This window comes from Burkholderia sp. 4M9327F10 (assembly GCF_005503145.1).
Lineage (GTDB): Bacteria > Pseudomonadota > Gammaproteobacteria > Burkholderiales > Burkholderiaceae > Paraburkholderia.
Window position 1 is genome coordinate 1 of the sequence record NZ_SCNV01000030.1, and the last position, 101757, is coordinate 101757.

Sequence of the window (101757 nt, forward strand, 5' to 3'; positions counted from 1 at the left end):
GTGTCGGTGTTGGTGTCGGTGTTGGTGTCGGCGTTGGTGTTGGCGTTGGTGTCGGCGTTGGCGTCGGTGTCGGCGTCGGCGTCCCACTGGCCCCCGAAGAAGGAATCCAGCAAGCCTTCGTCACACCAAAGTCCGGGTCCGTGCCAAACGCCGTGTTGGAGCACGTCACACCATTCGTAAACGTCTCGGTCACGTTGTTGGCAGTCGTACTTCCCCCATACGTTACCGGCTTGGTACCGGTGAACGAGCAGAAGGCATTCTCAGTCGCGCATTTGACAAGCGTGCCGGCTGGCGTAGGCGTAGGAGTGGGCGTCGGCGTGCCCGAGGTCGGGCCATACCAGCAACTCTTCGTATAGCCATAGGCCGGGTCCGTCGCAGAGACCACGCCGTTCGCGCACAGCACGCCATTCGTGAACGGCCCGTTAATGTCGTACATCAGCGAAGGACTCGTCGTGCCGAACACGACCATTGCGGTGCCCGTAAACGAGCACTCCTGATTCTCCGAGGCGCAATAAGTATAGGTAGTGCCGTTGATCGTCAGGCTGCTTTGAGCGTTAGCAGTACTGCACATTGCTCCAGCGACAGGGAATAGCATCGCAATCAGGCGTTTCATTTCCTCGACCCCTGCTTTTGATTATTGCAAGAACTGGTGACGGGCCATTAACTAAGCCCTGAAATGAAGCGCAAGCAGTACAGCTTGGGAATGCGGATTGCTACAGCCCCTAGTTAAGGCAATTTTTGCCGTCGAAAACGGACATTAAGAAGTGCTTTTCGGAATAATCAACTGGCGGCGCTCAGCAGCGCGCCGGTACATGAGCAAGAAACAATAGTGTGGCTGCCTGCTTGCCGTTCACGTGAGCACGCTTTTATGCAACTGTTCACGGCAAAGACCGTATCAACCATGAAACCACTTAGCCGTTAATTCCGGTGAGCTCCCTCAACCGGCGCCACATCAGCTCGGAAAAAGCTGCGCGCGCAAGCAATTCCATCAGACGCGGCTGATGCGAAAGGCTTTCACTTCGTCGTGGCGCAAAATACTTGTCCGCCGGCGTCGGACATCGAAATCACCCCGACCCGCCGGCTTGCACCAATACAAGGCGTATCCTTCAGTCTGCCCCGGGGAACTCCGACAGCCCTCGCACCGAAGTGAACAGCAGGTAACGAACCGTGCGCGTCAACCATCAGGCTTTTTTCTGCTCGCTATTCTTCGCACGGCTCGCGGACCAGATTCTGCTCTTCCTGGTGCCGCTAGTCGTATTCCAGACGACCCAGAAGGTGTCGTGGTCGGGCATCGCCTTTTTCATCGAGGCATTGCCTCGCTACCTCTTCTTCCCCCTGTTCGGCGCATTCAGCGACCGCTTCTCGCCGCTCAAGCTGATGCGTATCAGTCAGATGTACCGGGCTGTGGTCTGTATTGCAGGCGTGATTGGCTATGCGCTGTTTGGCGGGATCGGCTGGCTGATTGCGCTGTCCGCCTGTTGCGGCATCCTGACAAGCCAGGGTTTCGTGGCACGCGAAGTCATGCTGCCGCAGATTTTCAGGGCGCATAAGTTCGAGCGCGTGCTGGCGCTCTCGCAATTGGCCGATCAGCTCGGCGTGGTGCTCGGCCCGATGGCCGCCGCGCTGTTGCTCGGGTGGTGGCGCTGGGAGTTCGTGGTAGCCACGAGCGGCGCGCTGTTTCTGCTCGCGGACGGGGCGTTCGTCCTATGGCAACGCATGAGCGGCTTTCAGGCTGCCCCGCCTGAAGCGCCCCGAGGTCATTGGACCCAGCCGTTGCGAACCGCCGTGCGGCACGTGCTGCATCTTCCCGGTTTGAAGAAAGTTATCCTGCTGGCCGCCGCCGAAAACCTCGTGATCGGTGTGACGCTCGCCACCTCCGCTGCGATGGTCACCGGCGTGCATCACCAGTCGGGACGCTATTACGCGGTGCTGCAAACGGTTGGCGCAATCGCCACCGTGCTGATCCTGCTGACTATCGCGCGGGTCTCGTTTTCAAGGAGAACGCTAGGCCTCGTGGCCTTTCTGGCGATCTGCCTGGGCGGCCTGATCGCCGGCTCAAGCCCCGGCGCGTGGGGCTATGCGGTGGGCTTCGTGCTGATTATCGGTTTCGACAAGATGTTCAACGTATATATCCGCAGCGCCCGCCAGCAGATCATTCCACCCAAGGACTATGGCAAAACCACCGGCGTCATCATTCTGCTGAACAACCTGACGCAACCGCTAGCCGGATTGCTGGTCGGCGTGTTCGCCAGCCGTGCGCATACCGGTTTGCTGATCGTGCTGCTGTCACTGACAATGGCAGCCATCGGCGCCACGGCGTCGATTGTCGGACCATGGCGGCAAAAGCGACAGGCGGCCCGCATCGAGCGCGAGCCGGGCCTCTCCGAAGCCGGACTCACCGAACGCGAGTGAAGTTGAGCGGGAGCACCTGGGAGCAGAGGTTGCCGGCAATGGACGGCGCTTCGCGCGCACCCCAGGTGATATCAGCGCGAGCCTGCCGTGCTACGTCACGGCTTCAGCAGGCCCAATGCGCACGCCCTTGAAGTGACCCGCTTCGGGCGGCGCACCGCATTCGCGCAGCAGTGCGCGCAGATCGTTGATGACCGGGAACACCTCGTGATTCCAGTCCGCCCCCTGGCGATCGTGCGCTTCCTGTTCACGTTCGACAATCCAGCGGTCTTCCTTGAAGATGCGCTCGGTAAACCAGACCAGCAGCGGCCATGCCATATCCAGCAGGACCGGAATACCCGGCTTGCGGATAGACAGCAGACCGAAGGTGCGATTGGTGCGCTGCTCGCGATCGAGCGGCACATACACGATCCACAGGTTCATCACGAGCGTCGAATCCGTGGTGCGAATCTGCAGCGTCTGATACGGGTACTCGGTGCGGATGGTCATCACATCCTTGTCCGCGCCTTGCGTACCCTTGCGGCTCTGACCGAACACCAGCGCCTCGCCAATCGGCTGATCGCCGGCTGTCCGGGCAAACGTGTAGTCCACCTCCACCCAACCGTCGCCGCGCCGCCGTCCCAGCGAACGCGCACGCATCTGCCCCATCTGCTTGCGATGCAGGAACTGATGGTTCATGTCCATCAGGTTTTCGTGCATGAACGAATAGTGGCACTTCACTTCGCGGCCGAAGCGGCGCGTCTTGTAGGCCTTGTCGGCGACCGAAGCGAGCGGCGGCGGCGAGCGCTCCTCGGCCAGCGCCGGGTTGCCCGGAAACACGAAAATCAGCCCCTCTTCCTCGCGGCACGGATACGAACGCACGCCATTGGGCAGACGCTCGCGGCCCAGATAGGGAATATCGACGCAGCGGCCCGTACAGTCGTAGGTCCAGCCGTGATAGCAACAGCGGATCGTTTCGCCGTCCACCACCCCGCCGTGCAGCGGCACCTGACGATGCGCGCAGCGGTCCTCGAGCGCGAACGCCACACCTGACTCGGTGCGCACCAGCACGATCGGCTCGCCGGCGAAGCTCACGCCAAGCGCCTTGCCGCGCTTGACCTCGTGAGACCAGGCGAGCGGGTACCAGTGGTCGGGGTGAATCGGGACGCGGCGCAGGTCGCGCACCGGCGACCCGGTAGCCGCGTCAGCGCGTGCGTCGTCGGAAGGCGAATCGATCAGCGACTCGATGGGCGCCTCGGCAGGCGCATCAATAGTGTTGCTGTCCAGCGAAGGAACTCCATGCATGGGCGGTGCCTCCTTGTAGCCTGAGAATTCAGTCAGGTCCACCGAGCTTAAGCGGCGAACCAAGCATGGAACTCAGTCTACTAGAAGGTACGGATCAGATGTTTTTAACTACACATAGGGTTTCCCGCCAGCCAGGGCCGCGGCGGCACTTAGCCCTCGTCGGGCGCCACCAGCCCGGAGCGCTGCTGCGCGCCCCACACCCGGCCACCACGTAAAAAGTGCAGCCATCCCATCAGGGCGCCGGTATGACGAAGCAACTGAAACGTGAATGGCTCGGCAATTGCTGCCGCCATGGCCAGCCACAGGTTCGAGCCGACCCGCTGGCCGGTCCAGCGGCGGTACAGATGGATGCACCACATGTAGTACGCAAGATCGAGGGCGGTCTTCGCCCCGATCACGCCGAAAATCGACAGCACGAGCGTTTCATGTCCGCCGAACAGGAAACCGAGCAACAGCACAAAGGCCGTCAGGCCGTAGACCGGCTGCATGGTGTCGATCGCCTTGACCGGCAGCATCAGCATGCCGAGCGTGCCGTAGCGCGGGTTGCCGGTCATGTCGCGGTTCCAGTATTGGGTCTGCAGGAAACCCGCAAACCAGCGGCGCCGCTGCCGCAGAAAGCTGCCGAGCGTGCCGGGCGCGTCGGTGCGTCCTTGCGCGTCGCCCACCACGCGGACATCCCAGCCGAGCCCATGATCGACCGAATAGCGCCGCAGCCGATGGATCAGTTCATAGTCTTCCACCAGACACTGCGGGTCGAAGCCGCCCACTTCGACGAGCGCCTCGCGCTTGAACGAGGCGAACGCGCCGGAAATCAGCAGCAGGCTGTCGGCACGCATCCATGCGAAGCGCGCGACGAAGTTGCGCATGTACTCGTAGGTCTGGAACCACTGGAACACACGGCCTGAAACGCTTCTGCCGCAAACCGGCACGAGGATGCCCGCCGCCGCCACCAGTTTCGGCTCGTTCGCAAATGCGACCCGCATCGCGTAGGTGGCGTCGTCGTCGAGCAGCGTATCGGCGTCGACGGTCATCACCGTCTCGGTCGTCATCTCCGTGATAGCCGCGTTCAGCGCGCGCGCCTTGCCGCCATGCGGCACTCGCAGCCAGTACAGGTTCGGATGCAGCGAGCTCGGTGCGCTCAATTCTCCTTCGCGCGCCGCCGTGAGTCCGAAGCGCTCGGTCAAAAGTACACCGGTGCCGTCCGTGGAGCCGTCGTCGGCAATCACAATCTGCTCGGGGCCGTGGGTCTGACGCAGGAGCGCGGCCAGCGTCACCGGCAACACCGCCGCCTCGTTGTGCGAGGCGACGATCACGCCCATGCTCGGCAAGCGGCGCGAATCCGCAGCGGGGTCGAGCGGCACGGGCGGCCGGATCAGCGGCAGCGTCTTGAGCGTGACGAATGCGAGCAGCAAGGTGTCGTACAGCACGTAGGCAATGCCGGTCGACCACGCCACCACGCCCTGCAGGAAGAACGCCCGCGCGAACAGCAGCAGCCACAGCACGATCACGCTGAGATGGATCAGCGTACTCAACAGCGTGGCCGGACGCGGCACGATACGAGGCGAGGCGAGCGCGAGGGCTTGTTCCAGAGTTCTCTTCAAAATAGCTACTGAATCTGTCGATACTGCGTGGTTAAAGTCAACGCTCGGGGTGGAGCCCGAGCGTGCGTGGCGAGCGCCCTGGCCTCAGGGAATCATGCGCTTCAACACGGACTTGCGATCGATCCACTCGTGCTTGAGCGCGCCGCCCACGTGCATGGCGAGAAGCGCGTACAGCGCATAGCCGAGCCAGGTGTGCAACGCACCAAAGCGGTCATGCAGGGTTTCCTTGAGCGTTGGATCCAGATGCATCACATAGCCGATGCGCGGCCATGGGACAACGTAGAAGAGCCGCATCGGATGCGTCGCCGCATCTTTCCAGGCCGAGTCGTGCAGCCAGCCCGAGAGCGGCAGGCCGATCATCAGCAGATACAGCAGGAAGTGCGCAATATGCGCCGCCACGCGCTCCCACGACGGAAACGCAGCCGGCAACGGCGGCGGCCGATGCGAAACACGCCACAGGATACGCAGCAGCACGAGGCCGAGCACGGTGATGCCGATCGACTTGTGGGTATCGATCACGGGCCGCACCCAGTCGTCGGGCAGCGAATCGGCGCTCAGCCCAAGCACCACGTTGCAGATAATCAGGATCGCAATGATCCAGTGCAGCAGCATCGCCGTGCGCGTGTAGCGCGACGCCGCCGGTACGCTGGTCGTATCGGTAAGCGGGGAGTTTGCCTGAGTGCTCATCGGTAATTCCATCCGAAAGAATGCGTCAATACGAAAGCTGTTTGAAATAAAAACTCATGCAGTGGTCAATCAAAACAGCCCGAACGCACAGGCGTTCGCGTACAACGATACAGCGGCTATCACGCTAACGCTGCAGCGCAGCGGTTTATTCCCAATCCGTGTCATATCGTCGCTAATGAATGATTTCCAAACATTTCAGTGGCCTTGCGTAGCGGTGACCAGCGGCCGGCGGCCGCAAGGCGGTGGCCGCAACACACGCCACTGAAACCCCAAACCCGCAATCTTCCTACGAAACGCCGCCCCGCGTGCAATAGCGTCGAAAGGCACTTGCCGTCTTATTAGCGCCGCTCGCAAAAGCCGCATGGCAAAGATGCCTGGCATGTGGTTTTCGCATATGTTCATTTCGGCCTGCGTGGCATAATCTGCGCCAATCATCGCTTCTTTCTCGTGCCCGGCGCACAGCATGCTTCGTCTTCGCCTACAGAAAATCGGCAGCTTGCTAGGATTGCTCGCAATCCTGATGAGTACGCTTGCGCCGACTGTCTCGCAGGCGCTCGCCGCACGCGACCGGCTTGGCCAGGCGCTGGCGAGCTACTGTTCGGCGGACCCGGATAACAGCCAGGCCACGCACACCGGCAAGCCGCCGCACTCCTCCGTCTACCATTGGCAGGCCTGCGCGTATTGCGGCATGCTGGCCCACGTGCCGGTCCTGCCGGGCACGGCCTCAGTCTTCATTGCTGCGCTATCGGTTGCGCGCGCACCGGTCGCCGTTACGCGCGACAGCCTCCACATCCCCCTCGTTTACACCGCGGCGCAGCCGCGTGCGCCCCCGCTTCTCTCCTAAGTCGCTCTGTACCTGAACAGAAGCCGCGCTGCGCGAGCAGTCGCGGGATGTCGCCGCACCAGTACGCGGTGACGCATCAAGACAATTGGAGAAGGATTAGATCATGCGTACGCTTTTCAAGCGGCACGTGGCGCCCGCACGCGCCACCCTGCTGGCGGCAGCCGGCGCCGCCTGCCTCGCCGGTTCGCCGGCTGCCTCTGCCCACGCAGTGGTGGGCGACCGGATATTCCCCGCCACGATGACGGTCGACGACCCGGGTGTCGACGACGAATTCGACACACAATTCGGCCACATCAAGTCCCCGGACGACAACGGCGACAACATGAACGTCAACACCGTATCGTACGAGTGGGACAAGACGATCACGAAGAATTTCCAGTTCAGCGTCTCGAGCCAGTACGTCAGCCAGAACGACCCGGACGGCGGCTCCGCCAAAGGCTGGGATAACCTGACGGTGGGCATGAAGTACATGGTCTACGCGAACGCCCAGCATGAATTCATGGCGTCCGTCGGACTGCTGGCCGAAATCGGCGGCACCGGCGCCAAGTCGATCGCGAACTCGTATTCGACCTTCAGCCCGACGGTTTATTTCGGCAAGGGCTTCGGCGACCTGCCCACATCGCTCAACTACCTGAAGCCGTTTGCGGTCACCGCCCAGATCGGACCCAACCTGACAACCGCTTCATCGGCTCTCGGACCGGACTCGTTCGGCTGGGGCACGACCCTGCAGTACAGCATCCCGTATCTGCAAGACCACGTGAAGGACCTCGGACTCCCGCAACCGCTCGCGGGCGCGTACCTCGTCGTCGAAGCGCCGATGGCCACCTGCACAGCAGGCGCCTGCTCCGGTCAAACGACCGGGACGATCAACCCCGGCGTGTTGTGGCTCAACCGCTGGGGGCAGTTCGGCGTCGAAGCGGAGATTCCCGTGAATCGGCTGACCGGCAACCACGTTGGCGTTCTGTTCGACGCCCACCTGTTCCTCGACGACATCTTCCCCGGCTCCATCGGCAAACCTCTCTTCTGATTCAGGACACCACGCTCATGAAACTCCATACAACTGCACGCGCCGCCATTGCCGCACTGATGATTGCAGGCTGCCAACTGGCCCATGCGCACGCGTTCCCGACTCACCAGGCGCCGGGTGCCGGCGCGACCGTCGCCACTTCGCAAAAGGACGTGGCGATCGATTTCGACGACGGCCTCGAACCCGCCTTCAGCTCGATCACCGTCACCGACGCGCAGGGCAAGCCGGTAACGAGCGCCAAGGCAGTCGTCGATCCGTCGAACAAGAAGCATATGTCGGTGACGCTGAACCCGCTCACGCCGGGTGACTACACGGTCGCGTGGGTGGCGGTGGCTGAAGATGGACACCGCACCCAGGGCCACTACACTTTCACGGCGAAGTAAGGGTGGATCCGCTCGTCCTCGTACAGATCGTCGTCCAGGCCGCGCAAGACCTGCTGTTCGCGGCGGCGGCCGGAGCGCTCGCCTGCAGTGCGATGCTTGGGCGAGCCGATGAAGCGCCGCCCTGGGCATCCGCGGGGCTGGGGCGCCTGCGGCTGGTTGCGCTCAGCGTGCTCGGGCTCGCTTGCCTGCTGTACCTCTGGCTGGAGGCTGCGGTGATGAGCGGCTCGTCCTTCAGCGAGGCCGGCCCGGCGGTGAGCGCGGTACTGACGCAGTCGCACTTCGGCATAGCGTGGTCGATCGGCCTTGCCGGCGTGGTGCTTGCGAGCTTCGCCGGCGTGCGCCATAGCCGTGCGGCATGGTGGCTTGCGGCAGCGGGCATGGTGATCTACGTGGCGGGCAAGGCTGCCGCCAGCCACGCCGCCGACGCAGGCGATTTCACGCTGCGCGAAGCCGTGCATGTGCTGCACCTTGGGGCAACGGCTTTGTGGGCGGGCAGCGTGATCGCAGCAGCCCCATTGCTGTGGCGCTGGGGCGTGGCGGCCTCCGCGCCGGCGTCCATTGAGCCGGCGAGCCGTGTGAGGTTCTGCACGCACCTGTCGCATCTGGCGACCGGCGCGCTCGCGGTGGTCATTGTGACCGGCATCTATAACGCGACGCAGGACACCGCGCAGCTCACCGCACCGTTGCTCAGCGTGCTGTATGGCCGCGTGCTGACGCTCAAGCTGGTGTTCGTCACCTTGGCGGTGCTGCTGGGCGGCTACAACCGCATGATCTATCTGCCGCGCCTGCAACACACCGCGGCCGATGGCGGCGAGGCTTATCGCGTTGCGCAACGCAGCTTCGACCGGCTACTGGTAGTCGAAGCCATCGTCATGCTGGCGGTATTGAGCATCGCCGGCGTGCTGGGCCACATGTCGCCGTCCGGCGGCTAGGCTAGTCAAACGCGCCGGCGCGCAGACTGTTACGCGCCGGCGTCTCCTCATCACTCAACGCCGCGCAATCACCGCGGTGGATTCGACGCGCTCCTCCAGCCAGCCATCGGCGGCGTGACGTTCGAGCAATTCGCGCACACGTTCGAGCAACTCATCGAGCCGCGGGCCCAGGCGCTCGCGCGACAAGCTCGACATCGACTGCGCCCGCGAGATCAGGGAATCGAGGGTCACGCGGCGCCTTTCGATGATCGACACACGCTCCAGCGAAGCGAACGCCGATCTCAACAAGACGGTTTCGTGATTCTCCCAGTTATCGGCTTTGCGCTGCGCGCGTGCCGGATCGGTTTGCGAGTAATCGTCGAGCAACGCGCGGTATTGCGCATGCCACGGCGTTAGGGGATCGTCGGGATGCGAGGTGGCAAAGAGGACCAACGCACCTGCCGGATCGATGAGCTGATCGAGACGCGCCAGCGTATCGGTCCGGTCCATCCAGTGAAATGCACGGCCGATCACCGCGATCTGAAAGTGCCCGAATGCCGGCGAGAGGTCATAGGAACTGCCAAGCCGGTACTCGATATTCGGCGCGAGACCCAGCCCCAGTCCGGCGGCGATGCGCAGCATCTCCGGTTCGGGATCGAGGGCCACGCCCGTGTTGATCCACGACGAGAACGCCAGCGAGAGCTGCCCCGGCCCGCAGCCGAGATCGAGCAGGCGCTGCGTGCCGTCGAGCCGGCATGATTCGGCCACGCGCCGGATCAGCCGTGGCGAATAGGCCTGGCGGCCGCCCAGGTAGTAGGCGGCATTGGTCTTGAAACGATCGGGGACGAACGGGATGGGTGTGCTCATGGGCGGTTCCGGTGAAAGCCGCGCGTGAACGGTGAAGCGGGGACGTGGGGTGTGCGCGGTTTGCAAAGTATGCCGCGAACCGCTCACTCCGTGGCGCCACCCTCAGTTGCAACCGCCCCGCCCTGCAACTCCGGCGAGCCGCCAGGCACATGACCAAGCCGCGCCCGGGCATCGAACAGCGCCAACATCCCCTCAGCCGAATTGAACATCGCCTGCCCGTTGTGTCCAACGCCCGGCACCTGCCAGCAGCGGTGCACAAGCTGCGTATGCCGGCCGCCCAGGTAGGCAAAGTAAGCAAGCCCACGTGCGAGCCGGTGCGGCCCTTGCGCCATGGCGGCGCACGACCGGTCGAGCGCCTGATGCTGCGGGTCGCAATCGGCCTCGCCGAGCAGGTAGATTACGTCGCTGCGGACATAACGTTGCTCCAGCGTATCAAACGCAGCGCTGCTTGCGTATCGCGGCGGTTGATGTATGCCGTACTTCCATGTGTCGACATCAGCGCAGGCGCGCTCGTCAGCAGGACTAAAGCCACCGTTGCCGTCCGGGCGGCGATTGTCGAAATACACATATGAAGAAGGATTGGCAATCACATAGCGGCAACGAACGCCTTGCCGTTCGAGCAGCGCCGTCGCCCGCCCAACCACCGCATATCGATGCGCCACCTGCGCGCCACCCGAGTGGCCGGCAATCACCACCTCGCGCAGCGCGCCGAAGCGTGCGCGATCCGCCAGCGATTCGATCAGACTATCAAGGACATCGAACGAACTGAGCGGCGCCGGTCCGAGTGCGTCGTCGCCGCCCATCCAACCCGTCCACTCCCAGTGCAGCATGTCCTGATCGAGGCCATGAGCCGCAATATCGGCGCCGGCAAGAAACTGCGGCACAAGCAACAAGGTATCCGCGGCATTCACGTCCGCCGCCGCCAAGGCACGTTGTGTGGACAACAGATAGGCATCCGCGTCGCGCAGCCGGCCATGCAGCACGATGACAACGCGGCTCACCCGTGCGTCCGACGCTTCGTCGAGCGAGCGATACAGCGGCACCGAGCCGGACCCACGCGCCGTGCTGACGCGCAAGTGTCCGCCGGCGACTTCGCGCACCGGGTATTCGTTGCGTGGTCGCGCCCGCTCGCGCGTACTGGAATCCGTCATGGTCGAATCAATGTGAAAGAAGAATTAGTCGTGCGGCACGGCGTCGGGGTCGCGCCACAAACGCCGCCCTGAGCGACTCAGGCCGACCAGCAGCAACGAAACGATCGCCGCAAAAATCAGGTAATACGCCGGCACCAGGTTCGAGCCGGTCACGCTGATCAGCGTGGTCACCGTCAAGGGCGCCAGCCCGCCGAACAGCGTTACGGCGATGTTGTACGACAGCGCCACCCCGGTCGAACGCGTCGCAGTCGGAAATAGTTGCGTGAGCATCCCCGGATGGGGGCCGGACATGATGCTCAACACCAGCGTGGCGACCATCTGCGCGGTGAAGAGCCGTTCGGCCGTCGGCTGCGCAACCACCCACGCGAACAGCGGATACGCGATCACCGCCCAGACCACCACCACCGGGAAAAACACCCGCCACGCGCCAACGCGATCCGCGAGCTTGCCCGCCAACGGATACGCAACGATGCTGATCAGGCCCGACACAGCCGTGCCCAGCAACGCGTTCTTCAGCGGCAGATGCAACTGGCGCTCGACATACAACGGCAAGAACGAATGCCACAGATAATTGGTCGCCGCGCCGACAATAATCACACCCATCGCGCACAGGCATGCATCGCTGCGCTCACGCAAGAACTGCCGCATCGACTGGCGCGGCGCATGCCCGAGCCGCTCGCGCAGTTCAAGGAATTCCGGTGACTCGCCCACCTTATGGCGGATATAAAAACCAATCGGCCCAATCAACGCGCCGAGCAGGAACGGCACGCGCCAGCCCCACGTTTCCAGCGACGCCCGGTCCAGATGCGTGGTCAGCAGATAGCCGCATGCGGACGACAGCAGCAATGCAAATGCCTGCGAAGTCATCTGGAAACTGCCGTAAAACATCTTTTTGCCGCGCGGTGCGTACTCCGACAGCATCGCGGCGGCGGTGGCAAACTCGCCGCCCACCGACAGGCCCTGCAGAACCCGCGAGAGCAGCACCAGCAACGGCGCAGCGATGCCAATGCTGCTATAGCCCGGCGTCAGGCCCATCAGCAGCGTGCTGACCGCCATCAGCAGGATGAGCAAAGACAAGGTACGGCGCCGCCCCACCCGGTCCGCGTAAGCGCCAAGGACAATGCCGCCGAGCGGCCGCACCACAAAACCGATCGCAAAGGTGGCGAGCGTCAGTACGGTGGACAGAAACGCGTTGCCCACCGGAAAAAACACATGCGAGATGGTCTTTGCAAAATAGCCGTAAATCAGAAAGTCGAACCATTCGAGACCGTTGCCGATCACAGAGGCGATCACGGCGCGCCGCACCTGCGAGGCCGCAGGCATGGCGGCGGGATGCGCGGGCGGCTGCGCGGCGGAAAGCGTCGAATCCATGGGTCTCCTGAAGTGCATCGTCTTCTTTATCCCTCAAGGGTACGGATGATCGCGGTAAATGTAAAATACCGATAAAATGACCTTGCCATACGTTTCATATATATGAGGAAATGCGATGGAATTGCGGCATTTGCGTTACTTCCTGGCAGTGGCCGACGAGCGGCAGTTCACTCGCGCCGCCGCGAAGCTGCACATTCAGCAACCGCCGCTGTCGCAGCAGATTCAGGCGCTCGAAAGTGAAATCGGCTTCGCGCTGTTCACGCGGGTGGCGCGCGGCGTCGAACTGACCTCGGCAGGGGCGTCCTTTGCTGAAGATGCGCGCGCCGTCCTGCAAGCGCTCGACCAGGCCGTCGTCAAAGGCAAGGGTATCGCAGACGGCCGGATCGGTTCGGTGCGTATCGCGCTGACCAGTTCATCGGCATTTCACCCGCTCGCGCCGGCTGCAATCCGCGCGTTTCGCGAGGCCTGTCCGGACATCGCCATCGATCTCAACGAAATCAACGCCGCGGAAATTATCGAGCGAATGGTGAGCGGCAGGATCGACGCGGCCATCCTGCGCAAGCCGAGCGCTACGCCGGATGAGCTGCGCTTCGACCTGCTGGCGCAGGAGAACATGGTGCTCGTGCTGCCGGTGGGGCATCGCCTGCTGAAGGCACGCGGCGCGGCGCGGCGGATGCGGCCGGTCCCGCTCGATGCGCTGGCCGAAGAAACGTTTATCTTTGTGCGCCGTCCGGGCGCGCGTGGCATGTACGCCGATTTCATCGACGCCTGCGAGGCAGCTGGTTTCACGCCGCGGGTCGCCAGCGAGGTGCCGCGCATGCTGACGGCGATCAATCTCGTGGCGGCAGGCACGGGCGTGACGCTGGTGCCTGCGTCGATGCAGCGCTATCAGCAGGAGAGCGTGGTGTATTGCGCCATTGATAGTGAGACCGCCATCACCGCGCCGCTACATCTGGTCACGCACCGCGATGCCGGTAATCCGGCGGCGACGCGCTTTGCGCAAACGGTGATTGAATTCGCGCAGGCGCAGCGGACCTAGCTGTCGTTGCTATTCTGCGAAGACTTCCTGCAAGGTCTGCAGGGTGTTCATCAACGTCTCATCGGGCACTGAACCTTCTTTCTTGACGAGACGCACCTTGTCTACGGCGCAAATCTGATCCAGCAAGACCAAACCCTGTTTGCGCTTGAACGTCACCGGAATCCGAAAGGGTGCAGGGCGGCCCTTCGAAGTCATTGGCGCAACGATTCGAGCGCGGCCGGCCAAACTCCCCGCGCACTACCATGTAAGGTCCGCGTCGTCGGCGTTCGGGAATTCACCCATCACCAATGCGTCGTCATCACTGTCGGCTAGAGCCTGGCTGGCCTCCGCCCAGCCTTCACGAACTTTAAGCTTTGGGCGTCGCAGGACAACCGTATCGTTTTCGACTTCCATTTCTACCTCGTTCGCCAGCCCCAGTTGCGCAAGGACGGGCTTGCGGGAGTCCACATGAAGCGGATAGCCATAGGTGTACTTGTCCGGGCTGCAAACGCGGGCGCTGAGTGTACCGGCGATTCTGGCCCACCTGGCAGGCTTGAGCTGGAGACGGAAGCGCCGGTCGGCGGGAATCGCCTTATAGGTGTTGGTATACGGCCTGTCGCGCGCACCGCTGTGCGTGATCCCGATGACAACCTGTCCCTTGGGGGCATCGGGCAGCACGAGGTCCGTCTCAAGCACACGTCCGCACTGCAGCGCAAGCACGGTGCTCGCGCCTTCATACACCACCTGGCGGGCAATCGCCGCCTCGTGGCGCAGTTGCGCTTCCCACTTCGCCCCCTGCTGGTCGAGGTGGTTCGTGCCGTAGATGTAGGGCTGGCCGTAGGTGGTCGTGTCATGGGGGGCAATATTCGCCTCATCCCTGAATCGCTCCCAGGCGGACTCAGGGTTGTAATCGGCGACCACGATGGACTGCGGCACGATCTGCGCGTGCGTCCTGAGCGTCGTGACCGCTTCTACGCCCGCCGACTCGAGACCAGCCACCTCGCGGTACGGAGCAATGAGCCGCGGGTCGTAAAGGTAATGGTCGATGTCATCGGCAAAGACGGTAATGTCGCCATGTTCGGTCTCCACGATGTAGCACCAGATGCCGGCCTTCTCCATGAGCATGTGCACATAGTCAAAGTCCGTCATCTGGTACTGGAAGCGCCACAGCACCTTGGGATAGTTGCCGCGCAGGCGAAACAGTATCTGGTGATCGCGGATGCCATGGGCGCGCAGGATCTTCTGGAAGATCTGCGGGATCGTGAGATGTTGGAAGACCTGGGTGTTGGTGACCGACTGCAGGCGCCCGAAGTGCGATTTGAGGACGATCTCGTACTTCGTGTAGTCCTTCGTGGTCTGCACCATCGAGAAGCGTTCGATGTAGCCGGAGAACTTCCTCACGGCGCCGTCATCGGAAGCAATCCGGAAGACCGCATCCTGGTTCAGATAGGCAGTGCGCAGGAGCTGCTCCGGATGCGTGAGCACGATGGTGACCACGTTAGGCTCCCCCATCTTTTCGATCGCGTCGAACGACACGACCGATAGCTGTGCCGCGCTATCCGTGTCGGGTACGTCGAGGTGATACGCCTGTCGCCCAGGCAGTCCAGCTCCAGTCACGTCCTTCAACAAGTCCGACATCGTCGTTCAGTTCCCTGTCAGCGAGCTTCGGAAACCGGCACGCGCGTATAGACGGATCGAGCGGCTCCGTGTGATTACGGGTACTACCGGCATGTGCGTACTTAATAGCATTGCCCGGAAGCCGGTGCAATTTTCAAGATGACATTCCGGGAGATTTGAGGCTCGTCCAGTCAGACAACGGCAGTGGAGATACGCCGCTTAGCCGTTGCAAACACAACCTGTACACGACAGGCAGGGAATCCGGTGGATAACAACTGGTGATCTGTTGCACAGACGACTACACCATACTGACCATGCCAGACGGCACGGGCTGCCGGCCATCTGCGAGTGAGTCGCCAAAGCGCAGTTCGTGTCGTCGCAAACCGCAGCGGCAGCAAGAGGACCCAACTGACGCTCGCCCGCACCGAGGTAGCCCAGCGTATCCTTCGATGCCAACAAAGCGGATCGGCAAGATCACAAGCAGGACTACGAAGCAGTAACAGGTTGTAATCAGCAGCTATTGCATGCCGACAAAACGTCGATAGCGGAACAGCGAGAGGTCGAGTATCGGCCGTGCCGTGCGTCGTTCGATCAGCACAAACGCCGCGAGTACAACGGTAGCGGCGGTCAGCAGCACCCCAATCGTCGGATGGCTCCAGCCAAGATCGGGCGCTTCCAGAATCGCGACCGTGAAGAAACCCAGCGCCACCGTGAAACTCGCCATGCCCGGCCAGTCGACGCCGACTGCATGCGGATCGCGCGTCTCCGACATGCCGGGCGCCGCCAGCAGCAGCGCCAACGCACCGAGCAATGCGGTCGAGACAAATACCGCGCGCCAGCCACGGCGGCCATCAGACAACTGCCGACCTCGAGCTTGTCGGCGCCGCTCAGCGGCTTGGCTTGTCTGCTCCCGCAGTGGGCAAGAGCGTGGCGCGTCTCGAACAGCACCTCGGCGTGCGGCTACTGCCGCAAAGCACGAGGCGCATCAGTCTGACGGATGACGACGAGCGCTTCTACGAGCGCTGCCGCCAGATCATCAAGGCCGTGCACGACGCCGAAACGATGATGCTGCAGGCCAAAGCAACACCGCGCAGTCGACTGCGGGTTAGCCTGCCCACCATCGGATACCGCTTTTTGCTGCCGGCCCTGCACGAGTTCACTGCGCGTTATCCGGAGATCGACCTCGAACTGGATTTCAACGACCGCCTAGTCGACGTTATCGAAGGTGCTTCGACGCCGCGATCCGCAGCGGCCCACTGGGCGATTCGCAACTGATGGCCAAGCGGCTCGGGCCGTTCTGCTTCGTGCTGTACGCGTCGCCGGCGTATCTGTAACGGCGAGGTGTGCCGCAGACGCTCGGCCATCTGACGCAAGCCGGACAGTTCTCGGTGCTGAGGCCGTCGAACCGGCAGTTGTCGCCAAAGCTGCGGACCCGGGTCGAATTCCTGTCCAAACAGTCGTTTGCTGAGTAAAACCGCGCGGATTGCTACACTACGCTTCGATCAGACCAATCCACCGCGCTGCCTGCGCGCCACGCAGCACCCGAATCCGCCCCAACCATGTCCGCCCGTTTCAACGCACCGCTCACCGCACTGCTTGCCGCCGCCCTGTTCGGCGCAACGACGCCATTTGCCAAAGCCTTGCTCGGCACGCTGTCGCCGTTCATGGTGGCGGGTCTCTTTTATCTCGGCAGCGGCATTGGCCTCGCCGTCACGATCCTCGTGCGCCGTTTGCGGCTCAGCAGCAACGAGCGGGCCAACGAAGGGCAGATTCATCTGCGCGAAGTCCCGTGGCTGCTTGGCGCAATTGCCACCGGCGGAGTCGCCGGACCTGCGCTGCTAATGCTCGGACTAAACGCCACGCCGGCCGCCACGAGTTCACTGCTGCTGAATCTCGAGGGCGTCTTCACCGCGCTGATCGCGTGGGTGGTGTTTCGCGAGAACGTCGACGTCCAGGTGTTTCTCGGCATGGTGGCGATCGTGGCCGGCGGCGTCGCGCTGTCGTGGCATCCGGGGGCAACGGGCCTGCCGCTCGGCGCATTGCTGGTAGCCGCAGCCTGCGCATGCTGGGCCATCGACAACAACCTGACACGCAAGGTCTCCACCAACGACGCGATGGTTATCGCCTGCCTGAAGGGACTCGTTGCGGGGTCGGTGAACTTCGCGATTGCCTTGCTGCTCGGCGCCAAACTCCCACATATCGGGACCATGGCGGCCGCGATGGTGACCGGTTTCGCCGGTTACGGAATCAGCCTGGTGCTGTTCGTGCTCGCGCTTCGCAATCTCGGTACAGCGCGCACCGGCGCGTATTTTTCAGTGGCGCCGCTGTTCGGCGTGACGATCTCGCTAATCCTCTGGCCAGAAATGCCGCCGCTGCTGTTCTGGGTCGCCGCGGCGTTGATGGCATTCGGCATCTGGCTGCATATCCGCGAGCGGCACGATCATCCGCATACGCATCAGGCGCTGGACCACAATCACCGGCACCGCCACGACGAACATCACCAGCACGAGCATGACTTCGTGTGGGATGGCGAGGAGCCGCATACGCATCCACACCGGCATGCGCCCATTACGCACACACACGCGCATTTCCCAGATATTCATCATCGCCACTCGCATTGAGCAGACAAATCGCGTCTTGCGATCGCTCCCTTTCGCGATCGCAAGCAAAACAGCGCGTGTAGCGGACGCCTGATAGCACGATTCAATTGGCATCGTGGCGAAGCTCGTCCTGTAATGGAATTCCTGTCTTTTGCGGTATCCCCTGCCAAACACGGAGATCCACATGGCTCAGCCCCAGCCCAACGTTGACGAAGTTGTACAGGCCATCGCCGCGGAAACCAACACCCCGACGGAAACGGTCTCGAAGATCTACGCCGACACTTTGGCCGACTTTAAGACTGACGCCCGCGTGTTCGATTACATGCCACTGCTGGTGGCCAAGAGAGTGCGCGACACGTTGCGCCACTCGGGCAACCAGAAAAACTAAAGCGAGCGCACAATCTGGGCGAGCCGCGCAACCAGCGCATCGGCATCCTCGGGTGCAATGCCGGCATAGCCCAGCATAAAGCCGTTATATCGCGTGCTATCCGTACGCGAATCGCAGAACGTGCTGAGCGGCGCGACCGTCAAGCCATGCGCGCGCGTCACCTCCGTCACATCCGTATCGAGTAGCGGCGCGTCGAGACGCACCGTCAGATGCATGCCGCCGCTGTCCGACGAAACGGTGACGAGATCGCCCATGTGCCGCTCAAGCGCGACTACCAGCGCCGCGCGGCGCTGCTGATAGATCCGCCGCATGCGCCGCAGATGACGCGCGTATTTACCGCTTTCGATGAAATCAGCCAACGCCATCTGCTCCGCCACGCGCCCCTGGCGGGCGAGTTCGCTATGCGCGGCGTCAACTTCCTTCGCCACATGGGCCGGCACGATCATGAACCCCATGCGCAGGGCCGGGAAGATTGTCTTGCTGAAGGTGCCCAGATAAATGACGGGCGTGTTGGCGGTCAACCCCTGGATCGACGGCAAAGGCGGCCCGTTGTGGCGCAGTTCGCTGTCGTAGTCATCCTCGATGATCCAGGCGCCGCGTTCGATTGCACGTTCGATGATCGACCAGCGCCGCTCGAGGCTCAACACGCTGCCAAGCGGATACTGATGCGATGGCGTGATGTAGATCAGGTGCGGCGGTGCGCGCTGCCAATCTTCCTGCGTCGGCGCAATGCCGGCGGCGTCGACCGGAATGGGTTCAAGGTTGAGGCCCGCGGCCTGGAATGCGGCCTTTGCGCCGTGATAGCCCGGGTCCTCCATCCACACCCGGTCGCCCGGATCGGCCAGCATACAGGCGCAAAGATCGAGACTTGCCTGGGTACCCGAAGTGATAAACACCTGCTCGGCCGAACATCGCACGCCGCGCGAGACGCGCACATAGTCAGCAATCGCGCGCCTCAAGGCAGGATGTCCCGCGTTGTTGCGATAGTCGAGCTCACGCGGATCGACCGCGCGCCACGCGCGTTCCATGGAACTGCGCCATTGCACCATCGGAAACTCGTTGAGCGCGGGCACGCCGGGACGGAACGGCGTGGGGTCGTTGGCGCGCGTCCGCTCTCGCGGCAGATCGGCAACCCGTCGTGACAAGCGGCTGATGGGCACGCCGAGGCCATCGACTGGCGGCGCCGGCGGCAAAGCCGCCCGGCTCACCATGCTCACCACGGAGCCGTGACGGCTGGTACTGACAAACCCCTCCTCGGTGAGGCGCTCGTACGCGTACAGCACCGAATTACGCGCGATGCCTAACTGCTCGGCGAGCGAGCGGGTGGGGATCAGTTGACTGCCGTGCCGGATGTCGCCATCGAGTATCGCCCGGCGCAAACTCTCGTACAGCAGATTCTGCTGCGTGAGCTTGCGGCCACCCAGTTGCTTCGCGAAATTCGACATCAACAGACCGTAGTCCAAATGTGTGGCTCCAGATTATTGTTGGCACGTGGAGCTAACAATGGTGCCACAAAATCCCTAAGCTGACGAAATGGTTGCGCTGGAAGCCGCCGGGGCTGACGGCTACGTGTACAGCGCGGCCCGTTAAACGAAAGGGGCCGCTGCTGCCATGGATACCTCCGCTCTGACCGAACCAGTGCATGCAAAAGCTGCGTCGACCGCGCGAAGAAACGCGATTGTCGTCAAGTGGGTAGCGTGGGTAATCGCCTTCGCCGTGCTCGCGCTGGCGTATGGCGGCATAGGTCCTGCGAAAGATGCCGGTGCGCGACTGGATGCTTGCGTTGCAGCTTATGGTGTATCGCAAGAGATCCCGGTCCAGGTGCAGACGGCGGCGTCACAACAATCCGGCGATCGTAACGACGCGCTTGCTGCGGCCCTGCTCGCCTGTTCAACCCAACCATAGAGATGCGGTACACAAACGGCCCAGCCCCTTCACGCTTCAACAGCACGCAGACAAGGAAACCGTCTCATGACTCATCCGATCCAGATTCGTCCCGTGGCCCCCAACGATTTTCCGGCGTGGCTGCCCCTATGGGACGCCTACAACGCGTTCTACGGACGCTCGGGCGAAACGGCACTGCCGCGCGACATCACGCTGCTCACCTGGACGCGTTTCTTCGACGGCTACGAACCCATGCATGCGATGGTCGCCGAGCGCGACGGACAACTGGTCGGCCTTGTGCACTATCTTTATCACCGGAACACAATCATGGCCGGCCCGACCTGCTATCTGCAGGATCTCTATACGCTGGAAAGCGAACGCGGCAAGGGCGTGGGGCGGGCGCTGATCGAAGCGGTCTACGCACAGGCGAAGGCAGACGGATCGAGCCGCGTGTACTGGCAAACCCATGAGACGAACCAGACCGCGATGAAGCTGTATGACAGCGTTGCCGAGCGGTCGGGGTTTGTGGTGTATCGGAAGGCATTGTAGAAGGACGGGACACCGCAAAAAAAAGGGCGCACCCCCACCGGTGCGCCTTGCCCTTCGCAGCCAAGAAGCCCTTACCTAAGCCTCCAACTGCTCCAACACCCGCCCCTTCGTTTCGATCCCGAGAAAGTGCACTGCCAGCGCAGCGAGGAACGGCACTGCGGCAAGAATATAAAACGCGATGTCGAGATGGCCGCCTACCACGGTCTTCGACACAATTGCCGGCGCGAAGATAGCCGCCACCTTCAGCCACGCACCGCCCACCCCGCAGCCAAACGCGCGAATGCTGGTCGGGTACAACTCCGGCGTGTACACATAAGCTGTGATAAACCCGCAGGCGAGGAAGCCCAGCGCAAACGCACAGCACGTCGCCACCACATACACAGACGAAGTGTGGAACACGCCCGCCAGCGCCAATGACAAGGCACACAGCACGAACGACAGGTTGATAATCGGCTTGCGCCCCACCTTGTCGACCAGCAGCGCGCAGGTCAGCGAGCCGAGCACGCCCAGTACGGAAGCCGCCACCGCCAGGTTCAGCGCCAGTTGCAACGGCGCGTGATAAACCGTGCGGTAGATGGTCGGCAACCACGTGGAAAGACCGTACTGGATAAAGCCGCACGTGACCCACAGCATCGCCACTGCCAGCGTGCGCTTCAGGTAAGCCGGTCCGAACAGATCGCCGATGCGGCGCTTCGGATGACGGTTCGCCAACGCATCGAAATCAGCCGCATGTTCGACCGGCGCAAGCGGTCCCTTCGCCGCGCGCTCGAACGCCAGCACGGCGGCATCCGCGTCGGCCATGCGTTCACGCTCGGCCAGCCAGCGCGGTGATTCCGGCACCAACTTGCGCAAGACGAAGAACAGGATCAACGGCATGCCGCCGATAAAATACATCGCCTGCCAGCCGAAGCGCGGCACGATCCACGCACCGAGCGCGTTCGATGCGAGCAAGCCCACCGGAAACACGATCTCGTACAGCAGCACGAAGCGGCCACGGCCATGCGCGCGGCTGATCTCGTTGATATACGTCGCCGCCACCGGCAACTCACCGCCGAGACCCAGCCCCTGAACGATCCGCAGCACGACGAAGGCGGCGAACGTCGGCGCAAAGCCGCACGCAATGCTCGTCACGCCAATAATCCCCGAGCTCAGCGCGATCGCCCGCACTCGTCCCTTTCGTTCGGCATACCAGGGAAACACGAAGGCGCCCACCAGCTGCCCGATCGATCCCGAGGCGATCAGAAAGCCAATCTGCCCAGGCGTGAGCCCCCACTTCTGGATCAGGATCGGCAACGTCGCCGCGATGGCGATCACGTCGAAGCCGTCGAAGAACGTCGCGAGACCGATCAGGATCCGCGCGCGAACCTGCATCGCGTTGCCCGGCAGCCGTTCCAGACGCGCGATGATCGAACCCCGCGTCACGGGGCCTGAGACACCGGCGCCGCTGCGGTCCCCCATAGTGTTGTCGATGGTTCTCATGCCGTTGTCGCCGTCCGAAAAGAGTTACGCGAGCGCCGTGCTGGCGTCAGTCAAGGTTGCAAGGTCGATCGTGCGGCCTTGGTTCATCCATTTGCGCGCGAGTTTCAGATCGCGCGGCGTGTTGATCGCAATCGCCCCGCGAATCGCGCTGTCTTCCACGTAGAAGAGCGTCGCGCGCTTGCCGGGCAGATCGCCGCGCACGGCGAGTTGCGCGTCGTTGGGAATGTCGCCGAGAATCTGCAGGTTGACGTCGTACTGATCGGACCAGAACCACGGGATGTCCGCATACGGCTCGAACACACCCAGCAGGGCTTTCGCCGCGCAAATAGCCTGATTCTGCGCATTCGCCCACGATTCGAGCCGCACCCGGCGCTTGAGCCACGCGCTCGGATGGTTCGCCACGTCGCCGCACGCGAAGATGCGCGGGTCCGAGGTCGCGCCGAAATGGTCGACCACGATGCCGTCCGCAATCGCGAGCCCCGCCCCTTCGGCCAGCGCCGTGTGCGGCGTGAGACCGATACCGGCAACGGCGAAATCGGCGTCGAGCGTCGTGCCGTCGGCCAGCGTGGCGCGCACGCCTTGGGCGTTATGAGGGTGATCGTCGAGCGAAACAAGCCCTGAATTCAGGCGCACATCCACGCCGTTAGCCCGATGCAGTTCAACCAGAAAATCCGAAATTGCCGGCGGCACCGAGCGGGCACACAGACGCGGCGCCCCTTCGACTACGGTTGCCGCCACGCCGAGCTTGCGCGCCGTTGCCGCCACTTCCAGCCCGATCCAGCCGCCGCCGATCACCAGCACACGCTGGCTCGCCCGCAAGCGCTCGCCCAGTGCGACCGCTTCATCGAGCGTGCGCAGATAGGCAATGTTCGAGGTCTTCACCAGCGCATCCGGCAAGCGGCGCGCGGCCCCGCCTGTGGCGATCACGAGGCGGTCGTATTGCACCTCGCGGCCTGACTGCGTGCGCACCATGCGCTGCGCGCGGTCAATCGAGGTTGCCGTATCAGGCTGCCATGCTTCGATATTCAGCGCGTCGAAGTCGTCCGGTTTGACGAGGCGCACGGTGTCGATATCCGCTTCGCCCGCCAGCACCGCCTTCGAGAGCGGCGGTCGCTCGTACGGCAGATGGATCTCATCGGCGATCATCACCAGGCGGCCATCGAAGCCTTCCTTGCGCAGCGTCTTCACGACCCAGCCGGCCGCCTGGCCGCCACCGATCACGACGATCGTGCGCGGCGCCTCCAGGTTTGCATGTGCATTCGATGCAGCAGCGTCAGTCATGTTTGCGCTCCGTCATGAACTTGCCTTCCGGCGCCTTCGCACTCTTCTGGCGACGCGTGTTGCCGTCGATGCCGCCATCGATCGCCCATTCGGCGAACACCGTCGGGCCCGGCTCGAAATCGCGCGGTTGCCATTCAGGCGTCAGTTGGTCTTCATCCGCGTAGTACTCGACCAGCGCGCCAGCCGGATTCTGGAAATACCAGAAGTAAGCCGACGACACCGGATGCCGCCCCGGTCCGAGTTGCGTGTCCCAGCCGCAGCGGCTGATATGCATGCCACCGCCGAACACTTCGTGAATATCGCGCACCGTGAACGCCACGTGATTCAGACCACGCTTGCCGTTGGGCAGCGCCAGCAGGAACAGGTCGTGGTGGCCGCCATGCGGCGCGCAGCGCAAGAACGCGCCACGGCCCGGATAGCGGTCCGACATTTCGAAGCCGAGCAGGTCCTGATAGAACTTCTCCGTTTCGGCCAGGTTGTTGGTGAAGAACACCACATGCCCGACTTCCACCGGCTCGGCCCGTTCATAGATCGGCGACGGTTGATTCACGCGCAAGGTCTGGCCCCACACGTTCGACGGCGAGCCATGCGCTTCGACTTCGCGCTTGCGGGTCACTTCCACGCGAATCGCCATACCGTTCGGGTCGATGCAACCCACCGCGTCATCGCTTTCAAAGTGTCCCGGCTGACCCGCAAAGCGGCCGCGCAGCGCGTCGAGCTCGGCGCGCGTCGCGACGCCCCACGTCACTTCGCGCAGCGTCGGGCCTTCTTCGAAGGCGGCCGGCAGCGACGGGTCGTTCGAATCGGCCACGAGAACCGTGCAGCCGTTCAGCGATTCGAAGCGGGCACGCGTCTCGTCGTGGGAGACTTCTTTCAGACCCCAGTCGGCGAAAAAGCGCCGGCAAGTTTCGAGGTCCGTTACACCGTAGGTAATCTGTTCAATGCCGAGAATCGTCATGTCGTGCCTCGTGTTACTCAATTAGCCCAGGCCAGAGGGGCGTCGTTCAACCCCCAGTAGAGGCTCTTTTGCTGCATGTATTCGCGGATGCCGAGGCGTCCTTTCTCGCGGCCCATGCCGCTCTCTTTCCAGCCGGAGAACGGCGTCGAAATCGAGAACAGCTTGTAGGTGTTGATCCACACCGTGCCGGCTTCGAGCGCACGGGCGACACGCCAGGCGCGCTTGTAGTCGCGTGTCCAGATGCCGGCCGCAAGGCCGAACACACTGTCGTTGGCTTCCTTGAGCAGCGAGGCTTCATCGTCGAAGGGCATCGCCACCAGCACCGGTCCGAAAATTTCTTCCTGGCAGATGCGTGCGCGGTTCGACAGACCCTCAAGAATCGTCGGCTGATAGAAGTTGCCGTTTTCGCGCCCTTCGCCCACCGGCCGCTCGCCGCCGCACAGCAGGCGTCCCCCTTCTTCCAGGCCCAAAGCGACATAACGCTCTACCGATTCGCGATGCGCCGGCGTAATCAGCGGACCCATTTGCGTTTCAGGCCGCGACGGGTCGCCGACGCGCAGCTTGCGCGCGCCTTCGGTCAAACGCTTCATGAACGCGTCGTAGATGGGGCGTTGCACGAACAGGCGCGAGCCTGCGATGCACGCCTCCCCCGAGGAACTGAAAATGCCGTACAGGACACCGTTGACCGCGTGATCGAGATCCGCGTCGTCGAACACGATGGTCGGCGACTTGCCGCCGAGTTCGAGCGACACGGGCATCAGCTTGTCCGCGGCGATGCGCGCAATGCCGCGGCCGACTTCCGTGCCACCGGTAAACGACACCTTCTTCACCAGGGGATGACGCACCAGCACGTCGCCAATCACCGAACCCTTACCCGGCAACACGCTCAGCACGCCCTTCGGCACACCCGCTTCTTCACAGATGCGCGCCAAAGCGAGCGAAACCAGCGGTGTGACCTCTGCGGGCTTCAACACCACCGCGTTACCGCCGGCAAGCGCAGGCGCGAGCTTTTGCGCATCCGAGGCGATCGGCGAATTCCACGGCGTAATGGCTGCGATCACACCAATCGGCTCATGCACGCTCATCGTCATGTAGTCGCCGCGCGAAGGCGTCAGTTCGTCGTCGAGCGTTTCAAGGCAGGCAGCAAAGTAGCGGAACGTGTTGGCCGCGCTCGCCACCAGCACGCGCGTTTCGCCAATCGGCTTGCCGTTGTCGCGCCGTTGCAGATGCGCCAGCGCTTCGTGGCGCGCCATGATGAGCTCGGCGATGCGGTACAGGATCAGCGCACGCTGATGCGGCTTCAACCCCGCCCAATCGGACTTGCGCCATGCGGCGTCCGCCGCTTCGATCGCCTCGCGGGCGTCATCGGCGCTGGCCGTCGAGATTTCCATGTTGACCGACTGATCCGCCGGATACAGGCTTTTGTACGGGTTGCCACGCCCCTGCCGCCATTCGCCGCCGATGAAAATATCGCCGGTGGGCACGAGGCTGGTATCGAAGTGAGTCATGTCGGTCATCCGCTCAGTTACATCTCGTCAAATCACGCAGCGCGCCGCACGGTTGCGCAGGGCACGGATCGCGCTGAACGCGGTCAGCGCGGAAGTCTTGGGGTTGTCCGGCAGCGGCTTGCCGCACATTTCGAGCGACATCTCGCCGAACGCGCCACGCGCCAGAATCCGGTGCACGTTGCGCGTCACCGCCGGGTCCGCAATCAAGCGCACAATCGTCTGATCAAGTCCGAGGCCCGCCAGCGCAATCGTCGCCGCCACGTTGGAATTCTTCGGATAAAGCCGCGCCGCTTCGCGAGCGCTGCCTTCGAAAATGATCCGCTCTTCCGTCAGGCTTTGCAGGTCGCAGACCTCTTCGGCGGGGGTGCCGAGCCAGCCGGTTGGCGGCTTGCGGCCCGTGTACAGCACTTCGTCGAGGCCACCCAGTTTCGCGGCGGCCAGCGCGTCCACACCGCCAATCGCGCCGGACAGCAGCGTCAGCGTCGCATCGCCTTCGTCGGCCGCGGCCGAGAGTGCGTCAAGCAACAGCACATCCGAGAGCGCGCCAATCGAGGCCACCGCGCAATCGGTGCCGGCCTTCAGCAGCGGCACGACATGGTCGACCAGCGCGCTGTGGCCCGCGCATTCCAGCGCGAACTGGGGGCGGCTGTTCAGCGCCGCCACCGACGACACCACATCCACCGACGCGCCCACCACTTCGCGCACCGACGCCGCATGACGCTCGGGCACGATCACGTGCGACACACGCACTTGCGGGTCCGCGACGACCGAGCGGTACACCGCCTGGCCGATCGCGCCGAAGCCGATCATCGCCACGTCGACGGGCGCATGATGTCCCGCGTAGCGAAGATCATGCATGTTCAGGCTCCTGCTTCTTGACCGGCGGGCCGGCAAACGCGGTAGCAAACGAGCCGACCGACAGCATGTCCACTTCCACCAGCACCGGGCCGGTCTTCGCGAGGCCTTCGCGGATGATTTCGTCAGCGTCGTCGAGCGACTTGATGCGGTAGTGCGTGAGTTTCAGGCTCTCGCAGAACTGCGCAAAGTCCGGTTGGTGCAGGTCCACGAAGCAGCGGCGGCCGCCGTAGTGCGCGTCCTGAATGTTGCGGATCACGCCGTAGCACTGGTCGTTCATCAGCACGATCATCATGTTGGCGTTTTCCTGCACGGCCGTCGCCAGTTCGCCGACGTTGACCATCAGGCCGCCATCGCCCACAAGGCATACGGTCTTCGCTGCGGTTTCCGCGAGCGCTGCGCCAATCGCCATTTGCATGCCCTGGCCGATACCGCCGCCCAGCGCATGCACACCGGCGCGCGGCGCGAAAATCTTCAGCAGGCGGTTGCCCCACGTGCTGTTCGAGATCGTCACATCGCGCACCCAGTTGTAGTCCGTGCCGACCGAACGTTGCAGTGCGTCGACGAGGCGCTTGTATGGACCGAGGCCCTTGCCCACATCCGCCACGGCAATTTCGCGGGCGGCGGCCAGATCGGCGGCGAACTGCGGGTCCACCTTGAGGCGGCCTTCGAGGCGCGTTGCGAGTTCCTCCAGCACCGCAGCCGAATCGCCGTGCACGAACAGTTCGTTGCGATAGCCACGGTTGTCGGCCAGTGCGTCGGCGTCGATGCGGTACAGCGGTTGCGGCAACGCCAGCTTGTACTTCAGCGTTTCATTGCCGCGCAGACGCGAGCCGACCACGAGGACCGCATCGCAAGTCTTGTAGAAGCTTTCCACGGAGGCATGCACGTTGAACGCACCGAGCGTCGCCGGATGATCTTCCGGCAGGATGCCGCGGCCCTGCACGCTGGTCACCACACCGAGGCCCAGTGCAACCAGACGCTCCACCGCTGCGCGGGCATGGCGCGTGCCGCCGCCCAGCCACAGCAGCGGACGCTTGGCCTTGACCAGTTCGTCAGCGAGTTGGGCGACGCGCTTGCTGTCGTGCGTCAGGGTGGTCACATGCGGCGCGCCGAGGTCGGCCGGCCATTCGATTTCCGCCGCCTGAATGTCGATCGGAATCTCGACGCTCACCGGGCCGCTCGGTGCGCTCTGCGCCATGCGGACCGCTTCGCGGATCGTCGGCAGCGCGGTTTCGGCGCTGCGCACGCGGTACGCGGCCTTCGAGATCGACGACAGCATCGACAACTGGTCCGGCGCTTCGTGGATATACGCGAGGTCTTTATCGAGGTATTCGGTTTCGATCTGGCCGGTGATATGCAGCAGCGACGTGCCCGCGGTCAGCGCCTCGACCATCGCACCCGCCGCGTTACCGGCTGCCGTGCCCGTGCTGGTGAACGCCACGCCGAGGCCGCCCGACACGCGGGCCAGGCCATCGGCCATGTTGACCGCGCCGGCTTCGCCACGCGCGCCGACATAGCGGATCTTGCCGCGATTGTTGATCGCGTCGAGGATCGGCATGTTGTGGATCGAAATCACGCCGAACGTAGTACGAACGCCGCATTGCTCGAGAAAGGCGGCAATCAGCTCGCCGACGGTGGTTTTATTAGACATGTCGTGCATTGCCTCCAGAGACATCGATGTGACTGCCCGTCGTATAGGACGACAGGTGGGTAGCCAGATAAAAGAGTGCCTGTGCGGCCTCTTCGGGACGGCCGAAGCGGCCAAGCGGAATGTTTTTCTTGCGTGCGAGTTCTGCCGTCCAGTCTTCCCAGCTTTGGCCGGGCGCTGCCTGCGTGGCGAAGCGGCGGCGCCATTGGCCAGACTCGACGATGCCGATCAGGATCGAATTCACACGGATACGCTGCGGCGCGAGTTCGACCGCGAGCGACTTGATCAGGCTCAGCAAACCGGCGCGCGCCGACGACGTTGCCACCATATGCGGCTCGGGCTGCAGCGCCAGCAGCGAATTCACGCAGACAATCGATGCGTTGCCAGAACCCGCCGTGCCGGCCGCGTCGCGCAGCATCGGAAGGAAAGCGCGGGTCGGGCGAATCACGCTGAAATACTTCAGGTCGAGTTCTTCGCGCCAGGCGTCGTCGGTGGTGTCGGCGAAGGTCGACACGCGGCCCTGGCCGGCGTTGTTCACCAGCATGTCGGTACGGCCGAAGCGTGCCTGCACCGCCTGCGCAAAGGCGCTTACCTGCTCCGCGTCGAGCACGTCGCAGCGCTCGGCCAGCAGCTGCGCCGCCGGGAACTGCGCATTTAGCGCGCCTTCCGCTTGCGCGAGGCGCTCGGCATCGCGGCCGCAGATCGCAACCGAGGCGCCCGCCCGCAGAAACAGTTCGGCAGTCGCGAGGCCAATGCCGGACGAGCCGCCCGTCACCACCGCAACCTGCCCGGTCAAATCGATTTGGATCATTAGAGCCCCAATGCCTTCATGTATTTGCTGCCCGCTGCCGGTCCATTCTTGGGCCGGTAGTTCAGGCGCTGCGAGAGTTCGTCGGCCGCCTGGCGGACTTTGTCGATCAGGCCGCTATCGAGCAGCGCTGCATCGATTTCCGGCCGCGGAATCGTCGTCGTGATCACCGCGACGATGCGGCCCGTGTCGTTGCGCACCGGCGCGGTCACGACCGAAATGCCACGCTCGAACGACGACTCGCTGATCGCAAAACCACGCTGGGCGTCGTCGCGAATCCGTTCGTACAGTTCTTCGACGGTTTCCGGTGTGAGCTTGGTAAAGCGATGCAGCTTGCGCTCGGGATACAGCACGCGCAGATCGTCGAGCGTCAGGTCGCCCATCAGCACCTGGCCGTGTGTCGTGGCATGCGCCGGCAGACGCGTGCCGACGTTCACCTTCACCGAGCTGAAAATCGGCGTATGGCTTTGCGCCTTGGCGACGAACACCACGTCGCGTCCATCGCGAATCAGGATGTGACTCGTCAGTCCGGTGTCGTCGCGCAACGCCTCGATGATCGGCAAGCCGAGGTCGGTCAGTTCGAGCGAGCTTAGGTACTCGAAGCCAAGGCGCAGCACCGCAACGCCGAGGCGATAGTTGCGATCCTTGTCGGCACGCTCGAGAAAGCCGAGCGATTCGAGCGTTTGCAGCAGACGGAACACCGTCGTGCGTGGAATCTTCAGGCGCCGGGACAACTCCGGCGCACCCAGTACCGGCTCGCGCGGCGAGAACTCAGTGAGAATTTTCAGGCCGCGTTCGAGACCCGGCACTTTGTAGCCGGCGTCGTCCCGCTCGTCGGCTTGCTTGTCATCTGTTACGCGCTCGGCGTTAATCATGTCGGGCGTCATTCAGTGGCTCCGTGGTGCCGCGCTCGCGCGGCAGAACGTGTCGATCAGCGTGTTGTACGCCTCGGCGGCTTCGATATATCCGGCGTGACCGGCGCGCGGCACCACCTGCAAAGACGTGCGGGCCGCCTGGGCCAGACGCTCGCAGCCGGACGGCGGCGTGATGCCGTCCTCGGCGCCGACTGCAACGCTGATACGCCCGTGATAGCGGGCAAGGTCGGAGGCGAGATCGGCGTTGGCAAGCAAATGTGTGGCCTGTGCGTAACCGTGAGGCACGATGCGCGCCATGTTCCAGCGCACCCATGCACGGGCGGTTTCGTCTGCGTGTTGGGACAGCATGTTCGCGCTGCGCTTTTCTGCGAGACCGGCCGGACCCAGTTCGGCCAGCATTGCGAGACGCTGGTCGCGCTTCGTGTCGCGCACGTCTGCGGCGGCCGAGCCGTAACCGCCGGCGGGAGACAGCAACAGCAGGCCCGCGAGACGCTCAGGATTGGCGACAGCAAACGCGCCCGCGATGATGGCCCCCAGCGAATGCCCCACCAGCACGCAGCGCTCGATGCCGAGCGCGTCGAGCCAGCCGCGCAGCACGTCCGCGTAGTCCGCGGCTTGGGGCGAGGCAGGCGCAACCGGATGGGACACGCCGTATCCTGGCGCGTCCCATGCCAGTACGCGACGCGTCGCGCCCAGCGCTTCGAACTGCTGCACCCATGAAGCCGCACCCGAACCGATGCCGTGCAGCAGCACAAGCGGCAAGCTGTCGTGGAGCGCCGAAGAAACCGGCTGAGCTTCGCGATATCCCACGATCTGCTCGGCCGCGGTGACGGCCTGCTGCAGCGAAAAGCGCGCAAGACGCGCTTCGAGCAAGGCAGCGGGATCGGCAGTGACAGACGGGACAGCGGACATGGTTTCTATCTGCAAGTGCAAGGTAAGGTGACTTCGGTACGGCAACCGCGCAGCGCACGGTTGCCATGTGAGGCCTTTTTCAACAGCAGACGCTCGGCAAGGCGTGCAGCGTGCCGTCGTCGAACGCGTGACGCTTAGCGCTTCAGCTTGGCAAGCGGCGAATCCGGCGGATACGTCGGCGTGATCGGCTTCGGTGAACCGAGCATCACGCACATCAGCGCGTCTTCCTCACCGACATTCACTTCGGTGCGGTACACGCCCGGCGGCACCGAGATCAGATCGCGTTCGCCGAGCACCGACTCCCATGTCTCGCCGTCGCGCTCACAGATCACTTTCATCTTGCCGCGCAGCACGAAGAAAATTTCTTCGACATCCATATGAATATGGCTCGGGCCGATGTTGCCGGCCGGAATCACCATCGTCGAGAACGTGAAGCCGCCAGCCGGGACCGTGTTGACGTCCTTTGCAACACCCGTGCCGCCCGTGCCGACATAGCGCATCTGCGCACGGCGGTACTTCGGGTCGTAGTCCGCCTGGAACTTCAGCGCATCCCAGTCGTAGCGACGGGTTTCAAGGCGTGCCACGCGCGAATCCATCCACTGCGCGAAGCTGGCTTCCGTGGGTTGATCCCACGACTTGCGTTCGATTTCGGTGTCCGCCATCTCTTTCTCCTTTCGGTCAAGACAAGATCAATTCATCACAAAGCCGCCGTTCACCGGCAGCAACTGGCCGGTCACGAAACGTGCGGCATCGGACAACAGGAACAGGACTGGCCCCGTTACATCGTCGGGAACCTGGGCGCGGGTCAGCGCGCGGCCTTTCAGGTAATACTCGTGACGCTCGGCGGGCACATAGGCAGTCGCCTCGACTTCGGTCAGGCCCGGCGCAATCGCGTTGACCGTGACGCCGTGGGCGCCGAACTCGCGCGCCAGTGAACGTGTCATCGCGATCACCGCACCCTTGCTCGCGACATACGCGAGCAGCTTCGGCGCGCCCCACATCGCCGTATCCGAGGCAATATTGACGATGCTGCCGCGGCCCGAGTCACGCAGATGCGGCAACGCTGCTGCGCTCATCAGCCACGTGCCGCGCACGTTGACGTTCATCACCGCATCCCATGTGTCGACCGCCAGCTCGCCTGCGAACTTGCCGCCCGAGTTGGTGATCGCCGCGTTGTTGATCAGCGCATCAAGTCCGCCGAGCTGCGCCACTGCCTCTGCAACGAAGCGCTCGATGTTGGACGGATCGGCGAGATCCAGCGGCAGGAAGTGCACCGCCTGACCTTCGCCCTGGAGCGCATCGGCAAGCGCATGGCCTTCGTCGTGCAACACATCGCCGAACACCACTTGCGCACCGGCTTGCGCCAGCGACTGCACAAACGCTGCGCCCAGACCGCGCGCACCGCCCGTCACGATCACGCGCCGGCCGTTCAGCGCCGCGAGCACAGCGTTAGCGTTATGCATGGCTATGTCCTGCTGCCGCACCGGCTTCGGCGGTGGCAGCTTGCGCACGATGGGTGGCGAGTGCGTCGAAATCCTGCTGCGCGCGCTGGCGCAACATGCGGCGCACGCGCGTCATACCGACGTCGTGCTGGTAGAGGAATTCGTGCTGGCGTGCATTCGGCGCCATGCTTTCGAGGACGTAGCGGTCCTGTTCCAGCACGTCCCAATGCAGGCCTTCCAGGCGGTTGCGGTACATGAAGCGCCATGCGTCGCGCTGCCAGCCGGACACCTTGCGGGTGCGCCAGAAGTAAACCTGGCAGTTGTTTTCGTCGACGGGCACGGCAAAGCCGATGATCCCGAAGTTGCCACCCGGGCCAAACTTCTTCTTGTACGGAATCGCCAAGCGCATCCACAGGCAGCCGGTTTCACCCAGCTCAACCCAGTCGAAGTTGACGTCGCGCTGGCCGACCTTTTCGAACATCAAGCCGGTGTCGGTCTTGCGCACGCGCATGTCGGCCTGCTTGTCGCCTTCGGCCATCGAATGCGACGTGGCGTGCAGATAGGCGCCGTGCATCGGGTCCATCACGTTGTCGATCGCGTACTGGTAATTGCACTTCCAGTTCGACATGCACAGGAAGCTCGCGTATTCCTCGCCCACCAGTTCTTCCGGCAGCACGAGCGGGGCGGGTTCCTTGTGCGCGTCGTCGCCGAACCACAGGAAGATCGCGCCGGCGTGTTCCTGCACGGGATACGACTTCACGCATTTCTGACCTTCAAGCGGGCAGTTCGACACCGCCGGCACCTTTGTGACCGTGCCGCCGCCGTCGATTTCAATGCCGTGGTACCAGCAGGCAACGCTGCCGCCAAGGTTCCAGCCGAGCGACAGACGCGCGCCGCGGTGCGGGCAGCGGTCTTCCAGCGCGTGAACCAGGCCTTCCTGATCGCGCCACAGCACGATCTGGTCGCCGAGGCGTGTCAGGCCGATCGGCGCGTTGCCGACTTGCCAGCTCGGCGCGACCGGGTACCAGTAGTTGCGCAGACCGAGGTCGAGGTAAGCCTGCAGCGGATCGGCCGTGCCGTGGTCCGTCGTATTGGGAGTAGTGGGGGACGTCATGGAAAGACTCCGGATGCGGGTGCGGTGAGACGGGTTCGCTCGGTTGTTCGGGGCTTGCGCTTATTCAGCGAGCAGACGGAATTCGGCGCTCAGGCGCTCGGCGGTCCACGCCGCGCCTTCGGGAGTGCGGAAGCCGACGCGGTTCAAACCGTCGGCCACTTCCTGCAACTCCACCGCGCCCGCATCGAACACTTTCTCGAGCGCGTCGCCGAAGTCGTTCTCGTATTGCGTCGGCTCGGCCTTGCGGGTTTGCCACACGAGGTTCTGCGCCTCGCCCGGTTTTTCGATGACGCCCTTGCCGGCCACGTTGTTCGGCTGCGGCGCGAGCCACGGCTTCAGGGAGGGATTGAATTTCACGGCTTGCTCTCGCATGTCATTCCACCTTGATCTGGATTTCTTCACCGGCAAGACGCACCGCGTACACCTTCAGGTCGCGGCCACCCGGCTCTTTCAGGCACTTGCCCGTCGGGATATGGAACACGGCTTCGTGCAACGGGCATTCGACGGTGTCGCCGTCGACAAAGCCCTGCGTCAGCAACGCGTACGCATGGGGGCAGACGTTCTCCAGCGCATACAGCGCATCGCCCACCTTGTAGATGCCGATCTCCGTGCCGTCGAGCTTGAACTCGAGCGGCGCGTCTTCGGACAGTTCGCCGGCATGTCCGGCGCAACGCCATTGTTCAGTCATGTTTGCTACCTTCTCCTGAAGCTCTTATGTTCCACATGTGAAACATCAGTTCGTGTATGGACAATTATAGGAGTCGCTTTGCAGAGAAAAAATAAAAATCTGTTGCGTTAGGGGAAAACACTGATGTGGCGTCGGGAAGACAGCGCGGCGCCAATTCGCCTGACAAGCGAGTGCCCTGACAACCCTGTTCCGTAAGGGTTTTCTGTCGGCATCCGAAGCAACCCTTCGGGCCGCATCCGGGTTTCCTCGGGGCTCGAAAATTTATTTTGACCACTTCTGAAGACTCTATACTTTCCATAGGCGATACATACGCCCATAGGTGGAACAAACAAGAAGCGAAGTTTTGGCGCATAAACCCACGACTAACGCTCACTCAATGCATTACGGCCAACGAAATGAGATCGGGCCTTTCGTCACACGATTAGGAGAACCAACGGTGAAAAGAATCATTGCAGTCGGACTTACGGCAATGTGTGCCGCGTCAGGGGCTTGGGCACAAAGCAGTGTCACGCTTTACGGTAGTCTGGATGCCGGAGTCGCGTACATCAGCAATGTCGGCGGGAGTACGAAATGGATTGCGGAACAGGGCAACATGCAGCCTGACCGTTGGGGCCTGAAGGGTGTCGAGGATCTGGGCGGCGGCCTGCACGCCGTGTTCCAGCTGGAGAACGGCTTCTATACGACGACCGGCGCGATGGCGTCGGCCGGAACGTTGTGGAATCGTCAGGCGTATGTGGGCCTGAGCTCGGATCAGATCGGCACGTTGACGCTGGGTCACCAGACGCCGTTTAACTTCGACGTGTTGGGTCCGCTGAGCACGGGCTATCTCGCCGCAAGCTGGTATGCGTTCCACCCGGGCAATATCGACGAGCTGGCCGATACGAGTGTCGTGCCGTTCAACAACTCGGTGAAGTTCCGCTCGACGAGCTTTAGCGGCTTCTCATTCGGCGCAATGATGGGTCTGGGCAACACGACCGACTTCGCGACCGGCCGCACCTTGAGCTTCGCGGCGAGCTACGCGAACGGACCGTTCAAGGCCGGTGCGGTGTACTCGAACGAGCACGACCAGACGCCGTCGATCGTCACCACCGGCATCACGAACTTCCAGGGTGTGGCGGCCGCCAACTACACGGCCGACAAGATGGAGAACATGGGCGCCGGCCTGTCGTACCAGTTCGGCAAGCTGCTCGTGCATGGCCTGTACACGCGCGTCAAGCTGGATTCGCCGGGATACTCGAGCACCTATCAAAGCTACGACGCAGGGGCGAACTACCAGTTCACGCCGTTCAACAGCGTGGCAGGCGGCGCGGCAACGACGAGCTTCGACGGTCACCGCTGGACGCAGTTCGAGATCGGCGATATCTACGCGCTGTCGAAGTCGACCCAGGTGTATGTGAATGCGCTGTATGAGCGTGCAGGTTCGAATACGGACGCTGCGTTCTTCACGGCAGGCGCCGCGAATGGCCGCAATCAGACGGTGTTCCTGACGGGCGTTCACCACTCGTTCTAAGCGGGTGGCGGGGCGGTGGCCCAGTGGCCAAGCGGCGCGGTTGCCACGCAACCGGCCTGCCCCCGCCTAGTTCGCCGCCACTGTCCTGCGGCGCGCTTCGGCCACGGTCGGATCGTCTGCACGTGGGCGGTAGTTGAGGCGCGTCGACAGATCCACGGCCGCGGTGCACACCGCCGCAATCAGCGGTTCGCGTTCACCGGCCTCGCCGATATCCGAACGCGGCACCGTAACCGTCAACGCAGCCACGATGCGGCCGGTCTGGTCGCGCACGGGCGCCGTCACCACAGAAATTCCGCGCTCAAACGAAGCCTCGCTCACCGCGTAGCCAAGCGCCGCGTTTTCACGCACACGCTGGTTAAGTTCTTCGACGGTCGCGGGCGTGCGGTCCGTAAAGCGCTCGAGCTGCGGCTCGGGATAGAGCTGGCGCAACTCTTCGCAGCTCAGATCGCCCATCAACACCTGGCCATGCACGGTGGCATGCGCCGGCAGACGCGTGCCGACATGCACCTTGACCGAACTGAACATCGGATCGTGCGTCTGGGCCTTCGCCACGAACACCACGTCGCGCTGATCGCGGATCAGCAAGTGCGCGCTCAGTCCCGTGGCATCGCGCAGGCGTTCGAGCAGCGGCGTGCCGACGTCGGTCAATTCAAGCGAACTCAAGTATTCGAAACCCAGCCGCAACACCGCGACGCCCAGCCGGAAATGGCGGTCGCCGTTAACGCGCTCCAGGAAGCCGAGCGCTTCGAGCGTCTGCAACAGGCGGAAGGTGGTGGTACGAGGAATGCCGATGCGCTTGGACAACTCCGGCGCGCCCAGCACCGGTTCGCGTGCGCTGAACTCCGAGAGAATGCGCAGGCCGCGTTCGAGGCCCGGGACGAGATAGGTCGAGCCGCCGGCGCTCTCTTCGTCGGCGGTTTCGCCCAGATCGACGGGTACTGCGGCCTCGTCTTGAGCCGCCGGCTCATCGCCGCGCGGTTTGGCCGCTTTGCGTCCCGCTCCTGTCATGTTTTCTTTTGCCATATCCGGCTGTGGTTCGTGCTGATCGTCTATAGGTCAGCATGATAGCGCGAAGCGCTGCGGGCCAATTTGGCCTGACGCCGCGAATTCTGGCATCGTACGATCTCGCCACCTCTGAACGGGCTTGACACATAAAAGGACGATATCGGGCGCGATCATTACCCGATCGTCGACGCGTGCCGGCATTGCGCCGTAGACGAAGCCGTTTCATTGCTTGAACAGCACATTTTCGAAACGAAGCACGAAGCACCGGCTGCAGCACGACCGGGATACCCGGCGCACGCGAGCAGCCCAGACCTGAGGAGCCATACCCGATGAACCAGAACGACGACTTGCCCGTGCCGCACCCGAACGCGGAGCTTCCCGGCGACGACAGCCCGGACAACCCCGAGCGGCGCCGGGTCCTGACCGGCATTGCAGCGGTGGGCCTCGGGCTCGCCCTTTCCGGCTGCAACACCGAAGAACTGGCGGGAGGCACGCCACGCAGCGCCGCCGACCTGCGGCTCGACGCCGCCCTGCACGATCAGGTGCGCCAGATTGTGGTGATCTACGCGGAGAACCGCAGCTTCGCCAATCTGTATGGCAATTTCCCGGGCGTGCAGCATCCGCTCGACACCGTGCCGGCCGAGCGCTACGTGCAACTCGACCGCGATGGCAAAACACCCCTGACGCAGTTGCCGAAATTCTGGGGCGGCCTCGTGCCGCAGGCGCAGGAAGTGGACGGCAAGCGCTACATGATCGGCGAGCACGACATCACCGGTTTGAACAACAAGCCGTTCCGCATCACCGACGCGCAAGGCGCGCCGCTGCCGAACGGCGTGATCACACGTGACCTGTGGCATCGGTTCTATCAGAACCAGATGCAGATCAACGCCGGGCGCAATAACCAGTTTGTCGCGTGGGCCGACTCAGGCGGGCTGGTGATGGGGCATTACCGCAACTCCGCCGAGACGCTGCGGATCTGGAATCTGGCGCAGCAATACACGCTGTGCGACAACTTCTTCATGGCGGCTTTCGGCGGCTCGTGGCTGAACCACATCTTCCTGATCTCCGCGCAAGCGCCGCTCGTGCCGGACGTGCATAACACCGCGGCGAAGCAGTTCGTCTCGGTGATCGAAGGGGACGACCCGACCGGCGCGTGGCTCAAGGTAGCGCCGCATTCACCGGCCTCCGCGCTCGACGGTCCGCCGAAGTTCGTCAACGACGGCCTGTTCACGCCCGATGGCTACGCCGTCAACACGATGGCGCCGCCGTATCAGCCGAGCTTCGTGCCGCCTGCGCCCGGGGGCGATCCGGCGACGGCCGATCTGTCCAATCCGCGCGTGCTGCCGCCGCAGAACTACGCCACCATTGGCGATCGTCTGTCGGATAAGGGTGTGAGTTGGGCGTGGTATGCCGGCGCATGGCAATACGCGATTGACCACAAGGACACGGGCAGCGTGCCCGACTTCCAGTACCACCATCAACCGTTCAACTACTTCGTCAACTATGCGCCGGGCACCGACGCACGCGGCCAGCATCTGCGCGATGCCGGCGTGGGCGACGACGCGTCGACTAACCGCCTGCTGGCCGATATCGACGCCGGCCGCCTGCCTGCCGTCACGTTCTATAAGCCGCAGGGCAATCTGAATATGCATGCGGGGTACGCGGATGTGGAATCGGGTGATCGGCATATTGCTGCGGTGATCGATCATTTACAGCGCAGTCCGCAGTGGGCGAATACGGTGGTGATCGTGACCGTTGATGAAAACGGCGGGTGGTGGGATCCCGTGTCGCCGCCGAAGGGCGACCGCTGGGGACCGGGGTCGCGGATTCCGGCACTGGTGGTGTCGCCGCTCGCCAAGAAGGGCTATGTGGATCACAACGTGTATGACACCAACTCGATCCTGCGCTTCATTACCCGGGTGCACGGGTTGAAGCCGCTTGATGGCGTGGTGGCGCGCGATCGCGCGTTTGCGCAAAACGGGCTGCCGCCGTTGGGGGATTTGACCAGTACGTTGGCGCTTGCTTGATTGCGGATGGTTGATTGATATGTAGCAGCGGTCCCGCCCGGCTTGAATGGCGGGACCGTTTTGGTTAACGCAGACGCTGTAAGTAGGCACTCACCTCTTCCGCTACCCGCGCGTGCTCTTGCTGCGGCCTCATTGTGCTTTGGCCTTCAACTTTTCCACCACCGAATCCGAGATCTGCTGCGCGGTGTTTTTGATCATGCTCCTCTGGTCATGCCCGGCCATCACAAACTTCGCGGCGATCACATAGGGGTTGAGCTTGATGAAGGCGCCAGGCTTGTCCTTGCTGGAGCCTTCTTCAGTGCTCTCGTAGAGCGGTGGCAAGGCTGGGTTGGACAGGTCGTCGAGTGACACTGCGACCTGGAAATGACTCTGGCCCGCGCCGAGACCTACGATGGCGCGCTTCAAGCGGTTGCCTTCGTCGACGCTTAGAAACACGCCACGCACTTGCCAGCCGGTGGTGGGCAAGGCTGCGCCGGGAGGGAGCCGGCGTGCGTCGACGCCGGCTTTCATCAGATCGGCGGTGAGGTCATTTGCCATATCCGCGACGATCTCTTTGGCCTGGGTCTGAGGGTCTTTCGATTGCCGCAGCGGGCCGCCGGGTAGCACGCTGCCCAGGTGTCGGAGCCGGCTGCCGGGGCCGCTGTCCGGTGTGACGTCGGCGACGTCGAGGTCGAAGTCGGTCACATAGACGACCGGCGCCGGAGTTGGAAACGGCGGTGGGTCGGCTGCGTAGCCTGAGGTGCCGACGAGGCCGGCCGCCGTCAACATAACGAGCCACGCCGCTGCAACGGCGGGGGGCATCCATCTACGCGCCATGAGGCGCCTCCGTGGTCGTGGTATCGACGCCGCTATCCTACAGGGCTGGGGCGGCGAGCTACGCTATTGGCTAATGGCTCATCGACTTCCTGTTCGCCCTCGATCGGCTGCGGATTCAAGCGGCCGATGCAACGATTTGACCAAATCGATCAGCAGTGTAGTTCAAGGGATGGGTATCGGCCGTGCCTTTGGATGGAACATGGCAAGCCGAAGAGTCTTGAGCCCAGCGTCTTTGGCGTACTTCAGGCAGATGACACTGCCAGGACCTTACCCCTGAAGAGGGTCTCGTGATGGCCGTTACGCAAAAAGCGCCTCGTGCCAGCACGTTCGGCGACACCATTACCGCTCCGAAATGTCCGCGCGGCTCAATGCGCGCAAAGTGATCACTCTCGCGGCGAGTCACATTGAGCCGCTGTCACTCCGACCGGCGCCCCGCCCACAGCATCGGTCGGCGATTGGCCCACGGCCGGGCCTGCTCGAGTTGCCCGGCGAGTCGCAGCAACGTATCTTCCCGGCCGAATCCTGCTGCGAACTGCACGCCGATCGGCAAACCGGTTGCAGGGTGCATTTCAAGCGGCACGGACATGGCAGGTACGCCGGCGACGTTGAAGGGCGGCGTGAACGGCGAATGTCGAAAGACCCGCTGCGTCCATTCGAAACCATTCATCGATTCGGCTCCGGCGCCATAGGCGCCGATAACGGGCGGCATCTGCGGCAGCGTCGGCGTGAGCAACAAGTCGATATCTTCAAACCACGCCCCGACAGACCGCGTAACCAGGTTGCGCATCGCCAGTGCCGCCGCAAACCCAGAGGCTTTTTCCTCCTCGCCGTATCGGAAGCAGGCCAACGTGGCTGGCTCGAGCGTCGTGTCGTCAACCGGCCGGCCGGTTGCGGCTGCGAGGCCCTCGATCCAGCCGACGAGCGTGGCAGTCCAGATGGTCGCGTTCATCTGCACGAAGGCGTCCCACGATACGCCGAGCGTCGGGTGGAGGTCGATGATGGTATGGCCGAGCGATTCCAGAAGACGCGCGGTCGATGACGTCGCTGCCGCGATAACCGGATCGGTATGTTCCCCATTCCAGGGATCAAGCAGCAGGCCGATCTTTAACTTGCCGGGCTCGCGGATCACTTCGGAAAGGAAGCTTCGTTCGGGCGCGGCAGTGACATATGGCTCGCCAACCGCGTGGCTCTGGATCGCATCGAGCAACGCTGCGCTGTCCCGCACGCTGCGGCTCACGCCCAATTGCACACCGAAACCCGCGAATACTTCGTCAAGCCAAGGCCCGTTCGAGCTGCGCCCGCGCGTCGGTTTGAGCCCGAACAGGCCATTGTAGGCGGCGGGCACGCGAATCGAGCCTGCCGCATCCGTCGCATGAGCGAGCGGGACGATGCCTGCCGCAACCGCCGCCGCCGCACCGCCGCTGGAACCGCCTGCACTCAACTCCGGCAGCCACGGGTTACGGGTCGCGCCTTGCAGCGTGGACTCCGTGGTCGTACTGAAAGCCATCTCTGGCGTGGCTGTGCGTCCTATTGTGACCAGCCCCGCAGCGCGAAAGCGCGACATCAACAACGAGTCCTCGGCAGCGACAACGCCTTGCGCGAGCCGGCTTCCCAGTTCCAGTTTCTTGCCTTGCATGCTGAGCGCAAGATCCTTGATCAGAAACGGCACACCCGCCAGCGGGCCGCCCCGGGAATTTGCGTTGCCGCTTTCGGAAGCGGGCCAGCTTTCGATAACCGCGTTGATCTCCGGGTTAACGACTGCGATGGCCTCACGCGCGAGTTCGACAAGCTCGGCCGACGTGACCTCGCCGTTTGCGACCAACTCCGCAAGTCCAATCGCGTCGTAATCCGTGTATTCGCTCAGTTTCATATTTCCTCCGTATTGGTGAAGGAAACGATAAGGCAGACTTCTCAAGGTGATTAGTCTGCGTTCGTGACAAGGATTGAGCCACGGATGGGACAATGTCACCGCAATGCAACTCAACATTTTTGAGCGGGTACGCGAGTTCCGATGACCAGAGATCTCAACGACACACTCGTTTTTGTTTGCGTCGTGCAGGCAGGCAGCTTCACGGCGGCGGCGAACGCCCTGCAGATTCCGAAGACGACTGTGAGCAGGCGCGTTCGGCAGCTGGAGGCGCACCTGGGCGTGGCCCTGTTGCACAGAACGACGCGAAAGCTGCGCCTGACAGAAGCAGGCGCGGCATATTTTGAGCGCTGCAACGGCATCGCCCGGCAACTCGACGATGCGGAAAACGCCGTTCAGCAGATTCGCGGAACACCCGGCGGCTGGCTGCGCGTGACGCTGCCGTATTCGTTTGGCGCGACGTGGATCGCGCCGTTGATAGCCGGCTTCTGCTCGCGCTATCCCAAGGTGCGCGTCGATATCGTCGCGACGCATGTGCCACTCGATCTGATCGGAGAGAACGTGGATGTCGCCCTGCGCCTCGGCGCGCTTACCGATTCGAGTCTGGTGGCGCGGCGGCTTGGCAGCTTTTCGACGTCGGTTTATGCGAGCCCTGCGTATATCGACAGGCATGGCGCGCCCGAGAGTCCAGAGGATTTGCATCGTCATCCGGCGCTCGCGCTGCATCAGGCGCGTACCGACAGCGGCTATGCGTGGCCGTTGCGCAAGGCGGGGCGTAAGGCCAAACGCTACGGGCTGGATCCGGTGATCGTTGCAAGCGATCCGGTGTTGCTTGTGGACGCGGCGCGTGCCGGCAATGGCTTGTTGTTGGCGATGGATGCGAGCATGGCCTCGGAAGTTGCAGCGGGGCGTCTGTGCAGGGTACTACCCGAATGGATCGGTCCACAGCAGGATCTCAATGCGCTATTTCCGAAGGAGCGGGTGCCGTTGCCGAAGCTGCGAGCGTTCCTGGACTACCTGAAGGCTCAATTGCGCTTTACGCATACGATCTGACCGGATACAGGTATCGTCGTCCGAGTACCGCCCGACGCGTCCGGCTGCACACCACCCTCAACGCTCTTGCGTTCACTCGAACGCAGCTTTGAGAAATGCCGCGACTTCGGCAGGCGACTGCGCCTGTGCCTCCGGGTCGCCGCCCAAAGTGATGCCCGTGGTCAAGCAACGCTTCGACTCAGCCACGGCGGAAGCGCCAGAGAGCGTCTGGCCATCTCGAACCATTGTGAACGTTCTGCTATCGAGATCATAGGAGCCGTGGCATTCCCGCGCACTGGTTGCAAGCGGTATTGAATGCAGAAGTGTCGGTCTGTCGAAACCATGCCAGGCATCCGGATACTCTTTCAGCGTGATCTGTGTGCCTTTCGAACGCAGCGTGTCAGCATAGGCAATACAAGGCGCCGCCGGCGTATAGTTGTCCTTACCGCCAACCAGCATCAGGACGGGAGAACCGTCAATATGCGCTGATTCATAAGAGATGCCGCAGGACGGATAGAAAGCGACGTGGGCAGCAAATCGCAGATCGCCCTCCGTCGCGGCCAGACGGAAGGGTTCCAATGACGAATAAAGCGCCGCAACACCGCCGCGCGAAAAGCCCATGACCGCGATCCGGCCTTTGTCGATACGAGGATCGGTCGCCAGCAAACGCAAGGCGGCGTAGGCATCGGCGATGCCGGCGGCCATCGAAAGCTGAGTCTGGTCTTTTTCAGTGTTCCTGAGTCCGCGCCCGGTAAAGCTGTCGACAACAAAGCTGGCATAACCTAGCGCATTCATGCGCCGGGCCCAAACCCGTTCGCCTGGATTCACGCCGCTACTTCCATGCAGGATGATCACGGCGGGTACGGCGTGTGGCCCATTGCTGGGCATGCTCAAGTCTCCGGTAATGACTGCCTTTTCGCTGCTGGCGTAGTGCGAGAGATAGTCTCCGGCACTCCTGGGCGTAACCGACGCGAACGTTATGATTCCGCTACGGCCGTCGTCGAGGGAGGTCGTGATTGAAGAGCTAACGGTGGCAGGCGAGCTACAAGCCGCCATCACACTGGCGGCGACAACTAACAACAGGCTTCGTGTGGCGTGACGAACAATTCTTGTATTCATTGTTAGCGCGTTCCGTGGTTTCGAAGCTAGGCACCTCAAGCCGCAACTCATGCAGAATCTGGCACTCATGTGTCGGGCCGGCACCGTCACCCTCGATCAACGGGTCCACACCGGATTGTAGCCAAAGTTGACGATCCACCGATGAAGCAGACCACGTCAAACCAGATCCTTCACCAACGCCGCCCGCACCCGCGCCTCAATAACCTGCGTAGGCACCGGATAACCCGGATGATCGCAGCCGATCTCCAAAGCCGCCCCGTCACGCAACCGCGCCTTCATCGCCGGCGTAAGCTCAAAACGCACGAAGTGCACCGCCGAAGTCTTCTGCTCGTTATCCCGCTCCAGATCCTCATCGGCAATCGCATAAACCGGCGGCTCGCCCTCCACCTGTAGAAACACCTGATCCTCGATACCAATCAGCCGCGCCAGCGCAGCCTGCCGCTCGATTTCATTCTCATATTCGATCTGCATGGTCGCCTTCAGGTTGCTGCCGTCCGGCACCAACGGCAGATAAGCATTCAGTTCACCCTGGATACCATCCTCGTCGAAAATCTTCTCGATATGCAGCATCTCCTGGATCTGATACCGGATCGTGGTTTCGTCTTCGAACAGGAACGTGACGTGATTGCCGAGCGGCACGGTGCGATCTTTCTTGTGCTCGATCACCTGGGCGCGCATGGCAATGCGTGACTTCGAATAATTTTCGAGCGACAGCAGCGAGTTGCGGGCGATGCTCATCTCGGTGTCCTTCAGTCAGTGGTGGGTTATCAGAGGCCGTACGCCTTGCGCAGCAGCGTGAGCGGATGCGCGAGTTGTCCTTTCGACAAGCCGCTTTCGTCGAACCCCTGTTCGATATGATGGCCGGCCAGTTGGCAGTCCGACGAAATGTAGTCGGGATGCGGCTGGGCCATCGCCTTGAAAACCGGCGTGCCGATCTGCATCGCCGTGCGGTGAAATTCCTTTTTGATGCCAAATAAGCCGGCATGTCCTGAACAACGCTCGACGACCGTGACCTGCGTATCGGGCACCAGCGCCAACGTCTCGGAGGTTTTACGGCCGATATTCTGCACCCGCGCATGGCAAGGCACGTGATACGAGACTTTACCGAGGGCAGTCTTGAAGTCGGTTTTCAGCAAGCCGTCGCGATGGCGCGACACGAAGTATTCGAAAGGATCCCAAAACGCCTCGCTGACGGCGCGTACATCGGCATCGTCGGGGAACATCAGCGGCAGTTCCTGCTTGTGCATCAGCACGCAACTCGGAATCGCACCAATGATCGCGTAGCCCTCACGGGCATATTTCGCAAGCACCGGCACATTCTTTTCCTTCTTGGCGGCAACACCCTGCAAATTGCCCTGTTCGAGCAGGGGCATACCACAGCACACTTCGCTCTTCACCAGTTCGTAGGGAATGTCGTTGTGAGCGAGCACGGCGAGCAGATCGTGACCGATCCCCGGCTCGTTGAAATTCACATAACAGGTGGCGTAAATCGCCACCTTGCCCGGCGTGCGCTCGCCGTCGCGCACCGGCGCGGTTGGGGATTTTTTTGCGGCACGGCGAAATTTTTTCGTTGCGAAGTCGGGCAGCCATGCGTTTCTGTCGACGCCGAGCGCGTTCTCCATCACGCCACGCGCCGTCGCGTTGTGATTCACTGCGTTGACCGTCTGCGTAACCACCGGAATGCCCGCGAAGTGGCCAAGCGCGTCGGTGTTGAAGAGAAGCTTGTCGCGCAGCTTGAAGTCGCCGTGTTTGTAGCTGACGGCCTTGCCGCGTAGCATCAGGTGCGGAAAATCGACGTTCCACGGATGCGGCGGCACGTACGGACACTTGGTCATGTAACACAGGTCGCACAAATAACACTGATCGACGACCTTGCCGAATTCGGCTTTGTCGACCTCGTGCGCTTCACCGGTCTCGGTGGCATCGACCAGGTCGAACAATGTCGGGAACGCGCCGCACAGCGAAACGCAGCGGCGACAACCCGCACAGATATCGAAGACGCGCGCCAGTTCCTGGTCAAGCGCCTCCTGATCGTAGAACGTGTCCGAAAGCCAATCGAGCGGATGCCGGGTGGGCGCCTCGAGGCTGCCTTCTTTGTGGGGCATGGAGTCAGGCTCCTTGCATGCTTTTGTGCTTTTCTCGTCAGGCAGAGCAACCCGCACATGAGGACGCACAAACGCGTCGCCGATACCCCGGCTGTCGCGCTGCGCCGCACCATGCGCTGCTCCGACACAAACGGGAGCCTGCGGACCTTTGCCGCAAGCTCCCGTCGTCTTCTCAGACTATTTCAGTGTAGCCGCTCTTCACGCCACTGCAAACGGCGTCAGTCGACCAGTCCTTCGAGCGCCTTCGTGTAGCGGTTCGCGTGGCTACGCTCAGCTTTGGCGAGCGTTTCGAACCAGTTGGCGATTTCGTCGAATCCCTCTTCGCGAGCGGATTTGGCCATGCCCGGATACATATCCGTGTATTCATGGGTTTCGCCGGCAATCGCCGCCTGCAGGTTTTGCCGCGACGAGCCAAACGGCAGTCCAGTGGCCGGGTCGCCTACCGCTTCGAGATATTCGAGGTGGCCGTGTGCATGGCCCGTTTCGCCTTCGGCGGTCGAGCGGAACAGCGCCGCGACATCGTTCTGGCCCTCAACGTCGGCCTTGGCTGCGAAATACAGATAACGGCGATTCGCCTGCGATTCGCCGGCAAACGCTGCCTTCAGATTCTCCTCGGTCTTCGAACCCTTGAGTTGCGACATCTGAACCTCCATGCAAGCCTGTAATGTGGGGGCGCGCGATGGGGGACGAAATCGTCCGCAGAACTACCGGCGCAGACGCGCGTCGCTGCACCGCAACGTTAAATCTAGAAGCTGTGCGAGACCTTCCCAATTGTGTTTTTCAATGCCGGCGATAGTCGTTTGCCTTGCATAACTCGATGCGCGGCCTAGACTGATAAGGCGAAACTTCGCACTCTGTGTAACGGAACTGACATGCGCCTGACGATTCTGATCAACGGTTCCGATCCCACCGTCAATCACGACTACGCTGTGCTGTGGCTCGATACCGATGAGCATCGGTGGTCGAGGGAAGCGCATCAAGGGATCGATCTCCCCCCGTGGGGCGAGCTCCACGACGCGGACGGCGTCACCACCCTGTGCGCGCCCAGCGCCGACGCGCCGCTGTGCACCTTGCGCGGCCTGCATGTGGACCGCAAGCAGCGCGTCAGCTCGGCGGAAGGTTCGGCCGCGTGGACGTGCGTGCCGGCACATGCACCTGCAACCGGTTACTGGCGGCTGCAGGCTGTCGACCGTCAGCCGGTTCATGCGGAACACCGCGTCTTCGATAACTAGCCGCGAAGCTGGGGCGCTATTGCGCCCCATTGCTCAACACCCGCTTCGGGCTTCGGACTTGGGCTTCAGGTCTCGCACAAGGAGTACGCGCGAGGCGCTATCCTTTTGCCGCCGCTCCTGCGGTGACGGAGCCGGATAGCGGCTTGATCTGCGCAATCACCACCAGAACAACGGTTGCGTTGGCGGGCAGTTGCGAATGCGAAAACGCCGATCTCGCGTGACCCGCCTTGTCCCCCAATACGGCAGCGAACAGTTCTGACGCCGCGTCGATGATTGCCGGCTGGTCGTAGAATCCGTCGACGCTACTCACATGACCTTCGACACGCACAATATGGTCGAGACGGTCGAATCCGCCCAAATGCGCATTTATCTGCGCCAGCACGTTCAGCGCTGCGATTTCGGCGGCGTCTTTGCCGTCGTCGACGGTTTGCTCGTCCCCAACGCGTCCGGTAAAGATGACTTTTCCATCCACCAGCGGCACTTGCCCCGAGATGAACAACTGGTTGCCTGCCTCGCTAACAGCGGTGTAAGAGCCGAGCGGTTTGGGCGGAGTGGGCAAGACTAATCCCAGTTCGGCAAGTTTATCTTCTACGGTCATTCTGTTCTCCTGGTCAAAGTGGAGGCGGTAACTGCCCACTCTTTTCCAAAGGTGGCAGCGCAACCGCGCGTTGAACCCACTCTAGCCCTCGCACCCCAGCGGATAAATATCAGCCGCGCAATTCATCCGTGACGTCATGTAAAGGTTGGCTGCGTCTTTCGGCATTGGCTTTGCACTCGCAGACGCATGCCTGAAGCGCGACTGCAACGTGGATTAGATGCGCAGCGACGCCGTAGCTTCCCGAGTCTCGTCGAACAGACGTTCGACGAGTGCCGCAGCAGGCAAGGAGCGCGCGAGCGCTGCGGCCTGGCCTCCCCATTGCGCGCCGTACCCGAACTCACCTTTTGCTTTTGCCGCAGCGTGCAGTGCTTTGCCCGCGTCATAGGCAATCGGATAGTCAGGCACAGGCGGGCTATCGGGAGCCTCGCCTAGCTCCGTAAAGCGATTCACCATGCTCCGGGCGACTCTGCCTGAGATAGCCGACGTGAATGTCGTGTGATGCGCTGGCTCGCCGAGCAGCGCACGGCGATAACCCTCGTCAATGGATGTTTCCGGGCATGCGACAAAAGCCGTACCGAGTTGCGCGGCCTGGGCGCCGAGCGCAAGAGCCGCCGCAATCCCTGCTCCATCCATGATCCCGCCGGCGGCAATGACCGGCAGTTTGAACTGACGGACAAGCAGGCGGGTCAATGCCATCGTCCCCAGTCTCTCGTCGAGCGCATGAGGGTCGAACACACCTCGGTGACCGCCCGCCTCTATCCCCTGGGCAATGATGCCGTGCAGGCCCGCATCTGCAATTGCGCGTGCTTCGGCAACACTCGTTGCATTACCGAGCAAAACGATTCCCGCGTCGCGCAAGGCCGCTATCGCTTCGGGCGAAGGGAGTCCGAAGTGAAAACTGACAACGGCAGGCCGCTCGCGAAGAAGCATGTCGAGCATGTCCGCGTCCACGACAAAACTCGTATAAATCTCCTTCAGCGCCGCCGGGGGTGTCACACCGAACTCCGCGAAACGCGGCGCTAACCAGTCAAGCCATTGCCTTTCGCGTTCTGTGTCTGACACGGCTGGTGCGTGACAGAAAAGGTTGATGTTGAAGGGCTTCCCGGTGAGCGCCCGTGTCTGCGCGATAGCCGAGCGCGCTCCGTCCGCGTTCATGGCTCCCACACCCAGGGAGCCAAGGCCGCCTGCGTTCGACACGGCCGCAGCGAGTGACGGCGTACTCACGCCAGCCATAGGCGCCTGAATGATGGGCTTTTCGATACCCAGCAATTCAAGCAGTTCGTTCGTGTAGCGAGCATCTGTCATTTGACATCTCCTGACGACTACTTTCTCAGCTTTTCAACGAGAAAATCCATGAAGCTTCGGACCCGCGAGGACAGGTGGCGGCTGTGCGGGTAAAGAAGGATGAACGGCCGCGTGCATCCACCGTATTCACGCAGCACCTCAACCAGCGCGCCGCTTTCAAGATCGCGCTGCACGACAAAGCGATACGTCTGAAAGAGACCGGCCCCATTGCGCGCGAGTGTCACGCCGGCAAGCACGTCTCCGGACGTGCCGTAGCCACTTTTTGTGGCGATTTCAGTCACCTCGTCCTGGTGCCTGAACTGCCATAACAGACCGCGTCCACTGCTCGCCAGTTCGAACTGGATGCATTCGTGATGCGCGAGCTGTTCCGGCGTTTCGGGTGTACCGGCGCGCTGCAGATAGCCAGGCGTTGCGACTATCACGAGCTCGGCGTCTTCGAGCTTGCGGGCAATCAGCGACGAGTCAGTAGGCGCGCGGCCACGGATAGCGAGGTCAAAGCCTTCGTCGGCGAAGTCGATGTTCCTGTTGCTGAGATGAGTTTCCACCTGGACCAATGGATAGCGCTCACGAAACTCGGCTAGCAGAGGAAGAACACGGTAGTGACCGTAGGGTGTCGGCATGCTGATGCGCAGAACGCCCGATGGCGCAGTTTGCTGCCCCGTTGCCTCCCGCTCCGCCTCGGCGAGCTGGGTGAGCGCATCGCGGCATTGCTCGAAGTAACGGCGCCCCGAATCCGTCAAGCGAATCTGGCGTGTGGTCCTGACAAACAGGCGCACGCTGAGCCTCTCCTCCAGGCGCGCCACGGACCGGCTGACTGCCGCAGGGGTCACGCCCGCGGAGTTCGCGGCAGCCGTAAAGCTTCCGGTCTCGGCCGCCAGACAGAACAGCTCAATGCTGCCCAACAACAGGTCATCAAACTGACGTTGCATGGTTTAGCGCCTGATAGTGGTTCGGAATGGAAGAGTCCGGACCCGGAGACTTTAATACGGTTCAATCAAGTGGGTATCTCAGCGCTCATGGTCCTCAAACGAGACTGCGGCGTCAACGAGGGACGGCGCAAGGCTATTTTTACATGGCGGAACAAATCGCTGGCAAAGCGTGCGGCGTCTGGATTCATCAGGCCAAGCCGCCAATCGCGCACATCCCTCGCGTGGACCCGGTAATCTAGCCGAGCCGCTCTAGCTAATCCGCACCAGTGCGGCGCTCGCAGCCGCGACGCTTACCGTCACGCTTTGACCGGAAACCGCGAGCGTCTGCTGCGCGGCTCCCTGCCACGCGCCGCTCAGCGCTACAGGCGCGCCGCCTAACGTAATCGCAGACCCACCGTTGTAGATACCGGTATTGGCGAGTTGCGCCGTCGCGCTCGATCCGGATGACGTCAGCGTCGTGACCGTCGCCTGCGTGGCGTTCTTGCCGACGGAAATCGTCACGTTCGCGGCATTCGCGGTGTCCTTGTTGTTGAGCACCACATACGTTGCACCGTTGCTCGCGCCGACCGCAAACGCACTCAATGCGACACCGCTAACGGTGAGCGTGCTGCCAAGGAGCGTGCCGGTCGCGTCGCCGGCAAAGATCTGCGAAACGAAAGCGAGCGCGTAATAGAGCGGTTGAACGGCGGTGACTGTGCCGTTGGAATCGCCAATTGCCGTATAGCTCGCAATCGTCCCGTTGTTATGGAAATTCAGTCCGCTCGCCCCCCATCGCGCATGGGTGAAGATAAAGTCGATCGCCCATAGTGCGGCGGCAAACGCATTGCTCACGCCCGCCGGATTCCTGCTTGCGAAGTACGAGTTGCACTCGCTGATGCGGTAAGGCACCGAGTCCTTCTGCGAGGCCGCCTGCAGGTTCTGCAATGCGGTCACGAGATTCGTGTCCGGATAGGTCAGCATGCCGGCAATCGACGGCGTGGCCGAACTGTAGTTGCTGATGTAGTAGTGCTCAGTCATCAGCGCGATACCGCCAGCCTCGCTGACGGCGAAATTCTCTGCCCACGACGTGGTGTCGTCCGACGCCGCGGGTCCGCTCAGGACGGCGCCGCTGACCGCCCCTCGGATCGCACTCGCGAACTGATTCCAGCCGGAGATCGTTCCTTGCGAGACCGTGCCGCCATTCAGGAAAATGCTGTAGGTCATGCCGGCGAGGCCGGGCGTATTGCTGTTGCCGTAGAGATTAGGCTCGTTGCCGATCTCGAAGGCGAGCAGCTGGCTGCCGAGCTGTTGCGAGACGTACATGGCCTCAGACGCCGCCAGCGCAGGAGAAGCAGACGAGCCTTCCGCGCCCGCGAAGTTGATAGCGTAGATCACGCTCCACTTCGGGCATTGCTTGATGAAGTTCGCAAAATTCGCGACGTCGTTTTGCGCCACCTGGCCGCTCGTTTGCCCTGCACCGGCCGGCGTCCACGTGATCCGGTCCACGCTGTTCGCGCCGATTCTCAGCACACCGCCGCCGAGCGCATTGAGCAGCCCGATCAGGCTCGCGTTGTTCGGGCCGAAATATACGCCGGGCGACGTATTGATGTGGCTCTTCTCGAAGCTCAGGCTGGCAAACCGCGGGTCAAGCGTCGCGCTGCCGGCAACCTGCTGTTGCTGAACGTTCAGCGTCGCCGCCACGCCAGCCGCATTTGCAGCAGGCGTCGTGGGACCGCTCGCGCTCGACGAGTCGCCTGCCGCGCCTGAGCCTCCTCCGCCACCACATCCTGCGATGAATGCCGCGCCCGCGATCGCCGTCAGGCGCAAAAACTGCCTCCGGCCGATAGGCGACGCAACCGCGTGCCGCTGCGCCGCGTGCCGATATTTCGAATGATTTTCCAAAGCAAGCCCCTGAGCCAGTCCGATATATTCACTGCAATTGCTGACGTTCCTTGCTATGCGCCTACGACCGCCACGCCTTAAACGGGCTAAGGCAGCGTTTTCCGTCGCTGTCAGGTTTGCGGTTCTATATCTCGCTTATGCTCGGAGGCTGAACGGGTTCACGAGGCAGGTTGACCCGGCTGTGTACCCGCCCCTCGGACTTGCCAGAACAACCAGTCCTGCGCGGCCGGTAAATGCCCGCGCAATGTGCGCTCCACGGCGGCAGCGTGCGGCAGGGGACCGTACACATGTTCAGCCTGGAGCATCAACGGCAGGTAATCCTCATAGGCGACACCCTGAATGTCCTTGTAAGGCCAACTGGACGGGTTGGTCACATACGGCGTCAGATATTCCAGTGCGCTACGCAATGCCGGCCGCGCGGCATCCGGATAGAACCAGACGTCCACTCCGGCCTGCTCGCCATAGCGCGCGAGGCGAAACAATGCCTGCAGATTGAACGTGCTGTAATGGTATGCACGGGTACGTACGAGCTCCAGCGGTTGACGGCCGTCCGAAGCGATCTGCGCGCCCAGCCGCTTGTCGAGCGCCTGGGCGATGACTTTATGCGCCAGCGCCTTGTCACCGGTGAAGAGTGCGTAGTTCGCAACCTGCTCGTCGAAATACGATCCATGATTGTTAGGCGCGGCCGCTTCGTCATGACCGCCCTTGCTTGTCATCAGCCATTGCGTATAGTCGGCGAACCATTGCCGCAAACCCGCGAGGTCCGCCGCGCTCAGTTCGCCAGACGGCGTGATCAGGCCGATCGCATCGACCACCTGCCAGAAGTGGCGTGTGTCGATGATTCCGGTGCCACGGCCATCGGCCACCCCCATCACGGCCTGCGCATACTTCATGTTCGGATTCATGCGCGTCGCTGGATCGAGAAACCACGTGCGCAATAGCAGGGCGGCATGTTGTGCATACCGCGCGTCGCCGGAAAAGTAATAGCCGATGCCCAGGGTGCCCACAGCGTCCGAGAAATTGTCTATTCGCTTCGAGTCGGTATCGTTGTCTTTGGTCGACGGGTTGATCCGGCCATCGCGACGCACGTATGGCAGGCCGTCTGCTTTGCCCGGATCGGGCCACCAGTAAGGCGCCATGCTGAGATAGTCGTGCTTGTCCCCACTCGGCGGCTTTACGCCCTTTTCGGTAACGGTGAACGGAGCGGTGGAAAGCGCTTTGTCAGCGCTATGTAGAAGACCGCGATATGCAGGAAGAAGCTGCGGATCGCCCGCCTGAACCCGGCGCTTCGCATCCTCCAGCTGTTGCGCATCGAGCGTATAAACCAGTGGCCCGGCTGCCGTGCCCGCATAAGCCTCGTCAGCCATAACCAGCGTATGAGTCGTGCACAGGAAAAACAGAAAAGTAAAGCGGATCATCACAGGCGTACCTCGAAAATTGAACGTTGTGGGAACATTAGCTACCGCTCGAACGGACATACCACCTCTTTACCGCCAACTAATCGGCCTTTTTCGCGCGAGCCGGGCACTGCGGCTGATCCACAGCGAGCGATGCTTTCTACCCCCTGAAGTCAACACGCAATCTACTGAACGTCAAAGGCCGCCATGGAACTCCGGCATCTCCGCTATTTCATCGCCGTCGCTGAACTGCGCAGTGTACGCGCCGCGTCCGAACAACTACATGTAACGCAGCCGGCAATCTCGCGGCAAATCCAGGACCTCGAAGACGCGATTGGCGCGGCGCTGTTCGAACGCACGCCGCGTGGTCTCAGGCTTACGGACGCCGGCGTGGCCTACCTGTCCGAAGCGCGCGACATCCTCGCGAGAGTCGATGCCGCCAATCGTCTCGCACGCCGGATCGCGTCCGGCGTACAAGGCGCCTTGCGTATCGGTTTCGTCGAGAACGCGGCCTGGAGCGGTGTCGTCTCGCGCGCATTGAGCGCGTTCGAGCAGGCCGCGCCACGCGTCTCGCTCGAACTGCAACCGATGAACACGCCGGAGCAGCTCGAAGCGATCGCCGCGGGGCGGCTCGACGGCGGCTTCTGCTATCGCGTCGGTATCTCGCCCGAAGGCCTTGCGAGCGTGCCCGTGCTCGAGCAGAACGTCGTGCTGGCCGTGCCCGAAGCGTGGGCCCTCGGCAAGGAGGGACCGGTCGCCGCCCGGGAACTGGCGGACACGCCGTTCATCGCGTTTCCCCGCCGCATCTATCCCGCGTACTACGATCGCCTGCTGTCGGCCTGCGCCGAACGCGGTCTCACGCTCGACATCCGCCAGGAGGCCTCCACCGAAACGGCCATCCTCTCGCTCGTGTCCGCCGGCATGGGCGCCGCCATCGTGAATGCCGCCAACCGCGACCGACCGCCGGCGCGCGTGCGTTTCGTCGCGCTGCAGGACGTGTCGGTGCCGTTGCCGCTCGAGTTCTGCTACGCGGCCAACGGCACGAACGCGGCGCTGGAACGGTTCGTCGAGCAACTGAAATAGCGGCAGTTGCCCGCCTTGCGGGCTTGTCGCTGACGTCAGGCAGCGGTGCCAGGCGATGCCTTCAAGGCATCGCCTGCGGCAGAAAACGGCATTGGCCGGTCCGATTTCTGTCGACGATAGTAAAGCCACCGGGACGCCGTCCCGCTCTTTACTGATCGCACCATGTCCTCTCTTCCATCGCTTATCGCCACTGACGTGGATTTCGAGCGCACCGGTTTCCAGACCGGTGCGCTGCGGCTACCGTGGTCCCACGACCGCTCCGCCTACGGTCACATCCCGATCCCGCTCGCCGTGCTCAATGCGGGTGCCGGCACCGGTCCAACGGTTCTTCTGACCGGCGGCAACCACGGTGACGAATACGAGGGCCCCGTCGCGCTGATGAAGCTGATGCAGCGCCTGCCCTCGATGAAAATCCATGGACGCCTGATTGTGATTCCCGGGCTGAATTTCCCGGCGTTCATCAACGGCTCGCGCACGTCCCCGATCGACCGGGGCAATCTGAACCGCCTGTTCCCGGGTGTGCGCAACGGTCAGCCAACGGAAATGATCGCGCACTACGTCGAAACGGAGCTGCTGCCGCGTGCCGACATCGTGATCGATCTTCACGCAGGCGGTGCTTCGTTCGACCACCTGCCGACGCTGCTCGCCTCACCGCCGGCGCAAGGCGAGCGGCGCGCGCTCTACCTCGATCTGGTGCGCGAGTTCGGCTCACCGAACACGATGATCATGGATCTGCTCGGCGAGGACCGTACCATCGCGGCGGCAGCCGAGCGGCACGGCAAGCTTTTCCTGTGCGGCGAATTCGGCGGTCACGCAGGCTGCGACGCGGCCAACCTCGCGATCGTCGAAAGCGGTTTGCAGCGCGTGCTGCACCGGCTCGGCGTGACACCCGAGCCGTATCCGTCGCCTGCGGGCGAGACGCGCATGCTGCGCGTGGCGGGCGCGCGCCACTACGTCTATGCGCCGCTTGCGGGCGTATTCGAACCCACGTTCGCGCTCGGCGACCAGGTTCTGGAAGATCAACTGGCAGGGCGTCTCTTCGATCCGCACCAGCCGTGGAAAGCGCCGCTTGAGATTCGCTTTCGCGGCGATGGCACGGTGATGTGCATGCGCACATTTGCCCGCGTCGAACCCGGCGACTGCATTGCACTGCTGGCCGCGCACAGCGACGCGATCTGAACTCACAACGACAGCAACGATCGCCGCCACATGCGCGGCGACTCTTGATCCGGAGACACTGTATGAGCGCCCATCCCCCGTTGACACAGCCGGCCGAGCCGCCGCATGCGGGGCTTGCCGCAAGCGGCGTTCGGCATCCCGGCTACGTCGTGCTGCTGTTCTTCGTCTGCTTCGCGTTCTCGTATCTGGACCGCCAGATCGTCAGCATTCTCGTGCAGCCGATCAAGCAGTCGCTCGCGCTAACGGATACGCAGATCGGCCTGCTGCAAGGCTTTTCATTCACGCTGTGCTACGCGACGGCGGGGGTTTTCGTCGCACGCCTTGTCGACCGAACCAATCGCGTGAAGCTGATCGCCGTATGCATCGCGATCTGGGCGATATCGACGACGCTGTGCGGATTCGCGACCAACTTCTCCGAACTGCTGGTCGCCCGCGCAGGGACCGCGATCGCCGAGGCGGCTTTGAGTCCCGCCGCGCTATCGATCTTCGGCGATATCTTCGCGCCGCGCCGTGTTGCGCGTGCCAGCAGCGTATTCATGCTCGGGCCGTACGTCGGCGGTGGTGTCGCGCTGTTCGGCGGCGGCATGCTGCTGTCCGCGGCGCACGGCGCCGGCGGCACGTGGCTCGCGATGCACGGCGTGGCGCCGTGGCAGCCGGTGTTCGTGGTGGTTGGATTGCCCGGGCTCGTGCTCGCCGCGCTGGTCGCTTTCACGGTTCGCGAGCCGGTCCGTCTGGAAACACCCGCTCATGCGACGCAGGCGAAAGACGAGATGCCGTCGCTGCGCGAAGTGATGGCCGAACTGTTCGTGCACAATCGCTTCTGTCTGCCCTACTTCGCCGCGTACGTCGCCTTGATCACGCTGTTCTACTCGCATGCTGCCTGGTTTCCGACATTGCTGATGCGCCATTTCCATCTCGCACCGAAGACGGTCGGCCAGACGGCCGCGCCCGCCTACATGATCGGCGGCATGCTTGGCGTAACCTGTGCAGGCGTGCTCGCGGCTCGCGTCACCGACGACACGACCTTGCGCAAGGTGCTCGGATTCTCCGCCTGCGCGGTTGCGGCGCTGGTTCCAGCCGCGATTGCGATGCCGCTCGTTAGCAGCAGCACCGCTGCAATCGTGCTCTACGGGATGTGTGCGTTCGGCGCGAGCATCGCGATGGGGCTTGCGCCGGTGCCGTTGCAGATCGCCGTGCCGAACCGGATGCGCGGCCGTTCGCTCGCGCTGCTCGTGTTCATGACCAACACGATCAGCGGTGGCGTGGGTCCGCTCGCGGTCGGCTACCTGAACGAACGGCTCGCGCCCGCCGGTACGAGCCTGGGCGTCGCCCTTGCGCTGGTGGGCGGTGTATCCGCGCTGGCCAGTGCCGTGCTCTACGCCGTGGCAACCCGGCGCGTGCAGGATGCGCGCCGGCTCGCCACGGCCTGAGCGGCGCAAATCATTTTCGACCAGGAATAGCCTCACCATGAACAACGCTTCCATTACCTACCGGGTCGGCGACGCCACCATCACCCGCGTCGACGAGACCGCGTTCGCACTCGCGCCCGACGTCCTGTTCCCCGACTGGAACGCCGCCGATGGCCGTGCGCTCGAAGAACACCTGGCCACCGCCAGCCTGGATCTCGTAAACCGGCGCGTGCCGCTGAAAACGCATTTATGGGTCGTGCAGATCGACGGCCTGACAGTCGTTGTCGATACCGCAATCGGCAACGGTAAAAAGCGCCCGTTCAGCGCGCTGTTCGACCGGCTCGACAACCCGGTGCTCGAACGTTTCGAAGCCGCGGGCTTCTGGCGCGAGCAGATCGACTATGTGCTGCTCACCCATCTGCACGTCGATCACGTCGGATGGAATACACATTGGCAGGACGACCGGTGGGCGCCGGTGTTCCCCAACGCTACCTATGTATTCAGCCAGCGCGAGCGCGATTACTTCGCCACGCCGGCCGGTGAAGCGCGGCGCATGGTGTTCGAGGACAGCGTGCTGCCCGTCATCGAGGCGCAGCAGGCTCGTGTTGTGGCGGACGTGGAAGAGGAAATCGCCGAGGGCATCCGGTTTCTTCCATCACCGGGCCATAGCATCGGGCACATGGCGATCGAGATTCGCTCGCGTGGGGAAACCGCGCTGTTCTCCGGCGACGTGATGCATAGCCCGCTGCAAGTCTATCGCCCGCAATGGAGTTCGATGTTCTGCCTCGACCCGGCGCTGGCGCGCACCTCGCGAACGTGGCTGCTTGAGCGCGCGGCGAGAACCGGTGCGACGGTGTTCGCCGCGCACTTTCCGGAAACCTCCGCGGGGACGGTGCACGAGCGCGCGAGCGGCTTCGAATGGCGGTATTCGTGACAAACACCGAGCGGCATTTTTCGGTAAAGCGGCCTCTACTCTTCTGGCGCAACCGAAGTCTATTGAAGCCTGTTTGACGGCATACCCTTGCCGGCCTCCTTCATGCTCACCTTGTTCACCAACAGCACAGCTGCTGTATTTCCGAAAAGATTGATAGCGGTCCGCCCCATGTCCATGAAAACATCGACGCCGGCAATGATCGCGATCGCCTCCACCGGCATGCCGATCGCGGTGAGTACCGTTGCCATCGCAACCAGGCTGCCCGAAGGAACATTGGCAATTCCCTTACTGGCAACAACGGTCGTGACAAGCACGGTCCACAAGGCCGCTGGCGATAAGTGCATGCCATAGGCATCCGCAAGGAAAGTTGTGGCCAGCGCAATGTACATCGCCGATCCATCCATATTGAAGCTATAGCCAAGGGGCAAAACGACGGCACTGATCCGGGTAGGAACACCCAGTTTCTCAAGACTTTCCATGTGCGAGGGAAATGCCACTTCAGAAGACCGGGACACAAACGCAAGCGCAACTGGCTCCATCACCCTTCGTAAAACCGCGAACGGGTTGTACCCGATCGCCAGCATGACGAGACAAAAGATGACCACGAGGATCAGCAACGCGAAGTACATTGTTCCCACCAGCTTCAGAAGCCCTAAGAGCACGCTGGTTCCTTGCGATGCGAATACCCACGACATGATCCCGAATACCGCGACGGGCGTCAGTGCCGTGATCCAGCCTGTCATGCGGAAAATAGCCGATAGAAGTGCTTCCATAAACCCGATTACGCGTTCCGCGCCAGTTCCGACACCCGCCAGAGCAATGCCGAGCAGGATGGCAAAGACAAGCGTAGGGAGAACCTTCTGGTTTGCCATGGCTGCAAACAGGTTCGAGGGAATCAGGTCAAGAAGGTAGTGAACCCAGTCGAACGATGTCGCGAGGTTTGGCGGTACGCTCCCGGTTGGCGCCAGCCCCGCACCTTCCCCCATATGAAAAATCTGATGTATAGCCAGCGCCACCGCGATAGAGACGATAGTCGCAACGAGAAACCACAGCGCGGCAACGCCGGCCACGCGTCCGAGCTGACGCATGTCACTGCCCATGCGATAGGCTCCCAGCGTGACCGACGAGAAAACAAGTGGAATCACGACCATCTTTATTGCTTCTATGAAGAGCAGGCCTAGCGGATTCAGCAATTTGGCGAACTCCGGCCACTTAAGGCCAACCAGCGCACCGAGCAGCAACGCAAGAACTGTTTGCAGAGGCAACGAGGATGCGCCTTTGCGTAGCCCAACCGTAATTGCACTCATGGTGACCCTCCTTACATCCAGTATGATTCGTAATACTGATTAATTTGACCCCGATGCCGGAAAATTGAAGCCAGAATTTCCTGCACGGGGACCGGTCACCCCCAGGACGGACGCCGAACTTACCCCACCAGGCTTCCGATCAGCTCCAGCGCCGCTTCCGCGCGTTCGAGATTGTCAACTTCTGCGCCTTGCAAAGGTGCACGCGCGACCCCCACCGGATACCCCACAAACTCCATGGCGTCCTTTAATGGGCCGGGGTGGTTAGCGGTGTATAACGCGTTGACGAGCGGCAGCAACGCGTAATGCGCTTCGCGCGCTGTGTCGATATCGCCCTGCTTTACCGCGTCAAAGAGCTTGCGGTGCAACGCTGGAACCAGATTGGACGTCATGAAAATTCCACCTGGGCTTCCCAGCAGGAAGGTCGGAAAACCAAGATCGTCATCCCCGGACAGGATGGCAATGCGATCACCAATGGCCTTGATTTTTGCGGAGACGATGGCGAGGTCGCGCTCGCACTCCTTTAGCGCAACGATGGACTCAATGGTCGCGAGTTTCTCAAGAATCGGAATATCGAGGTTAAGGCCAGTACGGCCGGTGTTGTTATAGGCGACGATCGGCAGCGATGTTGCATCTGCAACGCGTGCGAAATGTTCGTAGACGCCGGCTGGACTCGCCTTGATGTAGTAGGACGGCAGCACCAGCACCGCACTCGCGCCCGCTTTCTCCGCGTAACGCACCGTGTCCTGAACCTCGCGGGTCCCCGGAGCCAGTGCGCCGGCCAGCACCGGCACACGGTTGGCAGCCTGGTCAATGGCGACCTCAATGACGCGTTGGCGTTCGGACGGCGTCAAACTGACGAATTCGCCGCTGCCCCCGACAACCAGCAGACCGTGTATGCCCGATTCGATCTGAAAATCGACGATCTTGCGAAACGACGGTTCATCAAACTCGTCATTGCGGGTAAATGGCGTAACGATGGCGGTATAGATGCCATCCGGTGTGTATTTCATGACTTCCTCTCTAGCATGCCCGACACTCTGACGATCGGGCTGGTTGGCGGCTATCAGCGGCTATTCGCAAGTGACAGCACGGAAAGGTCTTGCGATAGCTCGCGAAACAGGCACTCGGCGATCCAATAGTTGCCGTAGGGCATGATGTCCTCCTGCGGGAATCTGCCCAACCTCGGCTTCCCAGGCTCGACATGTCGCATGCGCCCCCATGTACCGTGAAGTACGGTTCCGCTATCAGTGACGAAGTTGTCAAGAAGCACCGCTAGCGTGTTGCGGGCCACGTTCCGATAGCGTTCGGCTCGCTCCTCACGCCATTGCGCGAGTCGCAGGAGCTGCGCTGTCCCGATCAATGCAGCACACGAATCGTAGGGGAGCTGATTGCGGTCGGGATCGTGATAGTCATAGCGCGGCACCCATCCTTCGGGGGCGTTATCGACGTACCAGTCAGCCGCGCGAGTCGCCGCCTCCAGATAACGCTCTTCGCGGCTGGCCTCGTAGCCGTGCGCATATCCGAGCATCGCCCACGCCTGCCCGCGCGCCCACACGCTCTCGTTGTTCCAGCCCTGCAGACTAAAGCGGCCCGTCACCTTCCGCGTCTCCGGGTCAAGCGAGGCTGCGTGACATGCGGATCCATCCGGCCTGACCAGACCCACATCAAGAACAGTGTCGAGGTGACGATACGGCAGCACGGCGCGGCTCTGATCCCATTGAGACGCCCAAAGCATGGACGGAAGATTGAGACCGGTGTCGATGACGATACGATCTGCACCCGCAATCTGCAGAAACGCATTGGCCTTTCTGTCAAAGATGTTGGCAAAATTCTGGCCGCCCGCACACACCCATAGCTTCAGTTTCTCCTGCCCCGTGAGCAGATAGCCGAACGTCAGCGCGTAGTACATGTCGATGCCGGTAGACGAGAAGACGGTCGGATAGCGCGCCAATACCGGACCGATCCGCTCGGTGATCTGCATTGCGGCATCACCGTATTTCTGCTCGCGCGTCAGCGCAAACAGTAGCCACAGGCGCCCGGCGAGAAATCCCGCCCATTGAAAATTCGCCCAGCTATCCCACACGTATTCGCTATCCCAGCTGTACCCTCCGGTCATATAGTTCAATCGCGGGACACCGGGCGAATTTCTCTGCTCTTTACATAGAGCATCGGCGCCAGTGCAAAGCTTCGCGAGTCCTTGCTGCAGGAGTTGACGATATTGACTGTCGTTAGTTGTACTCATTTTCCTGACGCCTCTGATACATGATGGGGTTCATGAACTGAAAAAGCTCCGTTAAATCATGACTTGCCGGATTGATACACGATTCGCTCGAGAGCGCCGCGCACGTGAGCGGAAGCCAGCGACTCAGCAAGCTGTACATCGCGCCGCTCAATCGCATCGATGATTGCCAGATGCTCTTTATGGATTTCCTCCGCGCGGCGCCGCGTAACCGTAGCGATACCGGCCCTCATGACGAGCTGGATCTTGTTGCACAGATTCTGCAGCAGCAGGTTGAGCTCGTCCGACGCCGCCACCTCGGCGATAGCCATGTGAAAGGCAATTCCCGGCACGACTGCATCAAGATTGCCGCCGTCTTCAATCGCAATCGTATGCAGATTCAACGCTTCCGCGTTCGCGCGCAGGTCCGCGATGAGCTGCACCGTTGCTTTCTCAGCCGCCCAGCGCGCCGCAATGCCTTCCAGGGCGGCACGAATCGTATAGATCTGCCGGATCTCCTCTGCCGAAGGCTTGCGGACCGTGACCGCCTTGTTGAGCCTGCCAACGACAAGGCCCTCGTTTTCCAGCGTGATCAGCGCCTCGCGAATCGGCGAACGGCTCATCGAAAGCTGCTCGGAAAGCGTCTTTTCGTAGATGGGCTCGCCAGGCTTCAGTGAACCGTCGAGAATCGCGTTCCGCAAGATATCTGCGACCGTGCTGCCAAGCGCGGCGCGTGAAGGGGGTGCAAAAGACATTTTTCTCCAGTTGCCTGTCTCGTGTCGACACTTCATAAATTATGTCGACACTAAGGTCGAGTCAAGCCCAATGTCGATAAACCGAGTAAACCCTGGTCTACGAGACCTTCCGCTTGAAGAGCCCATATAAACGGCCAACAAAGACATAAATTGCAAAGACTTCGCACACGGCCAGGCGTTAAGTGCGGTAGCACACAGAAGCTCGCAATTTGCGGACGTACCGTGTTGCAACAACGATTGAGCGGCGCCTCAGCTCAACGTCTCCCGCTATACAAGCCGCACAGGGGCGATGATGGATCCGGACGACTTGCAATACCGCGCACGAACGAGGTACGCAGCCTCCCGGGCGCAAGCTGAATCGTGAACACGCCGATCGATTCCCTGCAGGTCGGCATGCGCCGCCCACTGGCGCGGCCCGATGGTCTTGAGCGGATGCTCCAGACCCTGGCCGCGGCGTTGCCTCGCCAGGGCGTCAACGTGCGCGACCCAGGCGCCGCCACGCCGGCCTCGCTCGCCTCATCCAGCACGGTGCTGCAGACCTTGGCCAATGCGCCCGCCAGTTTCGCGCGGCTGCTGCGGCGCACCTCCGCACAGCCCGGCACGCTCGAACCCGAGCGCAAACCCGATGTGGTCGCGCTGCACTTCGCGCCGCAGGCCGCGCCGATCATCGGCAAATTCGGCAAGGTGCCGCGCGTCGTTCACTTTCATGGCTCGTGGGTCGACGAACACCGCACCGACCGCGGCGCCGCTTTAGTCGGCCCCTTGCGCTATGGTCTCGAGCGAATGGTGTATCACGGCGGCACACGCCATATCGTGCTGTCGCGCGAGTCGGGCGATGTTCTGCATATGCGCTACCGCGTCCCGGAGGAGCGGATTCGCGTGGTGCCCGGATGCGTCGATACCTCGCGCTTCGCTCTGCGCGTCACCAGGAAGCAGGCGCGCAAGCGTCTCGCGATACCGCAAGACCGGCCGGTGCTGCTGTGCGCACGGCCGCTTATCCCAGGCATGGGGCTCGACGATCTGATCGACGCGATCTTCATGGTCAAGCTGGCGGTGCCCGACGTGTTTCTGGTTATCGTCGGCACCGGGCCGGAGCAGGAGTTGCTGTACGCCCGCATCGTCGCACGCAATCTGGAGGACCAGGTGCGGCTTGCGGGCTTCGTCTCCGACGATGCGTTACCGCAGTACTACCGCGCCGCCGATCTGACGATCGTGCCCACCGTCGTCATGAAAGACTGCGGGCTGACCGCGATCGAATCGCTCGCCACCGGCACTCCGGTTCTGGTCACGGCCGAAGGTGGCTCGGCCGAGGCGGTGGCGCCGCTATCGGATCATCTCGTGATCGCGTCCGGCGGCTACCGGGAGCTCGGCAGCGGCATTGCCGATGCACTGCTCGGCGTGCGCGTGATGCCGAGCGCCGACGCTTGCCGCCGTTACGCGCGCAAACATTTCGATCATTCGGTGGTCGCAGCGCAGATCGCCGACGTCTACCGCGATGCGATAGAGACGTACTGAATCGCACGGCAATTCGCCATTCACATTTCTTAAGGAAAACTTAAATCGTCATATCGACGATGCTTGAACACGCCTCCACGTTTCTTGAGAAGCGTATGTATCCGCCGTTACGTTTTGTCACCAGAACAGCGTCAACTCCTGTGATCCGGCTAGCGTTAAACCGGCAGCGCTGAACCTTTTCAGCCGCCACACAAGGAGTTAAATCATGAAGAAGATTTTCGCTGCTCTCGCTTCTGCCCTGCTCGTTTCGACGGCCTTCGCACAGACTGCTGCACCCACTGCTGCACCGGCGACGTCAGGCGATCAACAAACTCAAGCGGCTGGCCAGGCCAACCTCAAGGCTGGCGGCGCCACTTCCACCGACGCAGCGAAGACCGACGCAACGGCCAAGCAAGCCAGCACGGGTGCTGAGAAAACCGAGGCCAAAGTCAAGGCCAAGAAGACCGCGAGCGGAACGTCCCACGTACAAAAGGCCAAGGCTCAAAAGGTCAGCAAGAAGAAGCACGCCGCCGTTGCCAGCGCTGAAAAGACCAAAGCAAGCGGGGAAGCCGGCAAGGAGGCCAGCACCGCGCCGGTCAAGACCGACGGCGCAAAGACCGACACCACCCAGACCAACTAAGGTGATCGGTTATCGACATAATCCGGCCACGGGGTCTTAACAGTCGAAGCCGAATATGCCGTTGGGAAAGGCGAGTCTGCGGACTCGCCTTTTTTTATCTGCTTGCCATGCGAGCGGGCTTAAAGCGACGCACGTCTGGGTCCATCTGGATAGGCAAGCGCCATTAATTTATCGACGTCGGCTATTTCGATTTCCGCATACCGCAGTTGCAACGCACCCTGCGTTTCGAACTGCTTAAGAATCTGATTGATCGTTTGCCGCGACAATGCCAGCATCATCGCGAGATCTTCCTGTGGCACCTTCAACACGCGCCGCAACACACCCGGCTCGCCGAGGCCGCTCGCCATCAGCAGCAAGCGGCGTGCGACGCGCTGCGCCGCGGGCAATAACGCGGCCTCCTCGATCGCATCGAAAGCAAGACGCAGCTTTTGCGTGAGCAGCAGCCCGAACGGATGCCAATACTGCGGCGTGCGTTCGAGCAGCGCCGCCAGTTCCGCGCGCGGAATATGAAACAGCACGGAGTCGCGCTCGGCGTAGGCGTCGTGCGTGCGCTCGCGGCCGTCGAACAAGGCAATCTCGCCGAACCAGTTGACCGGTTCAATCACGGCGAGCAGCGCCTCCTTGCCGGCAAGACTCGCCGCGCCAAACCGCATGAGGCCATTGAGTACGCAATAGAGTCCGTCGTCGGGATCGCCGCGCATGAAGAGCCGCTCGCCTGCCTGCAAGCGCTCCACGCGGCCGAGTTCGATCAGTTGCGCCTGCAACGCCTCGGGCGCCGCACGAAACCACGCATTGCGTTCGAGCGCCGCGAGCGGGTCATTTGGGGACAAAGGCAAACTCATAGGCTGGCACCGTGCTGAACTGGAGTACGGAGATTGTCGGCTACCCGAATGTTTCAAATCCGTTTGAGCGCGATTATGATGACTTTAATCGAGGAGCGGCACCCATGAGAACGCTGACCCAGCAATTGACCCAGTACGCGGCCTACCACCGCGACCGGCGCAACATCGCCACGCATTTTGTCGGCATTCCGATGATCGTGGTGGCGCTCGCGGTGCTGTTGAGCCGCCCTGCATGGACGATCGCCGCGCTGCCGTGGCCGCTTTCCCCGGCGTGGGTGCTGTTTGTGGGCGCTACGCTCTACTACCTTGTGCTCGATGTGCCGCTCGGCCTCATGATGGTGGTCTTCTCGGCAGTCTGCCTCGCCTGCGGCCAATGGCTCGCCGCACAATCCACAATCACCTGGCTGGCCTCTGGCATTGGCCTGTTCGTGGTCGGCTGGGTGTTTCAGTTTGTCGGCCACATGGCCTACGAGCATCGCAAGCCGGCCTTCGTCGACGATCTCGTCGGCTTTCTGATCGGCCCGCTGTTCGTGCTGGTCGAAATGTTATTCGGTTTTGGCTGGCGCCCTGCCCTGCGTGAAGCAATCGAAGCCGAAGTGGGGGCAACGCGGATTACTCCGGATCGCGCGACGGCGGCGCATCACGGGCGCTGATGAGTCCAGCGCTGCAGGCAAGATCAACCGCACGAACCGTCCTCCACCGGCGTAAGCCTTGGCCGGCGCGATAGCGAGGTTCGTGCGCTTCAGCGCGGCGCGAAGCGCACCAGCCGCACGCCATGCAACGCCGTCAATCCCACCGCCAGCCAGATCGGCACATACGTGGCGAGTTGCTGCGCAGTCAACGCCTCGCCCAGCAGCGTGACCGACACCAGAACCAGCAAGACCGGCTCCACGTAGCCGAGAATGCCGAACAGCGCCATCGGCAACAGCCGGCTCGCCTTCAGATACGACGCCAGCGCAACCGTACTCAGCGCGCCGAGGCCCGGCAGCCACAGGAAGATCAGATCGAGGCGCCCCGCCACCATCGCGAGCGAGCCGCCAATCACCACTTGTGCAATCGCGAACGGCAGCAGCAGCGCCATTTCCAGCGCGAACGCCGTCAGCGAGTCCGCGTTGATCTTGCGGCGCAGCACGAAGTACGGCGGATAGCCGAGCGCGACCAGCAGCGTCGGCCATGAAAACGCCCCCGTCACCCAGACTTCATGCACGACGCCCACCGCCGCGCAGGCCACCGCGAGCCACTGCAAACCGTCGATCCGTTCACGGTAGTAGAAGCGGCCCACTAACACCATCGTCAGCGGCAACAGGAAATAACCGAGCGAGACCTCCAGCATGCGGCCATGCAACGGCGCCCACAGAAACACCCAAAGCTGCGCGCCGAGCATCGCCGCGCTGGCCACAAGCGCAAGGCCGATGCGCGGTTCGCCGAGGGCTCGTGCCAGCAGTTGCCGCAAGAGCGGCAAGCGCCGCCGCAGGGCAATCAGCAACAGCGCGCCGGGGACGGTCCAGACCACGCGCCACGCGAAAATATCGAGTCCACTCAAAGGGGCGAGCAGTCTGACGTAGACCGACATCAGCGCAAACAACGTCGAGGCGGCAACCGACAGCGCGATGCCCCGTCCCGGTTCGTAAGTGTTCATCAGATGGATGCCCTCACGCGGGCGGACGTGGCACGCGCCAAGCAAGGCGACGCGGCACAGTGTATTGTCATTGGAAAATCTGTCTCTCAAGCACGCCACGCCTCACGAGGTGGCGCGGCTAATCGCGATTCGTTTCAATTTGATGTTGCTCGTGAAGCAAGCCGGCATTCTAGACGGGTTGCCGGCACGACGCGGCGGCATCGCGCAATTAGTCCGTGCGCGACGGCCTTCGATGAACTAGAACATAACTTCACGCGTGCGCACGAAGGTGCTCATGATGCCGCTTGCCGCAACGGCATCAGGCGCCGCGTATTTTCGCGCAAGCGCGCTTCTTGCTTGACCACCCCGGCTTGTCCGGCGAATGCGCCGTCCCCGCGGACCCACGGTCCGCTCCTTACGGATACGCGCGACACCGTTCAGTGTCCCGCACGTGCCTCATCCCTGCTGACAGAAAACCGTCACCAGAAAACGAAAAATGGAGCAAGCATGACTCAGCCAGCCCTATCGCAGGATGTCTCGCCCGATTTCGCCGCCGAGGTTCGCGCCGGGCTCACCCATGCGCCGCAGAAGGAGTTGCCGTCCAAATACCTGTATGACGAGGTCGGCTCAGCGCTGTTCGAAGTGATCACCGTGCTGCCCGAATACGGCGTCACGCGTGCGGAAGAACGGCTTCTCGCCAGGCACGCGGCGGACATCGTGGCACAACTTCCGCACGACGTAACCGTTGCCGAACTCGGCAGCGGCAGCGGCCGCAAGACGCGCAGAATTCTGGAAGCGCTGTGTAAAAAGCGTCCCACGTCGTATTGTCCGATTGAAATTTCGCGTACCGCGTTGCAATTATGTCGGCGCGAACTGGGCGATATCGAACGCATTTCGATTGTCGGCTACGAGCGCGACTATCTTGCCGGTCTCGCGGAAGTCAGCAAGAAACGCGCTTCCGGCGAGCGGCTGCTGGTGCTGTTTCTCGGCAGCACGATCGGCAATTTCGGCCGCCTCGCAGCAACGCGCTTTCTGCGTTCGATCCGCAGCATGCTCGCGCCCGGCGATGCGCTGCTGCTCGGCACCGATCTCGAGAAGCCGGTCCCGGTGCTGGTGGCCGCTTACGACGATCCGGTCGGCGTCACCGCGTCGTTCAACCTGAATCTGCTCGCGCGCATCAATCGCGAACTGGGGGGCGACTTTCCGCTCGACGCCTTCGAGCACGTGGCGCGTTTCAATCCCGACGCCCGCAGTATCGAAATGCATCTGCGTGCACGGCGCCCTGTCACGGCACATGTGCGCGCCGCGCAACTGACGGTGACGCTCGAAGCGGGCGAGACCATCTGGACCGAGAGCAGCCACAAGTACCGGACCGAAGAGGTTCACGCGATCGCCGGCGACGCGGGCTTCGCGTGCAGCCATCAGTGGATCGAGCGGGAGTGGGGATTCGCCGAGAGTCTGCTGGTCGCGCAGTAAGGCGAGGCGTGTGCGCGATGGCGATGGCGCCGGCCTGCGCCCGTCAGCCGCGCCACGTCATCTACGCCATGTCGCTCAGTGCTGCTCGAAGCGCTCGTAGCGCTTCTCGGTAGCCCGCTCTTCGCCGGCCACTTCGCTCACGCGGGCGGCCGGCGGCCCGTGGCGCAACCATGAGAGCATCCGGTCCACCTGATTGGCCGGTCCCTGCAAGACGGCTTCGACCGAGCCATCGTCGAGATTGGCCACCCATCCTTTGATACCGAGCGCGTGCGCCTGGCGTACCGTCGCATGACGGAAACCGACGCCCTGCACGACGCCGCGCACCCGCACGTAATACGTTTCGATCCGCGAATCCAGATCCGGGCCTGTCATGCCGTCTTCTCCTCACAATCTTTCAAGCGGGCATTCTAGTCGCGTCGCGGCGAGATTGCTTGCACGGCATTGAACATAGGAATGGCCCGCCACGCGACACGCGGCCCACGCGCCACGTACAATCCGACGACCGCCATGCAGGGAATTGAAAAAGAATGATGGATCAGAACCGCGATCTCGTACTCGTCACCGGCGCCTCCGGCTTTGTCGGCTCGGCGGTGGCGCGCATCGCGCAAGAGAAGGGTTTCAAGGTGCGCGTGCTGGTGCGCGCCACCAGTCCGCGCCGCAATGTCGAGGCGCTCGACGCGGAAATCGTCGTGGGCGACATGCGCGACGAAGCGTCGATGCGCGCCGCGCTGCGCGGCGTGCGCTATCTGCTGCACGTCGCGGCCGACTATCGGCTGTGGGCGCCGGACCCGGGCGAAATCGAACGCTCGAATCTGGAGGGTACCGAAGCCACCATGCGCGCGGCGCTCAAGGAGGGGGTCGAACGCATCGTCTATACGAGCAGCGTGGCGACGCTGAAGGTGACGAGCTCCGGCCAGTCGGCCGACGAGACTTCGCCGCTCAAGGCCGATCAGGCAATCGGCGTGTACAAGCGCAGCAAAGTGCTGGCCGAGCGCGCGGTCGAGCGGATGATTGCGCAGGACGGCCTGCCCGCGGTGATCGTCAATCCGTCGACCCCGATCGGTCCGCGCGACGTCAAGCCGACGCCGACGGGCCGCATTATCGTCGAGGCGGCGCTCGGCAAGATTCCGGCCTTCGTGGATACCGGGCTGAACCTCGTGCATGTGGATGACGTCGCAGCCGGGCACTTCCTCGCGCTCGAACGCGGCAAGATCGGCGAGCGCTATATTCTCGGCGGCGAGAACCTGCCGCTGCAAACGATGCTCGCCGATATCGCCGCGCTCACCGGCCGCAAGGCGCCGACCATCAGCTTGCCGCGCTGGCCGCTCTACCCGCTCGCGATGGGCGCCGAGGCGCTCGCCAAGATCACGAAGCGAGAACCGTTTGTGACTGTCGACGGTCTGAAGATGTCGAAGAACAAGATGTACTTCACATCCGCGAAGGCGGAACGCGAGCTCGGCTATCGTGCACGGCCCTACCGCGAGGGTTTGGCCGACGCGCTCGAGTGGTTCAGGCAAGCGGGATATCTGAAGGCGTAACGGCGGGCCGTCCATGCGTGACATGAGGCTCGCATCGGGCCTCTGGATAGGCCTGCACGCACTTTGTTACAACGTCGCCCGACCCGCGGCGGGTCACAGCCCGCGCGCAACAGGTAAAATCGCGGGTCTTACCAGAGAATCCTCGCATGAACCTTCACGAACAGCTCGGCGCGCTTGAAGTGGGCGTCGATCAGCTTATCCAGGCTGTCGTGGCCCCGCAGGCCCAAAACATCCCCGAGACACTCGCAGCAGATGCAACGCCCGAGGCGGCTGTGCAGGCCGCATCCGCGCCGGTGACGGCAGCGGTCGAAGCGAGCGCAGACGTGGCCGCACGAACCGTGGCGGAAGCGGAAACGGAAACGGAAACAAGCGCGGCCGTAGCCGAAGAAAAACCCACGCTATCGATCGGCCGCCCGGCCCAGAACGAAATCACGATGACGATCGGCGGCAAGACCGTGTCGCTGCATCCCGAGCAGGTGGGTCAGTTGATTGAGGAGTTGTCGAACGCGCGCGCCTCGATGACGCCGGAGCCGCCCATGGGCGTGCCGCCCGGCTGGCGCTTCGTGTCGACCCGCAACCCGGTGATGGCGGCGCAGAAACAATCGAACGGCGACCGCCTGCTGATCGTGCGCCATACCGGCCACGGCTGGGTGCCGTTCACGTTCTCGCCGGATAACGTGATTCAGATGTACGCGCTGCTGACGCAGCGGTAATTTCAGGCGCCTTAATGCGGCGGTGTTGCCACCGCCGGAGCTGGCGCTATCCTGCCCCTCGCGGCCTTAGCGATCCTGCTGCACCGGCGCCTGCACGCGCGCCTTCCATTGACCGCCCTTGCCGCGCCAGTACCGCACCGCCGACGCGAACGTCGCGCCCACATAGAACAGCGCCACCAGCGGCAGGAACGGCGCCCATAGCGGCGAGCGGCCGTAGTAGCGCAGCATCGGCGCATAGGCGCAGCACATTGCCGCCCAGGCGAGCCACGCGGGCCAGCACAACGGCCCGAGCGCGAGCGCTGCGACCGGCGGGATCAGATAGATGATGGTCATGCCCGCCAGCGTCCCGGCCAGCAGCCACGCCGAGTAGTGCAACTGCGTGAACGCAGTGCGCGCGATCATGTTCCAGATCTCACGCCAGTTGTCGTAAGGACGCAACGAGACACTGCGCGCCGCCACGTCCAGCCGGATCGGATGATGGCCCTGGCCGCGATGCTTGATGCGCGCGGCGAGACTGCAATCGTCGATCAGCTCGGCGCGGATCGACTCGATGCCACCCGCTTCTTCAAGCGCCGTGCGCCGCACCAGCATGCAGCCGCCGGCCGCCGCCGCCGTCTTGTTGCGCGGATTGTTGACCCACGAGAACGGGTACAGCTTGGCGAAGAAGAACACGAAAGCCGGAATCAGCGCCTTTTCCCAGAACGAGTCGCAGCGCAGCCGCACCATCAGGGAGACGAGGTCGCGCTGCTCCGCGTCGGCACGCGCGACGAGCTGCGTCACGGCATCGGCGGGGTGGCCGATATCGGCGTCGGTAAGCAACAGAAAGTCGGCCGGCAGGCCGAGCGTGCGCACTGCCTCGATACCTTGCGACTGCGCCCAGACCTTGCCGGACCAGCCCGGCGGCAGCGGCTTCGCTGTGAGCACCGTCAAGCGGTCGGGGCACTGCAGTTGCAGCGCGGCGGCGCGGGCCGCGTCGGCCGTGCCGTCAGTGCTGTGGTCGTCGACCACGATCACATGGAACGGACCCGGGTATTCCTGGGCGAGCAGCGTGCTGACCGCCTGCGCGATCACATCGGCTTCGTTACGCGCCGGCACCACGGCGGCCACCGCCGGCCAGGCGTCCCGCGCCGCGCTGGCGAGCGGCGCGGCGGGACGCGCGCGCCAGAATCCGCCGCGGAAAAACAGCAGCACACACCAGATCAGTAACGAAAGACACGACAGAACAAACAGAACCACCTGCATTACGCGTTGCCCTCAATCGAAGTAGCGCGCATGCTGACGCGCCGGGACAGCCACATCGCGAGCGCGCGCGCCGTGACAACAAATCATCCTTTCGGTAATGCGACTGTAAGCATTCACCGCGAGGCCTCATAGTTTAAGGGTTCCGCCCCGGGACTGCAGTGCGCAATTATTGCTGGACGGGGCTTATAGGCCACTTCGTAAGGACCGCACCAGAGCAAAGCACGCCCGATAGCGTTAGAATGCGCGTTTGGTTTTCGTCTACCGGTTTTACGCCGGGTTTTAGACATCAATTAATATCATGGTCGCGGCGATTAAGTCGTTTTTACCGACTTCCTCGAAACCTGCGTCAGTCGGAGTTCGGCAGCCTATGCGAGTCATCCTTGCTCAACCCCGCGGCTTTTGTGCGGGGGTGGTCCGGGCGATCGAAATTGTCGATCGCGCGTTGCAGCAACACGGCGCACCTGTGTATGTGCGTCACGAAATCGTCCACAATCGGCACGTGGTCGACAACTTGCGTCAAAAAGGGGCGCGCTTTGTCGAAGAACTCGATGAGGTGCCGGAAGGCGCCGTGGCGATTTTCAGCGCGCACGGCGTGGCCCAGAGCGTTGAACGCGCTGCGGAAGAGCGCGGCCTGGACGTGCTCGACGCGACCTGTCCGCTCGTCACCAAGGTGCACGTGCAGGGGCGCCAGTACGTAGGCGCCGGCCGCACGCTGATCCTGATCGGCCACGCGGGGCATCCTGAAGTCGAAGGCACGATTGGCCAGATCCCCGGCAAGGTGCTGCTGGTGCAAAGCGAGGCGGAAGTCGCGCATCTGGACCTGCCGATCGACGCGCCGCTCGCCTACGTGACGCAGACGACGCTGTCGGTGGACGATACGCGCGGCATCATCGACGCATTGCAGCGCCGCTTCACCAACATCGTCGGCCCGGATACGCGGGACATCTGCTATGCCACGCAAAACCGCCAGGCCGCGGTGCGCGAACTGAGCACGCAGGTTCAGGTGTTACTGGTGGTGGGCGCAACGAACAGTTCGAACTCGAACCGGCTGCGCGAGATTGGCAGCGAAACCGGCGTAGCGAGCTATCTGGTCGCGGACGGTTCGGAAGTGAAGGCGGAGTGGTTTGCGAATGTGCAGACCGTCGGCATCACCGCAGGTGCTTCGGCGCCAGAAGAAATGGTTGAAAACGTAATCGATGCGCTGCGCGCATTGGGGCCTGTCGAAGTATCGACGATGGCGGGCCGTGAAGAAAAAGTTGAGTTCAAGTTGCCGTCAAAGCTGACGCAACCTCTCGCCGCACGCGAAGTTTAAGGAGGACACCTTGTCTATTCCGTTGCTCCAGAAAGTCCGGGTTGGCGCATACATCATGCGTCAGCACCTGTCGCGCAACAAGCGCTATCCGCTGGCACTGATGCTCGAGCCGTTGTTCCGCTGCAATCTCGCCTGCAATGGTTGCGGCAAGATTGACTATCCGGATCCCATCCTGAACCAGCGCCTGTCGCTTGAAGAGTGTCTGGGCGCCGTGGACGAATGCGGCGCACCGGTCGTTTCGATTGCAGGCGGCGAGCCGCTGCTGCACAAGGAAATGCCGCAGATCGTGAAGGGCATCATCGCGCGCAAGAAGTTTGTGTACCTGTGCACGAACGCGCTGCTGATGGAAAAGAAGATGGACGACTACCAGCCGAACCCGTACTTCGTCTGGTCGGTGCATCTGGATGGCGACGAGCAGGCGCACGATCATTCGGTGTCACAGGAAGGCGTGTACGTCAAGGCAGTTGCCGCGATCAAGGAAGCGAAGCGCCGCGGTTTCCGCGTCAACATCAATTGCACGCTGTTTAACGACGCCGTGCCGGAGCGCGTCGCGAAGTTCTTCGATACGGTCAAGGAAATGGGCGTGGACGGCATCACCGTCTCGCCGGGATATGCATATGAGCGCGCGCCGGATCAGCAGCACTTCCTGAACCGCGACAAGACGAAACATCTGTTCCGCGAGATTTTCAAGCGCGGCAACAATGGCAAGAACTGGTCGTTTAGCCAGTCGGCGATGTTCCTCGACTTCCTGGCGGGGAATCAGACGTACCAATGCACGCCGTGGGGTAATCCGGCGCGTACGGTGTTTGGCTGGCAGAAGCCGTGCTATCTGGTCGGCGAAGGGTATGTGAAGACCTTCAAGGAACTGATGGAGACCACGGAGTGGGAGAAGTACGGCACGGGTAACTATGAAAAGTGTGCTGACTGCATGGTGCACTGTGGGTTTGAAGCTACCGCTGTCATGGATACGGTTACTCATCCGTTGAAGGCTTTTAAGGTTTCGCTGCGCGGGCCTAAGACTACTGGTGAGTTCGTTAAGGATATTCCTCTGGATAAGCAACGGCCCGCTGAGTATGTTTTCTCGCGGCATGTTGAGATCAAGCTGGAGGAGATTGGGCGGGCTGGCAAGGGGAAGAAGGTTCAGGCTGCTGCGGCTCATTAAAAGCTGCCCGCTTGGGGGCCCTTCTTGGGGCTTCCTCTTTTTGCTGGTGCTATTGTTGTTTTGCTTGAAGCGCATCGGGTTTTTTTTGACGGTGCGCTTTTTGCTTTTTTTGGTTCTCGTTCGGGGGAGTTGCCTGCGGCGGCTTGATATTGGTTGTTGTTCCTGGGGTGTTGGCCTTTCCTTGCTTTGTTATCGGTCTATTAGCGTTGCCCCTGTGCGGGGCGGCACCTACTTTTCTTTGCCGCCGCAAAGAAAAGTAGGCAAAAGAAAGCGGGCTGCAACCGCTAGCCCGTAGTGAGCCATCCCGGTCTGCTACGGGAAACGGCCCAAGACAAGACCCGCCCTCGCACCACCCCCGTTAGTGGCACAGCACTCATCCACCCCACTCCGCACTTCGTGCGTCGCGGATGGGTTTGCATGGGAAAGCAGGGCGCCGGAATACTTAGAATGCCTAATTTTCTTGAAGAGGCCGTTATGCCCAACGGCGGGGCGCGCAGCGCGACGCTGGAGCGGATGAATGCTTTGTCACTGAGGGGAGTGGTGCGAGGGCGGGTCTTGTCTTGGGCCGTTCCCGGTGGCGGACCTAGATGGCTCACTACGGGCTGGCGGTTGCAGCCCGCTTTCTTTTGCCTACTTTTCTTTGCGGCGGCAAAGAAAAGTAGGTGCCGCCCCGCACAGGGGCAACGCTAATAAACCAATAACACAACAAGGAAAGGCCAACACCACAAGAACACCAACCAAACATCAAGCCGCCGCAGGCAAAACTACCCAGCACTCCGAGCATTATGCTCAGTCAAAAATTTGATGAGCCCATCAACCCCCCCCTTGGAAAGCTGATCAGCAAACTGCGTCTGATAAACCTGAATCAACCACGCCCCCATCATATCGATGTCATAGACCTTCCAGCCGGAATCCGTCTTCTCCATCCGATACCCAACGGCATCATCCCCGCCGTTGCTCAACACGTGCGACTGCACCACAGCATCCTTACCACCCGCCGCCACGCTCGCCTGGGCGAACTTAAACGTCACATCCTGGTCTCGTAACTGCGCGAGTGAAGCTGCATACGTCCGCACCAGCAAAGTCTGAAACTGCTCGTACAGCTGCTTCTGCTGCTCCGGCGTCGCTGTAGTCCATGCCTTGCCCACAGCAATCCGCGTCGTACGCTGAAAATCCGTTGCAGGCACAAAATGTGTTACCACCACCTGGGTGATTTTGCCCATGTCGCCGCTGCGTGCCTGGGGATCGGCCTTCATCGCGCTGACCGTGCCTTCAACAGCGCTCTTGACCACCGCATCAGGCGCAGTTTGCGCAAAAGCCGCAGTGGAAACCACCGCAGTTGCAAGAAAAGCAGACAAATAACGTTTCATAAGCTCATCAGGACCGTAAATATGACAGCTGGATGACCCGCCGGGCCATGCTGCAAGTGAGTATACCGATTTTGGCGTCCCGTCCGTGCCCCAGAACCTGAGCCATTCAGCCCCACGTCGGTATACTTATGCCCTTATGCCAAAAACGCCATCCGTGACAGGGCCCCATTCGCCTACATGCTGAAGTCATTTATCGTCCGTCTCGTCGCCTGGTCGGTACGCCGCCCTTTGCGCGTCATCTTCCTCTCGCTCGTCCTCGCGATCCTGAGCGGCTTCTACGTCGCCGGTCACTTCAAGATCAATACGGATATCAGCCGTCTCGTCGAAAACGACCAGGCCTGGACGTCGCTCGATGACGCCATCGACAACGCCTTCCCGCAACGCGGCCAAACCGTCCTCGTCGTGGTGGAAGCGCAGGCCCCCGAATTCGCCGACGCGGCCGCCAACGCGCTCACCGCCGCGCTCAAGAAGCAGCCCAAGGAGTTCGTCGCGGTGACCCAACCGGCCGGCGGTCCGTTCTTCGAACACAACGGCCTGCTGTTCCCGTCGCTCGACGAGGTGCAGTCCACCACCGGCCAGCTCGTTCAGTCCCGCCCGCTCGTCAACGCGCTCGCCAAAGACCCCAGCCTCACCGGTCTCGCGGGCGTCCTCAACACCAGCCTTCTGCTGCCCCTCCAGCTCGGCCAGGTCAAGCTCAGCGACATGAGCCGTCTGCTCTCGCAAAGCGCCACCGTGCTCGACCGGGTGCTCGCTGGTCAGCCTGCCGCGTTCTCATGGCGTGCACTGGTCGACAAGGACGTCTCCACCAACCCCGCCCGCGCCTTCATCACGGTGCAGCCGGTCGTCGATTACGGTGCGCTCGAACCCGGGGCGCGCGCCTCGGCGGCTATCCGCGCCACCGCCGCGTCGCTCGATCTCGGCGCCCACTATGGCGCATCGATCCGCCTGACCGGCGAACAGCCGCTCGCCGACGAAGAATTCGCTTCGGTGCAGGATGGCGCCGCACTGAACGGCATCATTACCTTCATCGTGGTTCTGGTGATCCTGTGGCTCGCGTTGCGCTCGGGCCGCATCATCGTCGCCGTGTTCATCACCTTGTTTGTCGGCCTCGCCATCACCGCCGCCCTCGGCCTGATGATGGTCGGCGCGCTCAACATGATCTCGGTTGCGTTCATGGTGCTGTTCGTCGGGCTCGGGATCGACTTCGGCGTCCAGTTCGGCGTCAAGTACCGCGAGGAGCGTTATCGCGACGACCGTCTGGGCGCCGCGCTCGTCAACACCGCGCACACCATCGGCGTGCCGTTGACGCTCGCCGCAGTCGCTGTCGCCGAGGCGTTCTTCTCGTTCCTGCCCACCGCCTACCGGGGTGTCGCGGAGTTGGGGCAGATCGCCGGTGTCGGCATGTTCGTCGCGTATCTGACCAACATGACGCTGTTCCCGGCACTCCTGAAGATCTTCAATCCGCCCGGCGAAGCCGGCTCGCCAGGGTTTACGCAGTTGGCTCCCGTCGACGATTTCCTCGACCGCAACCGCAAGCCGGTCCTGATCGGCACGCTGGTGGTCGTGGTGGGGGCGCTGCCGCTGCTGACCCATCTGCGCTTCGACTTCAATCCGCTGCACCTGAAAGACCCGCATACGGAATCGATGGCAACCCTGCTGTCGCTCAAGGATTCGCCCGAAGCCGCGGTCAACAACGTGCACGTGCTGGCGCCTTCGCTCGCCGCCGCAGATCAGATCGCCGCGCGTTTGAAGAAGCTGCCGGAAGTGGGCCGCGTCACGACGCTGAGCACCTTCATTCCGGACGACCAGACGCAAAAGCTGCTGCTCATCAACAGCGCCGCGCAGCAGCTATTGCCCGCGCTGACGCAGACGCCCGCGGCGCCTTCGAGCGACGCGTTGCGCGTCGCCGCATTGAAGCGGGTGGCGAACCAGTTGGCGCTCGCCGCAGAGGATCATCCGGGTCCTGGCGCGGCCGAAGCGCAGCACCTGTCGGCGACGCTGCAAAAGCTCGCCGCCGCCAATGCCGCCACGCGCGACCGCGCGGAAACGGCCATGTCCGACACCTTGAAGATCGCACTGCAGCAACTCACCGAGTTGCTGCAGCCCAGCGAAATCACCCGCGCCACCTTGCCGCCCGAAATCTCGCGCGACTGGGTCGCGGCCGACGGCCGTGCGCTGGTCGATATCGCGCCCAAGGTCCTGCCAGGCGCCGACCCCGGCGACGATACGATGCTGCGCCGCTTCGCACGCGCGGTGAAGGCCACGGAACCGGGTGCGATCGGCGGCACGATTTCGATCCTGCATTCGGCAGACGTCATCATCAAGGCGTTCCTGCAAGCGGCCGGCTGGGCACTGCTGACCATCACCATCCTCTTGTGGCTGGCGCTGCGGCGCATCGGCGACGTGATGCGCACGCTGATTCCGCTGCTGGTATCAGCGTTGGTGACACTGGAACTGTGTGTTGTGTTCGGCATGCCACTTAATTTCGCCAATATCATCGCGTTGCCGCTTATGCTGGGTGTAGGCGTGGCATTCAAGATTTACTTTGTCATGGCGTGGCGCAACGGGCAGACGGGCCTGTTGCAGTCGAGTCTCACCCATGCCGTGATGTTCAGCGCGGCCACCACCGCGACTGCGTTCGGGAGCCTCTGGTTGTCGCATCATCCGGGCACGTCGAGCATGGGGCGGCTGCTCGCGCTCTCGCTCTTCTGCACGCTAATCGGCGCTGTGGTATTTCAACCCGTCCTGATGGGTAAGCCGCGCGCGCGTCGCGCATCGAAAGAAAAGCAAGGAATCACGAAATGAAGATGCGAACCACAGCCCTGGCTCTGCTCCTCGCGGGTGCGATGTCGGGGTGTGCAACGGGTCCCGACCGCAAGCCGGGCGACCCGCTGGAACCGATGAACCGTCAGATCTTCAAGTTCAACGACGCACTCGACCGCACCATCGCCCAGCCAGTGGCCAAGGGGTATCAGAAGGTCACGCCGCAGCCGCTGCGCCAGGCCATCAGCAACTTCTTCTCGAACCTGGGCGATCTGGGTAACGCTGCAAACAACCTGCTGCAGTTGAAGATCACGGATGCGACCGAAGACGTCATGCGCTTCGCCATGAACTCGACGTTCGGGATTGGCGGTCTGCTCGACTTCGCCACGCCGGCCGGCCTGCCGAAACACCACGAAGACTTCGGCTTGACGCTCGGCCGCTGGGGCGTGCCTGCGGGCCCGTACCTCGTGCTGCCGCTGTTCGGACCGAGCTCGGTGCGCGACAGCACGGGCTATGTGGTGGACTTCCGTTTCAACCTGATCCACTACATGGAGCCGGCGGTCCGCAATCCGATGTATATCGCGCAGTTCATTAGCGCGCGTGCGGATCTGCTTGGCGCGTCCAGCCTGCTGGAGGCGGCTGCGCTCGACAAGTACTCGTTCGTGCGCGACGCCTACACGCAGCAACGCCAGTCGCTGCTGCGCGGCTCCGGCTCGACGCCTGCGCCGCTGCCGAATTACGGCGACCCGGACGCGCAGGGCGGGGCAGGTGCGGCGCCGGCATCGGGAGCGTCGGGGGCCGCGCCTTCCGGTTTGCCGGACTATAGCGATCCAGGTGATGCGTCGATGCCGGCGGCACCGGCTAACGGCGCGTCGGGTACAGAGCCGGCAGGCTTGCCGAATTACACCGATCCGGGCGATTCGTCGGCGCCGGCAGCACCGGGTAACAGCACCTCAGGCACCTCAGGCGCCTCAGACGCCGCGCCGGGCACAGCGGCGAGCCCCGCGGTCAGCGCAAGCTCGGCGAAGGCTGCCAGCGCCCCGGCAGCAGCATCGGCGGCAGCCGCCTCCGGCACGCCGGCGGCGGTCCCGCCCAAGCAGTAAGCAGTCACTGCCTGCGTGGCGCGCCGCAAACCGAAGTCAGTGCATCGTATCGGCTTCGAGGCGCGCCGCCACCGTTTCTTCAGCGCTCGCCACCGGCGAGTTCGCCGGGTCCGAGCCCGCGCGGTAGCGCTGGAACGCTTCGTCGGCGTAGCGGATCTGCGTGCGGCCGTGGGGCGCCGGCTCACCGCTTGCGTCGAGATTCACGAACACCATCTTTTCAACCGTGAGAATGCTCTTGCGGGTGATCTTGTTGCGCACTTCGCAGCGCAATGTGATCGAGGTGCGGCCGAAGTGCGTCGCCGTCATCCCCAGTTCGATAATGTCCCCCTGGCGCGCCGAGCTGACGAAGTTGATCTCCGACATGAACTTGGTCACCACGCGCTGGTTGTCCAACTGGCAAATCGCGTAGATCGCCGCTTCTTCGTCGATCCAGCGCAGCAGGCTGCCGCCGAACAGGGTGCCGTTCGGGTTGAGGTCTTCGGGCTTGACCCATTTTCTGGTGTGGAAATTCATCTGGTATCCCGTGCGTGAGGTGTTGCAGGCCGGTGCCGTAATCGGAACCTAGGGTTAATACCTAGATTATACCAAATATAAGGGTTTTCCCTAGGATACAAAAAAAGCCCGGAGCGGGCTTTTGGGGTCATTTCAGGCGGCCATGACAGGCCACCTCGGTTGGCGTACCTGTCTTGCGTACAACGCAAGGCTTAGCGCGTCCAGCTAGCGCGCCCGGTTCAGCCGGCCCGCTGTAGCGCACCGGCCGCGGCCAGTGCGTGGCGCGCCTGAACCAGCGCCGTGCGGGCGGCGCGTGCATCTGAGGCGACCTGCAGCAGTGGCCCGAGTTGCGAGGGTTGTTTGAGCAGTTCGCGCAGGATCGGCGCAATCGCAGTGCTGCCGTCGTCGCGCAGGCCGGCCGTGGCGGCCGGCGGCAGCGTGCGCCACGCCGGGTCGACAATCGCCCGGCAGACGGCGAACGGCACGCCCTGAGCGGCGGCGATGGCGCCGGCAATGTGCGATTCCATGTCGACCGCGAGCGCACCGCTCGACCGGTGCAGCATGGCTTTGTCGTCAGCACCGGTGAGCGGCGCCGTGACGCCCGCCACCAGGCCACGCCGCAAGCGTGCGCCAAGCGGGGTGGCGGCCAGGGTTGCGGCGAGGCGCTCGGACCAGAGCACGTCGGTGGCAAAGCGGCCGAGCGGACCTTCGACGGCATTGGCGACAACCACCGCACCCGGCTCGAGATCGGGCGCAAGGCCGCCAGCCGTGCCGAAGCTGATGATGCCCGAGCAACCGCGTGCGAGCGCCGCGCTCAGCGCCCGTTCGAGGAGATCGGCGCGCGCCGCAAACACGACTTCGATACCTTCGCCGCGCACGATACGCGCCTCGAAGGCCATCCCGGTGACTGCGATCACGGGCAGGGCGCCGGACTGGGACGACGAGGACGGCCTCACGGTGGCAGGGCGGGTAGGCGTAGACAGCATCACATCCCAACCACGACGCGCGTCACGCCATCACGCTTCAATTGACGGTAGCGCGCCAGCGCCCAGAGCGGGAAAAACTTGCGATAGCCGTGGTAGCGCAGATAGAACACGCGCGGAAAGCCCGTGGCCGTGAAGCGGGTTTCGTCCCACAGGCCATGTTCGCGTTGCTCGCGCAGCAGGTACCCGACGCCGCGCGCCACCGCCGGATGCTCGACGTCACCCGTCGCCATCAGCCCCAACAGCGCCCAGGCCGTCTGCGATGCCGTGCTCGTCGCGCGTTCGTAGCCGCGGTAGTCGAGCTTGTAGCTTGTGCCGTCCTCGCCCCAGCCGCCGTCTTCGTTCTGGATCGACACGAGCCACTGCGACGCGCGTTTCACGCGCGGATCGTCGTGAGCGATACCGCCCGCATTCAGCGCGCAGAGCGCCGTCCACGTGCCGTAGATGTAGTTCATGCCCCAGCGGCCATACCAGCTACCGTCGGACTCCTGTTCGTTGAGGATGTAGTCGTACGCGCGGCGCGCCGGCTCGCTGTTGGCCGGCAACTCGCCCAGTTGCGCGAGCATCGACAGGCAACGGCCCGACACGTCCGCAGTGGGCGGATCGAGCAATGCGCCGTGATCGGAGAACGGGATGTTGTTCAGGTAGTACTGGGTGTTTTCCGGCTCGAAAGCGCCCCAGCCGCCATCGCTGCTCTGCATGCCGACCACCCACTCGCGGGCGCGGGCAATCGCTTCGCGGTCGACGTTCGATTGCGTGAGCGCGGCCGAGCGGTGCATGGCCATCACCACCACCGCCGTGTCGTCGACGTCCGGATAGTACGGGTTCGCGTACTGGAACGCCCAGCCGCCGGGACGCACGTTCGGGCGGCGCGAAATCCAGTCGCCGCGCACGTCCAGAATCTGCAGCGGACGCAGCCATTGCAGGCCGCGCTCGGCCGCCTGTTCGGCGCGCGGGTCGCCCGTTTCGAGCAGCGCGTGCGCCGCGAGCGAGGTATCCCACACCGGCGACAGGCACGGCTGGCAATATGCTTCGTCGTCCTTGATGACCAGCAGCTTGTCGATCGACTGGCGGGCAATAGCGCGATTCGGATGATCGGCCGGGTAGCCGAGCACGTCATACATCATGACGGAGTTGGCCATGGCCGGGAAAATCGCGCCAAGGCCGTCTTCGCCGTTCAGACGTTCGTCGACGAAGGCGACGGCTGCCTGAACCGCGCGCTCGCGTGTGTACTTCGGAAACAGGCCGTCGACCAGGCGCAGCACGTTATCCACGCCACGGAAGAAGGTGAACCAGCCCTGGCTCTGATGCCCCGCCCGCGGCAGCAGGCCGGTCGTGACGGGCGCGCCGTGGAACAGTTCGTCGATGCGCACGCCGCGCGGGTTGCGCGCCACCGGCCGCTTCGCGTTGAGCACCAGCAGCGGCACGATCACCGTGCGGGCCCAATACGACACCTTCGACAGATGGAACGGGAACCACTGCGGCAGCAGCATGATTTCGACGGGCATCATCGGCACGGCGTACCACGACACCACGCCGAACAGCGCCAGCAGAATCCGCGTAAACACATTCGACGCTTCAGCGCCGCCATGCGCGAGAATCGCCTCGCGGGCGCGGCGCATATGCTCGGCGTCCTCTGGATCGCCGATCATCTTCAGCGCGAAGTACGCCTTCACACTGGCGCTGACGTCGAGCGCGCCGTCGGTGAAAAGCGGCCAGCCGCCGTCAGGCAACTGGATGCGGCGCAGATAGCGCGCAATCTTCTGCTCCAGTTCCACATTCGGCTCTTCGCCCAGGTAGTGGACCAGCAGCACATATTCGGCGGGAATCGTCGCGTCGGCTTCGAGTTCGTAGACCCAGTGGCCATCCGGGCGTTGCGCCGCGAGGATCGCGTCGGTCGCGCGGGTGACTGCAGCTTCCAGCGCGGCGGAGTCGTGTGAGTCGTCGCTCGTGGTCGGGACTTGGGAAAGATCGTTCATCTGCGTTCCATCGGTTCGTTCAGCAGCGTATCCGCGGCCTTCTGGCCGGAGCGGATCGCCCCTTCGATCGTCGCGGGCAGGCCGGTGGCCGTCCAGTCTCCCGCGAGCATCAGGTTATTCCAGCGTGTGCGCGTGGCCGGCCGGCGCATTTCTTCACCGGGCAGCGCCGCAAAGGTCGCGCGGGGTTCGCTCACGACCTGCCAGGCCGGCATCGGCTCGGGCGGCAGGCTGGCGGCCTGGGCGACTTCGGCCCAGACCGTTTTCGCGAGTGTCTCGTGCGCGGTATCCAGCAAACGGTCAGCGCCGCTGATCGTCACCGAAAGCCGCCCTTCATGGGCAAACAGCCACTCGGCCGTGCCGTTCAGCAGGCCCATCAGCCGCGGCACGCCGAACGGCGGTTCGACCGCGAAGTGGAGGTTAAGGGCCGCGCTAGCGTGCCGCGGCGCCTGCAAGCCGGGGACGAGCGCTTGCGCCACCGCCGGCGGCACCGCCAGCACGACAGACTCACCGGCTTCGAGGGCGATGCGCTCCTCCCCAAACTGCAACGCGCCGATACGCCCGGCCGCATCGAACTCCATGGCCTGCAACTGCGCATCGAGCCGGATTGCCGCGCCGCCATGCTGCAACAGCCGCAAGGCCGGCTCGACAAAAGCGCTGCTCAGGCCGTTGCGCGCCAGCAGCGGCCGCGACGCGGGACCGCCCGCAACGAGCGTCTCGCGCGCCACGGCAGCGGCCAGTTCCGCGCTCGCGCTGCGCGGCTCGTGGTTCAGCATGATCCGGAACAGCGGTTGCAGCAGACGGTCCCACAGCACGCCGTCGCAGCGCATGGTCTGCGCCATGCTCCGGCCGGGCTTGGCAAACAGCAGCGGCGCGAGCGTCAGGTAATCGCTCGGATGGGTGTTCGGCACACGCGCGGCCGGATCGAACACCCACCACGGCAAGCGCCCAGCCCACAGCCGCACGGTCCAGCGGGCGCGGCTGGCAAGATCCACGAACGGGTATTCGGGCAGCGCCGGGCCGGTCAGCTCGTCGGCCGCACCAATCGCGCGCAGGTAATTCAGCGTCGCCTCATGACCGGACAGCACCAGGTGATTGCCGCTGTCGATCGTCATGCCGAGCGTGCGGTCGTAATACGAGCGGCACCGTCCACCAGCCTGCGAGGCCGCCTCGTGCAACACAACCTGCGCGCCGCGCCGCTGCAATTGCACGGCAGCGGCGAGGCCGGCAAGGCCCGCGCCGATCACGTGGACGAGCTTCGGCATCAGAAGAGCGCGTACCGGGCGACGATCCACAGCAGACGCGCACGCGGCTTGCTGACTTTCGTGCGCGGCAGATCGAAGCCGCGCTCAACGGTGCGATCGAGAAGACAGCGATAGACCCCGGACATGATGCGCGGAGCCCGCACCTGGTTGCGCGGCACGCCGTCCATGATGGCGTCGGCCCTGGCAAAGTGCTCGCGGGCCTGCGCGACCAGCTTCGCGCAGACGCGCGGCAGCGACGGATCGTCGACGATCGCCTCGGGGCTATGGGTCGCAATGCCCTCGAGCGCAAGCAGTTCGCGCGGCAGATAGCAGCGGTTGATACCCGCGTCTTCGTCGATATCGCGCAGGATGTTGGTCAACTGCAGCGCCCGGCCCAGGTGATGCGCCAGCAAACGGCCCGGCTCCTCCTGCATCCCGAATATCCTCACCGATAAACGGCCGGCGGCGCTCGCCACCCGGTCGCAATACAGGTCGAGGGTGGCCTCATCCGGTGCGCAGATGTCGGCGGCGGCGTCCATGGCCATGCCGTCGATCATCGCGTGAAAATCTTCGCGTTGCAGATGAAACGTGTGAATGTGCCGCGTCAGCGCGCGCAGCGAAGGACGCGGCGCGCCCGCATAGCACGCGTCGATATCGGCGCGCCAGCGCTCGAGCCCGGCCGAGCGCTCGGCGCGCGGCAGGTTGCTGTCGGCGATATCGTCGACAGCGCGGCAAAAAGCGTAGACCTGATACATCGCATCGCGCTGCGCAGCCGGCAGGATGCGCATCGCAAGATAGAACGAGCTGCCCGATGTGGCGGCAGCGGCGTCGGTTTCTGTATCGTCCACGACAAGATTGGAAACAGCCAAGACGATCTCCGCTGAGGGGCCCCTCTGGAGGCGGTCAAGAAGTCAGGATTCGTGCCTGCCCGCAGGGCAAGCGACGCGCGCGGACACGCGCGAATACACCGGCAAGGGTTACCGGAAACGGCGAAAAGTATAACAATCTTTGCGAGACACCGCAGTTCAAGGGCGGAATCCGCCGTGATGGCGGGTTACACGCGCTGCGCCGCCCCTCCCGCGAGGACACACGACAGGTCAGATAAACGCGACCGAGCGGTTGCGCCCCTGGCGCTTGGCGCTGTAGAGAGCGGCATCGGCTTCGTTGATCAGCACGTCGTAGTTCGGCACGCCCACCCGGGCCGCGGCGCCGCCGACGCTCGCCGTCACCGGCACCTTGACGCCCTGCACCTCGACCGGCGTGTCGCCAATCGTATGACGGATCTTCTCGGCCACCAGCATGGCATCCTGGATCGGCGTGCACGGCAGCAGCAGCGCGAACTCCTCGCCGCCGAAGCGGCCGAACGTGTCCTGCACCCTGACGACCTGGGCGACCCGTTGCGCCATCTCGCGCAGCACGGTGTCGCCGACCCCGTGGCCAAACTGGTCGTTGATCTTCTTGAAGTGGTCCAGATCGAACAGCAGCACCGACATGTCGCCGCCGTAGCGCTGCCAGCGCGTGTATTCGTCGCGCAGCCGCGCCTCGAAATAGCGCCGGTTCGCAATGCCGGTCAGGCCGTCGCGATCGGCATACTCCTGCAGCTTGGCGACCGCCTCTTCGCGTTCACGCTGCACGATGCTCACGTGCGTCACGTCGGAGATGGTCACGCACACGGCCACCACTTCGCGCTCGCGTGTGAGCGGCATGAAGGTGCAATCCTGCTGCATGAAATCGACACCGCCGGTAATCGGCCGGTCATGGTCGAACTTGAACAGATAGGGGCGCTGCTCCCACGAACTGAAGGCAAAGCTGCCGAGCTGGAACACGCTCTCGAGCTTGCGGGTCAGCCACACGCGCGGCAACTCGGGGAAACTGGCGAAGATCGACTTGCCGACCACCTTCTCAGCGGACAGGCCGCTGTGGTCCTGCATGAACCGGTTCCACATCAACACGTTCATTTCACGATCGAGGACAAAGATGCCGAAACCAACACGCTCGACAACGAGATCGCTCAACGAAGCTGGGGGAACATTCATAGACTGGACAGCAACGCGTCAAGCGCGTGATTCATATGGCGGATCGACTCTTCAGCCATGAGCATGACGAGGTGGGCGCGGAAGCTCTGGTCTTCGAGCGCGAAATTGACTTCGACCAGCAGCGCGACTTCCCAGGCGAGCACGCCGGGCTGGAACACGTCGTCGAGCGACATCGATTCGCCGAGCAGCCCAGGCGCCGAAAACACCGGCGTGCGGCCGAGCTGTTCGAGAATGCACGAGACGCATGCGCCCGTCAGCACGTTGGCGACGTCGAAAATCAGCTCTTCTTCGCTGACCTTCTCGTAGGCGGAACGCGGATACGGGTCGTTCACCAGCGCACAAAGCTGCTCGATGCTGCCGCTGCGGCAGATCACCAGCGCCTCGCCCTTGATGTCGGAGCGAAAGCCCTGGCGCACCGCACTCACCGCCTCGTGGATGCCGGTCATCTCGCGCAAGGCCGCCGCCGCCTCGCTTATCTCCACGACCTGCACCCGCGGCACCGACAACTCGATAAACGTATCGAGCAAGCGCGCAAGGCGCGTTGCGGCCTGGCCCATCGCGAGGTTGGCAACCTCCTGCAGGGCGTCGCGCCGATCTTCGTTGAGGACTGGCTCAGACATACAACCCGTACTCCTTGAGGATGGGTAGTACCGCCTCGGGGGTGACGGGCTTGGCGATGAAGGCAACGGCGCCGAGCGTGCGCACGCGCGCCTGGGCCATCGGTTGCACGTCGGCAGACACGACGATCACGAACGTGTTCAGATCTTCGTGCTGCAACGCCTCCAGCACCTGATAGCCGGTCAGGTCCGGCATCGTCAGGTCGAGGAACATGACGGACGCTTTGCCTTCGCGATACAGCGAGAGCGCTTCGCGCCCGTTGGTGGCATAGCTGATGTCCACATCCCAATCCGGAGGCAGCGCCTTTGTGAGCACCTTGCGTGCAAGCAGCGAATCATCGGCGATCACAATGGGCAATGACATGGCGGAGGGGTCTAAAAGCGGGATTGGCTCGGTCGCGTTAACGGCGCGGATCAGGGATTCTTTAGCCGGCTGAACAGGATAGGCCCGAAGGATACTCCGGCGCGAGCGGGTATGCAGATTGCGAAAAGCAGGGAGCAGCGCACGCGCGGGCGCATGCGACGGAAACGATGCGGATGCGCATAAGCGCACGCAGGACGATAACGATGACCGGCATGTTCGGACCTACCCCGTAGGTGGTTCTGCGCGGCCGAGTGGATCGGAAGTCAATCAACAACCTGCCGCACGCGTTTCCGCGAACCCCCTCCGTCACGCTTGATGTGCGTTATCTGGCTGGCCCTCGCGGCACAAGCGTCCGAACATGGCGGACGCAATATTTATCGTGGCAAGATTCTCAAATTAAACTGACGAAAAGGCAACTCGCCAAAATGGATTTAACGAACATAAATGACTCACACAACATCAATTGAGAGACATTTCAAATCTTAAAGCGTGAAAATTACGCCGTTTATACTTTTGTGTACGTTTGCGCTTCCAGATTCCTCACTGTTTGGAGAAAAACTTCCGCCCGTCCGCTGCGGTCTATTCTTACCGCCCCTGGAGATCCTGCGCTGCAAATTCCGGGTTCTCGTATTATGGTAACTGTAAGATTTCCCGTCCCAGACGATTGCTGCGGTATTGAAGATGACACTCGACCGGTCCGAGCCGCGCGAAGCGAGCCGCCTCTCCTCTAACCTTGAGGACGAGACGCTGTTCCCGGTTGTGCCAGAGCAGAATTTCCATGTCCGGCGCATGACGCTGATCGCCCTGCTGGTGGCGGCCATCGTCCTGCCTTGCGTGTACGTCGTGGCCATGGCGTTCAGCGATCTGCGCGACCGCGAAGCCGACGCCACCGATCTGACGCTGCGCACCGTGCGCGTGGCCGAAGAGCATGCGCTGAAAGTCTTCGACATGAATGAAGCGCTCGATGCGCGCGTCGTGGACCTGGTGCAAGGCCTTGACGACGACGGCATCCGCACGCGCCAGGCCGATATCCACGCGAAACTGGGCACCATGGGCGGCGGCTATCCGCAGGTCGCCGCGGTGTCGATTTTTGGCCGGGACGGCACCTTGCTCGCGAGCAGCCGTTTTTATCCCGCCCCGCCGGTGTCGATTGCGAAACGCGACGACTTCACCGGCATTCGCGACGGCAAGGTGCTCGAACACATTTCGAAGGACATGGTGGGTCAGGTCGCCGGCGAAAACGTCTTCAATACCGGCGTGGCGCGGCGCGATCTCGACGGCGCCTTCGCGGGGGTGGTTTCCGTCGCGCTGCGGCCGGGTTATTTCACCGCCTTCTATCAGGAACTGCTCGGCGGCAACGACACGCCGATGACCATGAGCCTGACCCGCGCCGACGGCTCGATTCTCGCCCACTACCCGTCCGCGCCGGGCCAGCCCACCGCCGTCCGGCCGCACACGCCGTTCACCGACGCCCTCGCCCAGGGCAGCCGCGCCGGCGTGGTGCGGCTGCGCTCGGTGTTCGACAACGACAATCTGATCGTCGCCTACCGGCGTGTCGGTTCCTACCCGGTGTACGTGTCGTGTGGCTACCGCACCTCGGCGATCTGGGCGGGCTGGTACCGTCATCTGAGCGTGCTGATTCTTTCCATGTTCACGCCTTCGATCGTGTTGTGGTGCGTGATCTGGCTGTCGCTGCGGCGTCTGGGCGCAGAAGAGGAAGCGTGGGAGCGCTGGCAGGCCGAGGCGTCGATGCGCCGCTCGATCGAATCCGCCTACCGGCAGTCGCGCAAGATGGAGGCACTCGGCAATCTGGTGGGCAGTGTCGCGCACGATTTCAACAACCTGCTGATGATCGTCTCCGCGAACGTGCAGATCGCAAGGCGGCGCGGTGCGCCGGGGCTCGACCGCGAGCTCTCTGCCATCGAGCGGGCGCTCAAGAACGGCCAGTCGCTCACGCGCCAGTTGCTCGGCGTGGCGCGCAAGCAGCCGCTGCGCAACGAAACGCTCGCCGTCGACCGGTGGCTGCCGGCCTGCCGTGAACTGCTGCGCGCGTCGCTCGGCGCAAAGATCTCGCTTGTGATGGATATCGGCACCGACGTCTGGCCGATGCGGGTCGACGTCGCCGAGCTCGAACTCGCGCTGATCAACCTCGCCGTCAATGCACGCGACGCGATGCCCAACGGCGGCCGTTTCACGGTGCGAGCGGCCAACATCACGTTCCGCCACGAGGACGGCTTTCCGCTCACCGGCGAGTTCGTGCAGCTCTCGCTCGAGGACACCGGCGTCGGCATGCCGCCGGAAGTGCTGTCCCGGGCGTTCGAACCGCTCTTTACGACCAAGCCGAAAGGCATGGGCACGGGCCTCGGCCTGCCCCAGGTATTCGCATTCTGCGAACGCTCCGGCGGGCTCGCCGCGATCGACAGTGCGATCGGCGCGGGCACCTCGGTGCGCCTCTACCTGCCGCGTGCGGCAGCCGTGCCGGAGATCGAGCGCCCCGCCAACGAGCCGAAGGTCGAGGAGGCGGGCACCCCGCAAGGCCTGCGCATCCTGCTGGTCGAGGACAACGACGAAGTCGCCGCCGGCACCGAAGCCTTGCTACAGATGATGGGCCACCAGGTCACCTGCGTATTCAACGCCGATACGGCGCTGCGCCTCTTTGACGACGCCCACGCCAAGCAGGCGCGAACCGGCGAACTGCTGCCCTTCGACCTGGTCATCTCCGACATCCACATGCCGGGCGCGACGAACGGTATCGATCTTGCCGAAGCAGTGCAGGCGTTCGAAACGCGCCTGCCGATAATTCTCGTGACAGGCTACGCGGAAGAGCTCGACCGCGCGCGTCATGTCGACGTGCGGGTGCTGTCGAAGCCCTTCGATATCGCCTTGCTCGACAAGCTGCTGCAGGATATTCAGCGCGATCTGACGCAAACCAGCACGCATGCCGCGGATTGAGCCCTGCGACCGCGTTCGGATCAGCGCGAATTACCGATTTTTGTAAAAGCGCCTCGCCTGCTTACCGGCCAACCGCCCGCAGGCGTCCTCAGCAGGTCCTTCCCACGCGCGCCCCAGCCCGGCCGCAATGCCTCCGGCGTCACGCCGCGCTTCCCGGCACGATCGTTGCGGCTGCGCATGAAGGAAGGTGCCGCACAACTGCGGCGGCGGCCTGGTGAAAACATGGGGAGACGGCCATGCGACATACTGTGATTGGTTTATTCGACACCTACACCCTGGCGGAAAGCGCGCGCGATACGCTTGTGCAGACGGGCTTCGCCTCCGACACCATCGAGCTGCAAGCGAACCCGATACCCTCTGCCAGCGCAGCGGACAACGCCGCGGCCGGCCCAGGCGTCCTCGCCAATATCGAGCGTTTCATTGCCAGCCTGTTCGCCAAGGAACCGCGCACGGCCGAGGCCGAGCGTTACGCAGACGCCGTGCGGCGCGGCGCGGTGCTGGTGTGCGTGAATGCCGCCAGCGAAGCGCATGCCGAACTCGCCCGCAATACGCTGGTGCGGCTGGGCGCCACGGATATCGGCGAGCGTTCGCCGGGCTGGGATGCGGCACTGGACGATCCGGACGCACGCCGCGAACACTCGGTGCTCGACGAACTCGGCCTGAGCAGCGCGGCCCCGGCGCCCATGCCGCGTCACCCGGCAAGCACCCGCAGCGATCCGGCGCCGGGTATGCCGGCCGCGTCGGCCGAGCCGCGCGCCGAAGAGCCGCCGAGAGCGTCGCCGCTCAGCGAAGCGGCGACGCTCAATACCATCGCTGCCGGTAGCGCGCCAGGCTTCGGCGCGGTGTTTACGCCCGTTGATGTCGCCCCGGCGGCGCGTCAGCCGGAGCCCGTGGAAGGTGAAACGATCCCCGATGAATTTCTCGAATACGAAGAGGACTTCCGTAATCACTACGACGAGCAGTACGCGAGCGGCGATAACCGGTACGAGGACTATGTGCCCGCTTACCGGTACGGCGCCACCATCGCCCGCGACATGCACTATCGCGACCGCGTGTGGGAAGACGTGGAACCGGAGGCCCGGCGTCACTGGGAGGCCACCTCACCCGCTGCGACCGATACGTGGGAACGCTTCAAGGCCGCGGTGCGGCACGGTTGGGATCGCGTGACGGGGCACCATCACGTGTGATCTGGCGAGGCGCGCCACGCAACGGCGCGGCGCTACACGCAGAAAACGGGCGGCATCGCGCCGCCCGGCCTGTGCGATGCCGGAGCAATCCAGGAAGATCCAGCGGCCAGCGCGGCCTGCTGCTCAGCCCGCAAACCGCTTCACCCACGCAACATAGCGATCGACGAACGTTTGCAGGAACTTGCGGGTGTCGTCATTGAGGATGTTGCCGTTGGCGTCGATTGTCGCCGGGTTGTGCTTGATAAACATTTCCGGCTGACCGAGCATCGCGACGTCCAGGTAGGACAGTACATTGCGCAGATGCTGCTGGCTCAACGCCGTGCCGGTCGCGCCCACCGACGTGCCCGCCAGTCCACCCGGCTTGCCCGCCCAGGAATTCGAGCCCCACGGGCGCGAACCCCAGTCCAGCGCGTTCTTCAGCACGCCAGGGATCGAGCGGTTGTACTCGGGGGTGACGAATAGCAGGCCATCGGCGGCTTCTACCTTTTGCTTGAACTGCCGGGCAACTTCCGGAAAGTCCGGGTCATAGTCCTGGCTGTAAAGCGGCAAGCTGCCGATGTCGAGAAATTCGAAGGAAAAATCAGCGGGAGCGAGAGAAATCAGCGCTTGTGCCAGTTGCCGGTTGTACGACTCCCGGCGCAGGCTGCCAACCACAACGGCGATATGAAGGGCCATGGTTTGTTTCCTCAGTGAGAGCGCGCGCAGCGCGAAAGGTCTGCGCTGTAATCATATGCGGTAGCGCTGCGAACTGAGTGAACGCGGCCGAAAAGCGCGATCATCGAGCGGCGAAATAAGGGGCGGCATCGTCTCGGCGACGCTGCCCGGTGGATAACCTGAGGCGCCCGGAAGTTATCCACAATTTCGCTGAATAACCTTGTGGATAAGTGAGGGATTTGCCTTTCCAGTCAAGCACGTCCCCGGACTGAGACGATTTAAGGCAAATGACCGTTTTGTTAAGAATCGATGAGAAATCGTAACAGGATGCGTCGAGGGTGCTGACGGCCGCTTCGACCCGTCGCTCGGGCATCTCCGGCGTGGAAGCGGGCTTTGCTGAATAAAAATGGGCGCCCCGAAGGCGCCCATTGCTCGCGTATCCGCAAGCCGCGCGGTAAGCCGCGCCGCGTGGCTGGAAGCGACTACTGACCGAAGAACACGTTGCAGTACGAAGCCGGGCCGTCGCACTTGGCCGGAGCTGCAGCAGCATTGGCAGTACCCGACACAGCGGCGAACAGGGCAACAGAAGCGATCAGGGCGGACAGGATGCGTTTCATGGTGAAATTCCTCAACTCAGCGTGGGTTTTGCGATCGCGGAACGATCGATTTGGTGGCTGAAGAATATCGATGAAGCATCTACATAAAAACCGCGAAGTCGTGAAGATATTCTCTTTGAAAATGCAATAATCGCCTTTCAATGGCGCGGCCAAAGAGGCTCCCATGCGGGCCAAAGCCGGTGCAACAGGGTAGAGCAGGTATTGGACCGGACAACTACTTTCAAATTGCGAAATAATAAATTTCTAGCGCTGCGGCTGTCATAAATTCGCCGTCAAGCCGACCAAGGCCTGATGAGGTCACCGGTATGGGCGGCGCCGTGTTGAATTCCAGTTTGCTCCGGCAGAAACGTGCGAGAGAATCGGCGCCAAGTCCATTTCGGGCGCCCAGAAAAATATCCCCCCATGAAGACCACCGATTTATCAGAACGCTCAGGCTGGCGCGGCAGGCTGGCGCGAATGCCGGTCATGTCACACCCAGATTCCGTACGGCCGCGGAGGCTCGCATGACGCAGACGGGCGGCCCCGCTTTCGACGACCCGCTTTACCTCACGAAACTGCGGCATGACCTGTTGCGCTTCGCCCGGTTGCAGCTGCGCGATGCCGCAGCCGCTGAAGACGCCGTCCAGGAGGCGCTGGCCGCCGCGTGGTCACAAGCCGACCGGTTCGCCGCGCAGTCGGAGCACAAGACCTGGGTGTTCGGCATTCTGCGTCACAAGCTGGTCGACACGCTGCGCGCCCGCAAGCGCACCGTCAGCCTGGCGGACCTCGACTCCGAACTCGAAGACGAAGCGCTACTCGACCGCGAACTCTTCAAGGACAACGGCCACTGGTCCCGCGAAGCCAAACCGCGCCCCTGGCCGACGCCTGAAACCGCGTTACGCCAGCAGCAGTTCTGGCAACTCTTCGAAATGTGCCTCGATCACTTGCCGGAGCAAATTGGACGCGTTTTCATGATGCGGGAGTTTCTCGACCTGGAGACCGACGAGATCTGCACCGAATTGCAACTGACCGCCAATCATTGCAGTGTCCTGATCTACCGTGCGCGGCTGAGGCTGCGCACTTGCCTGACCGAAAAGGGCCTTTCCAGAGAGGATGCGCATGGGGAAGTGTAAAAACATCACGCGTCTGCTGTCGGACGCGCTCGATCGGCCGTTGCGCGCAGGAGAGTGGATTGCGGTCGGCCTGCATCTGCCGACCTGCAGCGGCTGCCGTAATTACCGCAAGCACATCAGTCTGCTGCGGGCCGCTTCACGTGAGATCAGCGGTCTCGATAGCAACGAAGATATTCGTTCGGATGACTAATGTCCGGATGCGCTGAGCCGGCCGCCTAGCGCTCGCCGGGCGGCGTCAGGCGATACCGTTCGAGAAAGGCCGCGTGCCCGGCCTCGTCGACATGCGGCGCGTGCTTCTCAGTGCTGGCGGGACGTTTCGCGAGCATCGCGCGCGGACGGATGGGCCGATGCTGAAAGTTGCCGCCGCAATTGGGACATACGTTGGACAACGCGCTCAACGCGCAAACCTCGCAGAACGTGCACTCGAAGGTGCAGATCATGGCGTCGGGAGCATTGGGCGGCAGGTTCTTGCCGCAGCGTTCACAGGACGGTCTCAGTTCCAGCATCGCAGACTCCGGATTCAGGTAGAAAAGCCGCGCGTCACAACTTTCAGTGCCACGCAGAGAAAGCCGCCGCTGGACTCGCGATGTGCCGATCCGGCATCTATCCATCGCGGCCAGCGACGCATGGGCTGGCGCCTTCGGTTCAGGTCAGCACGCCCCACAGCACCAGGGTAAGCGCAAGACCGACCACGGAGACGATGGTCTGCAGGATCGACCAGACGAACACGGTCTGCTTCAGCTTCAGGCCGAAGTATTCGCGCACCATCCAGAAGCCTGCATCGTTCACGTGGCAGAAGAACACCGAGCCTGCTCCAATGGCAAGCGCCATCAGCGAATTGTGCGCCGGACTGAGACCCAGTACGACCGGTGCGACGATCCCGGCCGTCGTCGTTGTGGCCACGGTGGCGGAACCGGTCGCCTGACGCAACGCAACGGCGATCAGCCACGCGAGCAGGATCAAAGGCATGTGCGCACCCACCGCGATCTTGCCGATGGTCGTGCTGATACCAGCCACCACGAGCGCCTGTTTGAGGCCACCGCCGGCACCGATAGTGAGCAGCAGGGCAGCGATGGGCGGCAGACTTTTGCGCAGGATGCCGCTCACGCGGTCGCGCGGCATGCCACGCGACCAGCCGAGCGCCACGATCGCGAACAGAACGGTCAGACCGAGGGCCACCAACGGTTCGCCAAGGAAGTTGAGCGCATTAAAGAGGAACGTTTCCGGCTGAAGCAGCAGCTTGGCGACGGTACGGCCCAACATCAGAATGACCGGCAACAGGATTGTGATCAGCGAAATGGCGAAGCTCGGGGGCTCGGCCGTATCGGTCTGGGCCGTGAAAAGTTTGCCCATTTCCTCCGGTTCGGCTACGTGCATGCGTTTGGATAGCCAGATGCCGTACAGCGGTCCCGCCAGAATCACCGCCGGAATCGCGACGATCAGACCGAGACCGAGCGTCAGGCCAAGATCGGCGTGCAAGGCGCTGACGGCGATCAGCGGACCCGGGTGCGGCGGCAGCAGCGCGTGCAGCGTCGTCATGCCGGCCAGCGCGGGAATCGCGATCCGCAGGATGGGTTGCTGGGAGCGGCGCGCCATCACGAAGATGATCGGCACCATCATCACCAGACCCACTTCGAAGAACAGCGGCAGACCGATGATGATCGCCACCAGCGCCATCATCCACGGCAAGAGGCGTGGCGTGGAATGCTTGAGGATGGTCGATACCAGCCGGTCGGCCGCGCCGGAGTCGGCCATCAGCGCGCCGAGCATCGCCCCAAGCGCAATGATGATGCCCACGTCGCCGAGAAGTGCGCCTGCACCCTTGCTGAATGCGCTGGCCACCGCTTCGAGCGGCAGGCCGGCGGCAAATCCGGCCGCGAAGGTGCCAACCAGGATCGACAGAAACGGGGCCAGTTTCAGGACGCTAATGAAAACGATGATCAGTGCAAGCCCCAGCACGCACGAAAGGATCAGTTGAGTGTCGTGGGGCGACCACGGCGCGAGTGTTGTCGGTAAATGCACGATTTCCCTTTTTGTCGATTGACGCCGCGGCGGCTATGCGCGGATGACGGCGATTGTAGCGGGCGGCGGCGCCAAGGCGCAGCCAAGTGTGGTGCGGATAGGCCGGGCGAGTTTCGGCACCTGGCGTAAGTCGCGTAGCGTGGTTCTTTACATAGTTCGGCGATTGACGCGATTCAATCGCGCCGGCTCACTCGAATAGCGATTTGACGTTCTCGGGCGGGCGTCCGATTACGGCGCGGCCATTACGCACGACAATTGGACGCTGCATCAGGATGGGATGCTGCTCGATCGCTTCGTATAACTGATCGTCAGACAGTCCGCGGCTTTCCAGGCCCAGTTCCTGGAATGCAGACTCCGTGTCGCGCAACATTTCGCGGACCGGACAGCCAAGCATGGCGTGGAGGCTTTTGAGTTGTGCGGCCGAGAGAGGGTGTTTCAGATACTCGACGATTTCTACGGGCTCGCTGGTTGTATTGCAGGTGGTGGCGATCAACTCGCAGGTGCTTCGGGATTTGGAGCAGCGGGGGTTGTGATAGATCGTGATCATGAGCTTGGCCGGTCGCGGGAAGGCAGTGCATTGGAAGGTGGGGATTTTAGCGTTCATACAGGGATGGATGCAGGGCGGTCTAACCGGTGTTTCGCCGTGACGGGGGCGCAGGTTGGACTGCGCGGGTGGGGCGGGGCAGCGCCGCCGCGATCTACTAGTGCTGACTGTGAGTACTAGTGCTGGATGGGTAAGTTTCGTTTTTAGTTTTTTAGCGCTTTATCTGAGGTTGAGCGGCACTGGTGCAGAGAGTCGAGTGGGCGGGATGTTTATGCGCATAAAGTGGCTGCCGCTGCTATGCCAGTACCGCGGCGCTCATCTTGCTGTTCTGAGCCGATGTGGCTGTGTGCTGTGCTGACCTCCGCGCGCTATCTCGAGTGGACCACGCAAAGCCAGTTCGTCGAACCGCACCGTCTGCCTGCGCCGTCTGCCTGCGCCGTCTGCCTGCGCCGTCTGCCTGCGCCGTCTGCCTGCGCCGTCTGACTGAACCGTCTGACTGAACCGCCTCGCTGCTCGAACGCAACGCTGCACGGAGCAACCGAAACACGCAGCAATGCGCGGGGAAACGGTAAGTCATTACGCCACGACGTCGGTCACCAGGATCTGCACGCGCAGGATCGAATGGCATATCTCAAGCGCGGCCTCACTGGCACGCCATACACACGGCCACATCACTGCCTCGTTACCAGCACATAGTTCAAAGGCGCGGTTCACCGCAGCAACCCAACCCACCAAGAACACTCGCGCGCCGCGCTTTGGCAACCGCGCGGGCTCGTTTATGCGCATAAACCTCTGCCGAATGGCTAACGCGTCGTACGTTTACGACAAAACGATTGAAATAGAAATTCATCACGGTAAAATCCAACAGCGTCTAAAAAGAGGAGGTGAAGATTGGCAGCAGAAATCATCGCGGTAACACAGCAGAAGGGCGGGGTCGGCAAAAGCACAATCGCGATGCACCTCGGCGCAGCCTTCCATGAGAAAGGCAAGCGCGTCCTCGTCGTAGACGCCGACGGCCAAAACACCCTGGTGCACTGGACCAGCGCTTCCTCCGACAGCGAATCCGGCATCCCCTTCCCGGTCGTCAACCTGTCCGAGTTCGGCGGTCAGATCCACCGCGAGATCAAGAAGTTCGTAGCAGACTACGACATCATCGTGGTGGACTGCCCTCCGTCCATCACCGAGAAAGTCTCCGGCGTCGTCCTGCTCGCGGCTACCGTCGCCATCATTCCGACCTCTTCATCGCCGGCAGACTACTGGTCGAGCGTGGGATTGGTGAAGCTGATCCAGCAAGCGCAAGCAATGAACGAAGACCTGCGCGCCGTGTTCCTGCTGAACAAGACCGAAGAGAAGCGGATGCTGACCCGCGAGCTCAAGCGCGCGCTGGAAGAACTGGGCTTTCCCCTGCTGAAGACACAGATACCCACTCGCGAAGCCTATAAGCAGGCCATGGCCCTCGGACAGACCGTGCTGCAAATGAGTGACCGCGGCGCCAAGCTCGCCGCCGCAGAGGTACGCGCGTTCGCCGACGAGATCGCCGCCCTGCTCCCCTGAATTTATGCGCATAAAGGACACTGAATGAAACCCTCCCAATTTGCCAAAGGCTTTCAAGCACGTCCGGATACGACTAGCAGCGAAAAGCGAACCGCCCTCGACCGGCTCAACGCCATCGACGGCCTGGTACAGAACGCACCGAAGGCCGCCGACATTGTCGGCCGCACCAGTCAGCCCGTTTCCACGCCAGTCGTTGCCGAAGCCGATCCGGCGGAAACGCTCAACGAGTCTGCCGAGTACCACGCATGGCGGATTGAACATGGATACCGCCCGGGGCAGGTGATCGAGCTCGCACTTAAAGCGATCAAACCCAGCCCGTTCAACCCGCGCCATTTCTATCTGAAGTCGTCGATCGCCGAGCTGGCGGTCAATCTGGCGAAGCAGGGTCAGCAGCAGGCGATCCATGTGATCCCCGACTACGACAACCCCGGCACTTACTTCGTCAGCGATGGTGGCCGGCGCGTACGGGCGTTGAAGGAAGCGAACAAGGAGTTGGTGAAGGCGATCGTGATCGATCTGCCGATCGGCATTCAGAGCTACAAGCTCGGCTACGATCTGAACGTCCAACGCGATTCACAGACGGTGTTCGACAACGCCATTGTCTGGAAGCGCTTTCTCGACGAAAAGTATTTTCAGAGCCAGAAGGAATTGGCGGAGCATCTTGGACTCGACGAATCGACGGTTGCAGTCGCCCTGTCTATCGCCAAGTTGCCCGAGGTGGTGATGCAGGAGATGGTTGCGCGGACAGACCGCTTCGGCTCGAACATGGCTTACCAGGTGGGCCGTTATCACAGCGCTCGCGGCTCCGACGCCACGCTACGGCTGATCAACAAGATCCTCTCCGACGATCTGAGCACGCGGCAGGTTGCCGATATCGTCAAAGGCCGCGCCACCGCCCAGGAGAGCACCAAGGTAGCGGGGCGGCAGCGCTATGCGCAGCGCCTCGAGATCAAGCTCGACGGGGTCGCGGTGGGGGATCTGAAGACGTACGGCGAGGACCGCATCGAACTGCGCCTCAAAGGACTGTCGAAAGAGAAGCGTGACGACATCCTGAAGCAGATCGAGCAGATGTTGCAGCAGAAATGAGCGATTGCACGACGCCGGAAACGGCGCCGTGCATAGCAGGGAAAAGCAGAGAAAATCAGGCCGCGCGCGACTGGCTCAAGGTGAAAGCGAGCAGATCGCCGTCGGTCGGCTCACCCCAGGTCTTGCGGGCCAGCCAGTCAAAGAAAGCCGTCTCCGCGAGCTTCGAGTCGAGCCCACGACGGCGCCAGTCGTCGCGCATGTGAGAGCCGAGATCCGGCAATTCATCTTCTTCAAACGAGCGGCGCGCCACATCCCGTTCCGACTCACCTTGCTCGTCGTAGAGCGCACGCGCTTCCTTACGGCGATACGCCGAATACTCTCCCAGCAAGCGCGCCTTCAGATCGTCGGCCGGCGCGGCCACCGCTGCCTTACCGCCACTGCCTGATGGCAAGGCCTCGACCGGCGGAGCATAACCCTTCTTCAGCGCGTCCTTGAACAGGGCGGGCGCACTGCGCACCGGCGGCAGCGAGGTGCTGCGCATACGTTGCTCGGTCATCTGCAAAGCAGCGCGAATACGGTTTTCCTCGCTGTCCGCATAGAGCGTTTGGGCTTCCTTGAGCGGAATGCCGATCTTCACCATCCGGTCGACCAGCGTGCTGTCGAACACATTCGGATGCTCGTCGAGCGCCAGCATGGGCTGCTTGCGCTCGGTCACGCGGAACTGGATCTCGGCAACCCGGCGGCCTTCGCGATGCTCGATCAGCTCGACAAAGATGTTGGTGACCGCGTTGACCTCGGCGATAGCCGGCCGCAGGTAATCGCGCTTGAAGTACTTGTACTCGCGCTTTGCCTCGTCGCCCGCTTCCGTGTCCGGTGTGCCGGAGAGAATCGGCCGCCACCATTCCCACGACTCGCGCATGGTCAGGTGGCTGGGGTTGGTCAGATAGCGCACGCAGATCTCGTACAACGCGAGGCCCGCGCTACTGCGCAACTGGCTCTGGAACTGCAGGCTCAAACGCGCGTACTGCACCGGGTCGAGCAGCTTTTTCTTGATCTTGGGCGCGAACGAGAACTCGACCCACACGCGCCGCGTGGTCGGATCTTCAAGAATTTCCGCGTCGGCAATCAGCGTCGAGATGCCCCACTTGCGGCCAGGCTTCTGACTCGAGGTGCCGGTACTCCATTCAACCTGCACCGACACCATGCGACGCAGGTGCTCCTTGACGAGCGCGGTATCGTTCGAATCGAACGCGGAGTTGGCAACAATATCGGAGAGCAGCGCCCGGTAGGTATCACCAGACTCGTCTGCCTGCTGGGCAACCGCCAGCAAAACGTTGAACAGCTTTCGGGTAAGAAGGGTGATCTTGCCGCTCTTGGGCTGAATCGCAATTGCCTCGACGGCTTTGCGCAATTCGGCTGAGCTGGGGCTCACCACATCGGTCTTCTTCGCGCGCTTCGTGGCCATGCGTCGGGTCGAGGAGGGATTTGGCGAGAGCATACCGGCTGTGGTGAAGCACGTCTATAGGGACCCTCTCACCATTCCCGGTGAAGTGAGTTTACGGAGCGCGACTCACCTCGATTCGATCCCGAAAATGCTCACCTCAACCATTTGACGCCAGGTTGCGGGCGTCTTTGCTCCTCGCGGGCCAGGCAAAAATGGCCTGTTCCAGGGTGCATCGCGATCGGGAGGTTTACTCTCCCGTATCGACTCACCTTAAAAAATGTCGCAAATTCACGACTTGATTCGCACTCCTGGATGGCTCGACTTTGGCATGCAGTTCGCGCCCCGGAGGGGAAACATGAAGGGCGTGATCCTGGTGGCAGGGAAAGCGGGCGGCATTTAGCCCACTCCTCACGCCTGGGTTCACCACGGTACAACGCGTCTTCACGGATAGCTCGTTTGCCGGGATGCCTCGTACCCCGACCCACCCTCGACACTACGCCGCAGCACACTCACCTGCTAGCGCAGTCCCCAGCGAATCCAGCCTCGGCCGAAAGGGCGCACCGAACAACCGTGGTCTGCCGCCCCACGACCCGGAACGCACAGTCCGCCGACGCCCCTTTCTTCAATCACGCTCTGACGCCCAAACTCCCGAAAAGCCTCACCTTTACTCGAACCGAACCCACGAAAACACGCGGCCCAGGCCAAACTGCATAGGAATAAAGCAACAAAACATTCCCGAAAAACCTCACCTTTGGCTCGAATCGCCCCCTCGTGAATCCCCCTGCGGGCACCCGCATTTGCCTCCCGAAAAGCCTCACCTATTCCAGAATCATCGAAAATACATAGCAATTTCAATCACTTGTAGAAAACACATCGCGTATCACTTCAAATTAACAGGTCCCGAAAAGCCTCACCTTAAGGATCGTCTCAAGTCCGGGCACGTCGAATCACTTCCGCGCTGCAAGCTCCCGAAAAACCTCACCATAAAGAAATCAGCGCTCGCAAATTTGGTCTCACCAAACAAGCTCGGTGGGGCATTTCCTGTAAGTAACCGCAAACTTTCTCCCGAAAAACCTCACCTGAGCCGATTTTTACGGTCCAATTGGTTCCTGAAAACGCTCACCTCTGGCCCGCGCCGGACGATTTTCGATGGCCGTCGAACTGTCCGCGCACGCCTCCCGAACAAGCTCACCTTTGTCTGCAAGACGGCAAATCCAGGCCGCTCCTGCTTTTCAACCCCTCCCAGAGGTCCCTCGATGCCCCCGAAAAGCCTCACCTTAGCCGGCCTATGCACAAAAATCGGGCACAAATGCGTCTCGCTCCCCGAAAAACCTCACCTTCGCGGCGCGTTTTCTCCCGAGTTGCCTCACCGAAGGCTTTCAGCGCCCCGAATTTGCGCCGAAAAATGCCTTTAGAATCCCTCCCGAAAGCGCTCACCGCTCTGATCTGATGCGTTTCAGGCAATTTTTACGTCCAGCCGGGCTGCTCGGCCTATCTGGTCCTGCAAAGCCTCACCTTTCGTGATTCGGTATTTTGTAAGTGACTCCTGAACCCGCTCACTCAGTGTCCCGCAGGCCCTCACCACGGTCCCTGAACCCCATCACTCGACCATCCCGCAATCCCTCACCAGGCCTCCCGTAAAGCTTCACCTGACTTCGCTGAAACCCTTGCCTGGTAAGGATCTGCCGTGGCGTTAACGTTTTTAACAAGGGTTCAAGGGTGTTTACTTTTATTACTCTCAAGAATTTCATCCCCCGTGTGTCCTTCGGACTTGTCTCTTATACACATCT

At 62.7% G+C, this 101757-nt stretch carries 91 protein-coding genes and 4 pseudogenes; 36 read left to right on the forward strand and 59 right to left on the reverse strand.

The genetic code is table 11. The features are described from left to right. The first annotated feature begins 1167 nt into the window (after positions 1–1167). Complete coding sequence (locus tag FFS45_RS24135) at positions 1168–2412, forward strand: MFS transporter (RefSeq protein ID WP_137957148.1); 1245 nt, start codon at positions 1168–1170, stop codon at positions 2410–2412. 90 nt (positions 2413–2502) lie between these two features. Here FFS45_RS24135 and FFS45_RS24140 read toward each other — a convergent pair whose 3' ends face one another. From FFS45_RS24140 to FFS45_RS24150, 3 genes are all read right to left on the reverse strand, one after another. Continuing rightward, the gene (locus FFS45_RS24140) at positions 2503–3693 is read right to left on the reverse strand and encodes an aromatic ring-hydroxylating dioxygenase subunit alpha (protein ID WP_137957149.1); all 1191 of its coding nucleotides are present in this window, start codon (positions 3691–3693) and stop codon (positions 2503–2505) included. Positions 3694–3842: 149 nt separating this feature from the next. Beyond that, positions 3843–5294, reverse strand: a complete 1452-nt coding sequence (locus FFS45_RS24145; protein ID WP_137957150.1) for a glycosyltransferase family 2 protein — start codon at positions 5292–5294, stop codon at positions 3843–3845. 84 nt (positions 5295–5378) lie between these two features. Next, complete coding sequence (locus tag FFS45_RS24150) at positions 5379–5981, reverse strand: cytochrome b (RefSeq protein WP_137957151.1); 603 nt, start codon at positions 5979–5981, stop codon at positions 5379–5381. Positions 5982–6444: 463 nt separating this feature from the next. Here FFS45_RS24150 and FFS45_RS24155 point away from each other — a divergent pair, with 463 nt between their 5' ends. The 4 genes from FFS45_RS24155 (at position 6445) to FFS45_RS24170 (ending at position 9167) form a co-directional block, all read left to right on the forward strand. Continuing rightward, positions 6445–6825 carry a DUF2946 domain-containing protein gene (locus FFS45_RS24155; RefSeq protein ID WP_137957152.1) on the forward strand — a complete coding sequence of 127 codons (381 nt, stop codon included), beginning with the start codon at positions 6445–6447 and terminating at the stop codon, positions 6823–6825. Positions 6826–6928: 103 nt separating this feature from the next. Next, entirely contained in the window at positions 6929–7852 is a 924-nt protein-coding gene (locus tag FFS45_RS24160) for a hypothetical protein (protein ID WP_137957153.1), read from the forward strand. 17 nt (positions 7853–7869) lie between these two features. Beyond that, complete coding sequence (locus FFS45_RS24165; protein WP_137957154.1) at positions 7870–8235, forward strand: copper resistance protein CopC; 366 nt, start codon at positions 7870–7872, stop codon at positions 8233–8235. A 2-nt stretch (positions 8236–8237) separates the two neighbouring features. After that, complete coding sequence (locus tag FFS45_RS24170) at positions 8238–9167, forward strand: CopD family protein (RefSeq protein ID WP_137957155.1); 930 nt, start codon at positions 8238–8240, stop codon at positions 9165–9167. 54 nt (positions 9168–9221) lie between these two features. On the opposite strand, the gene FFS45_RS24175 is transcribed toward FFS45_RS24170, so the two are convergent. The 3 genes from FFS45_RS24175 to FFS45_RS24185 form a co-directional block, all read right to left on the reverse strand. Further along, on the reverse strand, positions 9222–10013 hold the full coding sequence (locus tag FFS45_RS24175; protein WP_137957156.1) for a class I SAM-dependent methyltransferase: 792 nt from the start codon (positions 10011–10013) through the stop codon (positions 9222–9224). A gap of 83 nt (positions 10014–10096) precedes the next feature. Further along, entirely contained in the window at positions 10097–11164 is a 1068-nt protein-coding gene (locus FFS45_RS24180; RefSeq protein WP_249362906.1) for a hypothetical protein, read from the reverse strand. 24 nt (positions 11165–11188) lie between these two features. Continuing rightward, positions 11189–12535 (reverse strand): MFS transporter, encoded by a 1347-nt coding sequence (locus FFS45_RS24185; RefSeq protein WP_137957157.1) that lies wholly within the window; start codon positions 12533–12535, stop codon positions 11189–11191. Between the two features lie 115 nt (positions 12536–12650). Here FFS45_RS24185 and FFS45_RS24190 point away from each other — a divergent pair, with 115 nt between their 5' ends. Beyond that, a complete protein-coding gene (locus tag FFS45_RS24190; protein ID WP_137957158.1) occupies positions 12651–13574 on the forward strand; it encodes a LysR family transcriptional regulator in 924 nt (307 codons plus the stop codon). 9 nt (positions 13575–13583) lie between these two features. On the opposite strand, the pseudogene FFS45_RS24195 reads toward FFS45_RS24190, so the two are convergent. The 3 genes and pseudogenes from FFS45_RS24195 to FFS45_RS24205 all read right to left on the reverse strand — a co-directional run. Beyond that, a pseudogene (locus tag FFS45_RS24195) lies at positions 13584–13781 on the reverse strand (type II toxin-antitoxin system PemK/MazF family toxin); the annotation flags it as partial. A 249-nt stretch (positions 13782–14030) separates the two neighbouring features. After that, positions 14031–15191 (reverse strand): annotated as a pseudogene (locus FFS45_RS24200) (phage late control D family protein); the annotation flags it as partial. Positions 15192–15687: 496 nt separating this feature from the next. Continuing rightward, a complete protein-coding gene (locus FFS45_RS24205; RefSeq protein WP_171029729.1) occupies positions 15688–16029 on the reverse strand; it encodes a hypothetical protein in 342 nt (113 codons plus the stop codon). On the opposite strand from FFS45_RS24205, the pseudogene FFS45_RS24210 reads away from it, so the two are divergent. From FFS45_RS24210 to FFS45_RS24220, 3 genes and pseudogenes are all read left to right on the forward strand, one after another. Continuing rightward, positions 15981–16642, forward strand: a pseudogene (locus FFS45_RS24210) (LysR family transcriptional regulator). The gene FFS45_RS24205 and the pseudogene FFS45_RS24210 sit on opposite strands and share 49 nt — an antisense overlap. Positions 16643–16729: 87 nt before the next feature. After that, positions 16730–17791, forward strand: coding sequence for a DMT family transporter (locus tag FFS45_RS24215; protein ID WP_137957162.1), 1062 nt, complete (start codon positions 16730–16732; stop codon positions 17789–17791). Positions 17792–17954: 163 nt separating this feature from the next. Continuing rightward, positions 17955–18158 carry a DUF3562 domain-containing protein gene (locus tag FFS45_RS24220; protein ID WP_137957163.1) on the forward strand — a complete coding sequence of 68 codons (204 nt, stop codon included), beginning with the start codon at positions 17955–17957 and terminating at the stop codon, positions 18156–18158. Here the strand turns inward: FFS45_RS24220 and FFS45_RS24225 are convergent. Continuing rightward, positions 18155–19621 carry a PLP-dependent aminotransferase family protein gene (locus tag FFS45_RS24225; protein WP_137957164.1) on the reverse strand — a complete coding sequence of 489 codons (1467 nt, stop codon included), beginning with the start codon at positions 19619–19621 and terminating at the stop codon, positions 18155–18157. The genes FFS45_RS24220 and FFS45_RS24225 overlap by 4 nt on opposite strands. A gap of 148 nt (positions 19622–19769) precedes the next feature. Between FFS45_RS24225 and FFS45_RS24230 the strand changes: the two genes are divergently transcribed. Both FFS45_RS24230 and FFS45_RS24235 read left to right on the forward strand, forming a co-directional pair. After that, positions 19770–20063, forward strand: a complete 294-nt coding sequence (locus FFS45_RS24230) for a hypothetical protein (protein ID WP_137957165.1) — start codon at positions 19770–19772, stop codon at positions 20061–20063. Between the two features lie 66 nt (positions 20064–20129). Continuing rightward, positions 20130–20591 carry a GNAT family N-acetyltransferase gene (locus tag FFS45_RS24235; protein ID WP_137957166.1) on the forward strand — a complete coding sequence of 154 codons (462 nt, stop codon included), beginning with the start codon at positions 20130–20132 and terminating at the stop codon, positions 20589–20591. 75 nt (positions 20592–20666) lie between these two features. Here FFS45_RS24235 and FFS45_RS24240 read toward each other — a convergent pair whose 3' ends face one another. From FFS45_RS24240 to FFS45_RS24305, 14 genes are all read right to left on the reverse strand, one after another. After that, positions 20667–22070 (reverse strand): MFS transporter, encoded by a 1404-nt coding sequence (locus FFS45_RS24240; protein ID WP_137957167.1) that lies wholly within the window; start codon positions 22068–22070, stop codon positions 20667–20669. A 24-nt stretch (positions 22071–22094) separates the two neighbouring features. Beyond that, complete coding sequence (locus FFS45_RS24245; RefSeq protein ID WP_137957168.1) at positions 22095–23351, reverse strand: FAD-dependent oxidoreductase; 1257 nt, start codon at positions 23349–23351, stop codon at positions 22095–22097. Further along, positions 23344–24309: a VOC family protein gene (locus tag FFS45_RS24250; RefSeq protein WP_137957169.1), complete on the reverse strand. Its 966-nt coding sequence runs from the start codon at positions 24307–24309 to the stop codon at positions 23344–23346. Before FFS45_RS24250 ends, FFS45_RS24245 begins: the two co-directional genes overlap by 8 nt. Positions 24310–24326: 17 nt before the next feature. After that, the gene (locus tag FFS45_RS24255; protein ID WP_137957170.1) at positions 24327–25817 is read right to left on the reverse strand and encodes an aldehyde dehydrogenase; all 1491 of its coding nucleotides are present in this window, start codon (positions 25815–25817) and stop codon (positions 24327–24329) included. A 27-nt stretch (positions 25818–25844) separates the two neighbouring features. Continuing rightward, entirely contained in the window at positions 25845–26675 is an 831-nt protein-coding gene (locus tag FFS45_RS24260) for an aspartate dehydrogenase (protein ID WP_137957171.1), read from the reverse strand. Further along, positions 26668–28326, reverse strand: a complete 1659-nt coding sequence (locus FFS45_RS24265) for a thiamine pyrophosphate-binding protein (RefSeq protein WP_137957172.1) — start codon at positions 28324–28326, stop codon at positions 26668–26670. The genes FFS45_RS24260 and FFS45_RS24265 overlap by 8 nt, the downstream gene beginning before the upstream one ends. After that, complete coding sequence (locus FFS45_RS24270; RefSeq protein ID WP_137957173.1) at positions 28319–29134, reverse strand: SDR family oxidoreductase; 816 nt, start codon at positions 29132–29134, stop codon at positions 28319–28321. The genes FFS45_RS24265 and FFS45_RS24270 overlap by 8 nt, the downstream gene beginning before the upstream one ends. Continuing rightward, a complete protein-coding gene (locus FFS45_RS24275; protein ID WP_249362909.1) occupies positions 29134–30006 on the reverse strand; it encodes an IclR family transcriptional regulator in 873 nt (290 codons plus the stop codon). Before FFS45_RS24275 ends, FFS45_RS24270 begins: the two co-directional genes overlap by 1 nt. A gap of 12 nt (positions 30007–30018) precedes the next feature. After that, a complete protein-coding gene (locus FFS45_RS24280; RefSeq protein ID WP_137957175.1) occupies positions 30019–30918 on the reverse strand; it encodes an alpha/beta fold hydrolase in 900 nt (299 codons plus the stop codon). 134 nt (positions 30919–31052) lie between these two features. Then, positions 31053–31580 carry a cupin domain-containing protein gene (locus FFS45_RS24285; RefSeq protein ID WP_137957176.1) on the reverse strand — a complete coding sequence of 176 codons (528 nt, stop codon included), beginning with the start codon at positions 31578–31580 and terminating at the stop codon, positions 31053–31055. 27 nt (positions 31581–31607) lie between these two features. Then, positions 31608–32381, reverse strand: a complete 774-nt coding sequence (locus FFS45_RS24290) for an SDR family oxidoreductase (protein WP_137957177.1) — start codon at positions 32379–32381, stop codon at positions 31608–31610. Continuing rightward, positions 32374–33474 (reverse strand): aromatic ring-hydroxylating dioxygenase subunit alpha, encoded by a 1101-nt coding sequence (locus FFS45_RS24295; protein ID WP_137957178.1) that lies wholly within the window; start codon positions 33472–33474, stop codon positions 32374–32376. Before FFS45_RS24295 ends, FFS45_RS24290 begins: the two co-directional genes overlap by 8 nt. A 60-nt stretch (positions 33475–33534) precedes the next feature. Then, positions 33535–33846: a recombinase-like helix-turn-helix domain-containing protein gene (locus tag FFS45_RS24300; protein WP_137957179.1), complete on the reverse strand. Its 312-nt coding sequence runs from the start codon at positions 33844–33846 to the stop codon at positions 33535–33537. A 1-nt stretch (position 33847) separates the two neighbouring features. Next, the gene (locus FFS45_RS24305) at positions 33848–34162 is read right to left on the reverse strand and encodes a non-heme iron oxygenase ferredoxin subunit (RefSeq protein ID WP_137957180.1); all 315 of its coding nucleotides are present in this window, start codon (positions 34160–34162) and stop codon (positions 33848–33850) included. Between the two features lie 436 nt (positions 34163–34598). Between FFS45_RS24305 and FFS45_RS24310 the strand changes: the two genes are divergently transcribed. Beyond that, positions 34599–35672, forward strand: a complete 1074-nt coding sequence (locus FFS45_RS24310; protein WP_137957181.1) for a porin — start codon at positions 34599–34601, stop codon at positions 35670–35672. Between the two features lie 66 nt (positions 35673–35738). Here the strand turns inward: FFS45_RS24310 and FFS45_RS24315 are convergent, their stop codons facing one another. Then, positions 35739–36680: an IclR family transcriptional regulator gene (locus FFS45_RS24315; RefSeq protein ID WP_171029734.1), complete on the reverse strand. Its 942-nt coding sequence runs from the start codon at positions 36678–36680 to the stop codon at positions 35739–35741. A gap of 326 nt (positions 36681–37006) precedes the next feature. Between FFS45_RS24315 and FFS45_RS24320 the strand changes: the two genes are divergently transcribed. Continuing rightward, positions 37007–38704 (forward strand): acid phosphatase, encoded by a 1698-nt coding sequence (locus tag FFS45_RS24320; protein WP_137957183.1) that lies wholly within the window; start codon positions 37007–37009, stop codon positions 38702–38704. Positions 38705–38833: 129 nt separating this feature from the next. Here the strand turns inward: FFS45_RS24320 and FFS45_RS24325 are convergent, their stop codons facing one another. Further along, the gene (locus FFS45_RS24325) at positions 38834–39520 is read right to left on the reverse strand and encodes a DUF4410 domain-containing protein (protein WP_249362907.1); all 687 of its coding nucleotides are present in this window, start codon (positions 39518–39520) and stop codon (positions 38834–38836) included. 257 nt (positions 39521–39777) lie between these two features. On the opposite strand from FFS45_RS24325, the pseudogene FFS45_RS42450 reads away from it, so the two are divergent. Then, a pseudogene (locus tag FFS45_RS42450) lies at positions 39778–39923 on the forward strand (alpha/beta hydrolase); the annotation flags it as partial. A gap of 12 nt (positions 39924–39935) precedes the next feature. On the opposite strand, the gene FFS45_RS24335 reads toward FFS45_RS42450, so the two are convergent. Further along, the gene (locus FFS45_RS24335) at positions 39936–41390 is read right to left on the reverse strand and encodes an amidase (RefSeq protein ID WP_137957184.1); all 1455 of its coding nucleotides are present in this window, start codon (positions 41388–41390) and stop codon (positions 39936–39938) included. Positions 41391–41531: 141 nt separating this feature from the next. Here FFS45_RS24335 and FFS45_RS24340 point away from each other — a divergent pair, with 141 nt between their 5' ends. Continuing rightward, positions 41532–42440, forward strand: a complete 909-nt coding sequence (locus tag FFS45_RS24340; protein ID WP_137957185.1) for a LysR family transcriptional regulator — start codon at positions 41532–41534, stop codon at positions 42438–42440. A 72-nt stretch (positions 42441–42512) separates the two neighbouring features. On the opposite strand, the gene FFS45_RS24345 is transcribed toward FFS45_RS24340, so the two are convergent. The 4 genes from FFS45_RS24345 to FFS45_RS24360 form a co-directional block, all read right to left on the reverse strand. Continuing rightward, positions 42513–43538: a dienelactone hydrolase family protein gene (locus FFS45_RS24345; protein ID WP_171029730.1), complete on the reverse strand. Its 1026-nt coding sequence runs from the start codon at positions 43536–43538 to the stop codon at positions 42513–42515. Positions 43539–43694: 156 nt separating this feature from the next. Next, the gene (locus FFS45_RS24350) at positions 43695–44276 is read right to left on the reverse strand and encodes a DUF3501 family protein (protein ID WP_137957187.1); all 582 of its coding nucleotides are present in this window, start codon (positions 44274–44276) and stop codon (positions 43695–43697) included. A gap of 29 nt (positions 44277–44305) precedes the next feature. Further along, positions 44306–45643, reverse strand: a complete 1338-nt coding sequence (locus FFS45_RS24355; RefSeq protein WP_137957188.1) for a heterodisulfide reductase-related iron-sulfur binding cluster — start codon at positions 45641–45643, stop codon at positions 44306–44308. Positions 45644–45861: 218 nt separating this feature from the next. Further along, entirely contained in the window at positions 45862–46284 is a 423-nt protein-coding gene (locus tag FFS45_RS24360; RefSeq protein WP_137957189.1) for a rubrerythrin family protein, read from the reverse strand. A gap of 231 nt (positions 46285–46515) precedes the next feature. Between FFS45_RS24360 and FFS45_RS24365 the strand changes: the two genes are divergently transcribed. After that, positions 46516–46875 carry a DUF3564 domain-containing protein gene (locus FFS45_RS24365; protein ID WP_137957190.1) on the forward strand — a complete coding sequence of 120 codons (360 nt, stop codon included), beginning with the start codon at positions 46516–46518 and terminating at the stop codon, positions 46873–46875. A gap of 97 nt (positions 46876–46972) precedes the next feature. Here FFS45_RS24365 and FFS45_RS24370 read toward each other — a convergent pair whose 3' ends face one another. From FFS45_RS24370 to FFS45_RS24390, 5 genes are all read right to left on the reverse strand, one after another. Continuing rightward, the gene (locus FFS45_RS24370; protein WP_137957237.1) at positions 46973–47473 is read right to left on the reverse strand and encodes a RidA family protein; all 501 of its coding nucleotides are present in this window, start codon (positions 47471–47473) and stop codon (positions 46973–46975) included. A 213-nt stretch (positions 47474–47686) separates the two neighbouring features. Beyond that, positions 47687–48778 carry a nitronate monooxygenase gene (locus FFS45_RS24375; RefSeq protein WP_137957191.1) on the reverse strand — a complete coding sequence of 364 codons (1092 nt, stop codon included), beginning with the start codon at positions 48776–48778 and terminating at the stop codon, positions 47687–47689. Positions 48779–48795: 17 nt separating this feature from the next. After that, positions 48796–49707 (reverse strand): LysR family transcriptional regulator, encoded by a 912-nt coding sequence (locus tag FFS45_RS24380; protein WP_137957192.1) that lies wholly within the window; start codon positions 49705–49707, stop codon positions 48796–48798. 249 nt (positions 49708–49956) lie between these two features. Next, the gene (locus FFS45_RS24385; protein WP_137957193.1) at positions 49957–51513 is read right to left on the reverse strand and encodes a hypothetical protein; all 1557 of its coding nucleotides are present in this window, start codon (positions 51511–51513) and stop codon (positions 49957–49959) included. A gap of 233 nt (positions 51514–51746) precedes the next feature. Next, complete coding sequence (locus tag FFS45_RS24390) at positions 51747–53006, reverse strand: alginate lyase family protein (RefSeq protein ID WP_171029731.1); 1260 nt, start codon at positions 53004–53006, stop codon at positions 51747–51749. Positions 53007–53192: 186 nt separating this feature from the next. On the opposite strand from FFS45_RS24390, the gene FFS45_RS24395 reads away from it, so the two are divergent. The 4 genes from FFS45_RS24395 (at position 53193) to FFS45_RS24410 (ending at position 57590) form a co-directional block, all read left to right on the forward strand. Beyond that, positions 53193–54068 carry a LysR family transcriptional regulator gene (locus tag FFS45_RS24395; protein WP_137957195.1) on the forward strand — a complete coding sequence of 292 codons (876 nt, stop codon included), beginning with the start codon at positions 53193–53195 and terminating at the stop codon, positions 54066–54068. A gap of 162 nt (positions 54069–54230) precedes the next feature. Next, the gene (locus FFS45_RS24400; RefSeq protein ID WP_137957196.1) at positions 54231–55247 is read left to right on the forward strand and encodes a succinylglutamate desuccinylase/aspartoacylase family protein; all 1017 of its coding nucleotides are present in this window, start codon (positions 54231–54233) and stop codon (positions 55245–55247) included. A 62-nt stretch (positions 55248–55309) separates the two neighbouring features. Continuing rightward, positions 55310–56677, forward strand: a complete 1368-nt coding sequence (locus FFS45_RS24405; RefSeq protein ID WP_137957197.1) for an MFS transporter — start codon at positions 55310–55312, stop codon at positions 56675–56677. 37 nt (positions 56678–56714) lie between these two features. Continuing rightward, positions 56715–57590 (forward strand): MBL fold metallo-hydrolase, encoded by an 876-nt coding sequence (locus FFS45_RS24410; protein ID WP_137957198.1) that lies wholly within the window; start codon positions 56715–56717, stop codon positions 57588–57590. A 59-nt stretch (positions 57591–57649) separates the two neighbouring features. On the opposite strand, the gene FFS45_RS24415 is transcribed toward FFS45_RS24410, so the two are convergent. From FFS45_RS24415 to FFS45_RS24430, 4 genes are all read right to left on the reverse strand, one after another. Further along, the gene (locus FFS45_RS24415; RefSeq protein ID WP_137957199.1) at positions 57650–58897 is read right to left on the reverse strand and encodes a dicarboxylate/amino acid:cation symporter; all 1248 of its coding nucleotides are present in this window, start codon (positions 58895–58897) and stop codon (positions 57650–57652) included. 119 nt (positions 58898–59016) lie between these two features. After that, positions 59017–59907 (reverse strand): 4-hydroxy-tetrahydrodipicolinate synthase, encoded by an 891-nt coding sequence (dapA, locus tag FFS45_RS24420; RefSeq protein ID WP_137957200.1) that lies wholly within the window; start codon positions 59905–59907, stop codon positions 59017–59019. Positions 59908–59960: 53 nt separating this feature from the next. Then, entirely contained in the window at positions 59961–61022 is a 1062-nt protein-coding gene (locus FFS45_RS24425; protein ID WP_137957201.1) for a hypothetical protein, read from the reverse strand. Positions 61023–61195: 173 nt separating this feature from the next. Further along, a complete protein-coding gene (locus FFS45_RS24430; RefSeq protein ID WP_171029732.1) occupies positions 61196–61870 on the reverse strand; it encodes a GntR family transcriptional regulator in 675 nt (224 codons plus the stop codon). A gap of 360 nt (positions 61871–62230) precedes the next feature. Between FFS45_RS24430 and FFS45_RS24435 the strand changes: the two genes are divergently transcribed. Together FFS45_RS24435 and FFS45_RS24440 are read left to right on the forward strand one after the other, a co-directional pair. After that, entirely contained in the window at positions 62231–63385 is a 1155-nt protein-coding gene (locus FFS45_RS24435; protein WP_249362908.1) for a glycosyltransferase family 4 protein, read from the forward strand. A 205-nt stretch (positions 63386–63590) separates the two neighbouring features. Further along, positions 63591–64004: a hypothetical protein gene (locus tag FFS45_RS24440; RefSeq protein ID WP_137957204.1), complete on the forward strand. Its 414-nt coding sequence runs from the start codon at positions 63591–63593 to the stop codon at positions 64002–64004. A 119-nt stretch (positions 64005–64123) separates the two neighbouring features. On the opposite strand, the gene FFS45_RS24445 is transcribed toward FFS45_RS24440, so the two are convergent. Continuing rightward, complete coding sequence (locus FFS45_RS24445) at positions 64124–64846, reverse strand: Crp/Fnr family transcriptional regulator (protein ID WP_137957205.1); 723 nt, start codon at positions 64844–64846, stop codon at positions 64124–64126. A 104-nt stretch (positions 64847–64950) separates the two neighbouring features. Here FFS45_RS24445 and FFS45_RS24450 point away from each other — a divergent pair, with 104 nt between their 5' ends. Next, entirely contained in the window at positions 64951–65499 is a 549-nt protein-coding gene (locus FFS45_RS24450; protein WP_137957206.1) for an Mpo1-like protein, read from the forward strand. A gap of 89 nt (positions 65500–65588) precedes the next feature. Here the strand turns inward: FFS45_RS24450 and rarD are convergent, their stop codons facing one another. After that, positions 65589–66485, reverse strand: coding sequence for an EamA family transporter RarD (gene rarD / locus FFS45_RS24455; protein ID WP_137957207.1), 897 nt, complete (start codon positions 66483–66485; stop codon positions 65589–65591). Positions 66486–66971: 486 nt separating this feature from the next. On the opposite strand from rarD, the gene egtD reads away from it, so the two are divergent. Continuing rightward, a complete protein-coding gene (gene egtD, locus FFS45_RS24460; RefSeq protein ID WP_137957208.1) occupies positions 66972–67940 on the forward strand; it encodes an L-histidine N(alpha)-methyltransferase in 969 nt (322 codons plus the stop codon). Between the two features lie 75 nt (positions 67941–68015). Here egtD and FFS45_RS24465 read toward each other — a convergent pair whose 3' ends face one another. Further along, positions 68016–68312 carry an acylphosphatase gene (locus tag FFS45_RS24465; protein WP_137957209.1) on the reverse strand — a complete coding sequence of 99 codons (297 nt, stop codon included), beginning with the start codon at positions 68310–68312 and terminating at the stop codon, positions 68016–68018. 155 nt (positions 68313–68467) lie between these two features. Here FFS45_RS24465 and hpnA point away from each other — a divergent pair, with 155 nt between their 5' ends. Continuing rightward, positions 68468–69478 carry a hopanoid-associated sugar epimerase gene (gene hpnA / locus FFS45_RS24470; RefSeq protein ID WP_137957210.1) on the forward strand — a complete coding sequence of 337 codons (1011 nt, stop codon included), beginning with the start codon at positions 68468–68470 and terminating at the stop codon, positions 69476–69478. 146 nt (positions 69479–69624) lie between these two features. Continuing rightward, on the forward strand, positions 69625–70191 hold the full coding sequence (locus FFS45_RS24475; RefSeq protein ID WP_137957211.1) for a hypothetical protein: 567 nt from the start codon (positions 69625–69627) through the stop codon (positions 70189–70191). A 66-nt stretch (positions 70192–70257) separates the two neighbouring features. Here the strand turns inward: FFS45_RS24475 and FFS45_RS24480 are convergent, their stop codons facing one another. After that, the gene (locus FFS45_RS24480; protein WP_137957212.1) at positions 70258–71433 is read right to left on the reverse strand and encodes a glycosyltransferase; all 1176 of its coding nucleotides are present in this window, start codon (positions 71431–71433) and stop codon (positions 70258–70260) included. 367 nt (positions 71434–71800) lie between these two features. Between FFS45_RS24480 and ispH the strand changes: the two genes are divergently transcribed. Together ispH and hpnH are read left to right on the forward strand one after the other, a co-directional pair. After that, on the forward strand, positions 71801–72745 hold the full coding sequence (ispH, locus tag FFS45_RS24485) for a 4-hydroxy-3-methylbut-2-enyl diphosphate reductase (RefSeq protein WP_137957213.1): 945 nt from the start codon (positions 71801–71803) through the stop codon (positions 72743–72745). Positions 72746–72755: 10 nt separating this feature from the next. Beyond that, positions 72756–73907: an adenosyl-hopene transferase HpnH gene (gene hpnH / locus FFS45_RS24490; protein ID WP_137957214.1), complete on the forward strand. Its 1152-nt coding sequence runs from the start codon at positions 72756–72758 to the stop codon at positions 73905–73907. A gap of 764 nt (positions 73908–74671) precedes the next feature. On the opposite strand, the gene FFS45_RS24495 is transcribed toward hpnH, so the two are convergent. Beyond that, positions 74672–75277: an ABC transporter substrate-binding protein gene (locus FFS45_RS24495; RefSeq protein WP_137957215.1), complete on the reverse strand. Its 606-nt coding sequence runs from the start codon at positions 75275–75277 to the stop codon at positions 74672–74674. Positions 75278–75454: 177 nt separating this feature from the next. Between FFS45_RS24495 and FFS45_RS24500 the strand changes: the two genes are divergently transcribed. Then, on the forward strand, positions 75455–78082 hold the full coding sequence (locus tag FFS45_RS24500; protein WP_137957216.1) for an MMPL family transporter: 2628 nt from the start codon (positions 75455–75457) through the stop codon (positions 78080–78082). Further along, on the forward strand, positions 78079–79143 hold the full coding sequence (locus FFS45_RS24505; protein WP_137957217.1) for a VacJ family lipoprotein: 1065 nt from the start codon (positions 78079–78081) through the stop codon (positions 79141–79143). The genes FFS45_RS24500 and FFS45_RS24505 overlap by 4 nt, the downstream gene beginning before the upstream one ends. 36 nt (positions 79144–79179) lie before the next feature. Here the strand turns inward: FFS45_RS24505 and FFS45_RS24510 are convergent, their stop codons facing one another. From FFS45_RS24510 to FFS45_RS24545, 8 genes are all read right to left on the reverse strand, one after another. Next, entirely contained in the window at positions 79180–79656 is a 477-nt protein-coding gene (locus FFS45_RS24510; protein ID WP_137957218.1) for a hotdog domain-containing protein, read from the reverse strand. 218 nt (positions 79657–79874) lie between these two features. Continuing rightward, complete coding sequence (locus FFS45_RS24515; protein WP_249362910.1) at positions 79875–80534, reverse strand: phosphorylase; 660 nt, start codon at positions 80532–80534, stop codon at positions 79875–79877. An 86-nt stretch (positions 80535–80620) separates the two neighbouring features. Further along, positions 80621–82597 carry a squalene--hopene cyclase gene (gene shc, locus FFS45_RS24520; protein WP_137957220.1) on the reverse strand — a complete coding sequence of 659 codons (1977 nt, stop codon included), beginning with the start codon at positions 82595–82597 and terminating at the stop codon, positions 80621–80623. Then, positions 82594–83859 carry a hydroxysqualene dehydroxylase HpnE gene (hpnE, locus tag FFS45_RS24525; RefSeq protein ID WP_137957221.1) on the reverse strand — a complete coding sequence of 422 codons (1266 nt, stop codon included), beginning with the start codon at positions 83857–83859 and terminating at the stop codon, positions 82594–82596. Before hpnE ends, shc begins: the two co-directional genes overlap by 4 nt. Beyond that, positions 83859–84707, reverse strand: coding sequence for a presqualene diphosphate synthase HpnD (hpnD, locus tag FFS45_RS24530; RefSeq protein WP_137957222.1), 849 nt, complete (start codon positions 84705–84707; stop codon positions 83859–83861). The genes hpnE and hpnD overlap by 1 nt, the downstream gene beginning before the upstream one ends. 228 nt (positions 84708–84935) lie before the next feature. Continuing rightward, positions 84936–85874 (reverse strand): diguanylate cyclase, encoded by a 939-nt coding sequence (locus FFS45_RS24535; protein ID WP_137957223.1) that lies wholly within the window; start codon positions 85872–85874, stop codon positions 84936–84938. Beyond that, positions 85871–86494: a chemotaxis protein CheC gene (locus FFS45_RS24540; RefSeq protein WP_137957224.1), complete on the reverse strand. Its 624-nt coding sequence runs from the start codon at positions 86492–86494 to the stop codon at positions 85871–85873. The genes FFS45_RS24535 and FFS45_RS24540 overlap by 4 nt, the downstream gene beginning before the upstream one ends. Further along, positions 86487–86855, reverse strand: coding sequence for a response regulator (locus FFS45_RS24545; RefSeq protein ID WP_137957225.1), 369 nt, complete (start codon positions 86853–86855; stop codon positions 86487–86489). Before FFS45_RS24545 ends, FFS45_RS24540 begins: the two co-directional genes overlap by 8 nt. 681 nt (positions 86856–87536) lie before the next feature. Between FFS45_RS24545 and FFS45_RS24550 the strand changes: the two genes are divergently transcribed. Further along, positions 87537–89807 carry an ATP-binding protein gene (locus tag FFS45_RS24550; protein WP_137957226.1) on the forward strand — a complete coding sequence of 757 codons (2271 nt, stop codon included), beginning with the start codon at positions 87537–87539 and terminating at the stop codon, positions 89805–89807. Between the two features lie 236 nt (positions 89808–90043). Continuing rightward, positions 90044–90994 carry a hypothetical protein gene (locus FFS45_RS24555; protein WP_137957227.1) on the forward strand — a complete coding sequence of 317 codons (951 nt, stop codon included), beginning with the start codon at positions 90044–90046 and terminating at the stop codon, positions 90992–90994. Between the two features lie 123 nt (positions 90995–91117). On the opposite strand, the gene FFS45_RS24560 is transcribed toward FFS45_RS24555, so the two are convergent. Further along, positions 91118–91669 carry an NADPH-dependent FMN reductase gene (locus FFS45_RS24560; RefSeq protein ID WP_137957228.1) on the reverse strand — a complete coding sequence of 184 codons (552 nt, stop codon included), beginning with the start codon at positions 91667–91669 and terminating at the stop codon, positions 91118–91120. A gap of 461 nt (positions 91670–92130) precedes the next feature. Further along, the gene (locus FFS45_RS42790) at positions 92131–92265 is read right to left on the reverse strand and encodes a hypothetical protein (protein ID WP_283204773.1); all 135 of its coding nucleotides are present in this window, start codon (positions 92263–92265) and stop codon (positions 92131–92133) included. 503 nt (positions 92266–92768) lie between these two features. Here FFS45_RS42790 and FFS45_RS24565 point away from each other — a divergent pair. Together FFS45_RS24565 and FFS45_RS24570 are read left to right on the forward strand one after the other, a co-directional pair. Continuing rightward, positions 92769–93377: an RNA polymerase factor sigma-70 gene (locus FFS45_RS24565; protein WP_137957238.1), complete on the forward strand. Its 609-nt coding sequence runs from the start codon at positions 92769–92771 to the stop codon at positions 93375–93377. Continuing rightward, positions 93364–93567: a zf-HC2 domain-containing protein gene (locus tag FFS45_RS24570; protein WP_137957229.1), complete on the forward strand. Its 204-nt coding sequence runs from the start codon at positions 93364–93366 to the stop codon at positions 93565–93567. The genes FFS45_RS24565 and FFS45_RS24570 overlap by 14 nt, the downstream gene beginning before the upstream one ends. A 25-nt stretch (positions 93568–93592) precedes the next feature. Here FFS45_RS24570 and FFS45_RS24575 read toward each other — a convergent pair whose 3' ends face one another. The 3 genes from FFS45_RS24575 to arsC form a co-directional block, all read right to left on the reverse strand. Continuing rightward, positions 93593–93883: a DUF1272 domain-containing protein gene (locus FFS45_RS24575; RefSeq protein WP_137957230.1), complete on the reverse strand. Its 291-nt coding sequence runs from the start codon at positions 93881–93883 to the stop codon at positions 93593–93595. A 139-nt stretch (positions 93884–94022) separates the two neighbouring features. After that, on the reverse strand, positions 94023–95399 hold the full coding sequence (locus FFS45_RS24580; protein WP_137957231.1) for a gluconate:H+ symporter: 1377 nt from the start codon (positions 95397–95399) through the stop codon (positions 94023–94025). Between the two features lie 187 nt (positions 95400–95586). Next, positions 95587–95946, reverse strand: coding sequence for an arsenate reductase (glutaredoxin) (gene arsC, locus FFS45_RS24585; RefSeq protein ID WP_137957232.1), 360 nt, complete (start codon positions 95944–95946; stop codon positions 95587–95589). 888 nt (positions 95947–96834) lie between these two features. On the opposite strand from arsC, the gene parA reads away from it, so the two are divergent. Together parA and FFS45_RS24595 are read left to right on the forward strand one after the other, a co-directional pair. Next, complete coding sequence (gene parA, locus FFS45_RS24590; protein WP_137957233.1) at positions 96835–97497, forward strand: ParA family partition ATPase; 663 nt, start codon at positions 96835–96837, stop codon at positions 97495–97497. A 24-nt stretch (positions 97498–97521) separates the two neighbouring features. Further along, positions 97522–98583 carry a ParB/RepB/Spo0J family partition protein gene (locus tag FFS45_RS24595; RefSeq protein WP_137957234.1) on the forward strand — a complete coding sequence of 354 codons (1062 nt, stop codon included), beginning with the start codon at positions 97522–97524 and terminating at the stop codon, positions 98581–98583. Positions 98584–98638: 55 nt separating this feature from the next. Here the strand turns inward: FFS45_RS24595 and FFS45_RS24600 are convergent, their stop codons facing one another. Next, a complete protein-coding gene (locus FFS45_RS24600; RefSeq protein ID WP_137957235.1) occupies positions 98639–99988 on the reverse strand; it encodes a replication initiation protein in 1350 nt (449 codons plus the stop codon). Between the last annotated feature and the right edge of the window lie 1769 nt (positions 99989–101757).

Coding starts and splice junctions, on each gene's coding strand:
- FFS45_RS24390 (WP_171029731.1), bottom strand. CDS start 53,006: ATGATCCGCTTTACTTTTCTGTTTTTCCTGTGCACGACTCATACGCTG.
- ispH (WP_137957213.1), top strand. CDS start 71,801: ATGCGAGTCATCCTTGCTCAACCCCGCGGCTTTTGTGCGGGGGTGGTC.
- FFS45_RS24270 (WP_137957173.1), bottom strand. CDS start 29,134: ATGATCCAAATCGATTTGACCGGGCAGGTTGCGGTGGTGACGGGCGGC.
- FFS45_RS24535 (WP_137957223.1), bottom strand. CDS start 85,874: ATGAATGTTCCCCCAGCTTCGTTGAGCGATCTCGTTGTCGAGCGTGTT.
- FFS45_RS24415 (WP_137957199.1), bottom strand. CDS start 58,897: ATGAGTGCAATTACGGTTGGGCTACGCAAAGGCGCATCCTCGTTGCCT.
- FFS45_RS24600 (WP_137957235.1), bottom strand. CDS start 99,988: ATGGCCACGAAGCGCGCGAAGAAGACCGATGTGGTGAGCCCCAGCTCA.
- dapA (WP_137957200.1), bottom strand. CDS start 59,907: ATGAAATACACACCGGATGGCATCTATACCGCCATCGTTACGCCATTT.
- FFS45_RS24140 (WP_137957149.1), bottom strand. CDS start 3,693: ATGCATGGAGTTCCTTCGCTGGACAGCAACACTATTGATGCGCCTGCC.
- egtD (WP_137957208.1), top strand. CDS start 66,972: ATGACTCAGCCAGCCCTATCGCAGGATGTCTCGCCCGATTTCGCCGCC.
- FFS45_RS24365 (WP_137957190.1), top strand. CDS start 46,516: ATGCGCCTGACGATTCTGATCAACGGTTCCGATCCCACCGTCAATCAC.
- FFS45_RS24395 (WP_137957195.1), top strand. CDS start 53,193: ATGGAACTCCGGCATCTCCGCTATTTCATCGCCGTCGCTGAACTGCGC.
- FFS45_RS24215 (WP_137957162.1), top strand. CDS start 16,730: ATGTCCGCCCGTTTCAACGCACCGCTCACCGCACTGCTTGCCGCCGCC.
- FFS45_RS24165 (WP_137957154.1), top strand. CDS start 7,870: ATGAAACTCCATACAACTGCACGCGCCGCCATTGCCGCACTGATGATT.
- FFS45_RS24540 (WP_137957224.1), bottom strand. CDS start 86,494: ATGTCTGAGCCAGTCCTCAACGAAGATCGGCGCGACGCCCTGCAGGAG.
- FFS45_RS24410 (WP_137957198.1), top strand. CDS start 56,715: ATGAACAACGCTTCCATTACCTACCGGGTCGGCGACGCCACCATCACC.
- FFS45_RS24240 (WP_137957167.1), bottom strand. CDS start 22,070: ATGAGAACCATCGACAACACTATGGGGGACCGCAGCGGCGCCGGTGTC.
- FFS45_RS24575 (WP_137957230.1), bottom strand. CDS start 93,883: ATGCTGGAACTGAGACCGTCCTGTGAACGCTGCGGCAAGAACCTGCCG.
- FFS45_RS24230 (WP_137957165.1), top strand. CDS start 19,770: ATGGATACCTCCGCTCTGACCGAACCAGTGCATGCAAAAGCTGCGTCG.
- FFS45_RS24495 (WP_137957215.1), bottom strand. CDS start 75,277: ATGAAACGTTATTTGTCTGCTTTTCTTGCAACTGCGGTGGTTTCCACT.
- FFS45_RS24185 (WP_137957157.1), bottom strand. CDS start 12,535: ATGGATTCGACGCTTTCCGCCGCGCAGCCGCCCGCGCATCCCGCCGCC.
- FFS45_RS24150 (WP_137957151.1), bottom strand. CDS start 5,981: ATGAGCACTCAGGCAAACTCCCCGCTTACCGATACGACCAGCGTACCG.
- FFS45_RS24320 (WP_137957183.1), top strand. CDS start 37,007: ATGAACCAGAACGACGACTTGCCCGTGCCGCACCCGAACGCGGAGCTT.
- FFS45_RS24545 (WP_137957225.1), bottom strand. CDS start 86,855: ATGTCATTGCCCATTGTGATCGCCGATGATTCGCTGCTTGCACGCAAG.
- hpnE (WP_137957221.1), bottom strand. CDS start 83,859: ATGCCGAAGCTCGTCCACGTGATCGGCGCGGGCCTTGCCGGCCTCGCC.
- FFS45_RS24305 (WP_137957180.1), bottom strand. CDS start 34,162: ATGACTGAACAATGGCGTTGCGCCGGACATGCCGGCGAACTGTCCGAA.
- FFS45_RS24430 (WP_171029732.1), bottom strand. CDS start 61,870: ATGTCTTTTGCACCCCCTTCACGCGCCGCGCTTGGCAGCACGGTCGCA.
- FFS45_RS24325 (WP_249362907.1), bottom strand. CDS start 39,520: ATGGCGCGTAGATGGATGCCCCCCGCCGTTGCAGCGGCGTGGCTCGTT.
- FFS45_RS24505 (WP_137957217.1), top strand. CDS start 78,079: ATGAAGATGCGAACCACAGCCCTGGCTCTGCTCCTCGCGGGTGCGATG.
- rarD (WP_137957207.1), bottom strand. CDS start 66,485: ATGAACACTTACGAACCGGGACGGGGCATCGCGCTGTCGGTTGCCGCC.
- FFS45_RS24355 (WP_137957188.1), bottom strand. CDS start 45,643: ATGCCCCACAAAGAAGGCAGCCTCGAGGCGCCCACCCGGCATCCGCTC.
- FFS45_RS24285 (WP_137957176.1), bottom strand. CDS start 31,580: ATGGCGGACACCGAAATCGAACGCAAGTCGTGGGATCAACCCACGGAA.
- FFS45_RS24550 (WP_137957226.1), top strand. CDS start 87,537: ATGACACTCGACCGGTCCGAGCCGCGCGAAGCGAGCCGCCTCTCCTCT.
- arsC (WP_137957232.1), bottom strand. CDS start 95,946: ATGATCACGATCTATCACAACCCCCGCTGCTCCAAATCCCGAAGCACC.
- FFS45_RS24345 (WP_171029730.1), bottom strand. CDS start 43,538: ATGAATACAAGAATTGTTCGTCACGCCACACGAAGCCTGTTGTTAGTT.
- FFS45_RS24220 (WP_137957163.1), top strand. CDS start 17,955: ATGGCTCAGCCCCAGCCCAACGTTGACGAAGTTGTACAGGCCATCGCC.
- FFS45_RS24265 (WP_137957172.1), bottom strand. CDS start 28,326: ATGTCTAATAAAACCACCGTCGGCGAGCTGATTGCCGCCTTTCTCGAG.
- FFS45_RS24250 (WP_137957169.1), bottom strand. CDS start 24,309: ATGACGATTCTCGGCATTGAACAGATTACCTACGGTGTAACGGACCTC.
- FFS45_RS24260 (WP_137957171.1), bottom strand. CDS start 26,675: ATGCATGATCTTCGCTACGCGGGACATCATGCGCCCGTCGACGTGGCG.
- FFS45_RS24245 (WP_137957168.1), bottom strand. CDS start 23,351: ATGACTGACGCTGCTGCATCGAATGCACATGCAAACCTGGAGGCGCCG.
- FFS45_RS24480 (WP_137957212.1), bottom strand. CDS start 71,433: ATGCAGGTGGTTCTGTTTGTTCTGTCGTGTCTTTCGTTACTGATCTGG.
- FFS45_RS24475 (WP_137957211.1), top strand. CDS start 69,625: ATGAACCTTCACGAACAGCTCGGCGCGCTTGAAGTGGGCGTCGATCAG.
- FFS45_RS24555 (WP_137957227.1), top strand. CDS start 90,044: ATGCGACATACTGTGATTGGTTTATTCGACACCTACACCCTGGCGGAA.
- FFS45_RS24255 (WP_137957170.1), bottom strand. CDS start 25,817: ATGACTCACTTCGATACCAGCCTCGTGCCCACCGGCGATATTTTCATC.
- FFS45_RS24500 (WP_137957216.1), top strand. CDS start 75,455: ATGCTGAAGTCATTTATCGTCCGTCTCGTCGCCTGGTCGGTACGCCGC.
- FFS45_RS42790 (WP_283204773.1), bottom strand. CDS start 92,265: ATGAAACGCATCCTGTCCGCCCTGATCGCTTCTGTTGCCCTGTTCGCC.
- FFS45_RS24280 (WP_137957175.1), bottom strand. CDS start 30,918: ATGTCCGCTGTCCCGTCTGTCACTGCCGATCCCGCTGCCTTGCTCGAA.
- FFS45_RS24440 (WP_137957204.1), top strand. CDS start 63,591: ATGAAGAAGATTTTCGCTGCTCTCGCTTCTGCCCTGCTCGTTTCGACG.
- FFS45_RS24445 (WP_137957205.1), bottom strand. CDS start 64,846: ATGAGTTTGCCTTTGTCCCCAAATGACCCGCTCGCGGCGCTCGAACGC.
- FFS45_RS24175 (WP_137957156.1), bottom strand. CDS start 10,013: ATGAGCACACCCATCCCGTTCGTCCCCGATCGTTTCAAGACCAATGCC.
- FFS45_RS24400 (WP_137957196.1), top strand. CDS start 54,231: ATGTCCTCTCTTCCATCGCTTATCGCCACTGACGTGGATTTCGAGCGC.
- FFS45_RS24275 (WP_249362909.1), bottom strand. CDS start 30,006: ATGATTAACGCCGAGCGCGTAACAGATGACAAGCAAGCCGACGAGCGG.
- FFS45_RS24510 (WP_137957218.1), bottom strand. CDS start 79,656: ATGAATTTCCACACCAGAAAATGGGTCAAGCCCGAAGACCTCAACCCG.
- FFS45_RS24450 (WP_137957206.1), top strand. CDS start 64,951: ATGAGAACGCTGACCCAGCAATTGACCCAGTACGCGGCCTACCACCGC.
- FFS45_RS24565 (WP_137957238.1), top strand. CDS start 92,769: ATGACGCAGACGGGCGGCCCCGCTTTCGACGACCCGCTTTACCTCACG.
- FFS45_RS24180 (WP_249362906.1), bottom strand. CDS start 11,164: ATGACGGATTCCAGTACGCGCGAGCGGGCGCGACCACGCAACGAATAC.
- FFS45_RS24595 (WP_137957234.1), top strand. CDS start 97,522: ATGAAACCCTCCCAATTTGCCAAAGGCTTTCAAGCACGTCCGGATACG.
- FFS45_RS24360 (WP_137957189.1), bottom strand. CDS start 46,284: ATGTCGCAACTCAAGGGTTCGAAGACCGAGGAGAATCTGAAGGCAGCG.
- FFS45_RS24235 (WP_137957166.1), top strand. CDS start 20,130: ATGACTCATCCGATCCAGATTCGTCCCGTGGCCCCCAACGATTTTCCG.
- FFS45_RS24570 (WP_137957229.1), top strand. CDS start 93,364: ATGGGGAAGTGTAAAAACATCACGCGTCTGCTGTCGGACGCGCTCGAT.
- FFS45_RS24380 (WP_137957192.1), bottom strand. CDS start 49,707: ATGCAACGTCAGTTTGATGACCTGTTGTTGGGCAGCATTGAGCTGTTC.
- FFS45_RS24315 (WP_171029734.1), bottom strand. CDS start 36,680: ATGACAGGAGCGGGACGCAAAGCGGCCAAACCGCGCGGCGATGAGCCG.
- FFS45_RS24465 (WP_137957209.1), bottom strand. CDS start 68,312: ATGACAGGCCCGGATCTGGATTCGCGGATCGAAACGTATTACGTGCGG.
- FFS45_RS24190 (WP_137957158.1), top strand. CDS start 12,651: ATGGAATTGCGGCATTTGCGTTACTTCCTGGCAGTGGCCGACGAGCGG.
- FFS45_RS24335 (WP_137957184.1), bottom strand. CDS start 41,390: ATGAAACTGAGCGAATACACGGATTACGACGCGATTGGACTTGCGGAG.
- hpnA (WP_137957210.1), top strand. CDS start 68,468: ATGATGGATCAGAACCGCGATCTCGTACTCGTCACCGGCGCCTCCGGC.
- FFS45_RS24350 (WP_137957187.1), bottom strand. CDS start 44,276: ATGAGCATCGCCCGCAACTCGCTGCTGTCGCTCGAAAATTATTCGAAG.
- FFS45_RS24340 (WP_137957185.1), top strand. CDS start 41,532: ATGACCAGAGATCTCAACGACACACTCGTTTTTGTTTGCGTCGTGCAG.
- FFS45_RS24370 (WP_137957237.1), bottom strand. CDS start 47,473: ATGACCGTAGAAGATAAACTTGCCGAACTGGGATTAGTCTTGCCCACT.
- FFS45_RS24290 (WP_137957177.1), bottom strand. CDS start 32,381: ATGCATAACGCTAACGCTGTGCTCGCGGCGCTGAACGGCCGGCGCGTG.
- shc (WP_137957220.1), bottom strand. CDS start 82,597: ATGAACGATCTTTCCCAAGTCCCGACCACGAGCGACGACTCACACGAC.
- FFS45_RS24560 (WP_137957228.1), bottom strand. CDS start 91,669: ATGGCCCTTCATATCGCCGTTGTGGTTGGCAGCCTGCGCCGGGAGTCG.
- FFS45_RS24405 (WP_137957197.1), top strand. CDS start 55,310: ATGAGCGCCCATCCCCCGTTGACACAGCCGGCCGAGCCGCCGCATGCG.
- FFS45_RS24160 (WP_137957153.1), top strand. CDS start 6,929: ATGCGTACGCTTTTCAAGCGGCACGTGGCGCCCGCACGCGCCACCCTG.
- FFS45_RS24155 (WP_137957152.1), top strand. CDS start 6,445: ATGCTTCGTCTTCGCCTACAGAAAATCGGCAGCTTGCTAGGATTGCTC.
- FFS45_RS24295 (WP_137957178.1), bottom strand. CDS start 33,474: ATGACGTCCCCCACTACTCCCAATACGACGGACCACGGCACGGCCGAT.
- FFS45_RS24515 (WP_249362910.1), bottom strand. CDS start 80,534: ATGGCCTTCGAGGCGCGTATCGTGCGCGGCGAAGGTATCGAAGTCGTG.
- FFS45_RS24375 (WP_137957191.1), bottom strand. CDS start 48,778: ATGACAGATGCTCGCTACACGAACGAACTGCTTGAATTGCTGGGTATC.
- FFS45_RS24300 (WP_137957179.1), bottom strand. CDS start 33,846: ATGCGAGAGCAAGCCGTGAAATTCAATCCCTCCCTGAAGCCGTGGCTC.